Below are 115343 nucleotides of genomic sequence, written 5' to 3'. Positions count from 1 at the left end.
TCGAGACGCCCGCCGGCGGGGGGACGCCGGCCGCCCGCGTCACCGTGGTGCAGCAGGCCAGCGCCCCGTCCGCCCCCGTCGTCCCCAACATCCCGCGCAACCTCGCGCTCGGACTGGCCGCGGGCCTGCTGCTCGGCGTCGGTCTCGCCGTGATCCGCGAGCGGCTCGACACCACGGTCAAGACCCGGGAGCGCGCCGCCGAGTCGGCCGGGACCGCCGTCATCGGCTCGGTCCCCTTCGACAAGGACCGCCCGGAGCACCCGCTCGTCGACTTCGAGGCCCGCAACTCGATCAGTGCGGAGGCGTTCCGGGCCCTGCGCACCAACCTGCAGTTCCTCGACGTCGACAACCCGCCGGCCGCGATCACCGTCTCCTCCTCCGTCCCCGGGGAGGGCAAGACCACCACCGCGATCAACCTCGCCCACGTGCTTGCCGAGGCGGACAAGCACGTCATCCTGGTCGAGGCGGACCTGCGTCGCCCCCGCGTCGCGCGGTACCTGGGTCTGGTCGAGAACGTCGGTCTCACCACCGTGCTGACCGGGCAGGCGGGTCTGGCCGACGTGCTGCAGAACACCGCCAACCCCAACCTGCTCGTCCTCGCCGCCGGGGCGCACCCGCCCAACCCCAGCGAGATGCTCGGCTCCACGCAGATGCGCACGCTGCTGACGGAGATGCGCGGCCACGCCGACTACATCGTGTTCGACGCTCCGCCGCTGCTGGCCGTCACCGACGCGACCGTGCTCACCACCATCACCGACGGTGCGCTGCTCGTCGTCCGCCACGGCCACACCAAGCGTGACCAGCTCGCCCGGGCCGCCGCCAACCTGCGCGCCGTCGAGGCCCCGCTGCTCGGCGCCGTCGTCAACATGACGCCGCACAAGGGCGCCGAGGAGTACGAGTACTACTACTACGAGTCCGAGGAGCCCGGCTCGGGTAGCTCGTCCGACGCCAGCCCCGCGCGCACCGACGACGCCCCCCGGCAGGACGCGGCCGACGTCCCCGACCCCGCAGCGCACCCGCACGCCGAGCCGCGTCAGCCCGTGACCACGGGTGCGGGGCAGCCGAGCCCGACGGCGCGCCGCAGCCCGGTCAACGGGTTCGCCCGGCACCGCACCGACGTGTCGGGCGGCGGCCGCGCCTGGCCGTCGGCGTGAGCACGGACGGGCCCGGCCCGGACGGGGATTCACCACGCACCACCACGGTGCGCCGGCGTCGGCGGCGTTCCGCCGAGGCCCGCAAGCGCCGCCGCAACCGGCGGATCCTGCTCGGCACCGGGGGCGGTGTGGCCCTGGTGGTCGTGGTGCTGGGCCTGTGGCTGGCCTACGGGGCCACCGCGGCCCAGCACGACCTCGAGGCGGCGCGTGACCACGCGGGCCGCGCGCGGGCGGCCCTGCTCGACGGGGACACCGCCACCGCGCAGCGCGAGGTCGACCTCGCCACGGAGAGCTCGGGCTCCGCGCGCAACGCCACCTCCGCGTTGCCGTGGCACCTCATCGCCCCGCTCCCCGGCCTCGGTGAGCCGTTCGCCACCGCCCGGGATCTGACCGAGGTGGTCGACGACCTGTCCCGCACGGTGCTGCAGCCGGCCGCGGCGGCCGGGCAGGCCCTGAGCCCGGCCCAGCTGCGCGGAGCGGGCGGGCAGATCAACCTGACCGCGCTGACGAGTGCCCGCGCGCCGCTCGCGCGCGCCGCCGCCGCCTCGGCCGACGTCGCCGCGCGGGCCCGCGCGATCCCGGACTCCTCCTACCTCACCCAGGTCAACGACGCCCGCAGCACCCTCGTCGAGCAGACCACGCAGCTGGCGGACCTGCTGCGCGACACGAGCACCGCCGCCACCCTCCTCCCGCCGATGCTGGGCAGCGGTGGCGCCCGGCACTACTTCCTGGGCTTCCAGACCAACGCCGAGGCCCGCGGCACGGGCGGTCTGCTCGGCGGCTTCTCCATCGTGGACGCGGACCGGGGCAAGGTCAGCCTCGACACGGTGGCGAGCAACGCGGAGCTGCGCAACGACGCCCCGGCGGGCCTCGACCTCGGACCGGACTTCGCGCAGCTCTACGGCCGCTACGACAGCACCACCGTCTGGCAGAACAGCAACATCAGCCCGCACTTCCCCTACGCGGCCCGCATCTGGGGCGACCTGTGGCAGCGGCAGAGCGGGCAGCGCCTCGACGGCGCGATGGCCACCGACCCCGTGGCGCTGAGCTACCTGCTCGGCGCCGTCGGCCCCGTCACCCTGCCCGGGGGGGAGTCGGTGACCGCGGACAACGTCGTCGCACTGACCGAGTCCGAGGCCTACACCCGCTTCGCCGACGACAACACCGCGCGCAAGGCCTTCCTCACCGGTATCGCCTCGGCGGTGTTCGACGAGGTGGTGGCCGCGCCGCCGGGCGCCACGACCGGACTGCTCCGGGCTCTCGGTCGTGCGGCCGGCGAGGGCCGTCTCATGGTCTACAGCGCGGACGCCGGCGAGCAGCAGGTCATCGAGACCACCCCGCTGGCGCACGCGGTGCCCGACACCGCCGCCCCCTACGCGGGCGTGGTGCTCACCAACGCCAGCGGGGGCAAGATCGACTACTACGTCGGCCGCAGCATCGACTACACGGCAGAGGGGTGCTCCGCCGCCACCCGCGCCACCACGGTCCGGCTGACGCTGACCAACGCCGCCCCCACCACCGGGCTGCCGTCCTACGTGGCCGGTCGGCTGGACCAGAACCCCACCGGCCCACCGGGGACCGTGCGCGAGCTGGTCACCGTCTACGCCACCCAGGGCGCTGCCCTGCGCTCGGTGACCGTCGACGGCGTCGCCCAGGCGGCCGAGGCGGGCAGCGAGCGGGGCCACCCCGTGTTCCGGGTGGACCTGCAGGTGGTGCCGGGCACCTCACCGGTGGTCGAGCTCGACCTGGTGGAACCCACCACCGAGGGCGCCGCGGTGGTCCCGGTGCAACCCCTCGTGCGACCCGCCGAGGTCACCACGAGGGTGCCCGAGTGCCGGCTCGCCGACTGACAACCGCTGGTAACGGCCTTTGTCACCGAGAGTGACGCAAGCCCGACCGAAAACAACCCGACTGCGCAGCGCAACGTCCAGTCACTGACGGTTATGTTGTTGCCGGCAGATCGGATCAGATCTGCTAGGGGGTTCGAGCACGGGTCGTGGTCCGACGAGGGATCGCACGCGGTGCGCTCGGCCCGTGCACGACCCGCTCACCAGTGGGCGCCACGCTCCGCACGCCACCACAGAAGAGGACCACATGAACACCATCACCAGGGCCGCCGGTGCCGCGGTCCTCACCGCCGGTCTCGGCCTCGGCCTGGCCGCACCCGCCTCCGCGCAGGTCGTCGTCCAGCCCGGCCCCATCAGCAGCAGCCCCGACGCCAGCCCGCTCCTGCCGTTCCGGTTCCCCTGCACGCTGTTCGGGGGCACGTTCACCCCGGCACCGGCCTACCCGCCGGCCGCGCCCGGGGTCATCGGGACCTGCACGTACAACTTCGGCCCCGTGCAGATCATCGGCTCGGGCAACCAGGTCCAGATCAGCCTCTTCGGTCTGCCGCCGTTCACCCTGGTGTTCGGTCCCGGCTCGACCAAGCCGCTGGCGACCACCGACGCCAGCGGGCAGGCGACCGTGGCCGTGGCCGCGGACGCCGTCACCGCCGGCGACGTGCCGCTGACCGTGCAGGACGCGTCGGGTGCACAGTCGACGCTGACCGTGCCCCGCGCCGACGTCGCGCCGGACGGCACCGTGACCGCGTCGGGCGCTCCCGTCTCCGCGGCCCCCGTGGCGGCCGCCGCGGGCGCTCCGGCCGGTGCGGCCGACCCCGTCAGCTCTGACGCGGTGGCCACCAAGTCCTTCGTCGAGGTCAACCCGGCCTCCGTGCCGGGGACCGACCACACCGCCGCCTACGCGCTCGGCGGGGGGATCCTCCTCGGTGGGGTCGCGCTCTCGGGTGTGGCCGCGCGACGCCGCAAGCAGGACTGACGCCGCCCAGGCGCCGGAGCACGACTGAGCACCCCGGGACCGGGTGGTCCCGGGGTGCTCTGCTGTCCGGGGGCCGCGGCCCGGCGCGCCCGCGCGGGTCCTAGCGCGCGTGCGACCACAGGGGCGCGAGGCGGGTCAGCGCGTCCGCCACCATCGCCCCGGCGCGCTCGAACTCCGCCCGCGGCAGCCCGATCGGGTCCGGCACGTCCAGCTCGCGGGCGGGGAAGCCCCGCCGGTGCCGCGCCAGCTGGACGGGAGCCGGTTCGTCGGACACCGCGTCGGGGACCAGCTGCGCCGCCTCCCGCAGCGTGAAGGTGCGCCGCAGCGCCGCCGGTCGCAGGTCCAGGACCTTGCCGCGGTGCGCCGCGGTCATGGCGAGCACCAGGTCGGCCCCGTCGATCATGGCGGCGGTCAGCTGACGGCCCCGGAACCCGTCCGCGTCACCGCCCAGCTCGGCCAGCACGGCGGCGGCGGAGGGTTCCATGGCGTGGTCCACCACGGCCCGGGTGCCCGCGGACGACGCGCTCACGTCCCAGCCGTGCGCCGCGGCCTGCGCGGCGAGCAGGCGCTCGGCGGTGGGGGACCGGCAGATGTTGCCGGTGCAGACGAACAGGACGTGCACGCGGACCTCCGGGCTAGGGGTGGGAGCCCCGACCCTGCCCGACGCGGCCGGCCGGGGCGCCTCGACCCGCCGCCGGACCGGTGAGGCGCCGCGTGGCGCCCCGGGCGGCCAGCAGGACGAGCGGGCCGAGCAGCCATGCCGCGAGCACGTCCCCCGCCCAGTGGTAGGTGCACAGCACCATCGCGACGCCGACGACGGCGGCGTACCCCGCGGCGACGAGCGCCCCCACCCGCCGCCACGACCGCGGCAGCAGGCACAGCAGCACCCCGGCGACGACCACGGCGGTGGTGGTGTGCCCCGAGGGCCACGCCAGGGTGGAGTCGCCCCGGGGCCCGACGCGGCCGACGACGTGCTTCAGGCCGAGCACGGCCACGCTGAGCAGCACGGCCGCGGTGAGCGCGAGGACGGCGGGGGGCCACGTGCGGCGGGCGGCGGAGACCGCCGCGCCCACCGCCAGCAGCAGCGCGACCGACGTCGCCGGGTTCGCCACGTCGGCCACCGCGTGCGCGACCTGCACCACGATGCCATCGCCCCGCTGGTGCACCCACGCGCGCAGGGCCAGGTCGAGCCGGGCGAGCGGACCACCCAGGACCACCTGGGTCCACAGCCCCACGAGACCCAGGACGAGGACGACGGGCAGCGCCGTCCGACGGGTGCGCACGGCGGCGGGGACCCGGGCGATCGTCACCGCACCACGTTACCGGGACCGCCCTAGGGACGGCCCAGGCGTCGCACCGTCCAGCCCGCGTCCCGCCACGCCCCGTTCGGCAGGCAGTTGCGGGCGTCGATCACCGTCGGGGTGGCCACCACCGCGGCGAGTCGCACCGGGTCGAGCTCACGGAACTCCGGCCACTCGGTGAGCACCAGGGTGACGTCGGCGCCGGCCGCGGCCTCTTCCCACCCCGGGGCGTAGCGCAGGGTGGGGAACAGCCGCCGAGCCGTGTCGTTGGCCGCCGGGTCGTAGACGGTCACCTGGGCGCCCTTGAGGTGCAGCGCGGCCGCGACGTTCAGCGCGGGAGAGTCCCGCACGTCGTCGGTGTCCGGCTTGAACGCGCACCCCAGCACCGCCACCCGCGAGCCCAGCACCGAACCGCCCAGCGCCTCGTGGGCCAGGTCGACCACCCGTTGGCGCTGACGCATGTTGATCTCGTCGACCTCCCGGAGGAGCGCGACCGCTCCCGTGGCGCCGAGCTCGCCGGCGCGGGCGGAGAAGGCGCGGATGTCCTTGGGCAGGCACCCGCCGCCGAACCCCAGGCCGGCGTTGAGGAACTTCCGGCCGATCCGGGGGTCGAGGCCGATCGCGTCGGCCAGCACACCCACGTCAGCACCGGCGGCGTCACAGATCTCGGCGATCGCGTTGATGTAGCTGATCTTGGTGGCCAGGAAGGCGTTGGCACTGGTCTTGACCAGCTCGGCGGTGGGCAGGTCGCAGACGATGACGGGGGTGTCCTGGGCGATCGGCCCGACGTAGACGGCGCGCAGCTGCGCCTCGGCGTGCGCGGAGGTGACGCCCAGGACGAGCCGGTCGGGGCGCAGCGTGTCCGCCACGGCCAGGCCCTCGCGGAGGAACTCGGGGTTCCAGGCCAGCTCGGCGCCGGGAGGCAGGGTGGCGGCCAGCCGGGCAGCAGTCCCAACGGGCACGGTGGACTTGCCCACCACGACCGCCCCGGGTCGCAGGTGGGGCACCAGAGCGGCGACGGCGGCATCGACGTAGGAGACGTCCGCGGCACCCGAGCCGGGGGTCTGCGGCGTCCCGACGCAGATGAAGTGCACGTCCGCCCCGGACACCTCGGCCACGTCGGTGGTGAAGCGGAGCCGGCCGGACTCGACGTGGGTGCGCAGCAGCTCCTCGAGGCCGGGCTCGTGGAACGGCACCGACCCCTCCGACAGGGCCTTGAGCTTCACCTCGTCGGTGTCGAGACCCACGACGTCGAACCCCAGCTCGGCCATGGCTGCGGCATGGGTCGCCCCCAGGTAGCCGCACCCGATCACGCTCAGCCGCAGTGCTCGTCCGCTGCCATCCGACTCCGTGCTCACCCGCTCAGTCTGTCAGGTGGGACCCGCGGCGGGGCCTCCACGATCAGGCGACGTGGACCCGGTTGCGTCCTGCCTCCTTGGCCTGCCGCAGGGCCCCGTCCGCCCGGGCGACGAGGTCCTCCAGCGCCGTGGTGGCCGCGCGCTCGCTCGCTGCGTGGTGGGCGAGCCCGATGGAGATGGTGACCGGTCCTGCGCCAGGCAGGTCGATCCGCGCCACCGCCGCCCGGAGCCGTTCGGCGACGCTCTCGGCCGCGGACTCGTCGAGGCCCTCCAGCACCGCGACGAACTCCTCCCCGCCGAAGCGGGCCAGGGCGTCGGGGCCACGCAGCTCGCGGCGCAGGCAGTCCGCGACGGCGACGAGCAGCTCGTCCCCGACGAGGTGGCCGCAGGTGTCGTTGACGCGCTTGAAGTGGTCGAGGTCGCAGAACAGGACCGACACCGGGACCCCGGCCCGAGACGCGCGCACGAGGACCTCCCGCGCGTGCGGCTGCCACGCAGCCAGCGTGAGCAACCCGGTCTTGGCGTCGGTGCGCGAGGTGTGGTGCAGCGCGTTGACCAGCGAGCTGCGGTGCAGGTAGGTCACGAGGAGGAGCACCAGCGGCGTCAGCTCGGGCACCTGGTCGAGGACCACCGCGGTCACCACGCCGAGCACGAGGGTCGCCAGCTCGTACCCGACCCCGTCGGCGTCGGGCAGCAGGACCCGTACCGACGGGGGGCGGGTGGCCAGCCAGGCCCCGACGAGCACCAGCGCGAAGTTGACGGTGGTGAACACGACCAGAGAGCCCACGACGGCCAGTGCCCCCGCGACGCCCCCGTCGAGGGCGTCCGCCCCACCACTCAGGTGCAGCACACCGCCGGCGGCCAGCGTGGCCAGGACCAGCGTCGCGCCCGTGTAGACCGCCCGGTGCGGGTGCCCGGACCCGTCGCGGTGGCGCTGCACCAGGATGTGGGCGTAGCAGAGCACGACCAGCAGGGCCGCCCAGCCCGCCGGGGCGAGCAGCGTCGCGGCGAACGCCCACACCGACACCTGCTCGGAGAAGACCGTGTCACTGCCGAGGTAGCGCTTGAGTCGCTCCACCCGCGAGGTCGCCTCGCGGTAGACGACCGAGAGCACCGCTAGCAGCGCGACCCGCGCGACGTCGGCCCCACCGACGTGCGTGGTGAGCAGGGCCAGGGCGAGGCCGACCGCCGCCAGCGCCTCCACCCCGAGCAGCCAGGCGCGCGCCACCGGGGCGACGGACCACAGCTCCCACCCGCGAATGCTCGCGACCCCGTGCGACGTCTGTCGCAGGTGAGGCGGGCGGGCCATGATCGTGGCGCTCCATCAGTGCGGTCGCGGGCACGGGCTGCACCCTCGGGCTGTCCGTTCGATGATCGAAAACTACCTCAGCCGAGCGCCGGACGTCAGTGGTCGCGAGCGAGTTGTGGGAGGAGGTGAGTGCTGTGGCGAGGAAGGGCTGGTCGTGGGGCTGACCCCCGCGGGGTGACGAGGTGGTGCGTGGTGAGTGGGAGGAGGTGAGTGCTGTGGCGAGGAAGGGCTGGTCGTGGGGCTGACCCCCGCGGAGTGATCGGACCGGTCGGTCAGCCGGCAGTCGGGCCCGTCGGGAGGGAAGCGCGCCGACGTGCCGCGGCCAGCAGGGCAGCCGTGGCGCTGGCCGCTGCCCCGGCGACGGCGACCGTGGTCGTCACGTCGAGCGCCTCGGTCAACGCTCCGGCGGCGAGCAGACCGGCGCCCTGGGCGCCGAGCAAGCCTGCTGAGGCGAGCCCGATGCCCTGGCCCCGCGCGGCGGCGGGCACGGTGCGGACGAACTCGGTGACCACCTGCACCTGGTAGGCGGTCGCCGCTCCGCTGGCCGCCCACAGCAGTGCGGTCACCGGCAGGCCGGGTTCTGCCGCGCACCCCAGGAGCGGCAGACCCGCGAGCACGGCGAGCGGCGCGAGCAGCCGTCCTCGCGCGGCGGGCGGCACCCACCGGCCGAACACCAGGGTGCCGACGAGCACCCCGGCGGGGGAGGCGGCGAGGAGCAGGCCCAGGCTGCCCGGACCACCGCCGAGCTGCGCGACGTACGGGGCGGCGAGCCCCTCGGGGACCACGAGGAGCCCGAGCAGCCACGAGAACCCGAGGAGCACCCGCAGCCGGCGGTCGCGCAGCACCGTGGCGACCCCGCTGAGCCACCGGGCGCGCGGCGGGCTCGAGCCGACCACGCCCGAGGCGGCAGGCCTGGCCCGCACCCCCAGCCTGATCACCAGGGCGGAGAGCGCGAACGTCGCCGCGTCGACGGCCAGCGCCGTTCCCGGCCCGACCAGCGCCACCAGACCGCCGCCGGCCGCGAAGCCGGCCAGCTGGGCCGCCTGCGAGGTCGCGCCCCGCCAGGCGACCCCGACGGGGTAGTGCTCCGCGCTGAGGACGTCCGCCACCAGCGCGGACTCGGCCGCGCTCCACGGCGCGCCCACCAGGACGGCGAGCACGAGCAGACCCGCCAGGGCGGGCAACGGCACTCCCGGCACCGCCATCACGGCGAGCAGCGCGGCCCGCGCCAGGTCACCGAGGACCAGGAGGCGCCGCCGCGGCACCCGGTCGGCGAGGGGTCCCAGCAGCACGCCGCCGACCAGGGCGGGGAGGTAGGTCAGCGCGTACACCGCGGCGGTCGCGAACCCCGACCCGGTCCGGGAGAACACCAGCACGCTCAGCGCCACCCGCGCGACCTGGTCCCCCAGCAACGACTGCACGTCCGCGAGCCACAGCCACCGGAACTCGTCCACCCGGAGCACGTCGCGGAACCCGACCGCTGACGCTGAACGGCCCGCACCCCGCTCCCGCACTGCACCATTGAACAGCGGGGACGGCCGAGGGTGGGCGTCGGCCGCGCCGGTGGGGGTGCGCTGCGAACCGGTCGGGTGGTCGTCCCCGTACGCTCCGCTCGTGATGACCCGCGCGGGGGAGCTGGTCGGAGCACTCGAGGCCGACCGGGTCGCCGCGCTGCGCGCGGTGGGGGTGCTCGACGCGCCGCCGTCGGACGACCTCGACGCGGTGGTCGCCCTGGCCCAGGCCGCGGTGGGCCTGGCCGGGGCAGCGGTGAACTTCCTCGACGACCGCCGCCAGTACCAGGCCGCAACGTCCGCCGCGCTGCCGCTGCACTGCGCCCGCACCGACTCGATGTGCTCCGTCGCCGTCGACACTGCGGCCCCGGTGCACGCGCCGGACACCCGCACCGACCCCCGCTTCCGGGACAGCCCGTTCGTCACCGGGGAGCTGGGCCGCATCACCCGCTACGCCGCCTCCCCGGTGCGCAGCGGAGGCATGGTCGTGGGCACGGTGTGCGTGTTCGACACCGACGGCCCTGGCGAGCTCACCGCGGCCCAGCGCCACACCCTGGACCTGCTGGCCGCGCAGACCGGGCGGCTGCTCGAGCTGCGTCGGGTCAACCGCAGCCTGCGCGACATCGCCCTGCAGGACGAGCTGACCGGGCTGCCCAACCGTCGCGCGCTGCCCGCCGTGGCCGACGACGCCGTCGGCTCCGGCGCCCGCACCCTGGCCTACGTCGACCTCGACGGGTTCAAGCGCGTCAACGACGTCGGCGGGCACCACGTGGGGGACCGGGTGCTGCAGGTGGTGGCACACCGGCTGCGCCGTGCGGTGCGGCAGCCGGACGTGGTGGTGCGCATGGGCGGCGACGAGTTCCTGGTGGTGTGCGGGGCGGCCGTCGACGAGGCGGAGCTGGCCGCGCGGCTCGCCCGGGTGGTTGCCGCCCCGGTGGTGGTCGAGGGGCGCAGCTGGACCCTCGGCCTCTCCGCCGGCTACACCACCGCCCCCGCGGGGGAGCCGCTCGAGCTCGGGGTGCAGCGGGCCGACGCGGCGATGTACCGGGCGAAGACCTCCCGCCGCAGCGCCTGAGGATCAGACGGTGCGGGCCGGGCCCGTCGACATCCGACCCGAGGTGATAGCCACCCCCGGGAACGTTCCCGCCCGCAGCCAGCCCGGCAGGGTCGGCCCGGTGCTGGTGACGCTGACCCGGGCCAGGCGGGCCCGGCCGCGCAGCCGCGCGCCCGCCCGGCTCAGCCCACCCCGGGCGACGGGCTGGGCGAAGGTGAGCCCACCGGCCAGGGGCAGCGTCGGGCCGCGCAGCGCCGTGGCCGTGCGCACCGACCACCCTTCGCCGCTGACGAGCAGCCCGTCGTGGACGTCGCCGTCGAACGTGGCCAGCACCTTGGGCAGTGCCCAGTGCACCCGCCCCCCGTGGACGCTCAGGCTGGAGTCGACCGCGATGAGCGGCACCGTCATGGCTGGCAGCAGCCCGGTGCGGCGGCCCGGGGCGCGCAGCACGGGGCTGGCCAGGACTTCGCGGTAGGGGCCGACGGGGGTCTGGAGGTAGTCGACGACCATGGCCAGGGTGATCGGCAGGCACCGGCCGGGCGGGGCGAGGCGGCGGGCCTCGGCGGTGGCGCGGTGCCACCACAGGGTCGCGCGCACGGTCGCGGGCCAGGGCGGGTCGGCGCTCGGGGTCCCGGCCACGGCGGCGCGGACGGCGTCGTCGGGCTCGGACTCGGACACCGCCCAGGCGTCGAGCCCCCGCGTCTCCGTGCTCACCGGCCGACCACGCTGAGCGGCAGGGCGATGGCGTTCGCGGGAAGTCGCAACGCGCCGGGGGCGTGCGCGGGCACCACGGGCGCGCGGGGCGTGACGGGCGCCAGCGGCCGGTACGCCTCGTCCTGTCCCGGCCGCGGGTCGGGCTCACCGGCGTTGGGCCACAGCGCGAACGCCCGCTCCGCCTGCGCGGTGATGGTCAGCGACGGGTTCACCCCGAGGTTCGCGCTCACGGCGGACCCGTCGACCACGTGCAGCCCCGGGTGGCCGAAGGCGCGGTGGTAGGCGTCGACCACACCCGTCTCCGCCGTCTCCCCGATGGCGCAGCCGCCGAGGAAGTGGGCCGTCATCGGGATGTCGACGACCTCGAACATCGACCCGCCCGGGGTGCCGCCGATGGTGTCGGCCAGCCGGCGGACCGCCTCGTGGCCCTGCGGGATCCACCGCGGCGGCGGCGTGCCGGGGCCCTTGCGGCTGGTCATGCGGCGCCGGCCGAACCGGGTGCGCCGGGTGGTGAGCTCGAGGGAGTTGTCGTCGGTCTGCATCACCAGGGCGATGACGGTGCGCTCGGACCAGCGGCGCACGGACAGGCTGCGCGCGAACGTCACCGGGTGCCGCGCGGCCAGGCCGAGGGTCTTGACCAGCCGGGGCACGCGTCCGCCGCCGTCGGTGAGCAGGGTCTGCAGCAGGCCGATCGCGTTGCTGCCCGGGCCGTACCGCACCGGCTCGACGTGGGTGTGGTCGTCGGGGTGGAAGCTCGACGTGATGGCCACCCCGGCGCTGTAGTCGGTGGTCACGCTGGGCGTGGTCGCGGCGAGCACGGCCTCGGAGTTGGTGCGCACCGCGGAGCCGAGCCGGGGGCTGAGCCGCGGCAGGTCGCCCGTGTCCGCCATCGCGCCGAGGAGGCGCTGGGTGCCGTAGGTGCCGGCGGCGAGGACGACGTGCCGCGCGGTGAATCGCTGCGCGCGCCGTCGCCCGCCCAGCCCGGTGCCCCGGGTGAGCACCTCGAACTCGTCCCCGGTGTCGCGGACGCCCGTGACCGTGGTCAGCGGGTGCACCGTGGCCCCGGCCTGCTCGGCCAGGTAGAGGTAGTTCTTGACCAGGGTGTTCTTGCCGCCCACCCGGCAGCCCGTCATGCACGAGCCGCACTCGGTGCACGCCGTGCGCTCGGGCCCAGCGCCGCCGAAGAACGGGTCGGCCACCCGCTGCCCCGCCTGCCCGGGCTCGCCGAAGAACACCCCGACCGGGGTGTGGGTGAACGTGTCCCCGACGCCCATCTGCTCGGCCACGTCGCGCATGGCCACGTCCGACGGTGTCTCGGTGGGGTTCTCGACCACCCCGAGCATGCGGCGGGCCTGCGCGTAGTACGGCGCCAGCTCGGCCTGCCAGTCGGTGATGCCGCCCCACTGCGGGTCGGCGAAGAATGCGGCGGGCGGCTCGTAGAGGGTGTTGGCGTAGTTCAGCGAGCCGCCGCCCACCCCCGCGCCGGCCATGACGAGGACGTCGGGCAGCAGGTGGATGCGCTGCAGGCCGAAGCACCCCAGCTGCGGCGCCCACAGGTAGCGGCGCAGGTCCCACGACGTGCGCGGCAGCTCGCCGTCGGCGAAGCGACGCCCGGCCTCGAGAACCCCGACGCGGTAGCCCTTCTCGGTCAGCCGCAGCGCGGCGACGCTGCCGCCGAACCCGGAGCCGACGACGACGACGTCGTAGTCCGTGCTCGGCGCGCTCACGCGGCCACCTCCTCGCGGGTGCGCCGGGCCGCCGTCCGGTAGCTCTCCACGTCGAAGCGCCGGGTGGCCCGGCGGAACCGCCAGGTGAAGGTGGGCCACATCGCGGAGTTGCGGCCGGTCTTGTCGAAGTACCAGCTGGCGCACCCGCCGGCGTTCCACACCGTGCGGCGCAGGCCCTTCTGCATGCTCGCGTTCCAGCCGCGCTCCGCGTCGTCGCGCACCTCGACCTCCCCGAGCCGGCGGGAGGCCATGGTGCGCAGCGCGTCCGCGACGTAGCGGGCCTGCGACTCGAGCATGTAGACGATGGAGCTGTGGCCCAGGTTGGTGTTGGGGCCGTACATGAGGAACAGGTTGGGGAAGCCGGCCACCGTGGTGCCCCGGTGCGCCGACGGGCTGCCGTCCCAGTGCTCGGCCAGGGTGCGGCCGTCGCTGCCCCGGACCTGGTGCGCCACCGGGGGTTCGGTGGGGGTGAACCCGGTGGCGAAGATGATGGTGTCCACCTCGCGCTCGGTGCCGTCGCCGTCGACCACGCCGGTGGGGGTGACCGCGGAGAGCCCGGTGGTGACGAGCTCGACGTCGTCGCGGTCCAGGGTGGGCAGCCAGGCGTTGGTCAGCAGCAGCCGCTTGCAGCCCACGGTGTAGTCCGGGGTGAGCGAGTCCCGCAGGCCGGCGTCGCGGACCTCGACGCGCAGCTTCGTGCGCGCCACGGTGCCGATGAGCGGGAGCAGCCGGCGGAACTTGGCCAGCGGCAGGATGTAGAGCTCGCGGTAGGAGTAGACGAGCCCCCGCATGGCGCGCTGTGCCTTCGGGAACCGGTGGTAGAGCGCCTTCTCCGCGCGGCTCAGGGTGCGGTCGAGCCGGGGGATGACCCAGCCCGGGGTGCGCTGGAACACCGTCAGTGACCCGGCGGTGTCGGCGATCTCGGGGACGAACTGCACCGCGGACGCCCCGGTGCCGACGACGGCCACCCGCTCGCCGGTGAGGTCGTGCTCGTGGTCCCAGCGCGCGGAGTGGAAGGTGGTGCCCCGGAAGTCGGGCAGGCCGGGGACGTCGGGCAGCTTGGGCTCGCTCAGCGTCCCGGTGGCGACGACGAGGACGTCGCAGGTCAGCTCGCCGCGGGTGGTGAGCACGCGGTACTGCTGGGCGTCGGCGTCCCACCGGGCCTCGACGAGCGGGCAGTCGAAGACGACGCGCTCACGGATGCCGGTGCTCGTGGCGACGTTGCGCAGGTAGGCGAAGATCTCCGGCTGGCGGCCGTAGGTGTGGCTCCAGGACGGGTTGGGCGCGAACGAGAACGAGTACAGCGCCGTGGGCACGTCGCACGCGCAGCCCGGGTAGGTGTTGTCCCGCCAGGTGCCGCCGACGTCGGTGGCGCGCTCGAGGACGAGCAGGTCGGCGTCCGGGTCGTCGCGCAGCAGGGTGGCGGCCACGGCCATCCCGGCGAACCCCGCACCCACCACGAGGGTGCGGACGTGCTCCGGCAGGGTGACGGTGGGCGGGACGGGGACGGCCGTGGCGGTCATGCTGCGCTCCTGGTGATCTCGTGGGCCCACCGGTCCAGCAGCCGGCGACGGCGCCGCGCGGCCTGCTCGGGGGAGTTGAACAGGACGGCCATGCCGAGGCCGCGGACCAGCTCGACGGTCAGCTCGACGAGCTCGGCGTCGGCCGGGGCGGTGCTGAGCCCGAGCAGGCCGGGGGCGACGGCGACGAGCTCGTCGGCCACCCGGCGCTCGAGCGGCTCGAGCGCCGCCCGCAGCGCCGGCTCGGTGCGGGCGGCCACCCACAGCTCGAGCGCGGCGAGGAACAGCGGGCCGGAGAACGTGTCGGCCAGCAGCTCGAGGCCGACGGCGGGGGAGGTGGCCCCGGTCAGGGCCGCCTGCATCTCCGCGTGCCGCTTCTGGGCGAGGTGCTCCACCGCCCCCACGACGAGGGACTCCTTGGTCGGGAAGTGGTGCAGCTGCGCGCCTCGGGAGAGCCCGGCCCGGGCGGCGATGGCCTGAGTGGTGGTGCGGGCGTACCCGTCGTCGACGAGGCAGTCCAGCGTGGCCTCGAGCAGCCGGTGCCGCGTCTGCGCGGTCCGCTCCTCCTGGGTCCGGCGGCGCGGCGGGGCCGGCTCGTCGGTGGTGGCGTGGGCGGTCATGACGACGGACACTAGACGCGAGCCAACAAACAGTCCAGACTGCATCTAGACGCGCGACGGAGCGCACCGACGAGGAGGACCAGCGTGGACCGCACCCTGTACGAGCCCGAGCACGAGCTGTTCGGCAAGTCCTTCCAGGCGTTCCTGGACCAGCACGTGGCCCCCCACCACGACCGCTGGGAGGAGCAGAACATCGTCGACCGCGAGGTCTGGCTCGAGGCCGGCAAGGGCGGCTTCCTCGGCATGGCCGTGGACGAGGCCTACGGCGGTGGCGGGGTCAAGGACTTCCGCTACAACGCGGTCCTGGCCGAGACCCAGGTGGCCGGCGGGTACTCCGGACTCGGCTTCCCGCTGCACAACGACGTCATCGCGCCGTACCTGACCGACCTCACCACCGAGGAGCAGAAGCAGCGCTGGCTGCCCGGGTTCTGCTCCGGGGAGATCATCACCGCCGTGGCCATGACCGAGCCCGGCACCGGCTCGGACCTGCAGGGCATCAAGACCAACGCCCACCGCGACGGCGACGGCCCGGACGCGGACTGGATCCTCAACGGGTCGAAGACGTTCATCACCAACGGCATCAACGCCGACCTCGTGATCGTCGTCGCGCAGACCGACCCCGACGCGGGCGCGCAGGGCTTCTCGCTGCTGGTCGTCGAGCGCGACATGCCCGGCTTCACCCGCGGCCGCAACCTCGACAAGGTCGGGATGAAGGCCCAGGACACCGCCGAGCTCAGCTTCGACGACGTCCGCGTGCCCGCGAGCAACCTGCTCGGCACCGAGGGGCACGGCTTCTTCCACCTCATGGCCAACCTGCCCCAGGAGCGGCTGTCCATCGCGGTGTCGGCCGCCGCGGGCATGGAGACCGTGCTGGCCCAGACGCTGCAGTACTGCAAGGACCGCAAGGCGTTCGGCAAGCCCATCGGCTCGTTCCAGAACAGCCGCTTCCTGCTCGCCGAGCTGGCCACCGAGACGACGGCCACCCGGGTGTTCGTCGACCGGTGCATCGAGCTGCTCAACGACGAGAAGCTCACCGTGCAGGAGGCCGCGATGGCCAAGTGGTGGGCGACCGAGAACCAGGTCAAGCTCATCGACCGCTGCCTGCAGCTGCACGGCGGGTACGGCTACATGCGCGAGTACCCGGTGGCCAAGGCGTTCCTCGACTCCCGCGTGCAGACGATCTACGGCGGCACGACCGAGATCATGAAGGAGATCATCGGCCGCAGCCTGGGCGTCTGACCCCTCCACCCCGCCATTGGAGTGCCGATGGTCGTCATTCGCACGGGATGACGACCACTGGCACTCCAATGGCGCGTCCGGGGTGGGCTACTGGTGGTAGCTGGACAGGAAGTTGCCCAGGCGCTCGATGGCCTTGGACAGGTCGCGCGCCCAGGGCAGCGTCACCACCCGCAGGTGGTCCGGGTTCGGCCAGTTGAACCCCGTGCCGTGCACCAGCAGGATCTTCTCCGCGACCAGCAGGTCGAGCACCAGCTTCTCGTCGTCGTGGATCTCGTGCACCTCCGGGTCCAGCCGGGGGAACGCGTACAGCGCGCCCGCCGGCTTCACGCAGCTCACCCCGGGGATCGAGTTCAGGCCCTCCCACGCGACGTCGCGCTGCTCGCGGAGTCGTCCGCCCGGCAGGATCAGCTCGGTGATCGACTGGTAGCCGCCCAGCGCCACCTGGATCGCGTTCTGCGCGGGCACGTTCGGGCACAGCCGCGTCGAGGCCAGCAGGGTGAGCCCCTCGAGGTAGCTCGCCGCGTGCGCCTTCGGCCCGGTGATGGCGACCCACCCCGCGCGGTACCCGGCCACGCGGTAGGCCTTGGACAGGCCGTTGAACGTCATGCAGAACAGGTCCGGGGCGACCGCGGCCAGCGACACGTGCTGCGCCTCGTCGTAGAGGATCTTGTCGTAGATCTCGTCGGCCATGAGCACCAGCGAGTGCCGCCGCGCCAGCTCGGCGATGCGCTCGAGCACCGGCCGGCTGTAGACCGCGCCCGTCGGGTTGTTCGGGTTGATGACGACGACGGCCTTGGTGCGCGGGGTGATCTTGGCCTCGAGGTCCTCGAGGTCCGGCTCCCAGCCCTGCGTCTCGTCGCACAGGTAGTGCACCGGGGTGCCGCCACCGAGGCTGACCGACGCCGTCCACAGCGGGTAGTCCGGCGCGGGCACCAGCACCTCGTCGCCCTCGTCGAGCATCGCCTGCAGCGCCATGGTGATCAGCTCGGAGACGCCGTTGCCGAGGTAGACGTCGTCGATGTCCAGCGCCGGGAACCCCGCCTGCAGCTGGTAGTGGTGCACCACGGCGCGGCGGGCGGGGGTGATGCCCTTAGAGTCGGAGTAGCCCTGCGCGGTGGGCAGCCCGGCGATCACGTCCTGCAGGATCTCGTCGGGGGCGTCGAAGCCGAACGGGGCCGGGTTGCCGATGTTCAGCTTGAGGATGCGGTGACCCTCGGCCTCCATCTGCGCTGCCCGGGCGTGCACCGGTCCCCGGATCTCGTAGAGCACGTTCCGCAGCTTGGCGGACTGCTCGAGCGTCTTCGGTTCGGTTCGCAGCTCGGTCACGACGCCCATGGTCGCACCCGCGTCGAGCCGGTTTCCCCCGTGGTGCCCGGTGCTCAGCCGAGGTGGACGTCGGCGCCGTAGCGCTGGAGGACCTTCGCGCGGAGCTCGGCGTCGTTGCGGGGGACGGGCTCGAGGAACACCTCGTCGACCTCGGCGATCCCGTCGTGCAGCTCGTTGTCCAGCCGCAGGCACGCCCGCTCAACCTCGGCGGCGTCGAGCCCGTCGACCAGGTCGATCCGCGCGCACACCAGCACCTTGTCGGTGCCCATGACCTGGGTGACGAGGTCGACGACGGCCTCCACCTCGGGCGCCGCCTGCAGCCGCTCGCGGACCTCGTCGACGACGAGCCGGTCGGCCTGCCTGCCGACGAGCAGGGCCTTGTTCGCGGTGCCCAGCAGGTAGGCGACGACGGCGAGCAGGCCCCCGATGAGCAGGGAGGCGATGCCGTCGTAGACCGCGGACCCGGTGAGCTGGTGCAGCCCGACGCCGACGAGGGCGATGACGAGGCCGGTCAGCGCGGCCGAGTCCTCGTAGAACACCGTCTTGACGGTGGGGTCGTCGCTGCCGCGCAGGTAGGCCAGCAGACCCTTCTCCTCGCCGCGGGCCTCGCTGCGCGCCTGCTTGAGCGCCTTGAGCCACGAGGTGCCCTCGAGCAGGAACGACACCCCCAGCACCGCGTAGGCGACCCACACCAGGGTCTGCTCCGCCTCCCCGCCGAGCAGGGAGCGCACCCCCTCGCCGACGGCGAACACCGCCCCGGAGATGAAGATCGACACCGCGGCGATGAGCGCCCAGAAGAACCGCTCCTTGCCGTAGCCCAGGGGGTGCAGCCGGTCGGCCGGCTTGTCGGAGCGGCGCAGCGCGGTGAGCAGCAGCACCTCGGTGACGGTGTCGGCCACGGAGTGCGCGGCCTCGGCGAGCATGGCGGCCGAGCCGGTGAGCAGGCCGGCGACGCCCTTGAGGACGGCGATGCCGAGGTTGGCGGCCCCGGCGACGAGGACGGTCGCCGTGGACTCCTCGTTGCCGTCGCCCTGCTCGGCCTGCTCGGTGCGGTCCGCGGTGCTGGTGCTCACCTGCGGGACCGTAAGCGGTCTGCGCGGTCGTTGCGGGACGAGACGGTCGCCGGCCCCGGCTGCGTCGGGCGGCACGGGCTGCACCGGATCGTCCTCGGGCGGCACCGGCTGCACCCGATCCGTGACTCCCGGCGGGTTCCCAAGGATCGGTCCGGATCCGGTGCACGAGGTGCCACCAGCACAGGCTGCGCCGGCCCGCCAGACCCCTGCACGCCCTGGGGACGTCCGTCCACAGGTGCCCGCACAGTGCCTCTGCGACGGTCGCGACCCGTCAGGGTCGGTTCGTGGACGTGTGGACGGTCGAGCAACTGGTGGCGGCGGGGCACTCACGCTCCACCATCTACCGGCGGTGCCGGGCGGGGACGTGGCGGCGGCTCCTGCCGGGCTTGGTTGCGACGGCGGACCCCGGCTTCGCGACGCTGTGCCGTGCCCTCGTCCTGTGGCAGCCCCGGGCCGTGCTGAGCCACCGCAGCGCCGCGCACCTGTGGGGCTTCCACGACGTCCCGCAAGTGGTGGAGGCGACCGTGTCCCGCACGGCGAACGTGCGGACCCCGCCCTGGCTGGTGCTGCACCGCCGGCTGCTCGACCCGTCCGCCGTGACGGAGCGGAACGGGTTCCGGGTGGTCACCCGCGACCGCGCAGTGCTCGACTGCCAGACCGTCCTCACCCCCGACGACGCCGACCGGTTGACCGACTCCGCGGTGGCCGTCTTCCTCGGTCCGCGCACCTTGGCGGCGGGGTGCGAGCGGGACGCCGGCGTGGCCGGGGTGGTCGCGGCCCGGCGCCAGGTCCGGCACGCGGCGGTGGGAGCGCGCTCCGAGGCGGAGCGGCGGGTGGCCCGGGCCCTGGCGGCGCGGGGGTGGCCGATGGCGGCGAACCGCTCGGTGCTCGGCTGGGTGTGCGACTTCGTCGACGAGCTGGCGAAGGTGGTGGTCGAGATCGACGGCCGCGAGGTGCACTCCGAGCCCCGGGTGTTCCGGGAGGAGCGGCGGCGCCACAACGCCATCACCGCAGCGGGCTGGCACGTCCAGCGCTACGCCGGCCATGACGCGATGGTCGACCCGGACGGGGTCGCCGCCGAGGTGATCGAGCTGTGCCGTCGCCGACGGGCCGCGCGCCGCTGATCCGTGCTGCACCGGATCCGCGACCGGGGATGGGTACCCACGCGCAGCCGCGGATCCGGTGCAGTGGCGGCCGGGCGGGCCGGATCGGGTGCAGCGACGGCCAGGTCAGCCGGAGACGAGGACGACGTCGAGGGTGCGGGGGCCGTGCACGCCCTCGACCCGGTTCAGCTCGATGTCGCTGGTCGCACTGGGCCCGGAGATGAACGTGGTCGGCCGCAGCGGGTCGAGCCGCGCGACGGCCTCGGGCACGGAGTCGACCACCTGCTCGGCCCGGACCACGCACACGTGGTGGTCAGGCACCAGGGTCAGCGCGCGGCGCCCCTGGTCGGGCGAGGCGTCGAGCACGATCGTCCCCGTCAGCGCGATGGCGGTGGCGCACCCGGTGACGACCGCGTCCACCCCGTCCAGGGCGGCGGTGTCCAGCTGGCCGGCGTCGCGGACCACCTCGCAGCCGACGTCGGCCGTCCACGCCTCGTCCAGCCCGGGCGGCACCGCGACCCGGGTGTGCCGGGCCACCAGACCGGCCACGGCGGCGGCTACCCCGTCGGGCCCGACGCGGTGCACGGTGGCCTGGTAGTCGGCCACCGTCTCGGCGAGCCGGTCGACGACCTCGGCCGAACCCGGGGCGTGGTCGGCGGCGTGGCGGTAGTCGCGGGGGACGGCCGGGGCGGGTGCGGACCCGTCGAGGGCGGAGCGGATGCGGCGCAGCACCTCCTCTCGCGCGGAGCCGGTGCGGGCGCTCACGACCGGCCCCCGCCCTCGCGGACCCACCAGTCCCGGAAGGTCTCGGGCGGGGGCTCGGGGACGTCACGGTCCCGGGTCCACAGCGACGCCGGCCACGGCAGCCGACGGATGCGCCCGCCGCGGGAGAGCAGCCGACCCGCGCGCAGCCCCCGCTCGGCGAGCCCGAAGCGTCGGGCCCCGGACATCACCCAGCTCATCGCCCGCATGCCCAGCTGCAGACCGCCGGGCACCCCGCCGCGGTCGGCGTCGACGGCCTCCGCGCGCAGGTGCACCAGCATGGAGGGGATGTCGATGCGCACCGGGCACGCGTCGAAGCACGCCCCGCACAGGGTGGAGGCGAACGGCAGCGACGCGTTGGGGTCGTCGTGCCCCGTCATCCCGGTCATCATCGGGCTCAGCACCGCCCCGATCGGCCCGGGGTAGGTGGAGCCGTACGCGTGCCCGCCCGCGCGCTCGTAGACCGGGCACACGTTCAGGCAGGCCGAGCACCGGATGCAGTGCAGCGCAGACCGTCCCACCTCGTCGGCCAGCACCGCGGTGCGGCCGTTGTCCAGCAACACCAGGTGGAACGCCTGCGGGCCGTCGCCGGGGGTCACCCCCGCCCACGTCGAGGTGTACGGGTTCATCCGCTCCCCGGTCGAGGAGCGCGGCAGCAGCTGCAGGAACACCTCGAGGTCGGACCACGTCGGCACGAGCTTCTCGATGCCCATCACGGTGATCAGCGTCTCCGGCAGGGTCAGGCACATCCGGCCGTTGCCCTCGGACTCGACGACGCTGAGCGTCCCGGTGTCGGCGACGGCGAAGTTCGCCCCCGAGATGGCCACCTTGGCGGCGAGGAACTTGGCGCGCAGGTGCGCCCGCGCGGCCATGGCCAGCACGCGGGGCTCGTCGGTCAGCTCCGGGTCCACCCCGGGCATCTCGGCGCGGAACAGGTCGCGGATCTCGGTGCGGTTCTTGTGGATCGCGGGCACCAGGATGTGGCTGGGCTTGTCGTCACCCAGCTGGACGATGAGCTCGGCCAGGTCGGTCTCGGTGGCGTGGATGCCCGCGGCCTCGAGGGCCTCGTTGAGCCCGATCTCCTGGGTGGCCATCGACTTGACCTTGACCACCTCGGTCTCCCCGGTGGCGCGGACCAGCTCGGTGACGATCGCGTTGGCCTCGGCCGCGTCCCGGGCCCAGTGGACCACCCCTCCGCGGGCGGTGACCTGCTCCTCGAGCTGGACGAGCAGCTCGGGCAGCCGGGCCATGACGTCGGCCTTGATCGCCGAGCCGGCCAGCCGCAGCTCCTCCCAGTCGGGGAGCTCCTGGACGACCTTGAGCCGCTTCGCGCGGATGGTCGTCGTCGCCCCGCCCAGGTTGGCGCGCAGCTGGGCGTCCTGCAGCGAGGTGTGCGCGAACTCGGGGAACGACACGTCGCCGCGGAGGTGGCCGACGCCCGCGGGGGCGACGACGGGGCTGCCCAGGAACGTCGTCATGCCGACACCTGCACCCGGGCCGCGCGCGGCTGCCACGGTGTCTCCCGCGTGCTGGCCAGCACCTCGGCCAGGTGCACGGTGGCCACGTCGCTGCCGCCGCGGCTCAGGCCGCCGCCGATGTGCATGAGGCACGACGAGTCGCCCGCGGTGCACACGGCCGCGCCGGTGGCGTGCACGTCGTCGATCTTGTCGGCCAGCATCGCCGCCGAGGTGTCGGCGTTCTTCACCGAGAAGGTGCCGCCGAAGCCGCAGCAGCTCTCGGCGCGGGGCAGCTCGACCAGGTCGAGGCCGTCGACCGCGCGCAGCAGGGTGGCCGGCTTGTCGCCCACCCGCAGCAGCCGCAGCGAGTGGCAGGTGGGGTGGTAGGTGACGCGGTGGGGGAAGTACGCGCCGACGTCGGTCACCCCGAGGACGTCGACGAGCAGCTCGGAGAGCTCGTAGGTGCGCCCGGCCAGCTCCTCCGCGCGGGTGGCCAGGGCCTCGTCGCCGAAGCGGCGGGCGACCATGGCGTGCTGGTGGCGGACGGAGCCGACGCAGGACCCGGACGGGGCGACCGCGACGTCGAAGTCGTCCGCGGAGAACGCGTCGACGTGGTGGCGCACCAGCGGCAGCGCCTCGCGGAGGTAGCCGGTGTTGGTGTGCATCTGGCCGCAGCACGTCTGGTCGGCGGGGAACACGACCTCGTGGCCGAGCCGGCGGAGCAGGTGCACGGTGGCCTTGGCCGAGGCGGGGAACAGCCCGTCGGCCAGGCAGGTGACGAACAGCGCGATCTTCACCCGCCCACTGTGCGCTGCGCCACCGACCCCGTCCACCCAGGGGGGCCGCGTCCGCGGTGATCGCGCGATGTGGGCGAAGCGCGGCCGCCGGGGCCCGGGAACCGCGCGATGTGGGCGAAGCGCGGCCGACGGGCCCCGGGGACCGCGCGATGTGGGCGAAACGCGGGGGAGGGCCGACGACGAGCGGCGCCGGACGGGCGACCCGGGGCCGACCGCCCGACGCCGCCGTCGGGGTGCTGCGAGGACTACTCGGCGGAGGGCTTGCCCGCCTTGTCCGTGCTCACGGTGCCGGTACTCGTCGAGTCCGAGCTCGACGTGTCCGTGCCGTCGTGCGTGCCCGAGGGCACCTCGTCGGCGGGGGTGTCGGCCGGGTGGTCGGTCTGCTGGCCGCCCAGGTCGTCGTCCTGCTCGGGCAACGTGGCCCCGGTCGACGCGTCGTCGGTCGACACCATGGCCTTCGTGTCCCCGGACGGGGCGAAGTCACTGGCCCCGGCCGGCTGGGTCACGGTCCGCTTCACCGACGCCAGCAGCAGCTGGGCGATGTCGACGACCTCGACCTCCTCGGCCGCCGCGCCGGAGTCCTGCCGCGCGGTGAGCCCGTCGGTGAGCATCACGCGGCAGAACGGGCACCCGGTGGCGATCTTCTTGGGGTTGGTCGACAGCGCCTCGTCCATCCGCTCGAGGTTGATGCGCTTGCCGATCTTCTCCTCCATCCACATCCGGGCCCCACCCGCGCCGCAGCAGAGGGAGCGCTCGGCGTGCCGAGGCATCTCCTTCAGCGCCGCCCCCGAGGCCCCGATGAGCTCGCGCGGGGCGTCGTAGACCTTGTTGTGCCGGCCCAGGTAGCAGGGGTCGTGGTAGGTGACGTCCTGGTCGACCGGCGCCACCGGCACCAGCTTCTTGTCCCGCACCAGGCGGTTGAGCAGCTGGCTGTGGTGGACCACGTCGTAGTCGCCGCCGACCTGCGGGTACTCGTTGCTCAGCGCGTTGAAGCAGTGGGCGCAGGTGACGACGATCTTGCGCTTGCCCTTCTCCACGCCCTCGAACACCGTGTTGATGACCTCGACGTTCTGCTGGGCGAGCTGCTGGAACAGGAACTCGTTGCCCGCGCGCCGCGCCGGGTCACCGGTGCAGGTCTCCTCCGCGCCGAGCACTGTGTACGTCACGCCCGCGGTGTGCAGCAGCTCCGCGACGGCCTTGGTCGTCTTCTTGGCGCGGTCCTCGAAGGCCCCGGCGCAGCCGACCCAGAACAGGTACTCCGCGTCGCCCATCTCGCCGTCGAACACGGGCACCTCGAAGTCGAGGTCCTCGGTCCAGGACAGCCGATCCTTGGCGTTCTGGCCCCAGGGGTTGCCCTTGTTCTCCAGGTTCTTGAACAGCCCGCCGAGCTCGGTGGGGAACTCCGACTCGATGAGCACCTGGTAGCGGCGCATGTCGACGATGTGGTCGACGTGCTCGATGTCGACGGGGCACTGCTCGACGCACGCGCCGCAGGTGGTGCAGCTCCACAGCACCTCGGGGTCGATGACGCCGCCCTCGACGGCCTCCGCGATCAGGGCGCGCTCGGCCTCCTCGCGGGCGGCCTGCGGGACGGCGTCCAGCCTGGCCTGGTCGGGCTTGCCGTCGGCGTCGACGAGGCCGACCTCGTCGCCGGCCATGTCGGTCTTCCCGCCCGCCAGCAGGTACGGCGCCTTGGCGTAGGCGTGGTTGCGCAGCGAGGTGATGAGCAGCTTCGGGCTCAGCGGCTTGCCGGTGTTCCAGGCGGGGCACTGGCTCTGGCAGCGGCCGCACTCGGTGCAGGTGGTGAAGTCGAGCCAGCCCTTCCAGGTGAAGTCCTCGACCTTGCCGGCGCCGAAGGTGTCGGTGTCCGGGTCCGCCTCCTCGAAGTCGAGGTCCTTGCCGCCGGACATCATCGGCCGCAGCGCGCCGAGCGCGGTGGAGCCGTCCTGCTCGCGCTTGAAGTAGATGTTGAAGAAGGCGGAGAAGCGGTGCCAGGCCACACCCATGGTCAGCGCACGACCGACGATGAGCAGCCACACCATGCCGGAGACGAGCTTCACGAAGGCGAAGATCGAGACCATCACGGCGCTCGCCGGGAGCAGCGCGGACAGCGGCTGGGTGACGAACGAGGCCCAGTAGGGCAGCTCCTCGATGCCGGTGGAGAGCTTGCCGGCCTTGACGAACACGACGCCGAGGCCCTCGATGAGGACGACGGCCTCGACGAAGTAGGCCTGCCGGAAGTTCGAGCCCGCGAAGCGGGAGACCCGGTCGGCCCGGCGCGGGTGGTTGCGCTGGCGGATGGCGATGAGGACGAGGGCGCCGACGACGGTGCCGACCCCGAGGATCTCCATGACCAGCTGCCACACGGCGGTCGCGCCGAAGACGGGCCAGTGGAAGTTCGGGTTGAACGTCTCGCCGTAGGCCTCGAACCAGGCCAGCGACCCGATGAGGAAGCCCCACATGACGAACCAGTGGGCGTAGCCGACGGAGCGGATGCGGTTCATCCGGGCGTGGGAGACGAACTCCACCGCCATCTGGCGCAGCCGCGGCACGAACGGGCCGTTGCGGGTGGGGTCGGGCTGGCCGATCCGGATGATCTTGACCATCCGGGCCACGCCGGTGCCGAACGCGTACCAGCACACCAGGCTGAACAGGACGCCGATCGTGCCGATCGTGTACGTCAGTCCTGCGGGGTAGTTGACGGGCATCTACCGAGCCTTCCTCGTCCTGGCGCGGTCGTCCGCGCGCAGCGCCGGCCCTCCAGCGGCCCGGGGACCGTGATGTTACCCGTCGGTAACTACGGCTCGTCCGCCGGTCAGCGCCGGGATCGCCGACGCGGGCCGAACGCCTGCATTAGAGCACCCCCGACCGACGGTGGCCGTCTGCCCGGACGGGCCCGCCTAGCTGTCGTGACCCAGCACGTTGCTGACGGTCATGCGGCCTGCAGGCGGCTGATGGGTGGGTGTCCGCCGAGGGCGGTGTGGGCGCGGGTGGTGTTGTAGCTGGTGACCCAGGGTGCGAGGGCGTTGAGGCGTTCGGTGTTGCTGGTCCAGGGTCGGGCGTAGGCGAACTCGGTGAGCAGGGTGCGGTTGAGTCGTTCGGCCTTGCCGTTGGTCCAGGGGCAGCCGGGCTTGGTGAAGCGGCGGCGGATGCCCAGGGCGGTGCAGACCGCGGACCAGCAGGACCCGATCCGGTAGACCTTGGCGTTGTCGGTCAGCACCCGCAGCACGACCACTCCGTGGTCGCGGAACCAGGCCACGGCGCGGTGCAGGAACCCGGCGGCGGTGAGGTCGCGCTCGTCGGGCAGCGCCTCGACGTAGGCCAGGCGGGTGTGGTCGTCGACGGCGACGTGGAGGTAGTCATAGCCCAGCGGCACCTTCTTGTGCCGGTGTGCGACGGTGGCGTCGCGGCCGCGGGCGCGCCACCCCCCACCTGCGGGAACCCGGCCCAGCTTCTTCACATCGACGTGCAGCAGGTCCCCCGGGTGGGGCCGTTCGTAACGGATCCCGGAGTGCCGACGGCGCACCGGCTCGCCGGTGATCGGGTCGGTCGCCGCGAGCGGGGCCACCTCGTGGCGGGTCAGGATCCGGCCCACCGTGGAGGCGACGAGACCCAGCTCGGCGGCGAGGAACACCGGTCCCCGCCGCGCGGTGGCCCGCAGCGCGAGTACCCGGGTCTCGACGTCGTCCGAGGTCCGCGACGGGCTGGTGTGCGGGCGCGAGGATCGGTCCAGCAGGCCGGCTCGACCTTCCTCCCGGAACCGGCGCAGCCACTTGTAGACGGTGTCTCGGGACACCCCGAGCTGCTCGGCGATCCGCGCCGCCGGCCACCCAGCGGCCGACCGCTCGACGATCAGCTCACGGGCGTAGGGCGTTGTACGGGCATTACGGTGCGACATCGAGGACCTCCGGTGCATGGGATGAGTGCGTCAGACACACCCACCTCGCCCGGAGGTCCTCCTCAGATCAAGCCGACCCGCCGTCGACAACCTCCTGAGTCACGACACCTAGCCGTCCCCGGCGGCGACCGTCGCGCGCAGCAGCGCCAGCAGCTCCGACCGGGACCCGGCGCCCAGCCGTCGGCGCATCCGTGCGACGTGGTGCTCCACCGTCTTGGCCGAGATGAACAGGCGTCCGCCGATGTCCTTGTAGGTGAGCCCCTGCACCAGCAGCACGGCCACCTCCTGCTCGCGCTCGCTCAGCGCCGTGCCCGTGGCGTCGTCGGGGTGGCCGGACGCGGGCTCGGAGCCGGGGGTCAGCCGTCGGGCCACCTGCAGCAGCTCGGCGGCCACCCGGGTGTCGGCGGCCGCGAGCGCCGCCTGCCCGGCCAGGCGTGCGCCGTCCCAGGCGAGCCCGAACCGCGCGAGCGCCCGGGCCGCCGCGGCGACCTCCTCGCCGTCGACGCGTCCGACGAGCACCCGTAGCCACGCCTGGCCGCCCATCGCGAGGGCGGCGGCGTAGGGGCTGTGGTGGGAGGCGGCCGAGAGGGCGGCGGCGTGCGGCCGCAGCAGGGCGGGGTCCTGCTCGAGGATCGCGGCGTGCACGCCCGACCAGTGCAGCGCCGACGACCACAGCACGGGCTCGCCCAGCCGCCGCAGGAGGTCGGCTCCCTCCTCGACGAGACCCACCAGCCGCGCCGAGTCCTGCAGCCGGGCCGCGGCGACCCACAGCTCGCCGAGGGGGAGCAGCGTGAACAGGTCCGGCGTCAGCTCGTCGAGGACCTCCCCGGTGCGCGACCAGGCGGCGCGGAGGCCGACGAGGTCACCCCGGCGCCGCGCCAGGCCCACGTCGAGCGCACGCAGGAACAGGGCGTCGCGGACCGCCGGGCTGCCGACCGCGACGCCCTGCTCGCGCAGCTCGTCGGCCCCGGCGAGGTCCCCGCGCAGCATGGCGGTCCACCCCAGCAGGGCGAGGTGGTGCGCCCGCCGCGGCCCCCGCGACGCCGCGTCGGAGACGGCTCGCCGCAGGACCACCTCGGCCCGGTCCAGGTCTCCGGCGTGCAGGGCGGCCAGCGCCGCGACCGCCGCGCCGGAGACCGGGGTAGGGGCGGGGTCGGGCGGGTGCAGCAGCGTCGCGGCCCGGGACAGGGTGGTGAGCGCCTGGGCCCAGGACGGGCCGAGCGAGAGCTCGAGGCCCTCGGCCAGCAGCGCGAGGCCCGCGGACCTCGCGGTCGGCGCCCCGCTCGAGGTGGCCGCCGCCATCTCCGCGGCCCCGTGCGGGTCGCCGGCGCCCCACAGCACCGTCGCCGCGAGCGGGGCCTGCGTGCCGGCACGTGCCGGGCCCAGGTAGCGGTAGAGGGCCGCGGCGTGCCGCGGCATGCCGCGCAGCACCGACACCGTCGCCCCCACCCTGACCAGTGCGGCGAGCTCGTCGTCGGCGACGCGGTCCCACGCGGCGTCGACGATGGCCAGCGCGGACCCCAGGTCGCCGGCCCGCAGGGCGGCGTCCGCCCGGCGCACCGCGAGGGTGCCGTCGTCGGCGCCGGCCTGGACCGCGGCGGTGTGGAGGTCGGCAGCGCGGGCGGGATCGGTGGCCGTCACCGCGTCCGCCTCCTCGACGAGGCGCGCGGCGAGGCGGGGGTCCCGCAGGCCGGCCGCGGCGAGCCGCTGGGCCAGGGCGGGCCCGAGGGTGCCCCGCCGCAGCTCGGCCTCGAGCACCGCCCACCGGACGTCGTGCAGGGCCGTCGTGCCCGCCTCTGCCTCGACCGCGACCGCCACCTCGGGGCGCAGCCGGTCCCCGGTGGAGAGCAGTCCGGCCGCACGCGCGGACCCGACGAGCTCCCTCGCGCGGTCCGTCCCGCACCCCAGCACCAGCTCGGCGGTGTCGGCGTCGACCCCGTCCCGCACCAGGGCCACCACGAGCAGCCGCACCAGGTCGGCCGGCGCCGCCGCGACCGTCTCGGCCGCCGACCAGCGGTCGCGGCCCTGGTCCACACCCGGTGCCCGGACGGTGTCGTCCGGAGCTCGGCGACGCACCGACCCCGGCGCGGGGTGGTGCTCGTCGACGTCCTGCCGCGGCACCAGTCAGGACACCGCGCCGTCGGCGACCGCCGGACCGGGGTCCTGGGTGTCCGGGGGCGGCTCCGCGGGGGGCGTGGTGACGACCGGCTCCGGGGTCGGCGCGACGGAGCTGGGTGCGCCACCCCCGCTGGTGCCGCCCGTGGTCGTGCCCCCGCTCCCCCCACCCCCGGTCGTGCCACCCCCGGTCGTGCCACCGCCGGTCGTGCTCCCACCGGTGCCGCCGCTCGTGCTGCCACCGGTGCCGCCGCCGGTGCCCCCGGTGGTCCGGGACGGGACCCCCGCGGAACCCCCGGACGTGCCCGCACCGGCGGCGGGTGCCGTCCCCGGCGCTGCCGGGCCGGGGACCGCGGCGGACCCCGCCACGGCGTCGGGGCGGGCGGACGGACCCGACGTGGTCGGGGTCGCCCGGCTCGACCCGGGGGAGCTGACGGGCAGCTTGAGCGCGGCGGACCCCGCCTCCACGCCGGCCGACGTCGACGCCACCGTGGGACTACCGCGCCCGGCGGAGGTGCCGGCGCCGCGGTCCTGCGGGGCGCCGGACGTCGCGCTCGTCGTCGGCTTCGACGGCGCGGGGTCCCCGCGGTGCGAGAGCTGAACGGCCCCGAGGCTGACCGCGCTGACGACGACGGCCGTGACGAGGAGCCGGGAGGCGACGCGGTCCCGACGCCGGCTGCGGGGGGCGCGGGGCGCCGGCCGCGCGAACACCGGTCGCGTCGGCCCCGGGAGCTCCGCGCCGGCGAGCACCAGGGGCGCCGGCGTGGCCACGTCCTCGACGGGCTCCACCGGGGCGGCTGCGGCGCCGAGGAGGGCCGCACCTCCCGCTGCCGCCGCGCCGGGGGACGGCTCGCTGCGCACCGCGACCCCCAGCAGGGCCGAGAGCTGCTCCGCGACGAGCCCGGACGGCAGGACACCGGTCACCACGACGTGGTCGAGGTCGGTCGGGGAGAGCCCGGCGGCGTCGAGCAGGTCGAGCGCGTCGTCGGCGAGGGCCCGCGCCCCGGGCGCCAGCAGCGCCTCGACCTCGGCTCGGACCAGCCGGACCACGGTCGCGGTACCGGGCAGCGCGACGGGCACCGCGGTCTCCGTGTCCTCCGCGAGGTCGTGCACGGCCCGCGTGCAGTCCTCCCGGAGCCGGCGCAGCGGTGCGTGCAGCGCGGACGAGCGCAGCAGGGACCGGTCGAGCCCCGGGACCCCGTCCAGCACGTGGTGCAGCACGAGGTGCTCGAGCGACTCGCCGGTGGCGTGCGTGCCGGTCCGCACGTGCACCGGCGCCGGCACGACGGGGCTGTCACGCAGCGTCACCGAGCTGCACCGCGTGCCGAGCTCCACGACGAGGGTGCCCCGGCCGTCCCCGGACCTGGGGTGCTGCTCGGCGAGCCACGCGGAGACCGCGTCGGACGCGCGCACGAGCCGCACCGGCTCGGCGACGCGGAGGCGGATCTCCTCGTGCACGACCTCCTGCGCACGCGCGGTCCAGGCGTCCGGGTGGGCGACGACGAGCGGGCCGGCCGGGAGGACCCCGCTCGCGAGCAGCTCGGCGAGCTGGACGTGCACCGGACGGCCGTCGGCGGTCGGCACCGGGTCCCCGGCGCGGTCGAGGACGTCCAGGTAGTCCGCGACGCGGACACCACCGACAGTGACGAAATAAGTTGCGGGCAACCGGGTTGACGGCTCATCCAGCCGGGACGCCGGAGGGGTGGCGGCGGTCGTGACGACAGCACTCGTCGTGAGATCGACACCGACCGAGTTGCCCACCCCTGCTCCATTCGTGTCGTCGACGTCGGCACCGGGCCGAGCCGTGACCACTGGCAGCGACCGTAGCGGAGAACTGTCACGCGGACGCAACAATTCTTGAACTGATCTTGACCGGGGCCTTTCCCCTATCGGGGGCCGATCCCCCACTCCCGACCCCGGACCGTTGGGGGGTCCAGGAGGGGAGTGCTCCCCGTTCCCCCGCCGTGACGGCAGCCCTACCTTTCGTCACGACCACACCGTCCGGGGTGGGCACCCGCTCTGCGACCCAGGAGACCGTCCGATGGCAACCACGGCCAGCTCGCTGCTCAACTTCATCCTCGGCCTGCTCCGCGACCCGCAGGCGGCCGCGGCCTTCCAGGCCAACCCCGACGCGGTCCTCGCCTCGGCCGGCTTCTCCGGGCTCACGTGCGCCGACGTCGACGCCGTCGCCCCGATGATCGCCGACTACGCACCCGTCCACGCGAACTCCGTCGGCGGCCTGTCCGGGCTCGCCTCCGCCCCGGCCTACCGCGCCCCCGCCGCGGCGACGAGCTCGTCGGGCTCGTCCGGGTCCGCGGCCCCGGCCGCCTCCCACTCCGCGGCCCCGGCCGCCGAGGCCGACCACACCGCGGCCGTCGGCCAGCTGCAGGTGGTCCTGCAGAACTACCAGAGCTGGGACCTCGACCTGCCCATCACGGTCGGGATCGACAACCACGCCATCGACAACTCGACCAGCTCGAACGTGTGGGCCCTGGGCGACGTGCAGCAGGCCTTCGACAACCACGCCGTGACCACCACCGGTGACGGTGCCGTGGGCGTCGGCTCCGGCGCCACGGTCAACGGTCCCGTCGTGACCGGCGACGGTGCGGTCGGCGCCGGCGGCGACATCACGGGCAACGTCGCCACGGGCGACGGCAACACCCAGGTCAACGGGCCCAACAACGGAGTCATCGGGTCCGGCACCAACGTCAACGGCGACGTCAACGGCGCGGTCGGCGACGGGAACACGGTCGTCGAGGGGCCGGTCAACGGCGCGGTGGGTGACGGCAACACGGTCATCGAGGGCGACAACCTGGGCGCGATCGGCGACGGCAACACCACCGTGCAGGGCGACGTCGGCGGCCCGCTGACGCAGGGCGACGGCAACCTCGTGGTCAACGGGCCGGCCGACGCGCCCATCACCACCGGCGACGGCAACACCGTGCTCGCCGGCGACGCCAACGCCCCCGTGGTGTCCGGTGACGGCGCGACCGTCGTGGACACCGACGGCGGCGACTCCCTGCTCGGCGACGGCAACGTCGCGACCGAGGGCGGCCAGGCCATCCTCGGTGACGGCAACGTGCTGACCGAGGGCGGCGACGCGCAGGTCGGCACCGGGAACACGAACTACCAGGGTGCGATCGACGCCCCGATCGTCTCCGGCGACGGAGCGGTCGTGGTCGACACCCCCGCCTTCAACGCGCCGCTGATCATCGGCAACGGCAACGCGGCGGTCGGGGGCACGGTCCCCGTCAACGCCCCGGTCTTCGCCGGCAGCGGCAACATGGTCGGCTCGAACATGGGGAACACGACCAACACCGACAACAGCAACAACTCGAACCAGGGCAACACGACCAACACCGACAACAGCAACAACTCGAACCAGGGCAACACGACCAACACCGACAACAGCAACAACTCGAACCAGGGCAACGACTACTCCGACAACCGTGACCAGTCGGACAACTCGAACCAGGGCAACACCACCGACTCCGGGAACACGACGAACACGGACAACAGCAACAACTCGAACCAGGGCAACACCACCGACTCCGGTAACACCGACAACCGGGGCGCCGGGGCGGACAACTCGGTCGACAACACGAACAACTCGAACCAGGGCAACGACTACAGCGACAACCGCGACCAGAGCGACAGCCGCGACCAGTCGGACAACTCGAACCAGGGCAACACCACGACGGCCGACTCGGGCAACACCCAGCTGAACAACTCGGGCAACACCACCGGCGACGTCAACTCGGGCAACGACAGCTCGGACAACAGCAACCAGGGCAACGACTACAGCGACAACCGCGACCAGAGCGACAGCCGCGACCAGTCGGACAACTCCAACCAGGGCAACACCACCACCGCGGACTCGGGCAACACCGCGAACACCGACAACAGCTCCACCGTCGGCGACGTCACCACCGACTCCGGCAACACCGACAACCGTGGTGCGGGCGCCGACAACTCGGTCGACAACAGCCAGGCCAACGACAACAGCGACAACTCGAACCAGGGCAACACCGCTGACTCGGGCAACACGGCGAACACCGACAACAGCTCCACGGTCGGCGACGTCACCACGGACTCCGGCAACACGGTGAACACCGACAACAGCCAGGCCAACGACAACTCGGTCGACAACAGCCAGGCCAACGACAACAGCAACAACTCGAACCAGGGCAACACCGCCGACTCGGGGAACACCGCCGGGGACACGAACTCCGGGAACACGGACTCGTCCGGCTCGGGCAACACCGCCACCGACAACCGTGGTGCGGGCGTCGACAACTCGAACCAGGGCAACGACAACAGCACGACCGGGGACGTGAACTCGGGCAACACCGACTCGTCGGGCTCGGGCAACACGGCGAACACCGACAACTCGGTCACCACCGACGCGAGCACGAACGACTCGGGCAACACCGGCGACATCGTGACCAACTCCGGCAACACCGCCGGCGACACCGTCTCGGACTCCGGCAACACCGCGAACACCGACAACAGCTCCACCGTCGGTGACGTCGACAACTCGCTGGACAACGTCGGCAACGACAACAGCGACAACCGGACCAACAACGGCAACACGCAGCCGGTGAACTCGGGCAACACGGCCAACACCGACGCGTCGACGTCGCTGATCCTGACGGACTCGCTCAACACCGACGCCAGCGTCACGCAGGGCGACATCCTCACGGGCAACGTGTTCGACAGCAACAACGGCAACCAGGCGAACGTCGGCAACGACCAGTCCACGGACAGCTCGCTGGACAACGTCGGCAACGACTACAGCGACAACTCGCTGGACAACGTCGGCAACGACAGCAGCGACAACTCGCTGACCAACGTCGGCAACGACAGCAGCGACAACTCGCTGGACAACGTCGGCAACGACAACAGCGACAACTCCCAGGAGAACCTGAACAACGACAACAGCGACAACAGCGACACCGTAGGCGACGGCAGCCTGTTCGCCGACGACGGTGGCCTGAACACCGGTGGCGACGCGCTGACCGACGTCGGAAACGACCAGTCCAGCGGCGACGAGTTGACCAACGTCGGCAACGACTACAGCTCGCAGGACGGCTCGGACAACTCGGTGGACTCCGGCGACCAGTTCGACGGCGACCAGAACAACATCGCCGGTGACTCGTTCGACGGGGACCAGAACAACGGCCTCATCCAGGCGGACATCAACGGTGACGTGAACGTCGACGCCACCATCGACCTCGGCGTCGGCCTCTGACCCGGTACCGCGATCCCGGTGCTCGTCCGGCCGGGACCTGATCGACCGGAGGGCCCCGCACGCGAACCCGCGTGCGGGGCCCTCCGCATCCCTATCCTGGTGCGGGCGGCGACGTGGCCGCCCCCCGAGCGCAGGAGCACCGTGAGCGCACCGACCACCGCACCGCCCGGGATCGCGCCGGGCCGCGTCGGGGCGGCCGACCTCGTCCGCGACGCCCAGGACGTGCTCCGGGTCGCGGGGCGCACCGACCTGGCCCCCGGGCTCGAGGCCGCCGCGGCCCGCACCGCGGACCCCCGCACACGGGTGGTCGTGGTGGGCGAGCACAAGCAGGGCAAGTCCATGCTGGTGAACGCCCTGCTGGGTGCCGACGTGTGCGCCGTCGACGACGACGTCACCACCTCCGTCCCCCTCGTCCTGTCCCACGCCGACCGCCCGACGGCGCAGGTGGTCGTGCACGGCGCGGGCGAGCCGGAGCCGACGCTGCTGGACATCGCGCCCGAGGGGCTCGCGGCCGTGCTGGCCGGGGCTCCGGTCACCGACGACGGTCGCGAGGTGGTCCGCGCCGAGGTCGGCGTGCCGAGCCCGTTGCTCGCCGAGGGCCTCGTCGTCGTCGACACGGCGGGCGCCGGCGGCGCGGGCTCGCGGCACGCTGCCACGGCGCTCGGACTGCTGCCCGGCGCCGACGCCGTCCTCGTCGTCACCGACGCCAGCCAGGAGTACACCGAGCCCGAGCTGGCCTTCCTGCGCCAGGTGCTGGCCCTGTGCCCCACCGCGGCGTGCGTGCTCAGCAAGATCGACCTGTACCCGGACTGGCGGGAGATCGGTCGCGCCGACCGCGCCCACCTCGACCGCGCCGGGGTCGGCGCCCCGCTCATCGCCCTCTCCGCGGCCCTGCGGTCGCACGCGCTACGCACCAACGACGCAGCCCTGAACGCGGAGTCGGGCTTTCCCGACCTGATCACGTTCCTGCGCCACCGCGTGGTGCGGCAGTCCGACCAGCTGCTGCGCACGGCCGTGGCCCGGGAGGTCACCGGGGTCGTCGACCACCTCTCGCTGGCCCTGCGCACCGAGCTGGAGGCGTTGCGGGACCCGGCCGTGGGGGAGCGCAGCGCCGCGGAGCTGGCGCAGGCGCGGTCGCGCGCGGAGGCCCAGCAGCAGCGCAGCGCCAAGTGGCAGCAGACCCTCAACGACGGGGCGCTCGACCTGCTCACCGACCTCGAGCACGACCTCCGCGACCGGCTGCGCCGGGTGACCAAGACGGCCGAGGAGGTCATCGACGGTGTCGACCCGGGCCTGACCTGGGGCCAGTTCAGCGACTGGGTGGAGGACGAGGTCGTCCGCGCCGTGTGCGACAACTTCGTGTGGGCGCAGGAGCGCTCGGTGTGGCTGGCGGAGACCGTCGCCGAGCACTTCACCGAGGTCCAGGAGGTGGTGCTGCCGGAGCTGGACCTGACCAGCACCGACGGCGTGCTGGAGCCGGTCAGCGCGCTGGCCGACCTCGACCCGGGCCGGCTGACGCCCACGCAGAAGCTCCTGGTGGGCATGCGCGGCTCCTACGGCGGCGTGCTCATGTTCGGCATGGTCACCAGCCTCATGGGCTTCGCGCTGGTCAACCCCATCTCGGTCGGCGCGGGCCTGCTCCTGGGGACGAAGGCCTACCGCGACGACCGCGAGCAGCGCCTCGTCCGGCGGCGCAACGAGGCCAAGCAGGCGGTGCGCCGGCTCTCCGACGACGTGGTGTTCCAGGTCAGCAAGCAGTCGAAGGACCGGCTGCGCGGCGTGCAGCGCACCCTGCGTGACCACTTCACCGTGGTCGCCGAGCAGACGCTGCGGACGCTCAACTCGTCGTTGGCGGCGGGCAAGGCAGCCGCCCGCACGGCGGAGGCCGACGGTGAACGGCGCTGCGCCGAGCTCGAGGCCCAGCTGGCGACCCTCGGTTCGCTGCGAGCCCGCGCGGCCGCCCTCGGTGCCCCGCTGCCGGAGCCGCCCGGGCCGGTGCCGGGGGGCCGGTGAGCACGCTCGGCGCGGCCCGCGCCGTCGTCCTCGACGCCGCGGCGGCGCTGCGGGACGCACCGGAGGCGGCCGCGGCGCTGCGGGCCTGCCGCGACCGGGTCGACGGACCGCTGCGGGTCGCGCTGGCCGGCACCGTGAAGGCGGGCAAGTCGACCCTGCTCAACGCGCTCGTCGGCGAGGAGGTCGCCGCCACGGACGCCACCGAGTGCACGCGGGTGGTCACCTGGTACCGCCACGACCACGCCCCCACCGTCCACCTCACCCACCGCGGACCCGCCGGTGAGCAGCGCGACGAGCTCCCCGTGCGCCGCCGCCGGGGCCGCCTGGAGATCGACCTCGGCCCGGTCGCCGCGGCGGACGTCACCCACCTCGACGTCGGCTGGCCCGCGCGCACCCTGCGGGCCACCACCCTGGTCGACACCCCCGGCACCTCGTCGCTCTCGCCGGACGTCTCCGCCCGGACGGCCGCGCTGCTCACCCCACCCGGGGCGCCCCCCGGCGTCGACGCCGTCGTCTACCTGCTCCGCCAGCTGCACGCCAGCGACGTCGCGTTCCTGCGCCGGCTGCAGGAGACGGCCTCCGACCCGGCCGACGAGGGCGGCGCCGGCCAGGGCGCGGTCGGTGTCGTGGGGGTGCTCTCGCGGGCCGACGAGGTCGGTGCGGGCCGGCTGGACGCGCTCGCCGCGGCCCGGGACGTCGCCACCCGGCTGGCGGGGGGACCCGAGCTGGCCGGGCTCTGCCACACCGTGGTGCCGGTCGCCGGGCTGCTGGCCCTCGGGGCCCGGACCCTGCGCCAGGACGAGTACCTCGCGTTCCGCGCCCTGGCCGAGGTGGGCCGCGAGGACCTCCAGCTGGCCCTGCTGTCGGTCGACCGCTTCACCCGCGCGGACTCGACGCTGCCCGTCGGGGTGGTGCTGCGCGACCAGCTGGTCCACCGCTTCGGCGTGTTCGGCATCCGCCTGGCGGTCGCGCTGGTGCGCGGGGGAACGCCGGACGCGCCCGCGCTCGCCGCCGAGCTGCGCCGCCGCAGCGGGCTCGACGAGCTCCGCGACGTCCTCGAGGTGCAGCTCGCGCAGCGGTCCGACCAGCTCAAGGCCCACTCCGCACTGCTGTCGGTGCGGACCGTGCTGCGCGCCCACCCCGCCCCCGGCTCGGACGCACTGCTGCGCCGGGTCGACGCGCTGCTCGCCGACACGCACGGCTTCACCGAGCTCAGGCTGCTCGGCCGGCTCCCCGCCCTGCAGCTCGACCTCTCCGGCGCCGAGCTCGCCGAGCTGACCCAGGTCCTGGGCGGCCGGGGCGCAGGGGTGGCCGAGCGGCTGGGCACCGACCCCGACGCCCCGCTCGAGCTGGTCCGCTCGCGGGCGGCCGAGCTCGCAGCCAGGTGGCGCTCCCGGTCGGACCGGCCGCTGTCCGACCCGGCGACCGCCCGCGCGTGCCGCGCCGCGGCCCGCAGCGCCGAGGGGGTGCTCGCGTCGCTGCCGGGCTGACGGTCCGGCTAGCCCGCGGCCCGCGCGGTGGGCCGGCGCAGCCAGGCGCGGCTCTCCGGAAGCAGCAGCAGCGCGACGGCCACCACGAGCAGCACGCCGTGCAGCATCGGGGCCAGGCCCACCAGCCGCAGCTGGCCGCTCGACGCGCCGACCTGGGCGTCGGCGAGCAGCGCACCGGTGACCACGAGGGTGACGAGGTTGACCGCGGCGGCCCCCACGAGCAGCCCCAGCGCGGCCCGGGAGCGGCGTCGCAGCCACAGCACGGCCACCAGCTGCACCACCGCGACGACGACGGCCGCCGCGAGGGTGCCGAGCAGGGTGTACCGGACGGCGGTGGTCACGGCCTGCAGCGAGCGGTCGGGGTTGTCCAGGGCCAGCCCGACCTCCAGCCGGCTCCGCACCGGGTCGAGGTTGGCCGCGACGACGGCCGCGGCCAGGGCGGAGACGGCGATGCCGAGGACGACCACGCCGCGGGCGGCGCTGACGACCCGTGGGGTGGGGGGCGCGGCGCCGAGGTCGGGCCGCGACGGGCTGAACGCGGGCCGCTCCGGGGCGGGCCGCCTGGGCGGGGGTCCCGGCCGCTCGGCGGGGGGTCGGCTGCCCGCGGGCTCCGAGCTGCTCACGGGCCGACCCTACGGTCGGGGGCCGGCCCGGGGGAGGGTCCGGACGACTACCGGTAGGACCAGCCCTGCTCGAAGGGCAGCCCGACGTAGTTCTCGGCCAGCGTCGTCATCGCCGCCCGGGAGCCCACCGTGCCGAGCAGCTGGGCGTGCTGCACCCGCTCGTCGAACTCCGTCGCGGCGTCGTCGTACCCGGCGAAGCGGTGCAGCATCGAGGTCATCCACCACGAGAAGTGGGTGACCCGCCAGACCCGGCCCAGCACGGCGTCGGAGTAGCCGTCGAGCTCGCCCGCGTCGCCGGTCGCGGCCCAGGCGCCGAGGGCGTGGGAGAGCACGCGGACGTCGGCGATGGCCAGGTTCATCCCCTTCGCGCCCGTGGGCGGCACGATGTGCGCCGAGTCCCCGGCCAGCAGCAGCCGGCCCGCGCGCAGCGGCTCGTGGACGAAGGAGCGCATCGGGGTGATGCCCTTGTCGAAGATCCGGCCCGTGGTCAGCTCGAAGCCGTCCTCGCCGCCGAGGCGGGTGCCCAGCTCCTCCCAGATGCGGTCGTCCGGCCAGTCGTCGAGGTCGGCGTCGGGCCGCACCTGCAGGTAGTTGCGGGTGACCGTCGGCGAGCGCATGGAGTGCAGGGCGAAGCCGCGGTCGGTCTTGGCATAGATGAGCTCGTCCGACGACGGCGGCGCCTCGGCGAGGATCCCCAGCCAGGCGAACGGGTACACCCGCTCGAGCACCGTGCCGGGCACGTGGCCGCGGCTGACGCCGTGGAACCCGTCGGCGCCGACGACCCAGTCGGCCTCGAGACCGGCCGCCGCGCCGTCGTGGGTGAAGGTGACGCGGGGGCGCTCGGTGTCCTCGTCGTGGATCGCGACATCGGCGACCTCGAAGCGGACGTCCCCGCCGTCGGCCAGCCGCCGCGCGACGAGGTCCTTGACCACCTCCTGCTGGCCGTAGACCTTGATCGAGCGGCCGGTGAGCTCGGCGAAGTCGACGTGGTGGTTGCGGCCGTCGACGCGCAGGTAGATGCCCTCGTGCGGCATGCCCTCGGCGTCCATCCGCTCCCCGACGCCGGCCTCGCGGAGCAGCTCCATGGTGCCGTGCTCGAGCACACCGGCCCGGACGCGGGACTCGACGTAGCTGCGGCTGCGGGCCTCGAGGACGACGGACTCGACGCCCTGCAGGTGCAGCAGGTGGCTGAGCAGCAGGCCCGCGGGCCCCGCTCCGACGATCGCGACCTGGGTGCGCACAGCTGCCTCCTCGTCCGGGCCGGTCCTCGTCGACCGGGTCCGTCCACGGTGACGCCCACCACGCAGCCCCGCGACCCCGGTTTCCGCTCACCGGAAGCGCGCACGCAGCGGGCTTCCCGCGGCCGACGGGGCGTGACGAGACGCAGGTAGCCCGCTACCTGCGGCTGACCGCGCGTGACGAGACGCAGGTAGCCCGCTACGTGCGGGGGAGGGCGAGGGTGCGGGAGATGCCCCGGGCCGCGGCGCGGACGGCCGGGACGAGCGCGGCCGCGGGGAGCGCAGGGTCCTCGGCGGGCACCACCACCGACACGGCCGCGACGACCTCTCCGGCCCCGTCGCGCACCGGCGCCGCGACCGCCACGGAGGCGGGGTCGAGGTGGCGGTCGCACACCACGACGCCGTCGCGGCGGACGTCGGCCAGCACCGACCGCAGCCGGTGCTCGGTGGTGACGGTGTGCTGGGTGACCGCGGCCAGGCCCGCCGCCAGCACCGCGTCCAGCAGCTCGGGCCCGGCGTGCGCCAGCAGCACCAGACCGCCCGACGAGGCGTGCAGCGGCAGCCGCCCCCCGGCCCGACCCACCAGCGGCACCGCCCCGCGCCCGGAGAGGCGCTCGACGTACAGCGCCTCGAGGCCGTCGAGCACCACGAGCTGCACGTTCTCGTGCGTCGCCTCGTAGAGGTCCTCCAGGAAGGGCAGCGCGGCCTGCCGCAGCCCGTGGGTGCGGGGGGCCAGGGCGCCCAGCTCCCAGAGCCGCACCCCCACCCGGTAGCCGTCGGCGTCGTGCTCCAGCGCCCCGAGCGCGACGAGCTGTCCGGCCAGGCGGTGCACGGTGGTCAGCGGCAGGCCCGACCGCCGCTGCAGCGCCACCAGGCCGAGCCGCGGCCGGTCGGGAGTGAACGCGCCGAGCAGCGCGAACGCCCGCTCGAGGACACCCGGTCCGGTCACCGCTGATGCCTACCCCAGCGCTGCCGCGCCCACTAGCGTCGGGGCGATGACGACCACCGCCCCGGACGTCCGCCCCGGCCCGCCCGCCGACTTCGCCACGGCCGTCGAGCCCTTCCGCCGCGAGCTGCTGGCGCACTGCTACCGCATGTCCGGCTCCCGGCACGACGCCGAGGACCTGCTGCAGGACGTGCTGGTGCGGGCGTGGAAGGCGTGGGACCGCTTCGAGGGCCGCTCGTCGGTGCGCACCTGGCTGCACCGCATCGCCACCAACACCTGCCTGACCGCGCTGGAGGGCCGCGCCCGCCGCCCGCTGCCCACCGGCCTCGGTGCCCCCAGCTCGGACCCCACCGACGACCTCGTCGAGCGCGGCGAGGTGCCGTGGCTGGAGCCGCTGCCCACCGACCCGGCCGACACGGTGGCCGACCGGGAGTCGGTGCGGCTCGCGTTCGTCGCCGCGCTGCAGCACCTGCCCACCCGCCAGCGCGCCGTGCTCGTGCTGCGCGAGGTGCTGCAGCTCTCCGCGGCCGAGACGGCGGAGGCGCTGGGCACCACCGTGGCCGGGGTGAACAGCGCGCTGCAGCGGGCCCGGGCCCAGCTGGCCGAGCTCGACCCGCAGCGCGACGCCCTCGTCGACCCGGACACGCCGGCGACCCGCGCGCTGCTCGCCGCCTACGTCGCCTGCTTCGAGCGCTACGACATCGCCGGCCTGGTCGCCGTGCTGACCCGCGAGGTCGTCTGGGAGATGCCGCCGTTCGACTCCTGGTACGTCGGGCCCGAGGCCGTGGTCGGGCTCATCGGCGGGCAGTGCCCGGCAGAGGGACCGGGGGACATGGTGCTGCTGCCCACCCGCGCCAACGGCCAGCCCGCGTACGGGCTCTACATGCGCGGCCCCGACGGGCAGCACCACCCGTTCCAGCTGCACGTCCTCGGCGTCACGGCCGCGGGCGTCGGGCACGTCGCCGCCTTCTTCGACGCCAGCCCCACGGCCGGGGCGCAGGCCGGGCACGACGGCAGCGCCCTGTTCGCCGCCTTCGGCCTGCCCCCGCACCCGCCGCACGCCTGAGCACCCCGCCGAGCGCCGGTGCGTGGCGGGCGGGAGGGCCCTGGGCGCGCCACACACCGGCGCTGGGCCCCGTCACGGGCCCCCGGGAACACCCGGGCGCGCCCGTCCGTTGAGCCGGTCAGCACCACCTTGAGCCCCCCTCGCTCAGGTTCGGTTTGACGGCCGAGCCGGGAGCGCGGCAGACTTGAGCGCAGCAGGCTCAGCCCAGCGTGCCCCGGGGCTCAGCCGGCGGCACACCCCAGCACCACCAAGCACAGGAGGAACACACCATGGCTCGTGCGGTCGGGATCGACCTCGGGACCACCAACTCGGTCGTCTCCGTCCTCGAGGGCGGCGAGGCCACCGTCATCGCCAACTCGGAGGGCTCCCGCACCACCCCGTCGGTCGTCGCGTTCGCGCGCAACGGCGAGGTCCTCGTCGGGCAGCCCGCCAAGAACCAGGCCGTGACCAACGTCGACCGGACGATCCGCTCGGTCAAGCGCCACATCGGCACCGACTGGACGACGAAGATCGACGACAAGGACTACACGTCCCAGGAGATCTCGGCGCGCACGCTGATGAAGCTCAAGCGCGACGCGGAGGCCTACCTCGGCGAGGACGTCTCCGACGCCGTCATCACGGTGCCCGCGTACTTCGAGGACGCCCAGCGCCAGGCCACCAAGGAGGCCGGCCAGATCGCGGGCCTCAACGTGCTGCGCATCGTCAACGAGCCGACCGCCGCCGCGCTGGCCTACGGGCTGGACAAGGGCGAGAAGGAGCAGACGATCCTCGTCTTCGACCTCGGTGGCGGCACGTTCGACGTGTCCCTGCTCGAGATCGGCGACGGCGTCGTCGAGGTCCGCGCCACCTCCGGTGACAACCACCTCGGTGGGGACGACTGGGACCAGCGCGTCGTCGACTGGCTGGTCGAGAAGTTCAAGGCCCAGCACGGCATCGACCTGACCAAGGACAAGATGGCCCTGCAGCGCCTCCGCGAGGCCGCCGAGAAGGCCAAGATCGAGCTCTCCTCCGGGCAGAGCACCTCGATCAACCTGCCCTACATCACGGTCGACTCCGAGAAGAACCCGCTGTTCCTCGACGAGCAGCTCTCCCGCTCGGAGTTCCAGCGCATCACCTCCGACCTGCTCGAGCGCTGCCGCAGCCCCTTCCAGGCCGTGGTCAAGGACGGTGGCGTCAAGGTCGGCGACATCGACCACGTCGTGCTCGTCGGCGGCTCGACCCGCATGCCCGCGGTGTCCGAGCTGGTCAAGGAGCTGACCGGTGGCCGCGAGCCCAACAAGGGCGTCAACCCCGACGAGGTCGTCGCGGTGGGTGCGGCCCTGCAGGCCGGCGTGCTGCGCGGCGAGGTCAAGGACGTGCTGCTGCTCGACGTCACCCCGCTCTCCCTCGGCATCGAGACCAAGGGCGGCGTGATGACCAAGCTCATCGAGCGCAACACCACGATCCCGACCAAGCGCTCGGAGACCTTCACCACCGCGGACGACAACCAGCCCTCGGTGCAGATCCAGGTCTTCCAGGGCGAGCGCGAGATCGCGGCCTACAACAAGAAGCTCGGCATGTTCGAGCTGACCGGCCTGCCCCCGGCCCCGCGCGGCGTGCCGCAGATCGAGGTCACCTTCGACATCGACGCGAACGGCATCGTCCACGTCGGCGCCAAGGACCTCGGCACCGGCAAGGAGCAGTCGATGGTCATCACCGGCGGCTCGGCGCTGGGCAAGGACGAGATCGACCGGATGATGAAGGACGCCGAGGCCCACGCGGACGAGGACAAGAAGCGCCGCGAGGAGGCCGAGGTCCGCAACCAGGCCGAGTCCCTCGTCCACCAGACGGAGAAGTTCGTCAAGGACAACGAGGAGAAGGTCCCGGCCGAGGTCAAGACCAAGGTCGAGGGCGCCATCGCCGAGGCCCGCACCGCGCTGGAGGGGTCCGACACCGCAGCCATCAAGACCGCGGTGGAGAACCTGGCCACCGTCAGCCAGGAGCTCGGCTCGGCCATCTACGCCGACTCCCAGCCCACCGCGGGTGACGCGGCCGGCGCCACCACCGGCGGGGACGACGACGTCGTCGACGCCGAGGTCGTCGACGAGCCCACCGACACCGAGCAGACGGGCGAGGCGGGCTCCAAGTGATCGGCCGCAACCGCGACGGGCGCGAGGCCGAGGAGCCGGTGACCATCACCGACAAGCGCCGCATCGACCCCGACACCGGCCGGGCGCGGGAGACCGCGCCCGGGCCGGGCGGGCCGGACCCGTCCGCCACCCCCGGTGAGGAGCCGGCCCCGCACGACGCGGAGCCGGGCCTCGCCGAGGAGGCGGGCCTGCTCGACCCGGAGGCGGCGGGCAAGGGTGAGGTCGTCGACGGCGAGGTCGTCGAGGACAGCGACGCCGCGGCGGGCGACGGGCAGGACGCGGGCGACCCGGTGCAGCAGGAGCTGCTCGAGCGCACCGCGGACCTGCAGCGCCTCTCGGCGGAGTACGCGAACTACCGCCGCCGCGTCGAGCGCGACCGCCAGGCCGTGATCGACGCCGCCAAGGCCTCCGTGGCGGGGGAGCTGCTCGGGGTGCTCGACGACCTCGACCGCGCCCGCAGCCACGGCGACCTCGAGGGGCCGCTGAAGTCGGTGGCGGACAAGCTCGCCGCCGCGCTGACGAACCAGGGGCTCACCGCGTTCGGCGCCGTCGGCGACCCGTTCGACCCGTCGGTGCACGAGGCCGTCGCGCACGACGGTGCCGGCGGCGAGCCCGTCGTCGCCGTGGTGATGCGCCAGGGCTACCGCTTCGGCGAGCGCGTGCTGCGCCCGGCGATGGTGGCCGTGTCGGAGGACCCGCAGGACGCGGGCCCGACCGACGACCCGGCCGGCAGTGACACCGCCGGCAACGGCACCGCCGGCAGCGGCACCGCCGGCGGGGACACGACCGGGGGCACCGTCCCCGGACCCGGTGCCGGCCCGGCACCGGCGCAGGACTGAGGGGAGGGGACGTCCGATGAGTGCACGCGACTGGGTCGACAAGGACTTCTACGCCGAGCTGGGCGTCCCCTCCGACGCCTCGGAGGCCGACGTCAAGAAGGCCTACCGCAAGCTCGCCCGCGAGCTGCACCCCGACGCGAACCCGGGTGACGCCAAGGCCGAGGCCCGGTTCAAGTCGGTCTCCGAGGCGCAGAACGTGCTCGGGGACCCGGTGAAGCGCAAGGAGTACGACGAGGCGCGCGCCATGTTCGCCGCCGGCGGCCGGGGCCGGGGCGGGTTCAGCGCCCCCGGCGGCGCGCAGGACTTCGACCTGAGCGACCTGTTCGGCCAGGCCGGGGGTACGGCCGGTCCCGGCGGTCTCGGCGACCTGTTCGGCGGGCTCTTCGGCGGCCGCGGCCAGGCCCGCCCCGGCGGCAGCCGGCCGCAGCGCGGCAGCGACGTGCAGACCGAGGTGCGGCTGGACTTCGTCGAGGCGTGCCAGGGCGCCGTGGTGCCGCTGCGGCTCACCAGCCCGTCGCCGTGCACCAGCTGCCACGGCAGCGGCGCCCGGCCCGGCACGCACCCGCGCACCTGCCCCACCTGCTCGGGCTCGGGCGTGGTCAGCTCCAACCAGGGGGCCTTCGGCTTCAGCGAGCCGTGCCGGGACTGCCGCGGGACGGGCTCGCTCGTCGACGACCCGTGCCCGGAGTGCGGCGGCACCGGGGCCACCACCCGCACCCGCACCATCACCGTGCGGGTGCCGGCCGGGGTCGACGACGGCCAGCGGATCCGGCTGGCGGGCCAGGGCGAGGCGGGGCTGCGAGGTGCGCCCTCGGGCGACCTGTTCGTCACCGTCCACGTCACCCCGCACCCGGTGTTCGCCCGCGACGGTGACGACCTCACCCTCACCGTGCCCGTCGGGTTCGCCGAGCTTGCGCTGGGCACCACGCTCTCGGTGCCGACGCTGACCGGGCGGGTCGGGCTCAAGGTGCCGCCGGGCACGTCCGACGGTCGCACGCTGCGGCTGCGCGGACGCGGTGTCCCGCGGCGCAGCGGCACGGCGGGGGACCTGCTGGTGACGGTGTCGGTCACGGTCCCGACCACGCTGGACGCGGCGGCCACCGAGGCGCTGCAGGCCTACGCCGCGGCGGAGCAGGCGGCGGGCTTCGACCCCCGGTCCGGGTGGGCGGGCGCGCGATGAGCCCGCGGCGGCCGGGTGCGTCGGGGGTCCCGGTGGACCTCGACGCCCAGGTGTTCGTCATCTCCATCGCCGCCGAGCTCGCCGGCATGCACGCCCAGACGCTGCGCACCTACGACCGGCTCGGCCTCGTCACCCCCCACCGCAGCGCCGGTGGGGGGCGGCGGTACTCGCTGCGCGACGTGGCCCTGCTGCGCGAGGTGCAACGGCTCTCCCAGGACGAGGGCGTCAACCTCGCCGGCATCAAGCGGATCATCGAGCTGACCAACCAGGTCGAGGCCCTGCAGCACCGCATCACCGAGCTGGGCGAGGAGATCGCCGCCGCCCACGCCGCGGCCGCGGCTGCCGCCGCCGGGGTGCACGCCTCCTACCGGCGCGACCTCGTGCCCGTGCGGCAGGACACCGCGCTCGTCGTCTGGAAGCCCCGCCCCCGAACCTGACCCCGCCCGCCCCCGCACACTGCCCGCAGTGTGGCCGCCCCCGGGCGTCCCGGACCGCACACTGCCCGCAGTGTGGCCGCGCCCGGGCGTGCAAGACCGCACACTGCCCGCGGTGTGCGGGGCCGGCGGCGGGGCGTCAGTGCGCCGGCGGGAGAGGGTCGCGCCACACCTGGTGCGCGGGCATGCCCCGGGCGACCAGCCCCGTGACGGTGGCCCGCACCATCGCGGGCGACCCGCTGACCAGCGCCTGCCGGTCGTCCCACGCCCCGAACCCGGTCACCACGTCGACCAGCCGGCCCACCAGCGGCTGGTGCGTGCCGTCGGGCCGCGGCGGCGGGGGGACCCGGGTCCACGGCGCCTCGAGCGTCTCCACCACCGGCACGACCGTGAGCCACGGATTGCGGCGGGCCAGCTCGGCCAGCGCGGGCAGGTCGTAGAGGTCACCGGGGTGGCGGCCCCCGACGAACAGGTGCACCCGCGGCGCCCCGCCGGAGCGCGCCAGCTCCAGCAGCAGCGAGCGCATCGGGGCCAGACCGGTGCCGCCGGCGACCATGAGCACGTCCCGCCCGCTGGCCCGGTCCACGCGCAGCGCACCCATCGGGGTCGCGAGCGTCCAGCGGTCCCCCGGCCGGGTGTGGCCCACCACCGACCCGCTCACCCACCCCCCGGGCACCGTCCGCACGTGCAGCTCGACCTGCCCGCCCGGGTCGGGGGCCGTCGCGGGGGAGTAGGTGCGCCACAGCCCGGGCCGCCGGTCGGTGCTCACCGACAGGTACTGCCCCGCGGCCATCGCGGGCACGGGGGACCCGGCCGGGGCGCCGGGGTCGCGGTCGACCTGCAGCCGCACCACCGCCACGTCGTCGGCGACCCGGAGCCGCTCGACCACCGTTGCCGTCCACCGCCGCGGCCCGCCGACCCCCGCGTCGCCCTCGGCCATGAGGTCCGCGACGAGGGCGAACGCCTCCCGCCACGCATCCGCGGCCCGCTCGTCCCAGCCCGTCCCGAGCACGTCGCGCAGCGCACCCTCCAGCGCCACCCCCAGCGAGGCCACCTGCTGCGGGGACACGTCCAGCTTGTGGTGGTCGCGGCCGAGCCGGCGCAGGAACGGCTCGAGCTGCTCGGGGCGGTCGAGCACGGCGACCACGTGGTCCAGCGCGGCCAGCAGCCGGTGGCGCTGCACGGCCATGCTCGCGGGGAACATCGCGCGGGTCTCCGGCTCGAGGGCGAACAGCCGGGCGTAGAGCCGGGCGGTGAGCTCGTCGGAGCGCTCGCCCACCCGCTCGAGCGTCCCCCGGACGAGGGCGACCGAGGTGGTGTCCACCGGTTCCCCCCACCCGCTCGCGTCCGACGGCCCGATGATGCCAGAGCGCCGACGGCCCGAGCGGGGCGCGCCGGACGTGCCCCGCGCCGGCGGCCCGTGTGCCACCGTGTCCGGCGTGACCGGGACCACCCACCGCCGTCCGGGCTCGGACGGGGAGCACCGCAGGCAGCGCGAGCGCGGCACCACCGCCCGGGCCGAGGCCTTCTACGACCAGCAGGTGCTCGCCCGCCTGTCGCCGGAGATGGTCGACTTCCTCCGCCGCGCGGAGCTGGTCGTCGTCGCGACGGCCGACGCCGCCGGGGAGTGCGACTCCTCGGTCCGCTGCGGCCCGCCCGGCTTCGTCGTCGTGCTCGACGAGTCCCGCCTCGCGTACCCGGAGTACCGCGGCAACGGGGTGATGGCGAGCCTGGGCAACCTCGCGGAGAACCCGCACGTCGGGCTGCTCGTGCTCGACCTCGTCGACGACGTCATCGGCCTGCACGTCAACGGGTCGGCCACCGTGGTCGAGGACGAGGAGCTGCGCCGGGAGCACCCGGCGCTGCCGGCGGACCCGGTGCGCGGCCGGCGAGCGGAGTGCTGGGTGGTGGTGGCGGTCGAGGAGGCCTACGTGCACTGCCGCAAGCACCTGCCCCGCTACGCCCGGGCCGACCGCCGCCGCTCCTGGGGCACCGACGACCCGGCCCGCAAGGGCGGCGACCACTTCGCCGCCGCCGCGCAGCCCCGCCCCTGGGTCGGCTGACCGCAGGGGCGGGGCGCGGGGCCGGCTACTGCTCGCTGACGGGCGCGCTGCGGGCGACCTGGGCCTGCAGCTCGCCGGACTTCCGGTCGCGCAGGTAGTCCTTCATCTCCTGCTTGACCACCGGCATGAGCAGGTAGACGCCGCTGAGGTTGACGAAGGCGCAGAGGAACAGCATCGCGTCGGCGAAGTCGAGCACCTGGCCGAAGGAGAGCACCGTGCCGACGACGGTGAAGAACAGGAACACCAGCTTGTAGATGTTCTCGGTCAGGGCGCTGCGGCCGAACAGCGTGGTCCACGCCTTGAGCCCGTAGTAGCTCCAGGTGAGCAGGGTGGAGAACGCGAACAGCGCGACGGCGACGGAGAGGACGTAGGGGAACCAGCCCACGACGGTGGCGAACGCGTCGGAGGTGATGACGACCCCGTCGGCGGTGGTGGTGCCGGTGTCGGCCACCTCCTGGCGGGCGTCGAGCCAGCGCTGCGGGGAGGCGATGACGATGGTCACCGCGGTCATGGTGCAGACGATGACGGTGTCGATGAACGGCTCGAGCAGCGCGACGAACCCCTCGCTGACCGGCCGGTGGGTCTTGACCGCGGAGTGCGCGATGGGGGCCGAGCCGACGCCGGCCTCGTTGGAGAACGCGGCCCGCTGGAACCCGACGATGAGCACGCCGATCACGCCGCCGGTGATGCCGTCGGGGTTGAACGCGCCGCCGATGATGGCGCCGAACGCGTCGGGCAGCTGGCCGATGTTGGTGCCGATGACGACGAGGCAGGCGACGACGTACATGATCCCCATCGCGGGGACGAGCTTGCTGGTCACCTTGGCGATGGACTTGATGCCGCCGAGGATGACCGCGCCGACGAGGAACGCCAGCCCGATGCCGAAGAGCAGGGCGGCGGTGTCGCTGCCGAGGAAGCCGTCGTCGCCGCCGGTGACGTCCCGGGCCTGGGCGAAGGTCTGGTTGGCCTGGAACATGTTCCCGCCGGCGGTGCCGAACAGGATGATCGCGATCGCGAAGATCCCGGTGAGCACCTTGGACGGGATCCTGCCGAGCCGGGCGAAGGCGATCGGCAGGTACTTGAACGGCCCGCCGGAGATGGAGCCGTCCTCGTGCACCTCGCGGTACTTCACGCCGAGGGTGCACTCGCAGAACTTGGTCGCCATGCCCAGCAGCCCGGCGATGATCATCCAGAACGTGGCCCCCGGGCCACCGATGGTCACCGCGACGCCGACGCCGGCGATGTTGCCGAGCCCGACGGTGCCCGAGACCGCCGAGGACAGCGCCTGGAAGTGCGTCACCTCGCCCGGGTCGTCGTCCCGGCTGAACTTCCCGCGCACCGTCTGCAGCGCGAGCCGGAAGTGGCGGAACTGCGGGGCGCCGAAGTAGACGGTGAAGATGATCGCGGCCGCCACGAGCCAGAGCACGACGACCGGGTAGCTGCCGCCCGCGATCGGCACCTCGAAGAAGATGATCGACGACGCGGTCGAGGTGATCGGCTCGAACACGCCGTCGATCGCGCTCTCGATGGTCTGGCCGACCGTGCTGTCGGCGGCGAGCACGGACACGGCTGGATCGGGGCTCCAGGTCATCGGGAAAGAGCACACCAAGATCGGGCAAAGCCGCAAGAGGTCCGCCAGGTCGTTACGCGTCCGTCACCTGCGGGCCGTGTCCCGACTTGAGCGGAACACGCTCAAGTTCCTGTACGTTGGTTCGAGCAGGGACGCAACACCCGCGACCCGGCACCACCCCCTCGCGACCCTGAGGTGATCGATGGACTCCTTCACGCCCACCACCAAGACCCAGCAGGCGCTCTCGACCGCCGTCTCCTCGGCCACCACGGCCGGGCACTCCGACGTGCGCCCGGCGCACCTGCTCGCGGCGCTGCTCGGCCAGTCCGACGGGGTGACCGCGCCCCTGCTGCGTGCCGTGGGCGTGGACCCCGAGGGCCTGCGCACCGAGGTGGAGGCGACGCTGCGGCGGCTGCCCACCGCTGCCGGCTCCACCGTCTCGGCCCCGCAGCTCGACCGGGCCGCCGTCCGCGCGCTGGGCACCGCCCAGCAGCTCGCCGGCGAGATCGGCGACGAGTACGTCTCCACCGAGCACCTGCTCGTCGGCCTGGCCACCGGCGACGACGAGGTCGCGCGGCTGCTCACCGGCCGCGGCGCCACCCCGGCCGCGCTGCGCGACGGCTTCGCCACGGTGCGCGGCTCGGCCCGGGTCACCTCGCCGGACCCCGAGAACAGCTACCAGGCGTTGGAGAAGTTCGGAACCGACCTCACCGAGCGGGCCCGCTCCGGCGCGCTCGACCCCGTCATCGGCCGCGACACCGAGATCCGCCGCGTGGTGCAGGTGCTCAGCCGCCGCACCAAGAACAACCCGGTGCTCATCGGTGAGCCCGGCGTGGGCAAGACGGCCATCGTCGAGGGCCTCGCCCAGCGCATCGTTGCCGGGGACGTGCCCGAGAGCCTGCGCGGGCGCCGCGTCATCTCCCTCGACCTCGGCTCCATGGTCGCCGGCGCGAAGTACCGCGGCGAGTTCGAGGAGCGGCTCAAGGCCGTGCTCGACGACATCACCGCCTCCGCGGGCGAGGTCATCACCTTCATCGACGAGCTGCACACCATCGTCGGGGCCGGCGCGACCGGCGAGTCCGCCATGGACGCGGGCAACATGATCAAGCCGATGCTGGCACGCGGCGAGCTGCGCCTCGTCGGCGCGACCACGCTGGAGGAGTACCGCCAGCACATCGAGAAGGACGCGGCCCTCGAGCGTCGCTTCCAGCAGGTCCTCGTCGGCGAGCCGTCGGTGGCCGACACCGTGGGCATCCTGCGCGGGCTCAAGGAGCGCTACGAGGTGCACCACGGCGTGCGCATCACCGACGCCGCGCTCGTCGCCGCCGCCTCGCTGTCCGACCGCTACATCACCTCGCGGTTCCTGCCAGACAAGGCGATCGACCTGGTGGACGAGGCGGGCTCGCGGCTGCGCATGGAGATCGACTCCCGGCCCGTCGAGGTCGACGAGGCCGAGCGGGTGGTGCGCCGGCTGGAGATCGAGGAGGTCGCGCTGGCCACCGAGACCGACGCGGGCTCGGTGTCGCGGCTGGCCACGCTGCGCAGCGAGCTGGCCGACCACCGCGAGCACCTCGCCGAGCTGACGGCCCGCTGGCACAACGAGAAGTCGGCCATCGACGCCGTCCGCGACCTCAAGGAGCAGCTCGAGGGGCTGCGCGGGGAGTCCGACCGCGCCGAGCGCGACGGCGACCTCGGCCGGGCCGCCGAGCTGCGCTACGGCCGCATCCCCGCCCTGGAGCGCGACCTGGCGAAGGCCACCGTCACCACCGACGGCGACGTCATGCTCAAGGAGGAGGTGGGCCCCGACGACGTGGCCGACGTGGTCAGCGCGTGGACCGGCATCCCCGCCGGGCGGATGCTCGAGGGCGAGACCGCCAAGCTGCTGCGCATGGAGCACGAGATCGGCCGCCGCGTCGTCGGGCAGTCCGACGCCGTGGCCGCGGTGAGCGACGCGGTGCGCCGCGCCCGGGCCGGGGTGGCCGACCCCGACCGGCCCACCGGTTCGTTCCTGTTCCTCGGCCCCACCGGGGTGGGCAAGACCGAGCTGGCGAAGGCGCTGGCGGAGTTCCTGTTCGACGACGAGCGGGCCATGATCCGCATCGACATGAGCGAGTACGGGGAGAAGCACTCCGTCGCCCGGCTCGTCGGGGCTCCCCCCGGCTACGTCGGCTACGACCAGGGCGGCCAGCTCACCGAGGCCGTCCGCCGCCGGCCCTACTCGGTGGTGCTGTTCGACGAGGTGGAGAAGGCGCACCCCGACGTGTTCGACGTGCTGCTGGCCGTGCTCGACGAGGGCCGGCTCACCGACGGGCAGGGCCGCACCGTGGACTTCCGCAACACGATCCTGGTGCTCACCTCGAACCTCGGGGCCGGGGGCAGCAAGGAGCAGGTGCTCGACGCGGTGAAGCGGGCGTTCAAGCCGGAGTTCGTCAACCGGCTCGACGACGTGGTCGTGTTCGACGCGCTCACCGCGGCCGAGCTGACGTCCATCGTGGACATCCAGGTCGCCGCGCTGGCCGAGCGGCTCGCGCAGCGCCGGCTGGTGCTGGAGGTGTCCGACGACGCGCGGACGTGGCTGGCCGAGCGCGGGTTCGACCCCCTCTACGGGGCGCGGCCGCTGCGCCGGCTGGTGCAGCAGGCCATCGGGGACCGGCTGGCCAGGGCGCTGCTGGCGGGCGACGTCGTCGACGGCGACACCGTCACGGTCACCGTGGCCGAGGACGGCTCGGGACTGCTCGTCGGCTGACCGTCCCTGAGACCGCCAATGGAGTGCCAGTGGTCGTCATCCGTCCGGGATGACGACCACTGGCACTCCAACGGCCGTCCGGGTCAGGTCAGGGACACCTCGGTGCCGCCGGAGAACGCCGAGTCGTGCAGCTCGAGCGTGGTCGGGGTGGTGCCCACGGGCACGTCGTAGACCAGCGCCACCTGCACGCTGTTGCCGGGGTTGACCTCGGTGAACGCGTTGTCGGTGTCGATCGCGAACGTCGCCCCGGTGTCGGGGGAGAGCTGGCGGCCCTGGGCGTCGATGAGCTTCTGCGCGCTCTGGTCGACGAGCTGCTGACGGTCTCCCACGTTGGTCACGTCCAGCCGGACCACCACGTACTCACCCTGGGCGGTCTCGCTGAACGGGCCGTCGCCGACGCTGGGCACGGGTGGCTCGACGGCCGTGACGGTGAACTCGAACTTCCCGTCCCGGACCGGGGTGCCGATGCCGGGGGCGTCCTCGGCGGCCGGCGCCGCAGTGCTCGTCGCCCCCGACCCGGTGGCAGCGGTGGACCCCTCTCCACCGCCGCCACCGGACGACCCACCGGAGCTCGAGACGCCGATGATGATCCCGAGGACCACCAGGACGCCGAGCACGGTGAGGATCTTGTGCCGCGCCACGAAGGACTTCCTCGGCGGCTGCGGCGGGGGGTAGCCCTGCCCCGGGGGCGGACCCCACTGGGGCTGCTGGCCGGGCCCGGGCTGGTTCGGCGGCTGGTTCGTCGGCGGGTTCGACACGGTGGTTCTCCTTCGGCGGGAGGGGGTCCCGCCGTGGTCGGCGGGCTCGCTGGGGACCAGTCGACCGGTCCGCACCCCCCGGCCACGTCCCCCCGCGGGCGGGACCCGTCTCCTCCCGTGGTCCACCCGCGGGCGCGGCCTCCTCCCGCGGGGGGAGGCCCGGTGTCGGGCCCAGGCCCTACCGTCGGCGCCCGTGACCACCACCTGGCGCCCCGCGGCCGTCCCGCCGCCCCCGGTCGCCGCCGCCCCGGTGGCCGGGCGCGGTGCGGTGCTGCGCCGCCGCCTCGCCACCACCACCGCGGTCACCGCGTCGCTGCTCAGCGCCACCACTGCCGTGGCCCTCGCCTCTGAGGCCTACTCGCAGCGGGGTGTCGGCAACCCGGTCTCGATCGGGGTGGGCTTCGTGCTCGCGCTGACGGCGTCGGTGCTCCTCGTGTGGCGCTACCGCTGGCCCTGGGTGGTCCTGGGCGTGGCGGTGGCGGCACCGGTCCTCGGCATCGCGGACGCGCTGGCCGCCCTGGTCTGCCTGGTCGGCCTGGTGCGTGTGCAGCCCCCACGTCGGGCCGCGCTGGCGGTGGCGGCCGTGCTGGCCGCGGTGGTCGTGTCGCTGAGCTGGGACGCCGCGCGGTCCGGGCCGGGGGACAGCTCACTCCTGCTCGCCTGGCGCGGGGTCGACCCGGCCACCCCGTACGAGGTCGCGCTGCCCGTGGCCTGGCTCGTGGCGGCGGTCCTCGTCGGGCTGACCGTGGGGCTGGGGCTGCTGCTGCGCACCACCTCGGCGCTGGCCGTGGCGGAGCGGACCACCCGCCAGGTGAGCAGCGAGCGCACCGAGCTGCGCGAGGAGGTGGTGCGCGCCCAGGAGCGCGCCCGCCTGGCCCGGGACGTCCACGACGGCCTCTCCACGCTGCTGACCCGCATCTCGCTGCACGCCGGCGCGCTGCAGGTGCGCGGCTACGACGGGCTGCCGGCGGCCGAGCGGGCCGAGGTCGTCGGGTCCGCGGAGCTCATCTGGGACACCGCGCACGAGGCCAACGACGCCCTGGCCCGGGCGGTGGGCGCGCTGCGCGGGCCGGGCGAGGAGCCCGGGCTCGACGAGGCGCCCGCGGTGGTGGCGGGCGCCCGGGGTGACGGCCTGCGCGCCGTGCTCACCCTCGACGTCGCGCCCGGCGCGGGCGCCACGAGCAGCCGGGTCGCACTGCGGGTGCTCCGCGAGGCGCTGGGCAACGCGGTGCGCTACGCGGGCCGGCCGGAGGCGGCCGTGCGGGTGGTGGCCGACCCGGCCCGCGGCGTCGCCGTCGAGGTGCGCTCGCCCCTGCCGCGCCGGCCCCCGGCGAGCCGCGGCACCGGCACGGGCCTGGCCGGGCTGGCCGAGGTGGTGCACGCCGCGGGCGGCCGGTTCGACGCGGGCCCGGCCGGGGCGGACTTCGTGGTGACCGCCCAGCTGCCGTGGTCCGGGAACGCCGCGTCGGGAGGTGTCGGGCCCCGCCGCTAGCGTCGCGGACGTGGCCCCCGACCCCGCCCCGCCCGAGCGCCCCACGGTGCTGCTCGTCGACGACGACGCCATGAGCCGCGCCGGCCTGGGCTCGATCCTGCGCTCCGGCGGGCTCGACGTGGTCGGGGAGTGCGAGGACGGGGACCAGGTGCTCGACGCGGTGCGCCGGCTGCGGCCCGCGGTGGTGCTCATGGACCTGCGGATGCGCCGCGTCGGCGGGCTCGACGCCACCGCGCTGCTGCACGCGCGGCTCGACGCCCCACCGGCCGTCGTCGCCGTCACCTCGCTGGACACCGACGACCTCGTCGCCCGCTCGCTGCGGGCGGGGGCCGTGGGCTTCCTGGGCAAGGACGAGCGGCCGGCCGCCTTCGTCGCCGCCGTGCGCGCCGCGGCGGCCGGGCTGGCGGTGATGACGCCCGGGTCGCTGCGCCGGGTGGCCACCCGCACCGCGGCCGCCCCGGCCACCGAGGAGGCGCTGCGCTCCCTCACCGAGCGCGAGACCGACGTGCTGCGCTGCCTCGGGGCCGCGCTGGACAACCGCCAGATCGCCACCGAGCTCGTCGTCGAGGAGAGCACCGTGAAGACCCACGTCGGCAACGTCGTCCGCAAGCTGGGCGCGGCCAACCGCGTCCACGCCGCCATCATGGCCGTGCAGGCCGGGCTGGTCGCCTCGTGAGCGGCCCGCTGGTCACGGCCGACGCGCTGGCCGCCGCGCTGGCGGGCCCCACCCCGCCCCTGGTGCTCGACGTGCGGTGGGCGCTCGGCGACCCCCACGGCCACGACCACTTCCGGGCGGGCCACGTGCCGGGCGCGGTGTTCGTCGACCTGGAGACCGAGCTGGCCGCCCCACCCGCGCCGGAGCGGGGCCGCCACCCGCTGCCCGCCGTCGCCGACCTGCAGGCCGCCGCCCGCCGCTGGGGGCTGCACGCCGAGCAGCCCGTCGTCGTCTGCGACGCCACCGGGGGCCTCGCCGCGGCCCGGGCGTGGTGGCTGCTGCGCTGGGCGGGGGTCGGCGAGGTCGCGCTGCTCGACGGTGGGGTGCCCGCGTGGGAGCGCGCCGGGCACCCGCTGGAGACGGGGGAGACCCGGCCCCGGCCCGCCGGTGACGTCGAGCTCAGCGGGGGGCACCTGCCGGTGCTCGACGCGGACGCCGCCGCCGCCCTGGCCCGTGACGGTGTGCTGCTCGACGCCCGGGCGGGGGAGCGCTACCGCGGGGAGGTCGAGCCCGTCGACCCCCGCGCCGGTCACGTCCCGGGAGCGGTCAGCGCGCCCACGGCCGACAACCTCGCCGCCGACGCCACGCTGCTGCCCGCCGCCGAGCTGGCCGCCCGGGCCCGCGCGCTGACCGGGGGGTCCGACGCGGTCGGGGTGTACTGCGGCTCCGGGGTCACCGCCTCGCACGCCGTCCTCGCGCTCGCCGTCGCCGGGGTCGACGCGGCCCTGTTCCCCGGGTCGTGGTCGCAGTGGTCGCACGACCCGGACCGTCCCGTGGCCACCGGCCCGGAGCCGGGGTGAGCGACCGGGCGGCCCGCTAGCCTCACCCGCGTGCCCCGCCCCGTCGCCCTCGTCACCGGCCCCACCTCCGGCATCGGGGCCGCCTTCGCCCGGCGCCTCGCCACCGACGGCCACGACCTGGTGCTCGTCGCCCGCGACGAGGCCGCGCTGACCGCGCTGGCCGCCGACCTGCGGAGCCGCCACGGCGCGGCCTGCGAGGTGCTGGTGGCCGACCTCTCCCGGGCCGCGGACCGCGACCGCGTGGCCGCCCGGCTCGCCGACGGGGTGGCCCTGCTGGTGAACAACGCCGGCTTCGGCACCAGCGGTGAGTTCTGGGAGGCCGACCCGGCGCTGCTGCAGGCCCAGCTCGACGTCAACGTCACCGCCGTCATGGCGCTGACCCGCGCCGCGCTGCCCGCGATGGTGGCCGCCGGGCACGGGGCGGTGGTCAACGTGTCCAGCGTGGCCGGCCTGGTCCCCGGCCGCGGCTCCACCTACTCGGCGAGCAAGGCGTGGGTGACGTCCTTCAGCGAGGGCCTCTCCGGCGGCCTCGCCGGCACCGGGGTGCGCGTGCTGGCGCTGTGCCCGGGCTTCGTGCGCACCGAGTTCCACTCCCGCGCCGGCATCGACATGGGCGGCACCGGGGGCCGGCTGTGGCTCGAGGCGGACGACGTGGTCGAGGAGTGCCTGGCCGACCTGGCCCGCGACCGGGTGCTCAGCGTCCCGGGCAGGCAGTACAAGGCCCTGGTCGCCGGGGCGCACCTGCTGCCGCGCCGCGTCCTGCGCCGGGTCTCGGCCCGCGTCGGCTCGGGACGCGGTCGCACCTAGGCCCGGCGCCGGGACGCGCGCCGCTGCTGCGCGCGGCACCCGCGCCGGTCGTTAGGGTTCGGGGCGTGTCGGCAGCGTTGTGGTTCACCCTCGCGGGTGTCGTGCTCGTGGCCGCCGTCGTCGTCCTGCTCGTCGACCAGCGCCGCCGCAGCCACCACACCCGCGTCCGCCAGGCGTGGTCGCAGGCCAGCGGGGCGCGCCACACCTCCGCCGACCCGGTCATCACCGCGCAGTGGCGCCACGGCCCGTTCGCGCACGGCGGGGCCGGTCGCGCGCTCGACCTGGTGACGTCGCAGCGCTGGGGCGCGACCCTGCACGTGTTCGACCTCGAGCAGCGCGGCCAGGTGGTCGGCACCCTCGTGGCGCTGCGCCGCCCCGTCGCCTCGGCCACCGTCCTCGAGCTGCGCACCGGTGACTCCACCCCGCCGCGGGAGTCCGAGATGGACCTGCTGGGCCCGGTCGGGTCGCGCTTCGCCTTCACCACCGACCTCGAGGCCGCCCGCCGGGCCGTCGACGAGCGGCTGGTCACCCTGGCCGAGGAGGTCGGCGAGGACGTCGACGTGGTCTGGGCCGAGGGCGGCTGGGCCCTGGCGGTGCTGCGCACCTCGAGCGGGCCGGAGCGCTGGGAGCAGGTCGCGGGCTCGCTGAGCCGCTTCGGGGACCTGCTGCGGCTGCTGCCCCCCGCGTGAGGGCCCCGGCCGCGCTCGTCGAGCGGGCCCACGGGCTCGTCGCGGCGCACCGGCGGGCCGTGCTCGGGCTGGCGGGGTCCCCCGGGTCGGGCAAGTCGTCGCTGGCCGCCGCCCTCGTCGCCGAGGTGCCCGGTGCGGTGGTGCTCGGCATGGACGGGTTCCACCTGGCCAACGGCGCGCTGCGCCGGCTGGGCCGGACCGACCGCAAGGGCGCCCCCGACACGTTCGACGCCGCCGGCTTCGTCGCCACCCTGCGCCGGGTCCGCGCCGGGGAGGACGTCTGGGCCCCGGTGCTCGACCGGCGGCTCGACGAGGCGGTCGCCGCCGCGGTGCTGGTCCCCGCGGACGCCCCGCTCGTGCTCGTCGAGGGCAACTACCTGCTGCTCGACGACGCCCCGTGGGACCAGGTGCGCCCCCTGCTCGACGAGTGCTGGTTCCTCGACGTGGCCCGCGGGGTGCGCGAGCGGCGCCTCGTCGCGCGCCACGAACGCTTCGGGGAGTCCCCGGCCCGGGCGCGGGCCCACGCGCTGGGCCCCGACGCCGCCAACGCGGCCCGGGTCGAGACCACGGCCGGGCGCGCCGACCTGCGCGTCGACCTCACCGCCCCGCTGCGCTGAGCGCCGGGGCGCGGCCGGGGGAGGCGGTAGCGTCGTCCGCCGTGGACCCGACTCCCAGTGCCCCCGTGCCCGACGTCCCCGCACTCGACCCGGTGGCCCGCGGCGAGCTGGCTGCCCTGGTCCGGGAGCTGGCCGTGGTGCACGGCCGGGTGACGCTCTCCTCCGGCGCCGAGGCGGACTTCTACGTCGACCTGCGCCGCGCCACCCTGCACCACCGCGCCGGCCCGCTGATCGGGTCGCTGCTGCGCGGCCTGACCGCCGACTGGGACTACGCCGCGGTGGGCGGGCTGACCCTGGGCGCGGACCCCGTGGCCACCGCGGTGATGCACGCCCCCGGCAGGCCCGTCGACGCGTTCGTGGTGCGCAAGGCGGCCAAGGCCCACGGCATGCAGCGCCAGGTCGAGGGGCCCGACGTCACCGGCCGCCGCGTGCTCGTCGTCGAGGACACCACCACCACCGGCAATTCGCCGCTGGCCGCGGTGCGGGCGCTGCGCGACGCGGGTGCGGAGGTGGTGGGGGTGGCGACCGTCGTCGACCGCGCCACCGGGGCGGACGAGGTCATCGCCGCGGAGGGCCTGGCCTACCGGTCCGTGCTAGGCCTGGCCGACCTCGGCCTGGGCTGAGCCCCGCCTACGAGCTGCCCGGCGGCACCGTGTCGGTCGTCGGCGCCGGGGTGGCCTCGGTGGTCGTGACCGGCTGCTCGGTCGTCGTCTCCGTGGACGTGCCTGGTGCGTCGGTCTCGGTGGGCAGGGTGGTGGTCTGCGTCGGCGTGACCGGCACGGTCGACGTGGTGGTCGGGGCCGTCGCGTCGGGGACGTCGGTCATCGTCGTCGCGACCGGGGCCTGCGTGGCGGTCTGCTCGACCGTGGTCTGCTCGGCGGTGGTCGGGTCCGCTGCGCTTGTCGCGGTCGGGGCGTCCGAGGTGGTGTACGAGGTCACCGGGGCGGTCGGCTGCGAGCCGGGCTGGCAGTCCGTGGCCTGCGCCTGGGCCTCACCGGCGCCGCCGGTCGAGGTGGCGATGGCCAGGACGAGCCCGCCCAGCACCACGGCCGAGACCTGGCCCAGGCGCGCGCGGCGGGCCCGGGTGGCCACCACCAGCAGCACCCCCGCGACCAGCAGACCCGTGCCGAGACCGACCAGCGGCCAGATCGACGCACCCGTTGCTGCGAGACACCCCACGACGCACCCGTGTTTCTTCCCCCTGTCCGAGCCCCCTGCCCGGATCGCGCGGACAGCATGCCGGGCCGTCCCCGCCCGGCACAACACCGGCCCCCGGCCAGGTCACCGGGGGCGTGGGAGAGTCGGGTCATGCCCACCGCCGCCTCCGGGCTCGACCTCACCCACGTCGACCCCGCGACCCGCGCCCAGGACGACCTGTTCGGCCACGTCAACGGCCGCTGGTTGACCGAGCACCAGATCCCCGCCGACCGCGCCCAGGACGGGGCGTTCCACGTGCTGCGCGACCGCGCCGAGGCCCACGTCCGCGAGATCGTCGAGGAGTGCGCGGCCGCGGACCCCGAGCCGGGCACGGACGCCCAGCGCATCGGTGACCTGTACGCGTCGTTCCTCGACGAGGCCGCCGTCGACGCCCTCGGTGCCGGCCCGATCGCCGGCGACCTCGCCGCCGTCGCCGCGGCCACGGACCCGACGGAGCTGGCCCTGGTCGTGGCGCGGCTGCAGCGCGAGGGCCTCAAGGGCGTCGTCGGCCCCTCCGTCGCCCCCGACGCCGGCGACCCGACCCGCTACCTGGTGCACCTGTCGCAGTCCGGCCTGGGCCTGCCCGACGAGGCCTACTACCGCGCCCCGGAGCACGCCGAGACCCTCGGCACCTACCGCGGGCACGTCGCCCGGCTGCTGGCCCTCGGCGGTGTGGCCGGGGACCCCGACGCGCTCGCCGACAGCGTGCTCGCCGTGGAGACGCGGCTGGCCCGGGCGCACTGGGACAACGTGGCCAACCGCGACGCCGGGGCGACCTACAACCTGCGCACCACCGACGACCTCGTCGCTGCCGCCCCCGGCTTCCCCTGGGTGGCCTGGGCGGACGCGCTGGGCGACGGCCGGCGCGACCCCGCGACGGTGCTGGGGGAGGTCGTGGTCCGGCAGCCGTCGTTCGTCGAGACCCTGGGCCGGCTGTGGTCCGGCGACGAGGCGCTCCCGCTCGCCGACTGGCAGGCGTGGGCCTCGTGGCGCGTCGTCGCCGGCCGGGCGCCCTACCTGCACGCCGAGCTGGTGGCCGCGAACTTCGACTTCGTCGGCCGCGTGCTCAGCGGCACCACGGAGAACCGGGAGCGCTGGAAGCGGGGCGTGTCGCTGGTCGAGGGTCTGCTCGGCGAGGCCGTCGGCTCGCTGTACGTCGAGCGGCACTTCCCGGCCCGGTCCAAGGAGCGGATGGTCACCCTGGTCGCGAACCTGGTGGAGGCCTACCGACGTCGCATCTCCACGTTGGACTGGATGACGCCGGACACCCGGGAGCGGGCACTGTCCAAGCTGGACGCGTTCACCCCCAAGATCGGCTACCCGGACCGGTGGCGCGACTACTCGGCCGTCACGGTGACCCGCGGCGACCTGGTGGGCAGCATCCGCGCCGCCGAGGCCGCCGACACCGACCGCGAGCTGGGCCGCCTCGGCGGGCCCGTCGACCGCGACGAGTGGCTGATGACGCCGCAGACCGTCAACGCCTACTACAACCCGCGGATGAACGAGATCGTGTTCCCCGCCGCGATCCTGCAGCCCCCGTTCTTCGACGCCGACGCCGACGACGCCGCGAACTACGGCGGCATCGGTGCGGTCATCGGCCACGAGATCGGCCACGGCTTCGACGACCAGGGCTCGAAGTACGACGGCACGGGAGCGCTGCGGGACTGGTGGTCCGACGCCGACCGCACCGAGTTCGACCGCCGCACCGGGGCGCTCGTCTCGCAGTACTCGGTGCTCGAGGCCCGCGAGACCCCCGGCCACCCGGTCAACGGTGCGCTCACCGTCGGGGAGAACATCGGTGACCTCGGGGGCCTGTCCATCGCGCTGGTCGCCTACGGGGTGGCGCTCGAGGCGGCGGGCACGGAGGCGCCGGAGATCGACGGGCTGACGGCGCTGCAGCGGGTGTTCTTCGCCTGGGCGCAGGTGTGGCGGGCCAAGACGCGGCCGTCGGAGGCGCTGCGCCGGCTGGCCGTCGACCCGCACTCGCCGCCGGAGCTGCGCACCAACGCGGTGGTGCGCAACATCGACGCGTTCCACGAGGCGTTCGACGTGCACGAGGGCGACGGCCTGTGGCTCGACCCGGCGGAGCGCGTCCGCATCTGGTGACCCTGCGCATCCAGCGGGCTTCCTGCGGTCCGTCAGGCCTGCGCGGCCGCATGTAGCGGGCTAGGTGCGCCAAAGGAAGCCCGGGAGCGCGCAGGTAGCCCGCGATGTGCGACCCGTCAGGCCTGCGCGGGAGCACGTAGCGGGCTATGTGCGCTAAAGGAATCCCGGGAGCGCGCAGGTAGCCCGCGATGTGCGCTGACGGGCTGCGGTCAGGCCGGGGGGCGCGGCCGGCAGGCCAGCACGACGACCGCGCCGGCCAGGGACACCGCGGCCGTCACCAGCACGGCCGAGTCCCACCCGTCGAGCACGGCGGCCGGGCTCGACCCGCCGCGGGTGACCACGACGGTGACCACGGTGACGCCTACCGCCGCGCCGAGGTAGCGGGCCGTGTTGTTCGCGCCGCTGCCGGTCGAGCCCAGGTGCGTCGGCACGCTCGCCACGGCCTGGCGACCCAGCGCGGCGTTGAGCACCCCGCTCGCCGCCCCGGCCACCAGCAGCCCGGGCAGCAGCCGCACCGGGCCGTCACCCACGGCGACCCCGGTGAGCATGACCATCCCGACCGTGACCCCCAGGAGCCCGAGCACGAGCTGCGCCTGGCCGGTGACCCGCGCCGGCAGCCGTCGCGCGAGCAGCGACGTCACCACGCTGGTGACCGACCAGCCCAGCAGCACCCACGCCCCGTCGAGCGCGGTGCCGCCGAGGCCGCGCTGCACGACGGTCGACGAGTACGACGTGGCCGAGATGATCCCCGCCCCGGTGGCCAGGCCGGCGACCGTGGCGGCGACGAAGGTCGGGTTGCGGAACAGCGCCAGGTCCAGCATCGGGTGGGTGCGTCGGGCCTCCCAGAGCGGGAACGCCACCGCGCCCGCGACTGCGAGCCCGAGCAGGAGCAGCACCCCCGCGCTCGTCCAGCCCTGCCTGCCGAGCACCAGCCCGGCGAGCAGCGCGGCCAGGGTGCCGGAGAAGAGCAGCACCCCCACCGTGTCCACGGCCCGCGGCGTGCTCGCCCGCGACTCCAGCAGCCAGCGCTGCCCGGCCACGGCGAGGACGACCCCGCCCACGGCGAGCAGCCAGTAGGGCCCGGGCCAGCCCAGCCCGATCGCCAGCCCCGCCGAGGCCAGCGGGCCGACGGCGATGCCGGCGCCCAGGCTCGCGCCCCACACGCCCGTGGCCCGGGTGCGGGCCGGGCCGGCGGGCACGGCGTGCGCGATGAGCCCCAGGCTGCAGGCGATGACGGCCGCCGCGCCGACGCCCTGCACCACCCGGGCCAGCACCAGCCACACCGTGCCGGGGGACAGTGCGCCGGCCACTGACGCGACGGCGAGCAAGACCGCGCCGAGCACGAACCCCCGGCGGCGGCCGTGGTCGTCGGCCAGCGCCCCGGTGGGCAGCAGGGCCACGGCCAGCCCCAGGCTCATCGAGCTGAGGATCCACGCCTGCCCGCCCGCGCCGGCGCCGAGCGCCCGGGCCGTCTCCGGCAGGGTGGTCAGCGGGACGGTGTAGGCGACGAGGGCCAGGAACGTGCCCGCGGCGGCGACGCCGACCGTCCGACGCGTGGTGTCCGGGGCCGGCGCAGTGCTCACCGGCCGGACTCTGCCACGCCCCTCACGCCGGACCCGACACCGCAGAGTGCGCCCGCCGCGGTCGAAGTCCACCCGGGGACACCGCAGAGTGCGCCCGCCGCGGGATGTGGGCGGAACGCGGGCCGAGGGCCCCGACGGCAGCGCGATGTGGGCGAAGCGCGGACCGACGGCCCCGACGGCAGCGCGATGTGGGCGGAACGCGGGACGGGCTACACCTTCGGCTGGCCGTTGGACGCGCTGACCCCGCCGTCGACGGGCAGCACCACGCCGGTGACGAACCGGGCGTCGTCGGAGGCGAGGAACGCGATGACCGGGGCGATCTCCTCGGGCTCGGCGGGCCGGCCCAGCGGGATCCGCTCGGCGAAGCTCGCCATGAGCTCCTCGTCGTCGGTCATGCCCTCGGTCATCGACGTCAGCGTCAGGCTCGGCGCCACCGCGTTCACCCGCACCCCGCGCGGGCCGAGGTCCATCGCCATCGCCCGGGTCAGGTTCACCACCGCCCCCTTGGCCGCGTTGTAGGCGACGTTGCCCCAGTCCCCGCCGGTGCCCGACACCGAGGCCACGGTGACGATGCTGCCCCCGGTCTCCAGCAGGTGGGGCACCGCGGCCCGGCAGCCGTGGAACACCCCGTCGAGGTTGGTGCCCAGCACCAGCCGCCACTGCTCGTCGTCGGTCTCGGTGACGGTGCCGGGCCGGCCCACCCCGGCGTTGTTGACCAGCACGTCGAGCCGGCCGTGCTCGGCGACGACGGCGGCGACGAGGCCCTCGACGTCGTCACGCCGCGACACGTCCGCGACGTGGGTGCTCACCGTGCCCGGCCCGGGCGCGCCGGACGCGACCTGCTCGAGCGTCTCCGCGGTGCGCCCGGCCACCACGACCGTCGCCCCCTCCGAGGCGAACCGGTGGGCGGTGGCCGCCCCGATCCCCGACCCGCCCCCGGTGACGACGACGACCTTCCCGCTGAACCGCACCCGCGTCTCCTGCCTGCTCGAGGGCCGACCGTGCCGACCCGACCGCGCAGGACGCTAGGCAGGTCGCGGCCCGCCCGCAGCGTGTGGGAGACGATGGCCGCGTGCCCGAGCACCCCCCGCCCGACGACCCCGACGCGCCCGGCCCCACCGAGTGGTTCCCGCCCGCCGTGGGCGTCGGACCCTGGCCCGGCCCGTGGCCGGACGACCCCCGCTACGACCCCGAGCTGCTCGCCGACGGCGACGCCCGCAACGTCGTCGACCGCTACCGCTACTGGCGCCGCGAGGCCGTGGTCGCCGACCTCGACACCCGGCGGCACCGGCTGCACGTCGGCATCGAGAACTTCACCCAGGACCCGAACATCGGCACCGTGGTGCGCACCGCCAACGCGTTCGCCGTGGCCGCCGTCCACGTCGTCGGCCGGCGGCGCTGGAACCGGCGCGGCGCGATGGTGACCGACCGCTACCAGCACCTGCACCACCACGCGGACGTGGCCGCGCTGGCCGCGTGGGCCGCCGCCGAGGGGCTCACCCTGGTGGCGGTGGACAACGCCCCGGGCGCGCAGCCGCTGGAGACCACGGCGCTGCCCCGGGACTGCCTGCTGCTGCTCGGCCAGGAGGGCCCGGGGCTGACGGCCGAGGCCCGCGTGCTGGCCGAGCGGACCGTCTCCATCGCCCAGTTCGGCTCCACCCGCAGCATCAACGTCGGGGTGGCCGCGGGTATCGCGATGCACGCCTGGATCCGGGCGCACGCCTCCCCCTGACCCGCCGCGCCGGGCGAGCGGGCACCATCACCGGGGTGCGCGAGATCTGGGGGGCCCGGGCCGACGCGGCCGAGGCGGCCGTCCTGGCCCGCCACCTGCGCCCGCTGTGGGGCCTGCCCGGTACTGCGCTCGGCGTCGTCGGGTGGCCGGCCACCGCGGGTGAGCGCGCCTTCGCCCGCTGGCACTACTGGTGGCAGGCCCACCTGCTCGACGTGTGCGTCGACGCCTTCGCCCGCAGCCCGAGCCGGGCCCGGCGCACCCGGGTCGCCCGGGTGTCCCGCGCCCACCGGCTGCGCAACCTCGGTCGCTGGACCAACGACTACTTCGACGACATGGCGTGGCTCGGCCTGGCGCTGCAGCGCGCCGACACCCTCGTCGGGGTGCGCCACCCGGCCGCGGTGACCGAGCTGACCGCCACGCTGCTCGACGCGTGGTCCGACGACGCGGGCGGGGGCATCCCGTGGCGGCGCGGCGACGACTTCCGCAACACCCCCGCCAACGGCCCGGCCGCGGTGCTGCTCGCCCGCACCGGGCACTTCGAGCGCGCCACCGACACCGCCGACTGGCTCGACGCCACGCTGCGCGACCCCGCCACCGGCCTGGTGTTCGACGGGGTCCGCCCGGGCGGGCTGGTGCGGGTGCACTACAGCTACTGCCAGGGCGTGGTGCTCGGCGCGGAGGTCGAGCTCGCCGCGCGCACCGGCGGCGCCCGGCACGTCGAGCGGGTGGTCCGCCTCGTCGACGCCGTCGCCGAGCACCTGGCCGACGACGGGGTGCTGCACGGGCACGGCGGCGGTGACGGCGGGCTGTTCACCGGCATCCTGGCCCGCTACCTCGCCCAGGTCGCGCTGCGGCTGCCGGGCGCCGACGCCCGCGCGGCGGCCACCCGGGCCACCGCCACCCGGCTGGTGCTGGCCTCGGCGCGGGCGGCGTGGGCGCACCGGGCGGAGCACCCCAGCGGGCCCGTGTTCGGCCCGGCCTGGACCCGGCCCGCGGTGGTCCCGTCGGGCGTGGCCGGCGGCGTGCGGGCGGACGGGGCGGTGGGGTCGTCCGCCGTCGCGGAGCGCGACATCTCGGTGCAGCTCTCGGCGTGGCTGCTGCTGGAGGCGGCGGCGTCGGTGTTCGACCCGGCCGCCTGACGCCTGACGCCGGACGGCTGACGGCGGGGACGGGGGCCGTCAGCCCGGCTGGCCGCCGGCCTCGGACCGGCTTGGGGCGTGGCCGTGCTGGGCGTCGTCGAGGTGGTGCACGGCGTCCTCGACCTCGGCGGAGGCCTCCGCGTCGACGGGCTTGCGCAGCTCCTGGCGGTAGCGCCACACGCCGATCCCGGTGCCGACGACGAGGAACGCGACCATGGTCCACAGCGCCACCGGCAGCAGCCAGCTGACCCGCTCCAGCACGCCGGCGCCGTAGTAGCCGAGCAGCACGAGGGTGGGCACCCACACGATGGCGCCGAGCACGCTGGCCGCGGTGAAGCGGCGCTGGTCCATGTGCGCGGCGCCCGCCAGCATGGGGGCCAGGGTCCGCACCCAGGGGATCCAGCGGGCGGCGAGCACGCCCCAGAAGCCCCAGCGCGTCATCACCGCGCTGGCCTTGAGCAGGTTGCGGCGGTTGAGCATGCGGCCGCCCTCGCGGGCCATGATGCGGCCCCCCGAGTACTTGCCGAGCCGGAAGCCGACCTGGTTGCCGACGATCGCGGCGACCGTGGCCGCTGCGGCCAGGCCCCACGCGCTGGGGCTGCTGCCGCTCGCGGCGAGCACCACGCCCGCGGTGAGCAGCAGGGAGTCACCCGGCAGGAACAGCCCGATGAGGAAGGCGCACTCGGCGAAGACGAGGGCGAGGGTGATGACCCAGACCAGGGCGGGGCCCGCGGTCTGCAGCGGGCCGAACGTGCCGCTGGCGAGGGTCGTGGTGCCCGGCGCGAGGTGCACGGGGGTCAGGCCGAGCCGGGGTCGGCGGCCGCGCGGGCGCGGCGGCCCTCGCGGCGCGACCGCACCACCTGCAGCGCCACCGGCACCACGGAGACGAGCACGATGAGGATGAGGATGACCTCGATGTGCGCGCTGACGAACTCGATCTTGCCCAGGAAGTAGCCCAGCGTCGTCACGCCCGCGCCCCACAGGACCCCGCCCACGATGTCGAACAGCAGGTAGGTGCGGTAGGTCATCCGGGAGACGCCCGCGGTGACGGGGGTGAAGGTGCGGATGATGGGCACGAAGCGGGCCAGGATGATGGCCTTGGGGCCGTGCTTCTCGAAGAAGTCGTGGGCCTCGGCGACGTACTTCTTCTTGAAGAACCGGGAGTCGTCGCGGGCGAAGATCTTGGGCCCGGCGGAGCGACCGATCCAGTAGCCGGTCTGGTCGCCGACGACGGCCGCGACGGGCACGGTCACCAGCAGCACCCACAGCGGGGCGATGGCGGGCACGTCGACCCCTGCCAGCTTGGCCGTGCCGGTGGCGATGAGGCCCGCGGTGAACAGCAGCGAGTCGCCGGGCAGGAAGAAGCCCACGAGCAGCCCGCACTCGGCGAACACGACGAGCAGCAGCCCGGCCAGGCCGAAGGTCGTCAGCAGGTAGTCGGGCTGGATGAACTCGGGCCCGAGAGCCAGCGGCGTCGACGTCACGCCCGCCACGCTACCGGCGGGGCACCGCTCCCCGGGGCGCTGCGCGCCCGCTCGGCGCGCTGCCCGGTCGCCCACGGCGGCGGCCGGTCGGCATACTCAGCGGCGACGTCCCGCCCGGGGAGCCCCGGGCCCGCCACCCGCCCCACGCACAGGAGGCCGCCCGCCATGCCGATCGCGACACCCGAGGTCTACGCCGAGATGCTCGACAAGGCGAAGCAGAACTCCTACGCCTTCCCGGCGATCAACGTCACCTCCTCGGAGTCGCTCAACGCCGCGCTGCGCGGGTTCGCCGACGCCGAGAGCGACGGGATCATCCAGTTCTCCACCGGCGGCGCCGAGTTCGCCTCGGGAACCAAGGTCAAGGACATGGTCACCGGCGCGGTCGCCCTCGCGGAGTTCGCCCACGTCGTGGCGGACAAGTACCCGGTGACCGTGGCGCTGCACACCGACCACTGCCCCAAGGACAAGCTGGACAGCTACGTGCGCCCGCTCATCGCGATCTCCCAGGAGCGCGTCGACGCCGGGCGCAACCCGCTGTTCCAGTCCCACATGTGGGACGGCTCGGCGGTGCCGATCGACGAGAACCTCGAGATCGCGCAGGACCTGCTGGCGAAGGCCGCGGCCGCGAAGATCATCCTGGAGATCGAGATCGGCGTGGTCGGCGGCGAGGAGGACGGCGTCGACAACGAGATCAACGACAAGCTCTACACCTCCGCGGAGGACTTCCAGAAGACGATCGACGCGCTCGGCGGCGGTGACTCCGGCTCGCGCTACCTGCTCGCGGCGACGTTCGGCAACGTCCACGGCGTCTACAAGCCGGGCAACGTCAAGCTGCGCCCGGAGGTGCTGGCCGAGGGGCAGCGCGTCGCGGCGAAGGCGCTGGGCCTGGCCGACGACGCCAAGCCGTTCGACCTCGTCTTCCACGGCGGCTCGGGCTCGCTGGCCTCCGAGATCGAGGAGTCCCTCGGCTACGGCGTCATCAAGATGAACGTCGACACCGACACCCAGTACGCGTTCACCCGGCCCATCGCCGCGCACATGTTCACCAACTACGACGGCGTGCTCAAGGTCGACGACGAGGTGGGCAACAAGAAGGTCTACGACCCGCGCAGCTACATGAAGCAGGCCGAGACCGCGATGGCCGCCCGGGTGGCCAAGGCGTGCGAGGACCTGCGCTCCGCGGGCCGCATGCTCGCCGGCTGACCCAGCTCCCACCCCGCATCCAGCGGGCTCGATGCACCGCCGCTGCCGCTGCAGCAGCATCGAGCCCGCTGGATGCGTCCGGGGGGCGGGTGCGCGCCTGCGATGATGGGCGCCATGACCTCCTTCGGTGACCTGCTCGGACCCCAGCCCACCCTGCTGCCGGGCGACCCCGAGGCGGAGTCGGACCTGCTGAACCACGCCGACCCGACGTCCGTCGCCGCCGCGCACCCCAGCGCCAGCATCGCCTGGGCCGAGCTCGCCGAGCGCGCCCTGGCCGCCGACGAGCCCGTGGCCGCCTACGCCTACGCCCGCACCGGCTACCACCGCGGCCTCGACCAGCTGCGCCGCAACGGGTGGAAGGGCTTCGGCCCGGTGCCCTACTCCCACGAGCCCAACCGCGGGTTCCTGCGCGCCGTGGCCGCGCTGAGCCGCGCCGCCGCCACCATCGGCGAGGACGACGAGCGCGCCCGCTGCCTGGACCTGCTCGTCGACTGCGACCCCGGTGCCCCCGCCGCCCTCGGCCTGGGCTGAGCCGGGCACGGCGGGCCGGGCCCGCGCCCGGGCCCGCGCCCGGCTGGGTCGCGCCCGCACCCGGGCCCGCGCCACCTGGCTGCCGGTGCTGCAGTGCTCGCTGGCCGCCGTCCTGGCCTGGGTCGTGGCCACCGACGTCGTCGGGCACGGGCGCCCGTTCTTCGCCCCCATCGCCGCGATCGTCTGCCTCGGCACCGCCCGCGGCGCCCGGCTGCGCCGCTCGCTGGAGATGATGGTCGGGGTCACCGTCGGCATCGCCGTCGGTGACCTGCTCATCGCCGCCATCGGCACGGGGGCGTGGCAGATCGGGCTCGTCGTGCTGCTCGCCATGAGCGCGGCGGTGCTGCTCGACGGCGGCCCGGTGATCACCCTGCAGGCGGGCTCGTCCGCCGTCCTCGTCGCCACCCTGCTGCCGCCGGGGCAGAGCGGCGGGCCCGACCGCGTCGTCGACGCCCTCGTCGGCGGGGCCGTCGCCCTGGTCGTCGTCGCGCTGCTGCCCGTCGACCCGCTGCGGGTCGCGCGCCGCGACGCCGGCCGCGTGCTGGAGGTCGTCGGCCGCGCGATCGCCGACGTCGGGGAGGGGCTGGCCACCGGGGACGTCGAGCTGGTCTCCGACGCCCTCGCCGCGGCCCGCGGCACCCAGGCCAGCCTGGACGTGCTGCGGGCCGACCTGGCCGCGAGCACCGAGATCGCCCGGCTGGCCCCGCTGCGCTGGCGGCACCGCGGCCCCACGGCGCGGCTCGTCCGGGCGGCCGAGCACGTCGACAACGCCGCCCGCAACACCCGGGTGCTGGCCCGCCGCGCCCTGGTCGCGGTGCACGACGGCGAGGTCGTGGACCCGCGCCTGCCCGAGCAGCTCGCCCTGCTCGCCGCCGCCACCCGCCAGCTCGCGGCCGCGTCGGCCCCGCCGCGCTCCGACGACGTCGACCCCGCCACCCCGGAGGAGGTCGCGGCCACGCTGCGGGCCGTCGCCGGGGGGCTCGCCGCCGACCTCGGCCTCAGCGGCGGGCTCTCGGTGCGGGTGGTCACCGCCCAGGTGCGCTCGCTGGTGGTGGACCTGCTGCGCGTCACCGGGGCGGGGCTGGACGAGGCCCTGGCCACCCTGCCGCCGACCGCCGGTGACTGACCCCCGCGCCGGTTGCCCACATGCGCACCCCGCTATACGTTGGCGGGCGGCACGACGACGGGACGCAGGGGGTGACGGGGTGGGCGCAGGTCACGGGCACGGCCACGGCCACGGTGCCCATGCTGCGGGGCGCACCGGCCGGCTCCTGGTCGCCCTGGGGATCCTGGTGGTGTTCCTCGTCCTCGAGGTCGTCGTCGGCCTGCTCAGCGGCTCGCTGGCCCTGCTCTCCGACGCCGGGCACATGCTCACCGACGTGGCCGCGATGACGATGGCCCTCGTCGCCCTCGAGCTCGGCCGCCGCGGCTCGGCGCAGGCGGCCCGCACCTTCGGCTGGCACCGCGCCGAGGTGCTCACCGCCGTGGTCAACGCCGCCCTGCTGCTCGGGGTCGGCGGGTTCGTCGTCGTCGAGGCGGTGCGCCGCCTGGGCGACCCGCCCGAGGTGCCCGGGCTGCCGCTGGTGCTCACCGCGCTCGCCGGGCTGGCGGCCAACGTGGCCGTCGCCCTGCTGCTGCGCGCGCACGCCGCCGACAGCCTGGCCGTGCGCGGGGCCTACCTGGAGGTGCTCGCCGACGCGGTCGGCAGCGTCGGGGTGCTCGTCGCCGGGGTGCTGGTCGCCGGCCCGGGCTGGGCGTGGGCCGACCCCGTCGTCGCCGTCGGCATCGCCGCGCTCATCGTGCCGCGCGCCATCGGGCTGGGGCGCTCCGGGCTGCGGATCCTGGTCCAGGCCGCGCCCGCCCACGTCGACCTCGACGCCGTCCGCGCCGACCTGCTGGCCGTCGACGGCGTGCAGGACGTGCACGACCTGCACGTGTGGACACTCACCACCGGCAAGGACGTCGCCACCGCGCACCTCACCAGCGAGGCGGAGCCGGCGGGCGTGCTCACCCGCTCCCGCGACGTGCTCGCCGCGCACGGCCTGGCCCACGCCACGGTGCAGGTGGAGCCGCGGGAGCACACCGGCCGCTGCGCCGAGACCGACTGGTAGGCGCGGACCGGCTCAGCAGCCGCCCTCGAGGAAGGCCCGGACGAACCCGGCCGCCTGGTAGGGCACCTGGGCCAGCACCTCCGCCGTGCTCGGCGCCGTCGTCGGCGCGATGACCGCCAGCGGCCCGGGGTAGCACTGCCCGACGATGTAGCGGGCGCGCGAGGCGTGGACCAGGCCGGTCACCACCGTGACCGACGTCCAGCCCTCCGCGGTGGCGCGGCGCTCGATCTCCCGGGCCTCGCCGATGGTGCGCCCGGGGCGGGGCACGAAGCAGCTCACCCGCGGCCCCGGGTCGGCGCACACCCGGGTGGTCAGGTTGTCGTCGAGCCCGTAGGGGTTGGAGATGACGAGCTGGCGGGCCAGGCCGTCGGCGAGCACCTGCTGGCCCAGGGCGACCGTGTCGTCGCCGTAGCCGCCGAGCACCACCACCGCGTCGGCGGGCCGGCCGGGCGCGGGCTCGGCCGGGTCTAGCTGGGGGTGCAGCACCACCCGCTGGGCGAAGAGGACCACCAGGCCCGCGACGACGAGGAGCGCCACGGCCGCACCGGCTCGACGCCGCCGCCGCCTCCGGCGCACCAGTCCCACGTCACCCACGGTAACCAGCCCCGGTGCGGCGCCCGGCCGGGCGTGACCGACCCCACCCGGGTCAGCGCACCAGTCGCCAGGGGGTGACGTGGCGGTAGAACGTGCTGCGGCGCACGGCGCGGGGGGCGGGGACCCCGTCGCGCACCACCTCCAGGCCGGTCGAGCCCGTCTGCACCGCGCGGGCCGTGGCGCGGCGGCGGGCCAGCGCGCCGGTGCGGGCCACGGCGCGGACGCCCTCGCCCTGCGGCGTCGGGGAGATCTCGACCGCGCGGGCGGAGCCGGTGAACAGCAGCACGTCGTCGGCGTAGGCCTCCCCGGTGACGGGACCGCCCTCGGGCCCGGTCAGCCGGGCCAGGCCCACCAGCGCCTGCCCGGTCTCGTCGCGCACCAGCGGCACCGCCCGGGCCTGCCCGTCGAGGGCCCGGGTCAGCGCCCGACGGCCGCGCGGCAGCCCCCACGCCCGGGTGCCGGGGGTGGCCGACGGCGCCACCAGCGCGAGCTCCACGTCGAGCCGCTCGGTGCGCAGCAGGGCGGTGAGCACGGCGGCCAGGGCGGCGTCGGGGCCCGGGCCGTCAGCCGCGCGTCCCGCCAGCAGCACCACCCGAGTGCCGTCGTCGAGGTCGGTCAGGGCGGCGGCGAGCTCGGCGCGGGTGGGCAGCGCCGCGACGGGGTGCACCGTGCCCGCCCCGGGGGGCGGGGTGGGCGCGCCCGGACAGCCCAGCAGGACGACGGGGGCGCGGCTCACGGGTGCAGTGTCGCGGGGCGGGGCCGGGGCCGGGCGGCGGGGGCCGGTCTGCGGCCCGGTCGGCGCGCCCGCCTGGGCTACCCTGATCCACCGGTCCGTGCCCGTCGCGGCCCCGCCGACCCGTCGGGTCGCGGCCCCACCGCACGAGGAGCACCGTCATGCCGGCAGTCGTCCTGATCGGCGCCCAGTGGGGCGACGAGGGCAAGGGCAAGGCCACCGACCTGCTGGGCGGGCGCGTGCAGTGGGTGGTGCGCTACCAGGGCGGCAACAACGCCGGGCACACCGTGGTGCTGCCCGACGGCCAGGACTTCGCCCTGCACCTCATCCCGTCGGGCATCCTCACCCCCGGGGTCACCAACGTCATCGGCAACGGCGTCGTCGTCGACCCGGGCGTGCTGCTCGCCGAGCTGGCCGGGCTCGAGGCCCGCGACGTCGACACCTCGCGGCTGCTGCTCTCCGCCGACGCGCACCTGCTCATGCCGTACCACGTGGCCATCGACAAGGTCACCGAGCGCTTCCTCGGCAACGCCAAGATCGGCACCACCGGCCGCGGCATCGGCCCCTGCTACCAGGACAAGATCGCCCGCGTCGGGGTGCGGGTGGCCGACGTGCTCGACGAGAAGATCCTGACCCAGAAGGTCGAGGCGGCGCTGGAGTTCAAGAACCAGGTGCTCTCCAAGATCTACAACCGGCGCGCGCTCGACCCGGCGCAGGTCGTCGACGAGGTGCTCGGCCAGGCCGCCGGGTTCCGGCACCGCATCGCCGACACCCGCCTCGAGCTCAACCAGGCCCTCGAGCGCGGCGAGACGGTGCTGCTGGAGGGCTCGCAGGGCACCCTGCTCGACGTCGACCACGGCACCTACCCGTACGTGACGTCGTCCAACCCGACCGCGGGCGGCGCGGCCGTCGGCTCCGGCATCGGGCCCACCCGCATCACCGCCGTGCTCGGCATCCTCAAGGCCTACACCACCCGCGTCGGCTCGGGCCCGTTCCCGACCGAGCTCGAGGACGAGTGGGGGGAGTACCTGCGCAAGACCGGCGGGGAGGTCGGCGTGACCACGGGCCGGCTGCGGCGCTGCGGCTGGTTCGACGCCGTCATCGCCCGCTACGCCACCCGCGTCAACGGCATCACCGACTACTTCCTGACCAAGCTCGACGTGCTCTCCTCGCTGGAGACGGTGCCGATCTGCGTGGGGTACACCGTCGACGGCCAGCGGGTCGACGACATGCCCATGACGCAGACCGACGTGCACCACGCCGTCCCGGTCTACGAGCAGATGCCCGGCTGGTTCGAGGACATCACCGCCTGCCGCACCTTCGACGAGCTGCCGCAGGCCGCGCAGGACTACGTGCTGCGCATCGAGGAGCTCTCCGGGGCGCGCGTCTCCTGCATCGGGGTCGGCCCGGGCCGGGAGCAGACCATCGTCCGGCACGACGTCCTGGGCTGATCGCCTCTGTGTGTGATTACTGCACCCAGGACGCGAGGTCTCGCTCACAGGCACGCAGCGCACGCGTGTAGCTCGCCCGTCCAGCCCTCCCGGTGCAGCACCGCCGCCACCTCGGCCGCCACCCCGCACGGGTCGCGGACCACGTCGGTCCAGCCGTAGACCAGCCGCGGGCGCCCGGCCAGCTCGGCGGCGTTGTCGCGGCGCCGGTCGCGGAACGCCACCTCCGGCGAGGAGTGGTAGGCCCGCCCGTCCAGCCGGACCACCAGCGGCACGCCGTGCTCGGAGTAGTCGCAGTCCTCCAGCAGCACGTGCCCGTCCACCACGACGGGGGACTGACGGCGGGCCGCGGGCAGCCCGTGCGCCCGCTCGACCTCGACGGCGTAGCGGTGCTCGAGCACGGACGTGACCCCGTCGGTCATCAGCGTCAGCGCCTCCAGCAGTGCGGTCCGGTAGCGACGGGGGCGACGTGCCTCCACCCGGGCCCGCAGCGCCGCCGCGGACACCCGGCCGCCCGTCGACAGGCCCACGAGCCGGCGGACCGCGGCCCGGGCGTCGGGCTCGGCGACGGCCAGGTCGAGCACCGTGTCGGCGAGGGAGGTCCGCGGCGGGTCGGACTCGACGACGACGTGGGCGAACGCCCGGGACCGGTGCACGGCCACGCCCGGGTGCACCAGGCCGCACGGCCCCCACACCGGCGGCTGGTGCGCCGCCGACCGGGAGTAGGGGACGGTGACGTGCACGCGGGCCTGGTCGTCGTCGCGGAGCAGGTCCCACTCCTGCGCGGCGGTGCGGTGGCTCAGCGCGGCGTGGTCCCCGGCGTAGAGCAGCGCTGCGGTGAGCACGGCCGGGCGGGTCAGCGGTCCGGTGTGGACGGCGACGACGCCGTGCAGGACGCGCTGCCAGCGGCGCTGGCGGACGCGGTGGGCGACGGCGTGGTCGTCGAGGCCGTGGGCCTTGAGCTGGGCGCGGGTGAGGACGCCGTGCTGGCCCCAGGTGGTGGCGGTCCAGGCGTCGGTCTCGGTGGTGGTCATGCCGGGCAGCCTGACCGTCCGCCGGGGGCCTTGGCGGGGTCGTCGTCCCACCTGTGGACGGGGCCGCGGGGTTGTCCACAGGTGCGGCTGTGAACGGAACCTCGCCTCCTGGGTGCAGTAATCACACACGGGGTGAACACCTGGTGGACACCGCCGCGCCGGGGTGCCGGACCGCCGGGAGCCGCGACAGCATGGGTGGACGTGAGCACCGTGCGCTACGCCCAGCCCGGACCCCTCGCGGTTGCCCACCGGGGAGGGGCGGGGCTGGCCCCGGAGAGCTCGCCGGCGGCGTTCGCCCGGTCGCACGCCCTGGGGGTGCGCTGGGTGGAGTCCGACGTCCGGGCCAGCGCCGACGGGGTGGCCGTGCTGCACCACGACCGCACCCTGCGCCGGCTGTTCGGCCGCCGTGCCGCGGTGTCGGACCTGACGTGGGACGAGCTGCGGGGGCTGCGCACCCCCACGGGCGAGCGGCTGGTCCGGCCCGTCGAGCTGCTGGACGCCTACCCCGACACGTGCGTGACGCTCGACGTCAAGGCCCGCTCGGCGCTGCCGGGCCTGCTGGCCGACGTGCGGGCGACCGGGGCGGCGCAGCGGGTGTGCCTGGCCGGCGCGGCCGACGCGCTGCTGGCCGAGGCGGCGGCCGCCGAGCCCGGGCTGGTCACCGCGCTGGGCTGGCGCAGCCTCGTCGGGCTGCTCGCCGGCGCACGGCTGCGCTCCCCGTGGCCGGGGGTGGCCGCGGGTGGGGCGTACGCGCACGTGCCGGACCGGCTGTGCGGGCGCGGGGTGATCACCGAGGGCCTGCTGCGCCGCGCCGCCGAGCTCGGGGTGGCGGTGCTGGTGTGGACGGTCGACGAGCCGGCGCGGATGCACGAGCTGCTCGACCTCGGCGTCGGGGGGCTGATCACCGACCGGCCGGACCTGCTGCGCGAGGTGCTCGTCGCCCGCGGGCAGTGGGCGCGGCCGGTGCCCCCGCGCCGGGCCCGTCAGGGGTGTGAACGGAACCTCGCGTCCTGGGTGCAGTAATCACGCACGGCTCAGTCGCGGTCGAGCATGGCCTCCTCGAGGTCGAGCTCGTGCATCACCCGCCGCAGCACCTCGTCGTCGATGCGGCCGGCGTCGCGGTGGGCCACGAACACCTCCCGCTCCGCGGCGAGCATCTCCCGGCGCAGCCGGCGGAACGTGGCGGCCGGGCTCTCCCCGAGCTCGGCGTCGCTGCGGCCGAGCCGCTCCCAGGCGCTGGTGGAGCGGCGCTCGGCCCAGCCCCGCAGGATCTTCGCGGTGCGCTCGGCCACCTGGGTGCCGCCCTCGGCGGCGGGGTCGACGAGCTCGTCGAGCCGGGCGGTCGCGGCCTGCGCGGCCTCGTGCTGCGCGGCGGCCTCGGCGACGGCGTCCGAGCTGGCCTCCTGGCCCTGCACGCCGAGGGTGCGGATCAGCCACGGCAGGGTGAGGCCCTGCAGCAGCAGCGTGCCCACGACCACGACGAAGGAGAGGAACAGGATCTCGTCGCGCGCGGGGAAGCCGGCCCCGCCCATCGTGGTCAGCGGGATCGCGAACGCGGCGGCCAGCGACACCACCCCCCGCATGCCCGCCCACCCCACGACGAGCACCGCCCGCAGCGGTGGCGCCCCGTCGGTGCCGCGCAGCATCCCGCTGAGCAGGGTCGTGGCGAACACCCACACCAGGCGGACCAGCACGACCGTGCCCAGCACGGCCACCGAGGCCAGCGTCATGCTCAGCGCGCTGCGGCCCTGCAGGCCCGCCACGACGGCGGGCAGCTGCAGCCCGATGAGCAGGAACACGAACGACTCCAGGACGACGTCGGCGGCCTTCCACACCGCGTCGTCCTGCAGCCGGGTGGCGTACCCGGCCTTCGTGGCGCGGCTGCCCAGCCACAGCCCGGCCGTGACGACGGCGAGCACCCCGGACCCCTCGAGCTCCTCGGCGCCGAGGTAGGTCAGGAACGGCACCAGCAGCCCGATCGAGCTCTCCAGCACCGGGTCGTCGAGGCGGCGGCGGATGGCGGAGACGACGACGCCGACGAGCAGGCCGACCGCGACCCCGACGACGACGGCGAGGACGAACGTCTCCAGCCCGCTGAGCAGCCCCGCCCCGGCGCCGACGGCCGCGGCCAGCGCCACCCGGTACGCGGTGAGCGCGGTGGCGTCGTTGAGCAGGCTCTCCCCGGAGAGCAGCGTCATGATCCGGCGGGGCAGGCCGAGGCGGCGGCCGATCGCGGCGGCGGAGACCGCGTCGGGCGGGGCGACGATCGCGCCGAGCACCAGCGCGGCCGCCCACGGCAGCTCGGGCAGGACGAGGTAGGCGACCACCCCGACGACGGCCGTGGTGACCAGCGGCAGCCCGACGGCGAGCAGCCCGATGGGCCGCTTGCTGACCTTGAGGCCCCGGTAGCTCGACTGCAGCGCCGCGGAGTACAGCAGCGGCGGCAGCACGACGAACAGCACCAGGTCCGGGTCGAGGGTGATCTCACCCAGCCCGGGCAGCGCGGAGGCGGCCAGGCCGACCACGGTCAGCAGCAGCGGCGAGGACAGGCCCCGGGCCCGGGCGAACCCGGCGACCAGCAGCGCGACGACGACCACCACGAGCAGCTCCGCGTCCACGGCCCACCCCCTCTCGGTGCAGGATGGTGCCCGATGTCCCTGTTCCGCCGCTCCCGCCCCGCCCCGGACCGCACCCCCGCCCCGCCCGCCGGGGGGTGCGAGCACCTGGCCGCGGCCCCCGCCGCCGAGCCCGACCCCGTCGCCGACCCCCGCTGCGAGGACTGCACCGCCCTCGGCGAGGACCTCTGGGCGCACCTGCGGCAGTGCCTGGAGTGCGGCCACGTCGCCTGCTGCGACTCCAGCCCGCACCGCCACGCCACCGCGCACCACCACGGCACCGGCCACCCGGTGATGCGCTCGGTGGAGCCGGGGGAGACGTGGCGCTGGTGCTACCCCGACGCCCTGCTGGGCTGAGCGCGCCCCGCCGCGCCGATACCCTCCACGACGTGCGCGTCCTCGTGATCGGTTCCGGTGCCCGTGAGCACGCCCTGCTGCTGGCCCTGCGGCGCGACCCCGCGGTGACCGAGCTGGCGTGCGCGCCGGGCAACGCCGGCACCGCCCGGGTGGCGCAGCGCCACGCGGTCGACCCGGCCGACGCCGTCGCCGTCGTCGCGCTGGCCCGCGAGCTGGGCAGCGACCTGGTCGTCATCGGCCCCGAGGTGCCCCTGGTGCTCGGGGTGGCCGACGCGGTCCGCGAGGCGGGCGTCGCCTGCTTCGGCCCGTCTGCCGCCGCCGCCCGCATCGAGGGCTCCAAGGCGTTCGCCAAGGACGTCATGGCCGCCGCGGGGGTCCGCACCGCGCACGCCGAGGTCGTGGACACCCCCGCCGCGCTCGACGGTGCCCTCGACCGCTTCGGCCCCACCTGGGTGGTCAAGGACGACGGGCTCGCCGCCGGCAAGGGGGTCGTCGTCACCCCGGACCGCGACGCCGCCCGCGCCCACGCCGCCACCCTGCTCGACGACGGGCACCCGGTGCTGCTGGAGAGCTTCCTCGACGGGCCCGAGGTCAGCCTGTTCTGCCTGGTCGACGGCACGACGGTGGTGCCGCTGCTGCCGGCGCAGGACCACAAGCGCGTCGGCGACGGCGACCTCGGCCCCAACACCGGCGGCATGGGCGCCTACACGCCGCTGCCCTGGGCGCCCGACGGTCTCGTCACCGAGGTCGTCGACACCGTCGTCCGCCCCGTCGCGGCCGAGCTCGCCGCGCGCGGCGCCCCGTTCTCCGGCCTCCTCTACGCCGGCCTCGCCGTCGGGTCGGACGGGCCCGCGGTGGTGGAGTTCAACTGCCGCTTCGGCGACCCGGAGACCCAGGCCGTGCTCGCCCTGCTGCGCACCCCGCTCGGCGGGCTGCTGCACGCCGTCGCCACCGGCTCCCTCGACGGGGCCACCGAGCTGGACTGGGAGCCGGGCGCGGCCGTCGCCGTCGTCGTCGCGGCGGAGAGCTACCCGGGCCGGCCCCGGACCGGGGACGTCGTGACCGGGTCGGACGCCGAGGGCGTGCTGCACGCCGGCACCGAGACGGGCCCCGACGGCGGCGTCGTCTCCGCCGGGGGGCGGGTGCTGGCCGTCGTCGGCACGGGGGCCGACCTGGCCGCGGCCCGGGCGCAGGCCTACGAGCGCGTCGCCGGGGTGCACCTGCCCGGCTCGCACCACCGCACCGACATCGGGCTGGCCGCGGAGCGCGGCGAGATCACCGTGCCCGAGCGCCGCGGCGGCTGACCGGGCACGGGGAACCGGCCGCGCGGCGGGTGCGTCGGACCGGGGCAGAGGGTCGCCGTCGAGCCGGACGGCGCCGGGACCGCTGAGGGGGTGGACGTCGTGGACGGGATCAGGGCCCAGCTCGACGTGCTGGAGGCCTGCGCCGCGGCGCTGAGCGCGGAGGGCGGCACCGCGGGGGCGGCCGCGGAGGCGCTGGGGCAGGTCCACGTGGCCGAGGGCGCCACCGGGCGCACCCCGGCCTCAGGCGCGCTCGCGCAGGCGATCACCGCCGCCGCGGCGCACTGGTCCGGCGAGCTGACCTCGGGCGCGCAGACCCTCACCGCGACCGGGCTCGCCGTCGACCAGTCCGCCGTCGCCGTGCGCGGCGCCGACACCGGGTTCGCCTCCTCGCTGGGCGGGGCGGGCTGATGGCCGACGTCAGCGCCATCCCCGGCACCGCGCGGCTGGTCGAGATCCAGGCCGAGCTCGTCGCCGACCCCGGCGGGCTCGACGCCGCCGCCCGCGCCTTCACCGACGCCGGCACGCACGCGCAGGGCTCGGGGGACGTCGTCGCCGCCCGCACCGCCGCGCTGGACGCCGCGTGGGACGGCCGGGCCGCCGAGGCCGTCGTCGGCTACGGCGCCTCGCTGCGGGGGGCCTACGACCAGGTGGGCCCGGCGACCACCACCATCGCCACCGCGGTCACCGCGGCCGCGCAGGCGCTGACCGCCGGCCACGACGCCGTCGAGGGGGTCACCGACCGGCTCGCCGCCGCCGTCGCCGCCATCGACGTCACCGACGCCCCCACCTACGCGGCGCAGCGCGACGCCCTCGTCGCGCAGGCCACCGCCGAGGCGCAGGGCCACCTCGACACCTGCGTCGCCGCGCTGCAGCAGGCGACCGGCCAGGTCACCGGCGCGGCCTCGGCGACCCCGCTCAGCGCGCTGCCGCCGGTGTCGGCGCAGCCGTTCCAGCCCGGCCGGCTCGCGCCCGGTGACTGGACGGTGAGCGCGCCGCCCGAGGTCCCCGCGGGCACCGCCAGCCAGGGCTACGGGGGCTCGGCCGGGGCCGGCACCGGCGGCGGCGGGGGGTCGTCGTCGGTGTGGTCGGGCGGGTCGGGCTCGTCGGGCGGGGGGTACTCCGGCGGGGGGTACTCCGGGACCGCGGACCACACGGGCGGCGGCGGCTTCTCCGGCGGCGGCTCGTCCGGGGGCGACACCGGGGGCGGGCCCCCCGGCGGGGCCGGCGCGCCGGCGGCGCCGGAGCAGGTCAACCGCTGGATCGACGAGGCCATCCGCATCCTGCGCGAGCAGGGCGTGCCGGTGGACAAGATGAGCCGCGAGGACATCTGGACGATCATCAGCCACGAGTCCGGGGGCAACCCGAACGCGATCAACGACTGGGACTCCAACGCTGCCGCAGGCACCCCGTCCAAGGGCCTGATGCAGACCATCGGCCCCACCTTCGACAGCTACAAGCTGCCCGGCCACGACGACATCTGGAACCCCGTCGACAACATCATCGCCGGCGTCCGCTACTCCATCGACCGGTACGGCTCGGTGTCGGACGTGCCCGGGGTCACGGGGGTCTCCAGCGGCAGCGGCTACGTCGGGTACTAGGTCCCGCAGGCGCTCCCACGCTCACCGGGCTGGACAGGGGGCGCATGATCATCCGACGCAGGCCTGCCGGTCGCGTGGTGAGGAGGTGGTCGCGCATGACCGCCGGAGCCGACGACCGGGCACGCCTGCGGCTGCTGACCTCGGTCGTCGCGCAGTCCTCGGTGGGGATGGCCGTGCACCCGGTGGACGGCTCGGCCGCGACGGTCAACCCCGCGCTGGTGACCATGCTGCGCCGCTCCGAGGCCGAGCTCGCCAGCTCCTGGCTGGTCGACTTCGCCGCCGACGACGTGGCGCCCGTCGACCGGCTCGCCGCGGGCACGCCCACGGGTCCCGAGCCGGTGGTGACCGAGCTGCGGTACCGCCGCGGGGACGGCACCACCATGTGGGGGCGACGCACCGCCGTCCTGCTCGTCACCACCCCCGGGGAGCCGGGTCACGTGCTGGTCCAGCTCGAGGACGTCTCCGCCCGGCACGAGTCCGACACCCTGCTGCGCCGGGCCGCGCTGACCGATCCGCTCACCGGGCTGCTGCACCGCGGTGGCCTGACCGCGGTGCTGGACGCCGCGGTCCGTCGTGCCGGGCTCGAGGGGGGCGTCGTCGCGGTCCTCTTCGTCGACCTCGACGGGTTCAAGGCGGTCAACGACGCCCGTGGGCACACCACCGGCGACGCCGTGCTGCGCGAGGTGGCGGCGCGGCTGCGCTCGGTCGTGCGGTCGGGCGACACCGCGCTGCGGGTCGGTGGCGACGAGTTCGTCGTGGTGTGCCGCCCGCTGCTCGGCGCCGCCGCCAGGACGACCGACCTGGCGCGGCGGGTCGGGGTGGCGATCGGCAGCCCGATGTGGCTGCCCGGCGGGGTGCTGCGGGTGACGGCCAGCGTGGGGGTCGCGGTGACGGACGAGGTGCCGCCCGACGACCTGGTGCATCGGGCGGACGCCGACATGTACGCCCGCAGGGCCGCACGCCGCGCCGCTGCTCCCGCAGCCTGAGGGCGGGTGCACCCAGCTCCGGTCGTGCACCACAGCTGTGCCACGATGCGCCCGTGACCCCGCCCGACGGAGGCATGCGGCCGGCCGCGGACGACCTCGCCGAGCACGCCGCCGCACTGGGTCTCGCGGGCGGCGGGGCGGTGGCAGCGGTCCTGCAGGACGCGGACGGGGTGCTCGTCGACGCCACGGCCGCAGCGCTCACCATCCTCGGCCTCACCCGCGACCAGGCGCTCGGGCGCACGTCGCTCGACCCCCGGTGGGCCACCGTCGACGAGCACGGTGAGCCGCTGCTCGGGCAGGACCACCCCGCGATGCGCGCGCTGCGCACGGGGCGGCCCGTCGGGTGGTCGGTCCTGGGGGTGCACCGGCCGGGCACCGACGCCGTGGGCCACCACGTGTGGATCGAGGCCACCAGCACCCCGCTGACCGGGCCCCCGCTGCCCGGGGGTGTGGTGACCGCGTTCCGCGAGCTCCCCGCGGCGGACGCGGCCCCGCGGCAGCGGGCCGACGCGGAACGGGTGCAGCGCCTGCTCGTGGACACCACCCGGGACATGGTCGCCCTCGTCGGCCTCGACGGGACGTTCCAGTGGGTGTCCCCGGCGGCCACCCGCCTGCTGGGGCTCGACCCGGCGCAGGTCGTGGGCACCTCGGGCCTCGACCTGGTCCACCCGGCGGACCTCGGGACAGCCCGGGCGGCGCTGGCGGCGGGCGCGGCCGGCGGGGTCCACGACCCCGTCCTGGCGCGGCTGCGCCACGCCGACGGGCGCTGGGTGTGGACCGAGACCGTCGTCGCCGTGGTCACCGACCGCGGCGGCTCCCCCGCGCAGCTGTGCACCGCCAGCCGCGACGTGTCCCGCCGGGTCGACGCCGAGCAGGCGCAGCGTGCCTCGGACCGGCTGCTGGCCTCGGTCCTCGAGAACGCCCCCGTGGGCATCGCCGTCCGCCCCCTCGACGGCACGCTGACCCGGGTCAACCGGGCCATGGCCGAGATGCTCCGCCGCGACGTCGACGAGCTCGTCGGGTGCAACCTCGCCGACCTCGTCCACCCCGACCACCCCGGGCCCGTCGACGACGGGGTCGCGGCGCTCCGCGCCGGGGCGGTGGACCGGCACGTGACCGACTGGCTGCTGCGCCGCGGCGACGGGACCACGATGTGGGGCCGGCGCACCGCGGTGCTGCTCCGCGACGACGACGACACCCCCGAGCACCTGCTCGTCCAGCTCGAGGACGTCACCGAGGCCCGCGCGACCGCGGCGACGCTGGCGCTGGCCGCCGTGACCGACCCGCTCACGGGCCTGCCGCACCGGGCCGCGCTCGACGACGTGCTCGGCACCGCGCTCGCGACGACCGGGCGGACGGGCCGCGACGCCGGTGTGCTGTTCGTCGACCTCGACGACTTCAAGCAGGTCAACGACACCCTCGGCCACGCGGGCGGGGACGCGGTGCTCCGCGAGGTGGCGCGGCGGCTGCGCTCGGCCGTCCGTGCGGGGGACACGGTGCTCCGCGTGGGTGGGGACGAGTTCGTCGTGGTGTGCGACGGGCTGCACCCCGGCGACTCGGAGGCCGAGCTGGTCTCCCGCGTGACCCGGGCGCTGGACGCCCCGGTCGATGTCGACGGTCGGCCGGTCACCGTGCGCGCCACCGTGGGCGTGGCGGTGGCGTCGGCGGCGGCGGAGGTGCCCACCGCGGAGGAGCTGCTGCGCGCCGCCGACCGGGCGATGTACGCCGGCAAGCGGTCCGGCCGGGCCGGCGCAGCGGACCGGGGCGCCGCGCGCTGACCGCCCGCCGCCGGGACGGCCCGCCCCGCGGCGCACACTGGGGCCGGTGAGCACCACCGAGCCGCGCCCGGGCCGCGCGCAGCCCGCCCGCACCGAGTCCCGCCGCTCCCGGGTCGCGCCGTTCCACGTGATGGACGTCTGGGCCGCGGCGGCCGCCCGGCAGCGCAGCCACGGCGACGTCGTCAACCTCTCCGCCGGCCAGCCCTCCACGCCGGCCCCGGCCCCGGTGCTGGCCGCCGCGGAGCGCGCGCTGCGCGACCACCAGCTCGGCTACACCGTCACCCCCGGCCTGCCCGAGCTGCGCGAGGCCGTGGCCGAGCACCACGCCGGTCTCGTCGGGTCCGACGTGGACCCCGCCGACGTCGTCATCACCACCGGTGCCTCCGGGGCGTTCACCCTGGTGCTGCTGGCCGCGCTCGACGCCGGCGACGAGGTCGTCATGGCCCGGCCCGGCTACCCCGCCTACCGCAACACGATCGAGGCCCTCGGCCTGCGGGTCGTCGAGGTCGACGCCGGCCCGGAGACCCGCCACCAGCCGACGGTGGCCATGCTCGAGGCGCTGCCCCGGGTGCCCGCGGCGCTGCTCGTGGCCAGCCCGTCCAACCCCACCGGCACGATCATCCCGGCCGAGGAGCTCGCCGCCCTGGCCGCCTGGTGCGACGAGCACGGCACCCTGCTCGTCTCCGACGAGATCTACCACGGCCTGAGCTACGAGCAGTCGACCTCGAGCGCCTGGGAGCACTCCCGGGAGTCGGTGGTGATCGGCTCGGCGTCGAAGTACTTCTCCATGACCGGGTGGCGGCTGGGGTGGGTCCTGGTGCCCCGCGGGCTCCGGGCGGCGGTGGAGCGGCTCGCGGGCAACCTCACCATCTGCGCGCCGGCCCTGGCCCAGCACGCGGCGGTCGCGGCGTTCACCCCCGAGTCGCGCGCCGAGCTCGACGGGCACGTAGCGCGCTACCGCCGCAACCGCGACGTGCTGCTCGCCGGGCTGCCCGGGGTGGGCCTGGGCGACCTCGCCCCCGCCGACGGCGCGTTCTACGCCTACGCCGGGCTGGGCTCGCTGACCGACGACTCCCTGGCCTGGTGCGCGGAGGTGCTCGCGGGCACCGGGGTGGCGCTCGCGCCCGGGGTGGACTTCGACACCCGCCACGGCGCGCGCACCGTGCGGCTCAGCTTCGCCGGCTCCGAGGCGGACGTCAGCGAGGCGCTGGCGCGCCTCGCCCGTGTGTGATTACTGCACCCAGGACGCGAGGTCCCGTTCACAGCCCCGGGCCGGGCGACCGGGTCAGGCGCGCGCCGCGGCGCTGAGGCGGCCCAGCGCCGACCGGATCTCGCCGGCGGAGACGTCGCGGTGGGTGATGAACCGGACCCGGCCGGCCACGGGCAGGGCGCGCACCCCGCTCTCGGCCAGGTGCGCCACCGCCAGCACCGGGTCCGGGGCGTCGGCGAGGACGATGTTGGTCTGCGGCTCGTCGACCAGCCAGCCCAGCTCGCGCAGCCCGTCGGCCAGCAGCCGCGCGTTGGCGTGGTCGGTGCCCAGGTCGTCGAGGCGGTCGAGCGCGACCAGCCCCGCCGCGGCGAGCACGCCCCCCTGCCGCACCCCGCCGCCGAGCATCTTGCGCAGCCGCCGCGCCTCGGTGACGCGCTCCCGGGTGGAGGCGAGCACCGAGCCGACCGGGGCACCGAGACCCTTGGACAGGCACACGGTGACGGTGTCGACCCCCACGGTCAGCACGGCCGGGGGCACCCCGAGCGCGACCGCGGCGTGCCAGAGCCGGGCGCCGTCGAGGTGCACGGCCAGGCCGCAGTCGCGGGCCGCGGACACCAGCTGCACGTGGTCCTCGGGCGGGGTGACGGCACCGCCGGCGAAGTTGTGGGTGTTCTCCAGGCACAGCAGCGTCGTCCGCAGCGTGTAGTAGGGCCCCTCGGTGGCCACCGACCGGCGCACCGTCGACGGGCTCGGCCGCCCGGGCCCGCCGTCGTGGGGCAGCGGGTGCGGCATGCCCCCGGCCAGCCACGCCGCGGTGCCCAGCTCGGAGCCCAGCACGTGCGCCATCTCCGGCGCCAGGAACGCGTCCCCGCGCCGCAGGTGCATCATCAGCGCCACCAGGTTGCCCATCGACCCGCTGGGCACCCAGATGGCGTCCTCGCAGCCCAGCAGGTCGGCGACCCGCTCCTCCAGCGCGGCCATGGTGGGGTCGCGGTCGAGCACGTCGTCGCCGACCTCGGCCCGGGCCATCGCCGTCCGCATCGCCTCGTCGGGCGCGGTGACGGTGTCCGACCGCAGGTCGAGGGCGCGGTCCACGGTGGGGGCAGAGGTGGTCACGTCGTTACCTCATCGTGACCAGGGGGTCCCGCGCAACTCGCCGCGCCCGCCCCGGCTGGCACGATGACGGCCGTGACAGGACCCCGGGACGACCGCGCGTGACCACGGCCAAGGGGGAGCGCCGCCGCCAGGCGCTCGCCGAGGCGGCGGCCGAGCTGCTGGCCGAGGGCGGGTTCGACGCCGTGCGCCACCGCGCCGTCGCCGAGCGGGCGGACCTGCCGCTGGCCTCCACGACGTACTACTTCGACTCCCTCGACGACCTGGTGCTCGCCGCCCTGGAGCACGGGGCCGCGACCGAGCTCGCCGCCGCCCGCGACCGGCTGGAGTCCACGCCCACCCGCCGCCGCGGCACCGAGGCGGCCGTCGAGCTGGTGCTGGACCTGCTCGTCGGGCCGACGGGGGAGGGCTCGCGGGAGACCGTGGTGGCCCGCTACGAGCGGTTCGTCGCCTCGGCGCGCCGTCCCGCGGTGGGAGCGCTGCAGCGCCGGATGCGCAGCCAGCTCGACGAGGTGCTGACCGAGATCCTGGTGCGCTGCGGCCGGGAGGTGACGCCGGACCGGCTCGGCCAGCTGGTGGCGATCGTCGACGGCGCGGTGGTCGGCTCGCTGATCGAGAGCGGCCCCGACCCGCGCGAGGACGCCCGCACGATGCTGCTGGCGGTGCTCGACCTGCTCGCCCCGCTCGCCCGTGTGTGACCGCTGCAGCCAGGAGGCGAGGTGTCGTCCACAGCGGCCGCGGGCCCCTAGGCTGGGCCGTCGTGACCGCCGCTGAGCAGCCCGCGCCCGCCGCGGTGCCCGACGTCCTCGCCACCCGCTACGCCAGCCCCGAGCTGCGCGCGCTGTGGTCCCCGCAGCACAAGATCGTCCTCGAGCGCCGGCTGTGGCTGGCCGTGCTGCGCGCCCAGGCCGACCTCGGCGTCGACGTGCCCGCCGGTGCGGTCGCCGACTACGAGCGGGTGCTCGAGCACGTCGACCTCGCGAGCATCGCCGCCCGGGAGCGCGTCACCCGCCACGACGTCAAGGCCCGCATCGAGGAGTTCAACGCCCTCGCCGGCCACGAGCAGATCCACAAGGGACTGACGAGCCGCGACCTGACGGAGAACGTCGAGCAGCTTCAGGTGCTGACGTCGCTGCGCCACGTCCATGCCCACGGGGTCGCCGTCGCGGTCCGCCTCGCCGAGCGCGCCACCCGGTACTCCTCGCTGGTCATGGCCGGGCGCAGCCACAACGTCGCCGCCCAGGCCACCACGCTGGGCAAGCGGTTCGCGTCCGCGGCCGACGAGCTGCTGGTGGCGCTGCAGCGCGTCGAGGAGCTCGTCGCCCGGTACCCGTTGCGCGGCATCAAGGGCCCGATGGGCACGGCGCAGGACATGCTCGACCTGCTCGACGGGGACGAGGCCCGCCTGGCCGAGCTCGAGACACGGGTGGCGGGCCACCTCGGGTTCGCCTCCACCTTCGACTCCGTCGGCCAGGTCTACCCCCGCTCGCTGGACCACGACGCGGTCTCCGCGCTGGTCCAGGTGGCCGCCGGCCCGTCGTCGTTCGCCCACACCGTGCGGCTCATGGCCGGGCACGAGCTGGCCACCGAGGGCTTCGCCGCCGGTCAGGTGGGCTCGTCGGCCATGCCGCACAAGATGAACACCCGCTCCTGCGAGCGCGTCAACGGCCTGGCCGTGGTGCTGCGCGGCTTCGCCTCCATGGCGGCCGAGCTCGCCGGGGCGCAGTGGAACGAGGGCGACGTGTTCTGCTCGGTGGTCCGTCGGGTGGCGCTGCCGGACGCGTTCTTCGCGATCGACGGGCTGCTGGAGACGTTCCTGACCGTGCTCGACGAGTTCGGCGCCTACCCGGCCGTGGTCGAGCGCGAGCTGGAGCGCTACCTGCCGTTCCTGGCCACCACGCGGGTGCTCGTCGCGGCCGTGCGGGCGGGCGTCGGGCGCGAGCAGGCGCACGAGGCGATCAAGGAGCACGCGGTGGCGGTCGCGCTGGCCATGCGCGAGCAGGGGGCGGACAACGACCTGCTCGACCGGCTGGCGGCCGACGACCGGCTGCCCCTGGACCGGGCCGCGCTCGACGCCGCCCTGGCCGACCGGGCGGCGTTCACCGGGGCGGCGCGCTCGCAGGTCGCGGCCGTGGTCGCCCGGGTCGAGGCCCTCGCGGCGCGCTACCCCGAGGGCGCGGCGTACACCCCGTCCCCCATCCTCTGACCCGTCACCCCCGGCCCCGCACACTGCCCGCAGTGTGCCGGGCCCGACGCGCGTGCGGGGGCACACTGCCCGCACTGTGCGCTGCCGTCGCGGCCCTCGCGGGCTAGGCCGGGGTGGGGGTGGTGCCGGTCGCCCGCGGGTCCGGGGCCGCAGCGCCGTGCGGGGTGTCGCCCGCCTCCGACGCCCCCGTCGGCGAGCCCGGCGTCCGCCCCGGCATGAGCGCCACCGCCCCGACCATCGCCACCGCGGCCACGACCACCCCGACGAACACCGCCGTCGACGCGTCCGCCAGCACCGGCCCGACGGGCGCGGCCGACCCCAGCACCGCGTTGGCCACCGCGCCCAGCACCGCCACCGCCAGCGCGCTGCCCAGCGAGCGGGCGAACAGGTTGGACCCGGTCACCACGCCGCGCTCGGACCACCCGACGCTGGACTGTGCCGCGATCAGCGTCGGGCTCGCCACCAGCCCCAGCCCGGCGCCGACGACGAAGCACGCGCCGGCCAGCTCGAGCAGGCTCGACCCGCGCCCGGCCAGGGCCACCAGCAGCGTGCCCGCCACGGCCAGACCGGACCCGAGGAGCGCGGTGAGCCGGAACCCGATCCGCAGGTACAGCCGCCCCGACAGCGCCGCCGACAGCGGCCAGCCCACGGTCAGCGTGGCCAGCGCGAACCCGGCCGTGACCGGCCCGGCGCCGAGCACCCCCTGCGCGAACGTCGGCACGTACGACGTCAGCCCCAGCACGACGGCCCCGACGCCCACCGCGGCCAGGCTGGAGGCGAGCAGCACGCGGCGGGTGAACACCCACAGCGGCAGGATCGGTGCCGCCACCCGGCGCTCGACGAGGACGAAGCCGACCACCAGCGCGACCCCGACGGCGAGGACGGCGACCGACGGCGCCGAGCCCCACGCCCACGCCTGGCCGCCCTCGAGCAGGCCGAGGATGAGCAGCGCGCAGCCCGTCGAGAGCAGGGCCGCGCCCGGGTAGTCGATGGCGTTGCGCACCCGGGTGACCTGCTCGCGGAAGGTGCGGCTGAGCACGGTGGCGGCCACGAGACACAGCGGGACGTTGACGAAGAAGATCCACCGCCAGCTCAGGTACTCGCTGAACACCCCGCCCAGCGTCGGCCCGACGACGGCCGAGACCCCCCACACGCTGGCCAGGTAGCCCTGCACCTTCGCCCGCTCGGCCAGGGTGTAGACGTCCCCGGCGATGGTGATCGACATGGGCAGCACCGCGCCCGCGCCCAGGCCCTGCAGCGCCCGGAACACGATGAGCGCCGGCATCGACCAGGCGACCCCGCACAGCAGCGAGCCGAGCAGGAACAGCCCGATCCCGCCGAGCATCACCGGCTTGCGGCCCAGCAGGTCGGCCAGCCGGCCGTAGATGGGGGTGGAGACGGCCTGCGCGAGCAGGTACACCGAGAACAGCCACGGGAACTGCGAGAACCCGCCGAGGTCGGCGACGATCGAGGGCACCGCGGTGGCGATGATGGTGGAGTCCAGCGCGACGAGCGCCGTCGAGAGCATGAGCGCGCTGAGCAGCGGCCCCCGCTCCGAGCGCAGCCCGACGGACTTCCTGGTCACCACGGCACCGTCGTCGTCCACCACGCTGCCCACCCTGCCCCGCCCCGCGGTGTTACGCCCGGGACGCACCTAGCGGGCTTCCTGCGCCCGAGCCCGGGGGCCGGCGCGCAGGAAGCCCGCTACGTGCGGGGGTCAGCGGGTGAAGAACCGCAGGACGAACGCCCGCAGCAGGGCGGCGAACCGCTCCAGCAGCGGGGTCGGGATCACGGTGAGCGCCGCCGACGCCGACTGCCCGCCCGCGGTGGCGACCACGGTGTGGGCCCCCTCGCGGGTCACCGGTGGCACGACGACCGAGGCGCTGCCCGAGCCCTGGGCGTCGACGACGACCGTCGCCAGCTCGCGGGTGCCGTCCAGGCGCAGCGTCACCGTCGCCCCCGGCGCGAAGCCGGACAGGGCCACCGCCGCCGCCGACCCGGCCCGCACGTCCGCCGGGTCGACCGTCACGGCCGGGGTGGCCGCGGCGGGCGTGCCGAGTCGCAGCCGCACCACCTGCGGCTCGTGGTCCGAGGCCTGGTCGGCGAACTCGGAGTTCACGTGGACCACGTCGTACTCCACCGCGTCCGCCCGCCGCTGGGCCAGGCCCGGGTTGACGAGGATGTGGTCGAGCACCTGCGAGACACCGTTGAACACGTAGGTGTACTGCTCCGCCGCCGGCAGGGTGGTGATGAGGTCGGTGAGCCGCGCCCCGTCCTGCGTCAGCGTCGTGACGGGTGCCGAGAACTGGTAGTCGTTGAAGTCCCCGGCCAGCACCAGGTTCGGGTCGGTGCCCGCGGCGACGACCTGGTCGACGAACGCGCCGAGCACCTGCGCCTGCTGGGTGCGCTGCACCTCCGAGGAGCGCACCGGGGGCTGGGTGACGCCCTCGGCGGGCTGGTCGCCACCCTTGGAGTTGAAGTGGTTGCCGATGACGATCACCGGCTCGCCGCGGAACGTGAACTCCCCGGCCAGCGGCTTGCGGCTGCTCGCCCAGGCGGCGTTGTCCGGGTCGACCCGGCCCGGGGAGAACGTCAGGTGCGCGCGGCCGTCGGTGCCGGTCTCCACCCCGACGGGGGTGGTGGAGAGGTCGGTGCCGGCGGGGGCGGCCTTGTCGACGAACGTCACCCGGTCGGGGTTCCACAGGAACGCGTTGCGGATGTTGCCGCCCGGCTGCCCGCCGTCGCGCCCGTCCACCGGGTCGATCTCGGTGGACGAGTAGGCCGGCCCGCCCGCCGCGGTGATGGCCGCGGCCAGCTGCGCGAGGGTCTGCGTGGCGCCGACGACCCCGTCGTCGGTCGGGCCGGTGTCGTCCTGGATCTCCTCGAGGGTGACGACGTCGGGGGAGGCCAGGTTGCTCACGATGCCCTCGGCGAGCCGGTCGAACTTGGCCTGGGGGTCCGCGGGCGAGAGGTTCTCCACGTTGTACGTCGCGACCGCGAGCTGGTCGGCAGCCTGGGCCGTGGTGACCTCCCGCGTCAGGCCGCCGTCCTGCACCGCCCCGATCGTGGTGGCCTGGATGCCGTAGCCGCCGAACTGGTCGTGGTCGAGGGGGCCTGCGGTGGTGCCGGTGAGCCGGTCACCCACGTCGACGACGGGGAAGGCCGCGGTGGCGGACGGGACGAGCGACTCCACCTTGATGCGGCCCGTGGGCAGCGCCGCGTAGGAGGGCAGGTAGGTGCCGCCGCGCGGGGTGGCCTGCTCGTCGGGCTTGCTGGTCACGTACAGCTCGCCGTAGGCGGTGGTGGCGCCGACGACGCGGGCGTCGGTTACCGAGACGACCTCGCCCTCGTGGGCCTCGTAGAACTCCTGGGCCGAGCGGGTGGGGTCGACGGTGGTGATGGTCTCCACCGAGCTGCCGGTGACCGGGGTGGCCGCGTACGGGGTGGGCACCGTGGTCGGGGTCAGCGCCAGCGGCGCCGGCAGGGGGTTGCCCGAGGAGAGCCGCGTCGTGGTGGGTGAGGTGATCTCGGTGACGGACAGGTTCGCCGCACCGCCGGGCCGGTACTCGGTGACGGTGCCGGAGACGAGCACGGCGTCACCCACGGCCACCCCGGGGCTGGCGGCGCCGGTGAAGACCTGCACGCCGTCCGAGGCGCTCGGGTCGGCGCCGTCGGTCTGCTGCAGCCAGTAGCCGCGGCCGGAGCCGGAGTCCCGCACCGCGGTGACGACGCCGGGGACCTTCGTCACGGTCGTGCCGTCGAGCGGGGACACGAACCCGTCGCCCTGCACGTCCTCGACGGTGGTGGCGCCCGCGACGCAGGCGGGGTCGGTGGGGGTGGCGGTGCAGTCGACCGGGGCCGGCGGCGGGGTGACGACGGCGCCGGCGGGGGCGGGCGCGCCCACGGTGAAGTCGGCCGCGTTGTCGTCGGTGTCCGGGGCGGCCGTGCGGATCGCGGCCGTCGTGTTGCTCAGGGCAGGCGTGGGAGCGGTCTCGGCGTCGTTCGCCGAGCCGTACCCGACGAAGTCGACGACCCCGGCGCTGCCGGCGCACGTCGAGCCGCAGGCCAGGGAGGTCTGCGTGCTGACGAGGGCGACCTTGCCGTTGCTGCCCGACATCGCGATCGTCCCGGTGACGGCGGGGGAGGGCAGCGGGGTGGCGGTGGTGCCGCTGCCCGCACCCTCCGCGACGAGGTAGCGGGCGCCGGGGGCGATCGAGCCGGTCAAGTCCGTCCGCTGGTAGCTGGTCCCCGCGCTGGAGGCGTACTGCACGCTCCAGCCGCTGACGTCGACGGCGGTCGAGCCGCGGTTGGTCAGCTCGACGTAGTCGTTGCGGTACGGCGCTCCGGTGTTGCCGCCACCGCCGTAGACCTGGCTGATGACGACGGTCGAGGACGCGGCGGCCGCGGTGGGTGCGAGGGCGGTCGCCGCGGCGAGGCCGCCGGTGGTCAGGGCGAGGACGAGCGCCGCGGCGGTGCGGCGTCGGCCCGGGTGGGCGTGCGGTGTCACGAAGGTGTCTCCCCCAGGGTCGTGCGCCCGCGGGTCGCGGGCACCGGAGCACGGTGCTCGTCCTGCGTGGCCGCGGCTTTGCCCGGACGTGACCGACAGGTGAACTGATCATGCCCGCCGCCCCGCAGGTAGCCCGCTACCTGCCCCCGCGCCCGCCTGCCGCCCCGCAGGTAGCCCGCTACATGCCCCCGCGCCCGCCTGCCGTCCCGCAGGTAGCCCGCTATATGCCCACGCGCCCGCCTGCCCGGGCGCAGGTAGCCCGCTACGTGGCGGAGCGCGCCCGCCCCGTGCGGGGGGCTCACCTAGGGTCGGGCACCGTGCGCCCCTCCCTCGAGCAGTACCCGCTCCTCGCCGCGGGCAAGGTCCGCTCGCTGCACGCCGTCGACGACGACCACCTGCTGCTCGTCGCCTCCGACCGGATCTCCGCCTACGACCACGTGCTCGACACCCCGGTGCCGGACAAGGGCCGGCTGCTGACCGCGATGAGCGTGTTCTTCTTCGACCTGCTGGCCCGCGAGCTGCCCGACCTGCCCAGCCACCTCGCCGGCGCGGTCGACGACGAGCGCGTCCCCGCCGAGGTGCTGGGCCGCGCCCTGCTCGTGCGCCGGCTCGACATGGTGCCGGTGGAGTGCGTCGCCCGCGGCTACCTCACCGGCTCCGGCCTGGCCGACTACCGGGCGACGGGCGCGGTGTGCGGCGTCGCGCTGCCCGGGGGCCTCGTCGAGTCCAGCCGGCTGGACCGGCCGATCTTCACCCCCGCCACCAAGGCCGCCGTGGGGGAGCACGACGAGAACGTCGACCTCGACACCGTCGCCGCGCAGGTGGGCAGGCCGCTGGCCGAGGAGCTGCGCACCCGCACCCTGCAGGTCTACGACATCGCCGCGCGCCACGCCGAGACCCGCGGCATCCTGCTGGCCGACACCAAGCTCGAGCTGGGCCACGACCCGCGCTCCGGGATGCTGCTGCTCGGCGACGAGGTGCTCACCCCCGACTCGTCGCGGTGGTGGCCCGCCGAGGGATACGCCGCGGGGCGGCCCCAGCCCAGCTTCGACAAGCAGTACGTGCGCGACTGGCTGACCGGGCCCGACGCCGGGTGGGACCGCCACGGGGACGCCCCGCCGCCGCCGCTGCCCGCCGAGGTGGTCGACGCCACCCGGGCGCGCTACGTCGAGGCCTACGAGCGGCTCACCGGGATGTCGTTCGCCGACTGGCCGGGCTGAGCAGACCGCCCGCGGCGGTGGGTGGGAGGCTGGACCGATGAGCTCCACCGACCCCACCAGCGCCTCGGTCCCCGCGACCGACCCCGTCACCCCCACCGGACCCGTCGAGCCGCCGCAGCCGCTCCCGCCGCCGGTGGCCGCGAAGGTCCCGCACACCCGCACCCACCACGGCGACACCGTCGAGGACCCCTACGAGTGGCTGCGCGACGCCGAGGACCCCGAGGTGATCGCCCACCTCGAGGCGGAGAACGCCTACACCGAGCAGCAGCTGGCCCACCTCGCCCCGCTGCGCGAGCGGCTGTTCGGCGAGATCAAGGGCCGGGTGCGCGAGACCGACCTCTCCGTGCCCACCCGGCGCGACGGCTGGTGGTACTACGGCCGCACCGTGGCGGGCCAGCAGCACGGCCTGCAGTGCCGCTGCCCGGTGACCGACGAGCACAGCTGGGAGCCCCCGGTGCTCGACCCCGACCACCCCGTCCCGGGTGAGGAGGTGCTGCTCGACGGCAACACCGAGGCCGAGGGCCACGACTTCTACGCCCTGGGCACCTTCACCGTCAGCGAGGACCACACCCGGCTGGCGTGGGCCACCGACACCACCGGGGCCGAGCGGTACACGCTGCGCGTCCGGGACCTGACGACCGGGGAGGTGCTGCCCGGCGAGGTGCCGGGAACCTCGGCGGGAGCGGTGTTCTCGGCCGACGGGCAGTGGCTGTTCTACCTGACCGTCGACGAGTCCTGGCGGCCGGACACGGTGTGGCGCCACCGCGTCGGCACCCCCGCGAGCGACGACGTGGTGGTGCTCCACGAGCCCGACGAGCGGTTCTGGATGGGGGTGGGCACCACGCGCAGCCGCCGCTACCTCGTCGTCGAGCTCGGCTCCAAGGTCACCAGCGAGGCCCGGGTGCTCGACGCGCACGACCCGGAGGGCGAGTGGCAGGTGGTGCTGCCGCGCCGCGAGGGCGTGGAGTACTCGGTGGAGCACGCCGTGGTGCCCGGCGCCCCGGGCGGGGACGACCGGTTCCTGCTGCTGCACAACGACGGTGCTCCGAACTTCACCCTCGTCGAGGCGCCCGTGTCCACCGTCGCCGACCCGGCCACCCACCGCACCGTCGTCGCGCACCGCGACGACGTGCGGCTCGAGGACGTCGACGCCTTCGCCGGGCACCTGGTGCTCAGCCACCGCCGCGAGGCCACCACCCGCCTCGCGCTGCTCACCCTGGCCGACGGCGGCTACGGCGAGCCCGAGGAGGTCGCGTTCGACGAGGAGCTCGTCACCGTCGGCCTGGCCGGCAACCCCACGTGGGACGCCCCGCTGCTGCGGCTGGTGCGCACCTCGTTCACCACCCCGCGCACCGTGCTCGACCTGGTGCTGGCCACCGGCGAGCTCGTGGTCCGCAAGCGCCAGGAGGTCCTCGGCGGCTACGACCCGGAGCAGTACACGCAGCGCCGCACCTGGGCCACCGCCGAGGACGGCACCCGGGTGCCCGTCTCCCTCGTGCACCGCCGCGACGTCACCGGACCCGCCCCGCTCCTGCTGTACGGCTACGGGTCCTACGAGTCCAGCATGGACCCCACCTTCGGGGTGGCCCGGCTCTCCCTGCTCGACCGCGGCGTCGTCTTCGCCGTCGCGCACGTCCGCGGCGGCGGCGAGATGGGCAGGCACTGGTACGACGACGGCAAGGGGCTGGCCAAGAAGAACACCTTCACCGACTTCGTCGCCTGCGCCCGCCACCTCGTCGCCGAGGGCTGGACCGAGCCGGGACGGCTGCTTGCCGAGGGCGGCAGCGCCGGGGGGCTGCTGATGGGGGCCGTGGCCAACCTGGCGCCGGAGCTGTTCGCGGGGATCCTCGCCGAGGTGCCGTTCGTCGACGCGCTGACGTCCATCCTGGACCCGTCGCTGCCGCTGACCGTCATCGAGTGGGACGAGTGGGGTGACCCGCTGCACGACCCGGACGTGTACGCCTACATGAGGTCCTACACGCCGTACGAGAACGTGCGTCCCGTCGCGTACCCGCCGATCCTCGCCGTGACCAGCCTCAACGACACCCGGGTGCTCTACGTCGAGCCCGCCAAGTGGGTCGCGCGGCTGCGCGAGGTGGGCACCGGCCCGGTGCCGCCGCTGCTCAAGACCGAGATGACGGCGGGGCACGGCGGGGTCAGCGGGCGCTACGAGCAGTGGCGCGAGACCGCCCACGAGTACGCCTGGGTCATCGACACCCTCGGGGCCCCGCACGAGCCGCGGCCCGCCCCGGCCGCCGCCGGGCAGTGACACCCCCCGCGAGACCCCCCGCGACAGCCGCCGCCCCGGCCGTCCCGCGCTGGCCGGTGCTGCTCCTGCTGCTGGCCACCGGCTGGGCGGCCAACCACTTCGCCGCGCTGCTGCCGGTGCTGCGGGTGCAGGAGGACCTCTCGCCGACCCTGCTCACCGCGGTGTTCGGGCTGTACGCGGTGGGCCTGCTGCCCGGCCTGCTCGCCGGCGGGGTGCTCTCCGACCGGGTGGGGCGGGCGGCGGTGGCCGTGCCGGGGGCGGCCGTGGCCACGGTGGGCACCCTGAGCCTGCTCGAGCTGCACGGCCCCACCGGGCTGGTCGTCGGCCGGCTGCTGGTCGGCCTCGGCGCCGGGGCCACGTTCAGCGCCGGCACCGCGTGGGCCGCGGACCTCGGGGGTGCGGCCGGGGCCACCCAGGCCGGGGTGCTCATGACCGTGGGCTTCGCCGGCGGCCCGGTGGTCTCCGGGGTGCTCGGCACGGTGGCCCCTGCGCCGCTGGTGCTGCCCTTCGCCGTCAGCGCCGCGCTCTCCGCGGTGGCCGTGGCGGCGAGCCTGCTCACGGCGCGCCGCGCCCGGCGCCTGCCGCCGGACCGGGCGCGGCCGCCGGCGCCGCGGGACCCGGACGGCCCGGCCGAGCCGGGGCGCAGCACGGGCGCCACGCTCGGCTGGCTGCTGCCCGTGGCCCCGTTCGTGTTCACCTGCGGCACCGTCGGTCTGGTCACCCTGCCGTCCCGGCTGCCCAGCTCCTACGCCGGGCCGCTGCTCACCGGGGTGGCCGGCGGCGTGGTGCTGGGCACCGGCATCGTGGTGCAGGCGTGGGCGCGCCGCCGCGGCGTGGGCCCCGGCGCGGGCACCGTCGGCTCGCTCGTCGCGGGCCTGGGCCTGGGCCTGGCCGCCCTGGGCTCGGACCACCCCGCGCTGCCCCTGGTGGCGGTGACATTCCTGGCGCTGGGCGTGGCCTACGGGCTGACGCTGCGCGCGGGCCTGCTCGACGTGGAGCGGTGGGCGCCGGCCGCGCAGCGCGGCTCGCTGACCGGGGTGTTCTACGTGGCCACCTACCTGGGGTTCGGGGTGCCGCTGCTGCTGGAGGCGCTGCGCCCGGTGGCCGGGCCCCGCCTCCCGCTGGCCGTGCTCGCCGGGCTGGCGGTGCTGGCCGGCCTGGCCCGCGGGGTCCGGCTGCGCCGGGCCGCGCGGGAACCGGGTCGGGCTGCGCTGCGCGACGGCGGGTTGCCCACCACACTGGGGCCCTGACACACCCCCAGCCGAGGAGAGTGCCGTGGCGGACCACAGCGACCACATGACGCAGACCGAGGCCGGCCGGCTCGACCTCGTGCACCGGATCGGCGCCGCCGTCGTCGCGGTCGTCATCATCGCGTTCGGGGTGCTGGGCCTCGTCGGCGGCCTCGGGTTCTTCGAGACGACCGGGGGCCCGGTGGCGGGCCTGAACAGCAACGGGCTGCTCTCGATCGTCTCCCTGGTCACCGGCGCCGTGCTGCTGGGCTCGGCGGCCCGCGGGGGGCGCACCGCCTCCACCGTCACCGCGACCATCGGCGTGCTGTTCATCCTCTCCGGCCTGGTCAACCTCGCCCTGCTGCAGACCAGCTTCAACATCCTCGCCTTCCGCATCCCCAACGTGTTCTTCAGCCTGATCGTGGGGGTGGTGCTGCTCAGCGTGGGCCTCTACGGCCGGGTCAGCGGTGGGCTGACCCAGGACAACCCGTACCGGCAGGAGCGCGAGGCGAAGGCGGCGCAGAAGCACGGCCAGGACGCCTCCGCCGGGGGCGACGCCGAGGACGACGACGAGGCGGTCGACCCCGAGCGGCTCGAGCACCTCCACGAGATGGAGCGCATCGAGATCGCCGTCGCCGAGGGCCGGGCCACGCCCGAGCAGGAGAAGATGATCGACGACGACCTGCGGCGACGCAGTGCCGAGGAGCGCGAGCGGGCGTGGGAGCACGCCCGCAAGACCGGTCAGGACCCCCGCTGACCTGACCCGGTCCCGACAGCGCCCGGACAGCCCGCCGACGCCGGCCGTTCACCTGCCGCTGCTGCACTGGGTGCCGTGGCTGCCACCCTCGTCGTGACGCTCTCCGGGGCCCGTGCCGAGACCCTCGACGGCGCCGCCTCGCTGGCCGCCGAGCTGGACCGCCGCGGGGTGCCGCTGTCGCTGCTCGTCGCGCCCCGGCTGCCGCACGGCTACCGGCTCACCCGGGACCTCGCGGCCCAGGAGTGGCTGCGGGCGCGGCGCGACGGCGGCGACGTGGTGGTGCTGCACGGCTACGACCAGGCCGCCACCAAGGGCCGCCGGGCGGAGTTCGCCGTGCTGGGGGAGCACGAGGCCCGGCTCCGGCTCACCGCGGCCGACCGGGTGGTGGAGTCGCTCGACCTGCGCACCCGCGTGTTCGCCCCACCGCGCTGGGTGGCCTCGCCCGGCAGCGTCGCCGCGCTGCCCGCCCTGGGCTTCCACCACCTGGCCGACCTCACCGGGGTGCACGACCTCACCACCGGGGCGCACGCGCGGTCCCGGGTGCTCGGGGTCGGGGGCGGGACGCGCACCGAGCCGTGGTGGTGCCGGGCCCTGGTGCTGGGAGCGGGGCGCACCGCACGCCGCGGCGGCCTGGTCCGGGTCGCCGTCGACGCCCGCCACCTCGGCCCCGGGCCGCGGCAGGCGGTGCTCGACGCGGTCGACCTGGCCCTGCACCACGGCGCCCGCCCGGCGGTGCACGGCCCGGACCTGCTGGCCGGCGGCGCGCTGGCCGCCTGAGCCGCTACAGCTGGTCGGCGGTGCCCCTCGGCAGCACGTGCCAGTCGGTGCCCCCGGGCACCAGCGCCTCGTAGATGCCGAAGAAGACGCCCGGGTCGGCCAGGACGGCCTCGTGGATCGGCACCACGACGCGGGGCGCGACGGCGCGCAGGTAGTCCACGGCCTCGGAGAGCTTGAGCCACGGCGCGGCCGTGGGCAGCCCCAGCACGTCGGGGGCCTGCTCGGGCACGTGGAACGAGTCGCCCGGGTGCAGGAACGCCCGGGGCCGCTCGTCGGTGCCGAAGAGGTAGGCGACGTTGTCGATGCCGGGGACGTCGGGGTGGATCACCGCGTGCTGCCCGCCCCCGACACCGACCTGCACGCCGCCGACGGTGAACGCGCTGCCCGGGCGCACGGCCTCCCACCCGCCGCCGAGCTGCTCGGCGGTCTGCGGGTCGGCGCGCAGCAGGGCCCCGGGGTTGCGCTCCAGCAGGCCGGGCAGCGCGTCGGTGTCGACGTGGTCGAAGTGCTGGTGGGTCAGCAGCACCGCGTCGAGGCCCTCGAGCTCGGCGAACCCGGAGGAGAACGCACCCGGGTCGACGAGGATCCGGGCCCCGCCGAGCTCGACGAGCACGCACGCGTGCCCGAGGTGGGTGAGGGTGAGGTCGGTGTTGCTCATCCGCTCTGCTCCTGCCACTGGTCGACGATGTCCTGCGGGTCGCGGCGGCGCCGCGTGGTGCCGAGGAAGTTGCGCACGAGCGTCATGGTCAGCTCGGGCAGCTCGAACTGCGGGACGTGGCCGCAGTCGGGGATGACGACGGACTCCGCGTCGGGCAGCGCGGCCACGACGTGGCGGGCGAAGCCGGGGGGCACCAGCGCGTCGGCCGCTCCCCACAGGAACAGCGCCGGCGGCGCGAGGGCGGGCAGCCGGTCCCAGAAGCCCTCCTCGCCGAACGGCTCCTCGGTGTAGATCCCCAGCGTGGCCGAGACGAAGGCCCGGCGGTGCCCGGCGTGGGTCATGGCGGTCTCGTGCTCGTCCACCGCGGCGTCGTACCAGCTCTGCCGCAACCGGTCCGGGTGGGCGAACATCCGCCGCAGCCCGGCCATGATGGTCGAGCGCGGCAGCACCAGCGGCAGCCGCGCCAGGTCGACGGGCACCAGGCGGGCCAGCGGGGCGAGCTGGCGGAAGCGGCGGAACGCCGGCGCCGCGCACAGCAGGACCAGCCGGTCCACGGCCTCCGGGTCGCGCAGCGCCAGCTCCAGGGCCAGCCGGCCGCCGAGGGAGTTGCCGATGACGACCGCACCGCGGGAGTCGGTCTCGTCGAGGAACGCCCGCAGCCAGCGGTAGAGCTGGCCCACGTCGTAGCGCCACGGCGGCGCCTCCGACGCCCCGAAGCCGGGGGTGTCCGGGGAGATCACCCGGTGGTCCGGGGCCAGGTCGTGCAGCACCGGGAGCATGGAGGCGTTGGTGGCGCCGAGGCCGTGCAGCAGCACCACCGGGGGCGCGTCGCGGGGGCCCGCCTCGAGGTAGGCGGTGCGGGCGCCGTAGGCGGAGACCTCCCGGGCCCGGGGCCGGGTGGGCAGGTCGACCTCGGGGGCGAAGGCGCCGCCCATCTGCAGCACGGTGGCCAGGCTGCCCCGGGCGGCGAGGTCGCCGGAGAGGAAGGCGTCGACCCCGCTGCGGTTGCCGATGAGCATGTCCGCGAGCGTCGTGGCGTCGGTGCGGATCGAGCACGTGGGGTGCTTGACCGCCCCCGAGAGCAGGGTGACCTCGCCGTGGTCGATGCGCACCGTCCACCGGCCCCGGCCGACGACGTCGAGCACCACGGTCGCGTCCCGGCGGGCCAGCACCGTCCGGGTCAGGTCCCGGGGCAGGTGGTGGGCCAGCACGGACGCGGGGTCCGAGGCGCGTCGGGGCGCTGGCGGCACCGGGTCCTCCGGGGGTCGGGACGGGGACCGCGGGGCAGCGGTCTCACCCACCGTAGCGCCCGCGGGAGTGACGGGGCCCACCGGCGGCACCGCCGCGGCCACCCGGTGTCACCGGGCCCACCGGTAGCGCACCTGCGGGCGGCCCGCCCGGCCGTGCTCCTCGTGGCGGGTCAGCACCCCGTCGTCGGCGAGCCGCTCCAGGTAGCGCCAGGCGGTGACCCGGCTGACCCCCAGCGCGGCACCCACCTGGGCGGCGCTGAGGCCGGCCGGCTCGTCGCGCACCGCCGCGGCCACCGCCTCGAGGGTCTGCGGGGTGGTCCCCTTCGGCGCGGCGGCCCGCTCGTCGGCCGAGCGCAGGGTGGCCATGGCCCGGTCGACGTCGCGCTGCGTCACCGCGACCGCGCCGTCGCCGAGCTGCTCGCGGTAGGCCGCGTAGCGGGTGAGCTTGTCGCGGAAGGCGGCGAAGGTGAACGGCTTGAGCAGGTAGAGCAGCACCCCGGAGGAGACGGCCGAGCGGACCACGTCCAGGTCGCGCGCCGAGGTGATGGCGATGACGTCCGGGCTGCGGGCGAAGGTGCGCAGCGCCCCGCACACCTCGATGCCGCTGGCGTCGGGCAGGCCCAGGTCGAGCAGCACCAGGTCCACCGGGGTGCCCGCGGCCTCCTGCTGCGCGGCGGCCCGCAGCGCCCCCGCCCCGGTGTGGGCCACCCCGGCCACGACGAAGCCGGCCAGGCGCTCCACGTAGGCGACGTGCGCGGTGGCGATGAGCGGCTCGTCGTCGACCACCAGGACCCGGATCACCCGGGCACCCCCGCCCGCGCGGGCACCGGCAGCGTCAGCACCAGCTGCGACGGCGGGCCCGGGGTGGCCTCGAGGCGCCCGTCGTGGCGGGCCAGCACCGCGGCGACGAGGGCCAGCCCCAGCCCGCGCTGCCCGGACTTGGTGGAGTGCCCGCGGCGCAGCGCGGCGGTGAGCCCGGCCGGGTCGAGGCCGGCGCCGCTGTCGGCCACGGTGACCTCGATGGCGGCGGGGTCGGGGGTCGTCACGAGCCGGACCTCGACCCACGCCTCGCCCCGCCCCTCGAGGGCGGCGTCGACGGCGTTGTCGACGAGGTTGCCCACCACGGTGACCAGGTCGCGGGCCGACACCCCGGGCTCGGCGGGCAGCGCGGTGTCCTCGGTGACGGTCAGCTCGCAGCCGCGCTCCGCGGCCTGGGCCACCTTGCCCAGCAGCAGCGCGGCCAGGGCGGGCTCGGCCACGGCGGCCAGCAGCCGGTCGATGAGGTGCTGGGACAGCGCCAGCTCGGCGGTGGCGAACTCGACGGCCTCCTGCGACCGGCCCAGCTCGACCATCGTGACCACGGTGTGCAGCCGGTTGGCCGACTCGTGGGCCTGCGAGCGCAGCGACTCCGCGAACCCGCGCACCGAGTCCAGCTCGTCGGCCACGCCCTGCAGCTCGGTGCGGTCCTGCAGGGTCAGCACCGAGCCCAGCGGCCGGCCCTCCCAGGTGACGGGGCGCTGGCTGACGACCAGGACGTGGTCGCCGGTGACGTGGACCTCGCCGCTGACCCGGTCCCCGCGGCGGGCCAGCTCGCGCAGCGACTCCGGCAGGTCCGCGACGTCCACCGCCCCCGGGCGGAGGGTGAGCAGCCGGCGGGCCTGGTCGTTGGCCAGCACCACCGCGCCCGCGTCGTCGAGCACCACCAGGCCCTCCCCGACGGCGTGGAGCACCGCGTCGTGGTGCTCGTACATGGTGCGCAGCTCGTCGGGCTGCAGGCCCAGGGTCTGGCGGCGCAGCCGGCGGCTGAGCAGCAGCGAGCCCGCCGCGGCCGCGAGCAGCGCCAGCGCGACCACGCCGAGCAGCACCGGCAGCTGGGCGAGCAGCGCCCGGCCCAGCGCTTCCTGGGTGATGCCGACCGCGACCAGCCCCACCACCGCGCCGGCGTCGTCGCGGACCGGGGCCACGGCGCGGATTGACGGCCCCAGGGTGCCGGGGAAGACCTCGGTGAACGCCCGCCCGGCCACCGCCGGGGCGATGTCACCGACGAACGGCTGGCCCAGCAGCTCGGGGTTGGGGTGGGAGTACCGGGTGCGGTCGGGCGCCATCACCACGACGAAGTCGACGCCCGTGGCCACGCGCAGCGCCTCGGCCTCGGGCTGCAGCGTCGCGGCCGGGTCGGGCCCGGTGACCTGCTCGGCGGTCGACGGGGCACCGGCCAGGCTCAGCGCCAGGTCGAGCACCTCGCGGCGGGCGCGGTCGTCGCCGTCGCGGCGGGCGTCGAGCACGGCCAGGGTGGCGCCCACGGCCACGACGAGCACGAGGACGAGCAGCTGGCCCACGAACAGCTGCGCGGCCAGGCTGGCCCGCCCGCGTCGGGCGCGGCGTCGTCGTCGCACCCACCCATCATGGCCGCCCGCGGCGGTCGGTGAACTCAACGAACGCAACACGACAAACCGCCCCCCGGTGGGTGAGGGTGCTCACACCAGGTGAGCCGGGTCACGGGGACCTCCGCTCACGCAGCCAGAGAGGACCTCCCATGAGCACCACCAGCACCCCCACCGGGGACGCCCCACCCGCGAAGGGCCGTGACCGCACGCACTGGCTCTACCTGGCCGTCATCGCCGCCGTCGTGCTCGGCGCCGTCATCGGCCTCGTCGCCCCCGGCGTCGGCAAGTCGCTGGCCCCGCTGGGCACCGCGTTCGTCAGCCTCATCAAGATGATGATCTCGCCGATCATCTTCTGCACCATCGTGCTGGGCATCGGCTCGGTCCGGAAGGCGGCCAGCGTCGGGCGCACCGGCACCCTGGCGCTCGTCTACTTCCTCGTCATGTCGACCTTCGCGCTGGCCATCGGCCTCGTCGTGGGCAACTTCCTGCAGCCCGGCTCGGGCCTGCAGATCACCTCGGAGAGCGCCGGGCAGGGCGCCAAGCTGGCCGGCGACGGCGCGGAGGGCACCACCGACTTCCTGCTCGGGATCATCCCCGACACGCTGCTCTCGTCGCTGACCGCCGGGTCGGTGCTGCAGACCCTGTTCGTCGCGCTGCTCGTCGGCTTCGCGCTGCAGTCCCTGGGCCGCGCCGGCGAGCCCGTGATGCGCGGCATCGGCCACGTGCAGAAGCTCGTGTTCAAGATCCTGTCGATGATCCTGTGGCTCGCCCCGATCGGTGCCCTCGGCGCCATCGCCAACGTGGTCGGCCGCACCGGCGTCGACGCGCTGGTCCAGCTCGGCGTGCTCATGCTCGGCTTCTACCTCACCTGCGCGATCTTCATCTTCGGCGTGCTCGGCACCCTGCTGCGCGTGGTCACCGGCTTCAACGTGTTCAAGCTGGCCAAGTACCTGGGCCGGGAGTACCTGCTCATCGTGGCCACGTCGTCCTCGGAGTCCGCGCTGCCCCGCCTCATCGCGAAGATGGAGCACGTCGGCGTCGAGCGCTCCACCGTCGGCATCGTGGTGCCCACCGGGTACTCGTTCAACCTCGACGGCACGGCGATCTACCTGACCATGGCCTCGATCTTCATCGCCGACGCGCTGGGCAAGCCGCTGGCCCTGGGCGAGCAGGTGGGCCTGCTGCTGTTCATGATCATCGCCTCGAAGGGCGCGGCCGGGGTCTCCGGGGCGGGGCTGGCCACGCTGGCCGGGGGGCTGCAGAGCCACCGCCCCGACCTGCTCGACGGCGTCGGCCTCATCGTCGGCATCGACCGGTTCATGTCCGAGGCCCGCGCGCTGACGAACTTCTCCGGCAACGCGATCGCCACCCTGCTCGTCGGGACCTGGACGAAGTCGATCGACGCGCAGCGGGTGACCGACGTGCTCGACGGGCGCATCCCGTTCGACGAGTCCCTGCTGGGCTCGGACCCGCACGCGCTGCCCGAGGACCAGGCCGCCACCGACGGCGCGGTCTTCACCGAGGGCGGGCCGTCGGCGCCCACCCGCGAGACGGTGGGCCTGCGCAAGTAGCCGCCCCCCGGACGGACGCCCGCTCACCCCACCGGGTGGGCGGGCGTCCGTACGATCGGGAGCAGACCTGTACTGGACGAACCGGACGCAAGGAGTCTGACGTGGGTGTGAGCCTGAGCAAGGGCGGGAACGTCTCGCTGACCAAGGAGGCCGGCTCGGCCGGCCTGGAGAAGGTGACCGTGGGCCTGGGGTGGGACGTGCGCTCCACCACCGGCACCGACTTCGACCTCGACGCCTCCGCCATCGGGGTCGGTGCGGGCGGGAAGTCGGTGTCGGACAAGCACTTCGTCTTCTTCAACAACCTGACGACCCCTGACGGCAGCATCGAGCACACCGGGGACAACCTCACCGGTGAGGGCGAGGGCGACGACGAGGCCATCAACGTCTCGCTCGGCCAGATGTCCAGCGACGTCGACAAGATCGTGTTCCCGGTGTCGATCTACGACGCCGAGGGCCGCCAGCAGAACTTCGGCCAGGTGCGCAACGCGTTCATCCGCGTGGTGAACCAGGCCAACGGCTCCGAGCTGGCCCGCTACGACCTCACCGAGGACGCGTCCACCGAGACCGCGATGGTCTTCGGCGAGCTGTACCGCAACGGCGCGGAGTGGAAGTTCCGCGCCATCGGCCAGGGCTACGCCTCGGGCCTCAAGGGCATCGCGCAGGACTACGGCGTCAACGTCTGACCCCTGCTCGCGCTCGCCGCGGCCCCGCTCCCGTCGTCCGGGCGCGGGGCCGCGCTGCGTCCCGGGTGCGTCCGTGGCGGCCCCGCGCTTCGCCCACTTCCCGCGCTCCCAGGCCTGCCCTCCCGCGTTTCGCCCACTTCCCGCGCTCCCCGGGCCCGTCCTCGCGCGTTTCGCCCACTTCCTGCGACCGCGGCGGGCGCACTCTGCGGTGCCCGGCCCGCCCCCGGGGCCGCGGCGGGCGCACTCTGCGGTGTCGGGCCCGCCCCCGCGACCGCGGCGGGCGCACTCTGCGGTGTCCGGCCCGGCCCCGGGACCGCGGCGGGCGCACTCTGCGGTGTCCGGAACCGGGTCAGGTGCGGGGGTGCAGCCGCACGTGGGGCAGCGCAGGAGCGGGCAGGCGCGCCTCGCCCCCCGGCACCGTGCCGAACCGGGCCGAGCCCGTCGAGTCGTCCTCCGAGGCCCAGTCCGCGCGCGCCGCGACGACCTCCTCGTGGCTGCCGCCGACGAAGTTCCACCACATGACCAGCGGGTCGGTGTAGGGCTCGCCGCCGAGGAGCAGCACCGTCGCCCCCGCCTCGCTGGACAGGCTCAGCGCGCGGCGGCCCCGGCCGAGGTCGAGCAGCGGGCCGGCCGCGAGGTCCGTGCCCTCCGCGGTCAGCCCACCGTTGAGCACCAGCAGGCCGTGCTCGAAGTCGGGGTCCAGCGGCAGCACGGTCCGCGCACCGGGGGCCAGCCGCAGCTCCGCGCCGAGCAGCCCCGAGTGCACCCGGGCGGGGGAGCGGGCCCCGGCGAGCTCCCCGGCGATGACCACGGTGCGCACCCCGTCCTGCTCGCCGCCGGGGAGGTCCGGGTGGTGCTCGATGCGGGCGTCCACCGTGCGCGCGGGCTCCGGGAGCGCCACCCACAGCTGCACCCCGCGCAGCCCGGCGGGCGCATCGTCCGGGGTGTGCTCGGAGTGGGCGATGCCCGCCCCGCTCGTCATCAGGCCCAGCTCGCCGGGACGGACCACGAGGTCGCCGCCGACGCTGTCGCGGTGGTGGATCGCCCCGTCGAGCAGCCACGACACCGTCTGCAGCCCGGTGTGCGGGTGCGGCGGGACGTGCATGCCGCCCGAGGCGCCCACGTCGTCCGGGCCGTAGTCGTCGAGGAAGCACCACGCCCCGACGGTGGACAGGCCGCGGCTGGGCAGGGTGCGGCGCACCGTCATCGCCCGCGGCCCGCCGAGGGGCACCTCGCGCGGCGGGACGAGCCGCGTGGCCAGGGTCGTCGTCCCCGGGCCCGCCGCGTGGCTGTCGGGGGACGCCTCGAGGTTGCTCACCGCACGAGCGTAGGACGCACACTGGTCCCGTGGACCTGGGACTGCGCGGTGCCCGCGCGATCGTGACGGGGGCGAGCCGGGGGATCGGGCTGGCCGTGGCGCACCGGCTGGCGCAGGAGGGGGCCGACGTCGCCCTGCTCGCCCGCGGGGCCGACGACCTCGAGGTGGCCGCCGCGGCGGTGCGCCGGCACGGCACGCGGGTGCTCGCCGTCGTCTCCGACACCACCGACGACGCCGCCGTGCGGGCCGCGGTCGCCCGGGTGACCGACGAGCTCGGCGGGGTCGACGTGCTGGTCAACGCGGCGGCCCGGCCCGCGTCGTCGGGCCCGGTGCCCGCGCTGGAGGACCTGACCGACGACGCGCTGCGGGTCGAGGTGGAGACGAAGGTGCTCGGCTACCTGCGCTGCGTGCGGGCGGTCGCGCCGGGCATGCGGGCGCAGGGCTCCGGCCGGGTGGTCAACGTCAGCGGGCTCAACGCGCGGCGCTCCGGCTCGCTGGTCGGGTCGGTGCGCAACGTGGCGGTGGCGGCGATGACGAAGAACCTGGCCGACGAGCTCGGGCCGCACGGGGTGGGGGTGGTGTGCGTGCACCCGGGCATCACGGTGACGGAGCGGACCCCGGGGATGCTGACCGCGCGGGCCGAGGCGGCGGGGACGACGGTCGCGGACGCCGAGCAGGCGCTGGCGGCCGGGGTGTCGCTCGGCCGGCTCGTCACCGCGGACGAGGTGGCCGACGTGGTGGTGTTCCTGTGCTCGCCGCGCTCGGTGGCCGTGCAGGGCGACGCCGTGGCCGCGGGCGGCGGCGACCGCGGCTCGATCCACTACTGACCGGACCCTGCATCCAGCCCGCGCGATGCGCCGACGGAGCCCTGCGGGCGGCATCGAGCCCGCGCGATGCACCGCACCGACGGGGGTCAGCGGGCCAGGAGCTCGGAGACCTCGCGGACGGCCGCGCGCCCGGCCCGGTTCGCCCCCACGGTCGAGGCCGACGGGCCGTAGCCCAGCAGGTGCACCCGCGGGTCGCGCGCCACCTGCGTGGCCAGCCGGCCGGTCATGGTGATGCCGCCCCCGGGCTCGCGCAGCCCCAGCGGGGCCAGGTGGTCCAGAGCGGAGCGGAACCCCGTGCACCACAGCACCACGTCCGCCCGCTGCACCGTCCCGTCCGCCCACGCGACCCCCTCGGGCAGCAGCCGGGCGAACATCGGCCGGCGCTCGAGCACCCCGCGCTCCCGGGCCGCGCGCAGCACCGGGGTCAGCGGCAGGCCCGTCACCGAGACGATCGAGCCCGGCGGCAGCCCGGCCCGCACCCGCTCCTCGACCCGGGCGACCGCGGCCCGGCCGTCCTCGGCGGTGAACCGGGTCTCGTGGAACTCCGGCTCGCGACGGGTCACCCAGGTCGTCGTCGTCACCCGGGACACCTCGTCGAGCAGCTGCACCGCCGAGATCCCGGCCCCGACGACCACCACGTGCTGCCCCCGGAACTCCTCCGCGGAGACGTAGTCGGCGGTGTGGAGCTGGCGGCCGCGGAAGTCGTCGGCGCCCGGGTAGCGGGGCCAGAACGGCCGCTCCCAGCTGCCGGTGGCGTTGAGCAGCGCCCGCGCGGTCCACGTCCCCGCGTCGGACCCGACCACCAGCCGCTCGCCCTCCGAGCGGACCGACGACACCGTCACCGGCCGCTGCACGTCGAGGCCGAAGTGCCGCTCGTACTCCGCGAAGTACTCCGGCACGACCGTCCGGGCGGGCACCTCGTCCTGGTCCGAGGCCAGCCGCAGGTCCGGCAGGTCCGCCACGTGGTTCGTCGTGCCCAGGGTCAGCGACGCCCACCGGTGCTGCCACGCGCCGCCCGGGCCGCGGTCGTGGTCGAGGATCCGGAACTCCTCGGGCGCGAAGCCCGCCCGCTGCAGGTGGCGCGCGGCGGAGAGCCCGGCCTGCCCGGCCCCGACGACCAGCACCTCCACGTCCACCCCGGCAGGAACACCGGCCCCGACCTGCGGTGTTCCCCCTGCCATGGCCGCCACCGCCGACACCGTCCCCGCCATCGAGGCCGTCGTCGACTTCTGCGTCCCCGACTTCGTCTCCCGCGCCCGGGCCGCGCGGCTGCCGGGGGAGGTGCGGGGCGAGCGCTTCTGGCACGGCCGGCCCACCGTCGACCGCCACCCGTACTGGGAGCTCACCCTGCCGTGCACCACCTCCGGCACCGGCCTCGCGGGCATCCGGGTGCAGCGCGACGGCCGGTGGGCGTGGGTGCAGCGGCCCGGGGAGGACACCGTTCGGCCCGTCACCTACGACGAGATCACCGCGGCCTTCGAGGCACGGCTGAGCGGCTGAGGCACCCCGGTAGGCTCCGCCGCATGGCCCGAGTCGTGGTGGACGTCATGCCCAAGCCCGAGATCCTCGACCCGCAGGGCCAGGCCATCGCCGGCGCGCTGCCGCGGCTCGGCTTCGCCGGGGTCACCGACGTGCGGCAGGGCAAGCGCTTCGAGCTCGAGGTGGCCGACGACGTCGACGACGCGACGCTCGACCAGATCGCCGAGACGCTGCTGGCCAACACGGTCATCGAGGAGTGGACCGTGCGCCGGGTGGCCGGGTGAGCGGCCGGGTCGGGGTCGTCACCTTCCCGGGGACGCTGGACGACGTCGACGCCGCCCGCGCCGTGCGCCTGGCCGGCGGGGAGGCCGTCAGCCTGTGGCACGGCGACGCGGACCTGCGCGGGGTCGACGCGGTGGTGGTGCCCGGCGGGTTCTCCTACGGCGACTACCTGCGGGCCGGGGCCATCGCCCGGTTCGCCCCCGTGATGGGTGAGGTCGTCCGCGCCGCGGGGGCGGGGCTGCCGGTGCTGGGCATCTGCAACGGGTTCCAGGTGCTGTGCGAGGCCGGGCTGCTGCCGGGCGCGCTGACCCGCAACACCGGCCTGCACTTCGTCTGCCGCGACCAGTGGCTGCGGGTGGAGTCGACCACCACCGCGTGGTCGAGCCGGTACGAGGCGGGCGCGGAGATCCTCGTGCCGCTGAAGTCCGGCGAGGGCCGCTACGTGGCCGCGCAGGACACCCTCGACGAGCTCGAGGGGGAGGGCCGCGTGGTGTTCCGCTACGTCGTCGACGCGCGCAACCCGAACCCCAACGGCTCGCAGCGCGACATCGCGGGGATCGCCTCGGCGGACGGCCGGGTCGTCGGGCTCATGCCGCACCCGGAGCACGCCACCGAGCCGCTGACGGGGCCGACGGACGACGGGCTGGGGATCTTCCTCTCCGCCCTCGACGGGGTCCTCTCGGCCTGAGCCTCCTAGGCTCGGGGCATGCCTGACTCCCCGTCCGAGGACGACCTGCGCGCCCGCCTGGCCGACGTGATGCCCGGGGTGCGCGCCGATCTCGAGGACCTCGTCCGCATCCCCTCGGTGTGGGCCGACCCCGCCCGCCACGACGACGTGCACCGCAGCGCGGACGCCGTCGCCGAGCTGCTGCGCGGGGCGGGGTTCGCCACGGTCGACGTCGTCAGCGAGGGCGGCGCGCCGGCCGTCATCGCGCACCACCCCGCCCCCGAGGGTGCGCCCACGGTCCTGCTGTACGCCCACCACGACGTGCAGCCCACCGGCCGGCTCGAGGACTGGACGTCGCCGCCGTTCGAGCCCACCGAGCGCGGCGCGCGCCTGTTCGGCCGCGGCGCCGCGGACGACAAGGCCGGCATCGCCGCGCACCTCGCCGCGTTCCGCGCCCACGGCGGCACCCCCCCGGTCGGGGTGACGGTGTTCGTGGAGGGCGAGGAGGAGTCGGGCTCCGCGTCGCTGCCGGACCTGCTGCGCACCCACCACGACCGGCTCGCCGCCGACGTCATGGTCATCGCCGACTCCGCGAACTGGGACGTGGGCACCCCCGCGCTGACGGTGTCGCTGCGCGGGCTCGCCGACTGCGTGGTCGAGGTGTCCACCCTGGAGCACGGCATCCACTCCGGGCTGTGGGGCGGGGTGGTGCCCGACGCGCTGACCGCGCTGGTGCGGCTGCTGGCCACGCTGCACCACGACGACGGCTCCGTCGCGGTGCAGGGCCTGCCGCAGGGCACGGCCGCCGACCTCGACTACCCCGAGGAGCGGGTGCGGGCGGAGAGCTCGATGCTCGACGGGGTCCGCCAGCTCGGCACCGGCTCGGTCGTCGACCGGCTGTGGGAGGGCCCGGCGATCGCGGTCATCGGGATCGACGCCCCGACCGTCGCCGAGTCGTCGAACACCCTGGTGCCGCGGGCGCGGGCCAAGATCAGCCTGCGGGTGCCGCCGGGCACCGACGCCGACGCTGCTCTGCAGGCGCTGACGCACCACCTCGAGAGCCACGCCCCCTGGGGTGCGCACGTGAGCGTCACCCCGGGCGAGACCGGGCAGCCGTGCGCCATCGACGCGACCGGGCCAGCCTTCGACGCCGCGCGGGCCAGCTTCCGCGACGCGTGGGACGGCACCGAGCCCGTCGACATGGGCATGGGCGGGTCGATCCCGTTCATCGCCGCGTTCGTCGAGGGGTTCCCGGACGCGGCGGTGCTGGTGACGGGCGTGGAGGACCCCGACACCCGCGCCCACGGGGTGGACGAGGGCCTGCACCTCGCCGAGTTCGAGCGGGTCTGCCTGGCCGAGACCCTGCTGCTGGCCCGCCTCGCGCCGGGCGCCTAGCGGGCTCCCCGCCCTCGGACGGGGCCCGTCGGGGGCGGGAAGCCGTGCGCGGTCAGCGGTGCTTCGCGGCCGCCCTCACGGTCGAGATCACGTAGTACAGCGAGCTGAGGAAGAAGAACGCGCCGATCGCGGCCTTGACCTGGTCCTCGCTCAGCGACGTGCGCGCCGAGACCTGCGTCGCGATGGGGTCACCCACCTTGGTGCGCCAGCCGGTCAGCGCCTCCTGGCCCATGCGTGTCGGCTCCATGCCCTACCTCCTGCTCGTCGTCGACCCCTCCGCCGGGAGGCGGTGGTCGTCTCCCGCACCCTAGGGCGGTCGGGGCGCGCGCCCCCGTCGAGCGCCCGGCATCGCGCGGGCTCGACGCACCCCCGGGGCCCCGGTTACCGCATCGAGCCCGCTCGATGCTGGGTCCGGGCGACCGACCTGGGCCAGGATGGGCGCATGGACCTGCCCGTGCTGCCCCCGGTCAAGCCGATGCTGGCCAAGACGGCCGACGCCGTGCCCGCACAGCCCGACGGGGACCCGGTGTGGAGCTACGAGCCGAAGTGGGACGGCTTCCGCTGCCTGGTCTACCGCGACGGCGACGAGGTCGTCCTCGCCTCCCGCAACACCAAGGAGCTCACCCGCTACTTCCCCGAGGTCGTCGACGCGGTCCGCGCCGAGCTGCCCACCCGCTGCGTCGTCGACGGCGAGGTCGTCGTGCCCCGCGAGGTCGACGGCACCACCCGGCTCAGCTGGGACGACCTCAGCCAGCGCATCCACCCCGCCGAGAGCCGGGTGCGGATGCTGGCGCAGGAGACCCCCGCGCAGCTCGTGCTGTTCGACCTGCTGGCCATCGGCGACGACGACGTCACCGGTGAGCCCTTCTCGCTGCGCCGCCGGGCCCTGCTCGGCGCGGTGCTCGACGGGCCGAGCGTCCACGTCACCACCGCGACGCCGGACGCGGCCACGGCGCAGCGGTGGTTCGACGAGTTCGAGGGCGCCGGGCTCGACGGGGTTGTCGCGAAGAAGCTCGACGGCCGCTACGTGCCGGACAAGCGCGAGATGGTCAAGGTCAAGCACCACCGCAGCGCCGAGTGCGTGGTGATCGGCTACCGGCCGCACAAGTCCAAGCCCGGCGTCGGCTCCCTGCTGCTCGGCCTGCACGACGGCGACCGCATGCACATGGTCGGCGGGGCCAGCGCCTTCACCGACGCCCGCCGCGTCGAGCTGCTCGACGAGCTCGAGCCGCTGCGCATCGGCACCGAGAAGCAGCACGGCGAGCCCAACCGGTGGAACCAGCGCGAGGACCACGGCTGGGTGCCGCTGCGGCCCGAGCGGGTCGTCGAGATCGCCTACGACCAGATGGAGGGCGACCGGCTGCGCCACGTCGCCCGCTTCGTGCGGTGGCGGCCCGACCGCGACCCGGAGAGCTGCACCTACGACCAGCTCGACGTGCCCGTGCGCTACGACTTCGCCGACGTGCTCGCCGGCGGCAGGGACGAGACCTGATGGCCGCCAAGGACGCGCACGGGGCGCCGGAGGTCCTCGACGTGCACGGCGTCGACGTGCGGCTGTCCAGCCCGGACAAGGTCGTCTTCCCCGAGCTGGGGGAGGCGGGCACCAAGCGGGCCATCGCCCGGCACTACCAGCGCCTCGGCGAGCACGGCGCCATCATCACCGCGCTGCGCGACCGCCCCACCTACCTGCAGCGCTTCCCCGACGGCGTCACCGGCGAGGAGGTCTACCAGAAGCGGGTGCCGCCCAAGCACCCCGACTACCTCGAGACCTGCCGGGTCACCTTCCCCTCGGGGCGCTCCGCGGACGCGCTGCGGGTGACCAAGCCCGCCGACGTGGTGTGGGCGGCGCAGATGGGCACGGTGACCTTCCACCCCTGGCACGCCCGGTGCACCGACGTCGACCACCCCGACGAGCTGCGCATCGACCTGGACCCGCAGCCGGGCACCGGGTTCGACGAGGCGCGGTCGGTCGCGCTCGACGCCGTCCGGCCGCTGCTGGCCGACCTCGGGCTCGTCGGCTACCCCAAGACGTCCGGCGGCCGGGGCGTCCACGTCTACGTCCGCATCGAGCCGCGGTGGACGTTCACCGAGGTGCGCCGGGCCGCCATCGCCTTCGCCCGTGAGGTGGAGCGCCGCGCCGGCGGGGACCGGGTGACCACGGCGTGGTGGAAGGAGCAGCGCGGCGAGCAGGTGTTCGTGGACTACAACCAGAACGCCCGGGACCGCACCATCGCCAGCGCCTACTCGCTGCGCAAGACCCCGCGGGCGACGTGCAGCACCCCGGTCACCTGGGACGAGCTGGTCGACGTCCACCCCGACGACTGCACCCTGGCCACCGTGGCCGACCTGGTCGACCGGCGCGGGGACCCCATGGCGGACATCGACTCCCGGGCGTACACGTTGGACACCCTGCTCGACCTGGCCGCGCGGGACGAGGCCGGCGGGCTGGGCGACCTGCCCTACCCGCCGAACTACCCGAAGATGCCGGGCGAGCCGAAGCGGGTGCAGCCCAGCAAGGACACCGACAACAAGCACACCTGAGCCTCAGCAGGTGCTGACGGGCGGCCTCCCGGCGAACCGGTCGTCGAGGAAGCGCAGGACGTTGCCGATGGCGAACACCGCGACCTGCACGTGGTCGGTGATGGGCGACTTCTGGTACTCCACCGTGCCGCCCCCGTCGCAGTAGGTGCGGTTGAGCGCGTCGGCCCCGGCCGTCGGGATGAGGGTGTCGTTGACGGAGTGGTAGAGCAGCACCGGCATGGTCGGGACGGCCTGGCCGAGGCTGTTGTCCGCCAGGGCCGCCTGCACCCCGGGCGTGCCGACCGCGCCCGGGCTCACCGACAGCTCGTCGAAGCTCAGGCCGTTGCCCGCTGCCAGTGCACCCTCGACGCACTCGCCGGACATGGTCTGCACCAGGGCCTTGCCGCGGTCGTTGAGCAGGGTGTCCATCTCCATTCCGGGGTACTCCCGCGCCAGGCCGGCCGCGGCGGCGAAGAGCAGCCCGAAGGCGCCGGACCCGTCGCTGCCGGCGACGATGGCGCCGAAGTCGACCGGGACCCCGCCGGCGGCGGCGCCCACCACGTCGAGCTCGGGGGCGTAGGAGCGGGCCAGCTCGGCGGTCCAGGCCGTCGCCAGGCCACCACCGGAGTAGCCCCACAGGCCCACCGGCGACCCGGGGCCCGCGGTGCCCGCCGGGGCGAAGGACTGCACCGCGCGGATCCCGTCCAGGGTGACCTGCGCGGCGAGGCGGCCCGCCGAGTAGGCCGCGGCCGGGCCCTCGTGGTCCGGCAGCGCGACGGCCCACCCGCGCAGGAGCATGAAGGCGACCATGAGCTGCTCGCTGAGCCGACCCGCGGGCAGCAGCCGCGAGGGGCTGCAGTCGGGGTCGAGCGAGTTGATGGCCGCCTGGTAGGACACCAGCGGGCGGGGTCCGGTGGGCGGGCCCGTCGGCAGGACGACGGTGGTCACCGCGGCCACCGGACGTCCCGCCGTGTCGGTCGACCGGTAGACGAGCTGGTGGGCGGGCACCGGGAAGATCCCGTAGATCACCACCCGGACGGGCCGCGACCGGACCACCTGGCCGGGTGCGAGGTCGGCGAGACCCTCCGGCGCGGCGAAGAACGGGTCGCCGGGGGCGGGCGCCTCGGCCGCGGCGGCCGCCGGCGCGGCGGCGGCCGGGTC

General features: G+C 75.3%; 99 protein-coding genes (1 of these 99 running past the window's edge). 55 read left to right on the top strand and 44 right to left on the bottom strand.

The genetic code is table 11. The features are described from left to right. From ACYVOF_RS17405 to ACYVOF_RS17395, 3 genes are all read left to right on the top strand, one after another. On the top strand, positions 1-1154 hold the 3' portion of the coding sequence (locus tag ACYVOF_RS17405; RefSeq protein WP_460868701.1) for a tyrosine-protein kinase domain-containing protein. The gene continues 430 nt to the left of window position 1, outside the view; only the last 1154 of its 1584 coding nucleotides appear in the window; its start codon lies beyond the left edge, outside the window; it ends in the stop codon at positions 1152-1154. Beyond that, positions 1151-3004 (top strand): DUF4012 domain-containing protein, encoded by a 1854-nt coding sequence (locus tag ACYVOF_RS17400; RefSeq protein WP_460868700.1) that lies wholly within the window; start codon positions 1151-1153, stop codon positions 3002-3004. Before ACYVOF_RS17405 ends, ACYVOF_RS17400 begins: the two co-directional genes overlap by 4 nt. A 244-nt stretch (positions 3005-3248) precedes the next feature. Continuing rightward, positions 3249-3974: a hypothetical protein gene (locus ACYVOF_RS17395; protein ID WP_460868698.1), complete on the top strand. Its 726-nt coding sequence runs from the start codon at positions 3249-3251 to the stop codon at positions 3972-3974. 100 nt (positions 3975-4074) lie between these two features. On the opposite strand, the gene ACYVOF_RS17390 is transcribed toward ACYVOF_RS17395, so the two are convergent. From ACYVOF_RS17390 to ACYVOF_RS17370, 5 genes are all read right to left on the bottom strand, one after another. Beyond that, a complete protein-coding gene (locus ACYVOF_RS17390) occupies positions 4075-4596 on the bottom strand; it encodes an arsenate reductase/protein-tyrosine-phosphatase family protein (protein WP_460868696.1) in 522 nt (173 codons plus the stop codon). 13 nt (positions 4597-4609) lie between these two features. Continuing rightward, positions 4610-5284 carry a phosphatase PAP2 family protein gene (locus ACYVOF_RS17385; protein ID WP_460868694.1) on the bottom strand — a complete coding sequence of 225 codons (675 nt, stop codon included), beginning with the start codon at positions 5282-5284 and terminating at the stop codon, positions 4610-4612. A gap of 23 nt (positions 5285-5307) precedes the next feature. Continuing rightward, on the bottom strand, positions 5308-6633 hold the full coding sequence (locus ACYVOF_RS17380; protein ID WP_460868693.1) for a UDP-glucose dehydrogenase family protein: 1326 nt from the start codon (positions 6631-6633) through the stop codon (positions 5308-5310). Between the two features lie 43 nt (positions 6634-6676). Then, the gene (locus tag ACYVOF_RS17375) at positions 6677-7861 is read right to left on the bottom strand and encodes a GGDEF domain-containing protein (RefSeq protein ID WP_460868691.1); all 1185 of its coding nucleotides are present in this window, start codon (positions 7859-7861) and stop codon (positions 6677-6679) included. A gap of 353 nt (positions 7862-8214) precedes the next feature. Beyond that, entirely contained in the window at positions 8215-9396 is a 1182-nt protein-coding gene (locus tag ACYVOF_RS17370) for an MFS transporter (protein WP_460868689.1), read from the bottom strand. Positions 9397-9559: 163 nt separating this feature from the next. Here ACYVOF_RS17370 and ACYVOF_RS17365 point away from each other — a divergent pair, with 163 nt between their 5' ends. Continuing rightward, positions 9560-10528: a sensor domain-containing diguanylate cyclase gene (locus ACYVOF_RS17365; protein ID WP_460868974.1), complete on the top strand. Its 969-nt coding sequence runs from the start codon at positions 9560-9562 to the stop codon at positions 10526-10528. A gap of 3 nt (positions 10529-10531) precedes the next feature. Here the strand turns inward: ACYVOF_RS17365 and ACYVOF_RS17360 are convergent, their stop codons facing one another. From ACYVOF_RS17360 to ACYVOF_RS17345, 4 genes are all read right to left on the bottom strand, one after another. Beyond that, complete coding sequence (locus ACYVOF_RS17360) at positions 10532-11146, bottom strand: hypothetical protein (protein ID WP_460868972.1); 615 nt, start codon at positions 11144-11146, stop codon at positions 10532-10534. A gap of 71 nt (positions 11147-11217) precedes the next feature. Further along, positions 11218-12948: an FAD-dependent oxidoreductase gene (locus ACYVOF_RS17355; protein WP_460868687.1), complete on the bottom strand. Its 1731-nt coding sequence runs from the start codon at positions 12946-12948 to the stop codon at positions 11218-11220. Further along, positions 12945-14471, bottom strand: coding sequence for a flavin-containing monooxygenase (locus tag ACYVOF_RS17350; RefSeq protein WP_460868686.1), 1527 nt, complete (start codon positions 14469-14471; stop codon positions 12945-12947). Before ACYVOF_RS17350 ends, ACYVOF_RS17355 begins: the two co-directional genes overlap by 4 nt. Then, the gene (locus ACYVOF_RS17345; protein WP_460868684.1) at positions 14468-15088 is read right to left on the bottom strand and encodes a TetR/AcrR family transcriptional regulator; all 621 of its coding nucleotides are present in this window, start codon (positions 15086-15088) and stop codon (positions 14468-14470) included. The genes ACYVOF_RS17350 and ACYVOF_RS17345 overlap by 4 nt, the downstream gene beginning before the upstream one ends. Before the next feature lie 84 nt (positions 15089-15172). On the opposite strand from ACYVOF_RS17345, the gene ACYVOF_RS17340 reads away from it, so the two are divergent. Next, on the top strand, positions 15173-16327 hold the full coding sequence (locus tag ACYVOF_RS17340) for an acyl-CoA dehydrogenase family protein (RefSeq protein WP_460868682.1): 1155 nt from the start codon (positions 15173-15175) through the stop codon (positions 16325-16327). An 87-nt stretch (positions 16328-16414) separates the two neighbouring features. Here the strand turns inward: ACYVOF_RS17340 and ACYVOF_RS17335 are convergent, their stop codons facing one another. Together ACYVOF_RS17335 and ACYVOF_RS17330 are read right to left on the bottom strand one after the other, a co-directional pair. Then, a complete protein-coding gene (locus tag ACYVOF_RS17335; RefSeq protein WP_460868680.1) occupies positions 16415-17653 on the bottom strand; it encodes a pyridoxal phosphate-dependent aminotransferase in 1239 nt (412 codons plus the stop codon). Between the two features lie 53 nt (positions 17654-17706). Beyond that, on the bottom strand, positions 17707-18726 hold the full coding sequence (locus tag ACYVOF_RS17330; RefSeq protein WP_460868678.1) for a cation diffusion facilitator family transporter: 1020 nt from the start codon (positions 18724-18726) through the stop codon (positions 17707-17709). 284 nt (positions 18727-19010) lie between these two features. Here ACYVOF_RS17330 and ACYVOF_RS17325 point away from each other — a divergent pair, with 284 nt between their 5' ends. Next, entirely contained in the window at positions 19011-19850 is an 840-nt protein-coding gene (locus tag ACYVOF_RS17325; RefSeq protein ID WP_460868676.1) for a DUF559 domain-containing protein, read from the top strand. A 105-nt stretch (positions 19851-19955) separates the two neighbouring features. Here ACYVOF_RS17325 and ACYVOF_RS17320 read toward each other — a convergent pair whose 3' ends face one another. From ACYVOF_RS17320 to ACYVOF_RS17290, 7 genes are all read right to left on the bottom strand, one after another. After that, the gene (locus ACYVOF_RS17320) at positions 19956-20594 is read right to left on the bottom strand and encodes a LutC/YkgG family protein (protein WP_460868674.1); all 639 of its coding nucleotides are present in this window, start codon (positions 20592-20594) and stop codon (positions 19956-19958) included. After that, positions 20591-22069, bottom strand: coding sequence for a LutB/LldF family L-lactate oxidation iron-sulfur protein (locus ACYVOF_RS17315; protein ID WP_460868672.1), 1479 nt, complete (start codon positions 22067-22069; stop codon positions 20591-20593). The genes ACYVOF_RS17320 and ACYVOF_RS17315 overlap by 4 nt, the downstream gene beginning before the upstream one ends. Continuing rightward, a complete protein-coding gene (locus ACYVOF_RS17310; RefSeq protein ID WP_460868670.1) occupies positions 22066-22845 on the bottom strand; it encodes a (Fe-S)-binding protein in 780 nt (259 codons plus the stop codon). Before ACYVOF_RS17310 ends, ACYVOF_RS17315 begins: the two co-directional genes overlap by 4 nt. 245 nt (positions 22846-23090) lie before the next feature. Next, positions 23091-25553 (bottom strand): (Fe-S)-binding protein, encoded by a 2463-nt coding sequence (locus ACYVOF_RS17305; protein ID WP_460868668.1) that lies wholly within the window; start codon positions 25551-25553, stop codon positions 23091-23093. 224 nt (positions 25554-25777) lie between these two features. Continuing rightward, on the bottom strand, positions 25778-26743 hold the full coding sequence (locus tag ACYVOF_RS17300) for an IS481 family transposase (RefSeq protein WP_460868666.1): 966 nt from the start codon (positions 26741-26743) through the stop codon (positions 25778-25780). 108 nt (positions 26744-26851) lie between these two features. Next, positions 26852-28777 (bottom strand): LuxR C-terminal-related transcriptional regulator, encoded by a 1926-nt coding sequence (locus tag ACYVOF_RS17295; protein ID WP_460868664.1) that lies wholly within the window; start codon positions 28775-28777, stop codon positions 26852-26854. A 90-nt stretch (positions 28778-28867) separates the two neighbouring features. Beyond that, positions 28868-30523 (bottom strand): Hsp70 family protein, encoded by a 1656-nt coding sequence (locus ACYVOF_RS17290; protein WP_460868662.1) that lies wholly within the window; start codon positions 30521-30523, stop codon positions 28868-28870. A 376-nt stretch (positions 30524-30899) separates the two neighbouring features. On the opposite strand from ACYVOF_RS17290, the gene ACYVOF_RS17285 reads away from it, so the two are divergent. The 3 genes from ACYVOF_RS17285 (at position 30900) to ACYVOF_RS17275 (ending at position 37612) form a co-directional block, all read left to right on the top strand. Beyond that, positions 30900-34109, top strand: coding sequence for an IniB N-terminal domain-containing protein (locus tag ACYVOF_RS17285; RefSeq protein ID WP_460868660.1), 3210 nt, complete (start codon positions 30900-30902; stop codon positions 34107-34109). Positions 34110-34250: 141 nt separating this feature from the next. Continuing rightward, entirely contained in the window at positions 34251-36122 is a 1872-nt protein-coding gene (locus ACYVOF_RS17280; RefSeq protein WP_460868658.1) for a dynamin family protein, read from the top strand. Beyond that, positions 36119-37612, top strand: coding sequence for a dynamin family protein (locus ACYVOF_RS17275; RefSeq protein ID WP_460868656.1), 1494 nt, complete (start codon positions 36119-36121; stop codon positions 37610-37612). Before ACYVOF_RS17280 ends, ACYVOF_RS17275 begins: the two co-directional genes overlap by 4 nt. Positions 37613-37620: 8 nt before the next feature. Here the strand turns inward: ACYVOF_RS17275 and ACYVOF_RS17270 are convergent, their stop codons facing one another. The 3 genes from ACYVOF_RS17270 to ACYVOF_RS17260 form a co-directional block, all read right to left on the bottom strand. Further along, positions 37621-38235 carry a hypothetical protein gene (locus ACYVOF_RS17270; RefSeq protein ID WP_460868654.1) on the bottom strand — a complete coding sequence of 205 codons (615 nt, stop codon included), beginning with the start codon at positions 38233-38235 and terminating at the stop codon, positions 37621-37623. A 47-nt stretch (positions 38236-38282) separates the two neighbouring features. Next, the gene (locus tag ACYVOF_RS17265; RefSeq protein ID WP_460868652.1) at positions 38283-39476 is read right to left on the bottom strand and encodes a 4-hydroxybenzoate 3-monooxygenase; all 1194 of its coding nucleotides are present in this window, start codon (positions 39474-39476) and stop codon (positions 38283-38285) included. A 196-nt stretch (positions 39477-39672) separates the two neighbouring features. Further along, positions 39673-40422 carry an IclR family transcriptional regulator gene (locus ACYVOF_RS17260; RefSeq protein WP_460868650.1) on the bottom strand — a complete coding sequence of 250 codons (750 nt, stop codon included), beginning with the start codon at positions 40420-40422 and terminating at the stop codon, positions 39673-39675. Positions 40423-40468: 46 nt separating this feature from the next. Between ACYVOF_RS17260 and ACYVOF_RS17255 the strand changes: the two genes are divergently transcribed. The 5 genes from ACYVOF_RS17255 (at position 40469) to ACYVOF_RS17235 (ending at position 46070) form a co-directional block, all read left to right on the top strand. Beyond that, complete coding sequence (locus tag ACYVOF_RS17255; protein WP_460868648.1) at positions 40469-41485, top strand: sigma-70 family RNA polymerase sigma factor; 1017 nt, start codon at positions 40469-40471, stop codon at positions 41483-41485. A 269-nt stretch (positions 41486-41754) separates the two neighbouring features. Next, positions 41755-43614, top strand: coding sequence for a molecular chaperone DnaK (gene dnaK, locus ACYVOF_RS17250; protein WP_460868647.1), 1860 nt, complete (start codon positions 41755-41757; stop codon positions 43612-43614). After that, positions 43611-44453, top strand: coding sequence for a nucleotide exchange factor GrpE (gene grpE, locus ACYVOF_RS17245; RefSeq protein WP_460868645.1), 843 nt, complete (start codon positions 43611-43613; stop codon positions 44451-44453). Before dnaK ends, grpE begins: the two co-directional genes overlap by 4 nt. Before the next feature lie 16 nt (positions 44454-44469). Beyond that, the gene (gene dnaJ / locus ACYVOF_RS17240; RefSeq protein WP_460868643.1) at positions 44470-45633 is read left to right on the top strand and encodes a molecular chaperone DnaJ; all 1164 of its coding nucleotides are present in this window, start codon (positions 44470-44472) and stop codon (positions 45631-45633) included. Continuing rightward, complete coding sequence (locus ACYVOF_RS17235) at positions 45630-46070, top strand: heat shock protein transcriptional repressor HspR (protein ID WP_460868641.1); 441 nt, start codon at positions 45630-45632, stop codon at positions 46068-46070. The genes dnaJ and ACYVOF_RS17235 overlap by 4 nt, the downstream gene beginning before the upstream one ends. A gap of 136 nt (positions 46071-46206) precedes the next feature. Here ACYVOF_RS17235 and ACYVOF_RS17230 read toward each other — a convergent pair whose 3' ends face one another. Then, entirely contained in the window at positions 46207-47391 is a 1185-nt protein-coding gene (locus ACYVOF_RS17230) for a globin domain-containing protein (protein ID WP_460868639.1), read from the bottom strand. 115 nt (positions 47392-47506) lie between these two features. On the opposite strand from ACYVOF_RS17230, the gene ACYVOF_RS17225 reads away from it, so the two are divergent. Next, a complete protein-coding gene (locus ACYVOF_RS17225) occupies positions 47507-48130 on the top strand; it encodes a pyridoxamine 5'-phosphate oxidase family protein (protein ID WP_460868637.1) in 624 nt (207 codons plus the stop codon). A 25-nt stretch (positions 48131-48155) separates the two neighbouring features. On the opposite strand, the gene ACYVOF_RS17220 is transcribed toward ACYVOF_RS17225, so the two are convergent. Beyond that, positions 48156-49697, bottom strand: a complete 1542-nt coding sequence (locus ACYVOF_RS17220; RefSeq protein WP_460868635.1) for an alanine/glycine:cation symporter family protein — start codon at positions 49695-49697, stop codon at positions 48156-48158. 205 nt (positions 49698-49902) lie between these two features. Here ACYVOF_RS17220 and clpB point away from each other — a divergent pair, with 205 nt between their 5' ends. After that, complete coding sequence (clpB, locus tag ACYVOF_RS17215; RefSeq protein WP_460868634.1) at positions 49903-52446, top strand: ATP-dependent chaperone ClpB; 2544 nt, start codon at positions 49903-49905, stop codon at positions 52444-52446. 83 nt (positions 52447-52529) lie between these two features. Here clpB and ACYVOF_RS17210 read toward each other — a convergent pair whose 3' ends face one another. Then, positions 52530-53204 carry a DUF4352 domain-containing protein gene (locus ACYVOF_RS17210; protein ID WP_460868632.1) on the bottom strand — a complete coding sequence of 225 codons (675 nt, stop codon included), beginning with the start codon at positions 53202-53204 and terminating at the stop codon, positions 52530-52532. Between the two features lie 193 nt (positions 53205-53397). Here ACYVOF_RS17210 and ACYVOF_RS17205 point away from each other — a divergent pair, with 193 nt between their 5' ends. From ACYVOF_RS17205 to ACYVOF_RS17175, 7 genes are all read left to right on the top strand, one after another. Continuing rightward, positions 53398-54696, top strand: a complete 1299-nt coding sequence (locus ACYVOF_RS17205; RefSeq protein ID WP_460868630.1) for a sensor histidine kinase — start codon at positions 53398-53400, stop codon at positions 54694-54696. Positions 54697-54706: 10 nt separating this feature from the next. Next, a complete protein-coding gene (locus ACYVOF_RS17200; RefSeq protein ID WP_460868628.1) occupies positions 54707-55372 on the top strand; it encodes a response regulator transcription factor in 666 nt (221 codons plus the stop codon). A gap of 8 nt (positions 55373-55380) precedes the next feature. After that, positions 55381-56211 carry a sulfurtransferase gene (locus ACYVOF_RS17195; RefSeq protein WP_460868970.1) on the top strand — a complete coding sequence of 277 codons (831 nt, stop codon included), beginning with the start codon at positions 55381-55383 and terminating at the stop codon, positions 56209-56211. Between the two features lie 30 nt (positions 56212-56241). Beyond that, the gene (locus tag ACYVOF_RS17190; protein WP_460868626.1) at positions 56242-57018 is read left to right on the top strand and encodes an SDR family NAD(P)-dependent oxidoreductase; all 777 of its coding nucleotides are present in this window, start codon (positions 56242-56244) and stop codon (positions 57016-57018) included. A 65-nt stretch (positions 57019-57083) separates the two neighbouring features. Further along, positions 57084-57707, top strand: coding sequence for a hypothetical protein (locus ACYVOF_RS17185; RefSeq protein WP_460868624.1), 624 nt, complete (start codon positions 57084-57086; stop codon positions 57705-57707). After that, the gene (locus ACYVOF_RS17180) at positions 57704-58324 is read left to right on the top strand and encodes a nucleoside/nucleotide kinase family protein (RefSeq protein WP_460868623.1); all 621 of its coding nucleotides are present in this window, start codon (positions 57704-57706) and stop codon (positions 58322-58324) included. Before ACYVOF_RS17185 ends, ACYVOF_RS17180 begins: the two co-directional genes overlap by 4 nt. Positions 58325-58365: 41 nt before the next feature. Continuing rightward, complete coding sequence (locus tag ACYVOF_RS17175) at positions 58366-58947, top strand: orotate phosphoribosyltransferase (protein ID WP_460868622.1); 582 nt, start codon at positions 58366-58368, stop codon at positions 58945-58947. Positions 58948-58954: 7 nt separating this feature from the next. On the opposite strand, the gene ACYVOF_RS17170 is transcribed toward ACYVOF_RS17175, so the two are convergent. Next, positions 58955-59503, bottom strand: a complete 549-nt coding sequence (locus ACYVOF_RS17170; protein WP_460868621.1) for a hypothetical protein — start codon at positions 59501-59503, stop codon at positions 58955-58957. Between the two features lie 129 nt (positions 59504-59632). Between ACYVOF_RS17170 and ACYVOF_RS17165 the strand changes: the two genes are divergently transcribed. Next, positions 59633-61627: a M13 family metallopeptidase gene (locus ACYVOF_RS17165; RefSeq protein ID WP_460868619.1), complete on the top strand. Its 1995-nt coding sequence runs from the start codon at positions 59633-59635 to the stop codon at positions 61625-61627. Positions 61628-61836: 209 nt separating this feature from the next. On the opposite strand, the gene ACYVOF_RS17160 is transcribed toward ACYVOF_RS17165, so the two are convergent. Together ACYVOF_RS17160 and budC are read right to left on the bottom strand one after the other, a co-directional pair. Then, positions 61837-63210 carry an MFS transporter gene (locus ACYVOF_RS17160; RefSeq protein WP_460868617.1) on the bottom strand — a complete coding sequence of 458 codons (1374 nt, stop codon included), beginning with the start codon at positions 63208-63210 and terminating at the stop codon, positions 61837-61839. A 209-nt stretch (positions 63211-63419) separates the two neighbouring features. Next, complete coding sequence (budC, locus tag ACYVOF_RS17155; protein ID WP_460868615.1) at positions 63420-64181, bottom strand: meso-2,3-butanediol dehydrogenase; 762 nt, start codon at positions 64179-64181, stop codon at positions 63420-63422. A gap of 101 nt (positions 64182-64282) precedes the next feature. Between budC and ACYVOF_RS17150 the strand changes: the two genes are divergently transcribed. Beyond that, entirely contained in the window at positions 64283-64942 is a 660-nt protein-coding gene (locus tag ACYVOF_RS17150; protein WP_460868613.1) for a TrmH family RNA methyltransferase, read from the top strand. Positions 64943-64977: 35 nt separating this feature from the next. Continuing rightward, positions 64978-66081, top strand: a complete 1104-nt coding sequence (locus ACYVOF_RS17145) for a glycoside hydrolase family 76 protein (RefSeq protein ID WP_460868612.1) — start codon at positions 64978-64980, stop codon at positions 66079-66081. A gap of 39 nt (positions 66082-66120) precedes the next feature. On the opposite strand, the gene ACYVOF_RS17140 is transcribed toward ACYVOF_RS17145, so the two are convergent. Beyond that, entirely contained in the window at positions 66121-66873 is a 753-nt protein-coding gene (locus tag ACYVOF_RS17140) for a DedA family protein (protein ID WP_460868610.1), read from the bottom strand. A 5-nt stretch (positions 66874-66878) separates the two neighbouring features. Beyond that, positions 66879-67565, bottom strand: a complete 687-nt coding sequence (locus ACYVOF_RS17135; RefSeq protein ID WP_460868608.1) for a DedA family protein — start codon at positions 67563-67565, stop codon at positions 66879-66881. Positions 67566-67730: 165 nt separating this feature from the next. Between ACYVOF_RS17135 and fbaA the strand changes: the two genes are divergently transcribed. From fbaA to ACYVOF_RS17115, 4 genes are all read left to right on the top strand, one after another. Continuing rightward, on the top strand, positions 67731-68768 hold the full coding sequence (gene fbaA / locus ACYVOF_RS17130; RefSeq protein ID WP_460868606.1) for a class II fructose-bisphosphate aldolase: 1038 nt from the start codon (positions 67731-67733) through the stop codon (positions 68766-68768). A 114-nt stretch (positions 68769-68882) separates the two neighbouring features. Then, positions 68883-69299 (top strand): DUF3151 domain-containing protein, encoded by a 417-nt coding sequence (locus ACYVOF_RS17125; RefSeq protein ID WP_460868604.1) that lies wholly within the window; start codon positions 68883-68885, stop codon positions 69297-69299. 43 nt (positions 69300-69342) lie between these two features. Beyond that, on the top strand, positions 69343-70425 hold the full coding sequence (locus ACYVOF_RS17120) for an FUSC family protein (protein WP_460868968.1): 1083 nt from the start codon (positions 69343-69345) through the stop codon (positions 70423-70425). A 79-nt stretch (positions 70426-70504) separates the two neighbouring features. Further along, positions 70505-71410, top strand: coding sequence for a cation diffusion facilitator family transporter (locus ACYVOF_RS17115; protein WP_460868603.1), 906 nt, complete (start codon positions 70505-70507; stop codon positions 71408-71410). A gap of 12 nt (positions 71411-71422) precedes the next feature. Here the strand turns inward: ACYVOF_RS17115 and ACYVOF_RS17110 are convergent, their stop codons facing one another. Together ACYVOF_RS17110 and ACYVOF_RS17105 are read right to left on the bottom strand one after the other, a co-directional pair. Further along, positions 71423-71995: a YdcF family protein gene (locus ACYVOF_RS17110; protein WP_460868601.1), complete on the bottom strand. Its 573-nt coding sequence runs from the start codon at positions 71993-71995 to the stop codon at positions 71423-71425. 61 nt (positions 71996-72056) lie between these two features. Then, positions 72057-72740, bottom strand: coding sequence for a hypothetical protein (locus ACYVOF_RS17105; protein ID WP_460868599.1), 684 nt, complete (start codon positions 72738-72740; stop codon positions 72057-72059). 158 nt (positions 72741-72898) lie between these two features. Here ACYVOF_RS17105 and ACYVOF_RS17100 point away from each other — a divergent pair, with 158 nt between their 5' ends. Beyond that, positions 72899-74188, top strand: a complete 1290-nt coding sequence (locus ACYVOF_RS17100) for an adenylosuccinate synthase (protein WP_460868597.1) — start codon at positions 72899-72901, stop codon at positions 74186-74188. 44 nt (positions 74189-74232) lie between these two features. Here ACYVOF_RS17100 and ACYVOF_RS17095 read toward each other — a convergent pair whose 3' ends face one another. Continuing rightward, positions 74233-75219 (bottom strand): hypothetical protein, encoded by a 987-nt coding sequence (locus ACYVOF_RS17095; RefSeq protein WP_460868595.1) that lies wholly within the window; start codon positions 75217-75219, stop codon positions 74233-74235. A gap of 201 nt (positions 75220-75420) precedes the next feature. On the opposite strand from ACYVOF_RS17095, the gene ACYVOF_RS17090 reads away from it, so the two are divergent. Then, positions 75421-76242: a glycerophosphodiester phosphodiesterase gene (locus ACYVOF_RS17090; RefSeq protein ID WP_460868593.1), complete on the top strand. Its 822-nt coding sequence runs from the start codon at positions 75421-75423 to the stop codon at positions 76240-76242. Positions 76243-76253: 11 nt separating this feature from the next. Here the strand turns inward: ACYVOF_RS17090 and ACYVOF_RS17085 are convergent, their stop codons facing one another. Further along, a complete protein-coding gene (locus ACYVOF_RS17085) occupies positions 76254-77837 on the bottom strand; it encodes a Na+/H+ antiporter (protein WP_460868591.1) in 1584 nt (527 codons plus the stop codon). 33 nt (positions 77838-77870) lie between these two features. Between ACYVOF_RS17085 and ACYVOF_RS17080 the strand changes: the two genes are divergently transcribed. The 7 genes from ACYVOF_RS17080 to ACYVOF_RS17050 all read left to right on the top strand — a co-directional run bounded on the left by ACYVOF_RS17080 (position 77871) and on the right by ACYVOF_RS17050 (position 85088). Then, positions 77871-78191 (top strand): UBP-type zinc finger domain-containing protein, encoded by a 321-nt coding sequence (locus ACYVOF_RS17080; RefSeq protein ID WP_460868589.1) that lies wholly within the window; start codon positions 77871-77873, stop codon positions 78189-78191. A 32-nt stretch (positions 78192-78223) separates the two neighbouring features. Then, entirely contained in the window at positions 78224-79495 is a 1272-nt protein-coding gene (gene purD, locus ACYVOF_RS17075; protein WP_460868587.1) for a phosphoribosylamine--glycine ligase, read from the top strand. 99 nt (positions 79496-79594) lie between these two features. Then, complete coding sequence (locus ACYVOF_RS17070; protein WP_460868585.1) at positions 79595-79903, top strand: hypothetical protein; 309 nt, start codon at positions 79595-79597, stop codon at positions 79901-79903. Beyond that, a complete protein-coding gene (locus ACYVOF_RS17065; RefSeq protein ID WP_460868583.1) occupies positions 79903-81093 on the top strand; it encodes a lytic transglycosylase domain-containing protein in 1191 nt (396 codons plus the stop codon). The genes ACYVOF_RS17070 and ACYVOF_RS17065 overlap by 1 nt, the downstream gene beginning before the upstream one ends. 95 nt (positions 81094-81188) lie before the next feature. Continuing rightward, on the top strand, positions 81189-82079 hold the full coding sequence (locus ACYVOF_RS17060) for a diguanylate cyclase domain-containing protein (RefSeq protein WP_460868581.1): 891 nt from the start codon (positions 81189-81191) through the stop codon (positions 82077-82079). A gap of 53 nt (positions 82080-82132) precedes the next feature. After that, the gene (locus tag ACYVOF_RS17055; protein ID WP_460868579.1) at positions 82133-83857 is read left to right on the top strand and encodes a sensor domain-containing protein; all 1725 of its coding nucleotides are present in this window, start codon (positions 82133-82135) and stop codon (positions 83855-83857) included. A 130-nt stretch (positions 83858-83987) separates the two neighbouring features. Next, positions 83988-85088, top strand: a complete 1101-nt coding sequence (locus ACYVOF_RS17050) for an aminotransferase class I/II-fold pyridoxal phosphate-dependent enzyme (protein ID WP_460868966.1) — start codon at positions 83988-83990, stop codon at positions 85086-85088. A 54-nt stretch (positions 85089-85142) separates the two neighbouring features. Here the strand turns inward: ACYVOF_RS17050 and ACYVOF_RS17045 are convergent, their stop codons facing one another. Further along, positions 85143-86183: a threonine aldolase family protein gene (locus tag ACYVOF_RS17045; protein ID WP_460868577.1), complete on the bottom strand. Its 1041-nt coding sequence runs from the start codon at positions 86181-86183 to the stop codon at positions 85143-85145. Positions 86184-86281: 98 nt separating this feature from the next. Here ACYVOF_RS17045 and ACYVOF_RS17040 point away from each other — a divergent pair, with 98 nt between their 5' ends. Both ACYVOF_RS17040 and purB read left to right on the top strand, forming a co-directional pair. Further along, on the top strand, positions 86282-86878 hold the full coding sequence (locus ACYVOF_RS17040) for a TetR/AcrR family transcriptional regulator (RefSeq protein ID WP_460868575.1): 597 nt from the start codon (positions 86282-86284) through the stop codon (positions 86876-86878). 62 nt (positions 86879-86940) lie between these two features. After that, positions 86941-88386, top strand: a complete 1446-nt coding sequence (gene purB / locus ACYVOF_RS17035; protein WP_460868573.1) for an adenylosuccinate lyase — start codon at positions 86941-86943, stop codon at positions 88384-88386. A 103-nt stretch (positions 88387-88489) separates the two neighbouring features. On the opposite strand, the gene ACYVOF_RS17030 is transcribed toward purB, so the two are convergent. Next, positions 88490-89995, bottom strand: coding sequence for an MFS transporter (locus tag ACYVOF_RS17030; protein WP_460868570.1), 1506 nt, complete (start codon positions 89993-89995; stop codon positions 88490-88492). Between the two features lie 108 nt (positions 89996-90103). Then, positions 90104-92893, bottom strand: coding sequence for a lamin tail domain-containing protein (locus tag ACYVOF_RS17025; RefSeq protein WP_460868568.1), 2790 nt, complete (start codon positions 92891-92893; stop codon positions 90104-90106). A gap of 317 nt (positions 92894-93210) precedes the next feature. Here ACYVOF_RS17025 and ACYVOF_RS17020 point away from each other — a divergent pair, with 317 nt between their 5' ends. The 5 genes from ACYVOF_RS17020 to ACYVOF_RS17000 all read left to right on the top strand — a co-directional run bounded on the left by ACYVOF_RS17020 (position 93211) and on the right by ACYVOF_RS17000 (position 99145). Continuing rightward, positions 93211-94113 carry a phosphoribosylaminoimidazolesuccinocarboxamide synthase gene (locus ACYVOF_RS17020; protein ID WP_460868566.1) on the top strand — a complete coding sequence of 301 codons (903 nt, stop codon included), beginning with the start codon at positions 93211-93213 and terminating at the stop codon, positions 94111-94113. 37 nt (positions 94114-94150) lie between these two features. Further along, on the top strand, positions 94151-96382 hold the full coding sequence (locus ACYVOF_RS17015; RefSeq protein ID WP_460868564.1) for a S9 family peptidase: 2232 nt from the start codon (positions 94151-94153) through the stop codon (positions 96380-96382). 56 nt (positions 96383-96438) lie between these two features. After that, entirely contained in the window at positions 96439-97632 is a 1194-nt protein-coding gene (locus ACYVOF_RS17010) for an MFS transporter (RefSeq protein ID WP_460868562.1), read from the top strand. A 25-nt stretch (positions 97633-97657) separates the two neighbouring features. After that, positions 97658-98368 carry a DUF4383 domain-containing protein gene (locus ACYVOF_RS17005; protein ID WP_460868560.1) on the top strand — a complete coding sequence of 237 codons (711 nt, stop codon included), beginning with the start codon at positions 97658-97660 and terminating at the stop codon, positions 98366-98368. Positions 98369-98443: 75 nt separating this feature from the next. Further along, positions 98444-99145 carry a DUF2334 domain-containing protein gene (locus tag ACYVOF_RS17000; protein ID WP_460868558.1) on the top strand — a complete coding sequence of 234 codons (702 nt, stop codon included), beginning with the start codon at positions 98444-98446 and terminating at the stop codon, positions 99143-99145. 4 nt (positions 99146-99149) lie between these two features. Here ACYVOF_RS17000 and ACYVOF_RS16995 read toward each other — a convergent pair whose 3' ends face one another. From ACYVOF_RS16995 to ACYVOF_RS16980, 4 genes are all read right to left on the bottom strand, one after another. Continuing rightward, complete coding sequence (locus tag ACYVOF_RS16995; protein WP_460868556.1) at positions 99150-99803, bottom strand: MBL fold metallo-hydrolase; 654 nt, start codon at positions 99801-99803, stop codon at positions 99150-99152. Further along, a complete protein-coding gene (locus tag ACYVOF_RS16990; RefSeq protein ID WP_460868555.1) occupies positions 99800-101014 on the bottom strand; it encodes an alpha/beta fold hydrolase in 1215 nt (404 codons plus the stop codon). The genes ACYVOF_RS16995 and ACYVOF_RS16990 overlap by 4 nt, the downstream gene beginning before the upstream one ends. A 147-nt stretch (positions 101015-101161) precedes the next feature. Beyond that, a complete protein-coding gene (locus ACYVOF_RS16985) occupies positions 101162-101854 on the bottom strand; it encodes a response regulator (RefSeq protein WP_460868553.1) in 693 nt (230 codons plus the stop codon). After that, complete coding sequence (locus ACYVOF_RS16980; protein ID WP_460868551.1) at positions 101851-103449, bottom strand: sensor histidine kinase; 1599 nt, start codon at positions 103447-103449, stop codon at positions 101851-101853. Before ACYVOF_RS16980 ends, ACYVOF_RS16985 begins: the two co-directional genes overlap by 4 nt. A gap of 140 nt (positions 103450-103589) precedes the next feature. On the opposite strand from ACYVOF_RS16980, the gene ACYVOF_RS16975 reads away from it, so the two are divergent. Together ACYVOF_RS16975 and ACYVOF_RS16970 are read left to right on the top strand one after the other, a co-directional pair. Beyond that, positions 103590-105011, top strand: a complete 1422-nt coding sequence (locus ACYVOF_RS16975; protein ID WP_460868549.1) for a cation:dicarboxylate symporter family transporter — start codon at positions 103590-103592, stop codon at positions 105009-105011. A 101-nt stretch (positions 105012-105112) separates the two neighbouring features. After that, entirely contained in the window at positions 105113-105694 is a 582-nt protein-coding gene (locus ACYVOF_RS16970; RefSeq protein ID WP_460868548.1) for a TerD family protein, read from the top strand. A 349-nt stretch (positions 105695-106043) separates the two neighbouring features. Here ACYVOF_RS16970 and ACYVOF_RS16965 read toward each other — a convergent pair whose 3' ends face one another. After that, positions 106044-107012, bottom strand: a complete 969-nt coding sequence (locus tag ACYVOF_RS16965) for a pirin family protein (protein WP_460868546.1) — start codon at positions 107010-107012, stop codon at positions 106044-106046. 29 nt (positions 107013-107041) lie between these two features. On the opposite strand from ACYVOF_RS16965, the gene ACYVOF_RS16960 reads away from it, so the two are divergent. Beyond that, positions 107042-107839 (top strand): SDR family NAD(P)-dependent oxidoreductase, encoded by a 798-nt coding sequence (locus tag ACYVOF_RS16960; protein WP_460868544.1) that lies wholly within the window; start codon positions 107042-107044, stop codon positions 107837-107839. Between the two features lie 86 nt (positions 107840-107925). Here ACYVOF_RS16960 and ACYVOF_RS16955 read toward each other — a convergent pair whose 3' ends face one another. Beyond that, positions 107926-109020, bottom strand: coding sequence for an NAD(P)-binding domain-containing protein (locus ACYVOF_RS16955; RefSeq protein WP_460868542.1), 1095 nt, complete (start codon positions 109018-109020; stop codon positions 107926-107928). Between ACYVOF_RS16955 and ACYVOF_RS16950 the strand changes: the two genes are divergently transcribed. From ACYVOF_RS16950 to ACYVOF_RS16935, 4 genes are read left to right on the top strand one after another with little or no spacing between them, the layout of a single operon-like run. Continuing rightward, positions 109019-109339, top strand: coding sequence for a hypothetical protein (locus tag ACYVOF_RS16950; RefSeq protein ID WP_460868540.1), 321 nt, complete (start codon positions 109019-109021; stop codon positions 109337-109339). The two genes, ACYVOF_RS16955 and ACYVOF_RS16950, sit on opposite strands and share 2 nt — an antisense overlap. 23 nt (positions 109340-109362) lie before the next feature. After that, positions 109363-109602, top strand: a complete 240-nt coding sequence (gene purS / locus ACYVOF_RS16945) for a phosphoribosylformylglycinamidine synthase subunit PurS (protein WP_460868538.1) — start codon at positions 109363-109365, stop codon at positions 109600-109602. Then, complete coding sequence (gene purQ / locus ACYVOF_RS16940) at positions 109599-110288, top strand: phosphoribosylformylglycinamidine synthase subunit PurQ (RefSeq protein ID WP_460868536.1); 690 nt, start codon at positions 109599-109601, stop codon at positions 110286-110288. The genes purS and purQ overlap by 4 nt, the downstream gene beginning before the upstream one ends. 18 nt (positions 110289-110306) lie before the next feature. Further along, positions 110307-111662, top strand: coding sequence for a M20/M25/M40 family metallo-hydrolase (locus ACYVOF_RS16935; protein WP_460868534.1), 1356 nt, complete (start codon positions 110307-110309; stop codon positions 111660-111662). A gap of 52 nt (positions 111663-111714) precedes the next feature. Here ACYVOF_RS16935 and ACYVOF_RS16930 read toward each other — a convergent pair whose 3' ends face one another. Continuing rightward, positions 111715-111909, bottom strand: a complete 195-nt coding sequence (locus tag ACYVOF_RS16930) for a hypothetical protein (protein ID WP_460868532.1) — start codon at positions 111907-111909, stop codon at positions 111715-111717. Positions 111910-112104: 195 nt separating this feature from the next. On the opposite strand from ACYVOF_RS16930, the gene ACYVOF_RS16925 reads away from it, so the two are divergent. Next, positions 112105-113154, top strand: a complete 1050-nt coding sequence (locus ACYVOF_RS16925) for an ATP-dependent DNA ligase (protein ID WP_460868531.1) — start codon at positions 112105-112107, stop codon at positions 113152-113154. Beyond that, positions 113154-114203 (top strand): DNA polymerase domain-containing protein, encoded by a 1050-nt coding sequence (locus ACYVOF_RS16920; RefSeq protein ID WP_460868529.1) that lies wholly within the window; start codon positions 113154-113156, stop codon positions 114201-114203. Before ACYVOF_RS16925 ends, ACYVOF_RS16920 begins: the two co-directional genes overlap by 1 nt. Before the next feature lie 3 nt (positions 114204-114206). On the opposite strand, the gene ACYVOF_RS16915 is transcribed toward ACYVOF_RS16920, so the two are convergent. Next, positions 114207-115343 (bottom strand): lipase family protein (locus tag ACYVOF_RS16915; RefSeq protein WP_460868527.1); only part of this gene is annotated, 1137 nt, incomplete at its 5' end.

The sequence above is a fragment of the Rhodococcus aerolatus genome, from assembly GCF_054783215.1.
The sequence above is the reverse complement of the archived record's forward strand: the minus strand, read 5'-3'. Positions and strand labels throughout refer to the sequence as shown.

Excerpts from the sequence above, each read along its gene's own strand:
- ACYVOF_RS17395 (WP_460868698.1), top strand. The coding sequence starts at position 3,249 with ATGAACACCATCACCAGGGCCGCCGGTGCCGCGGTCCTCACCGCCGGT.
- ACYVOF_RS17365 (WP_460868974.1), top strand. The coding sequence starts at position 9,560 with ATGACCCGCGCGGGGGAGCTGGTCGGAGCACTCGAGGCCGACCGGGTC.
- ACYVOF_RS17350 (WP_460868686.1), bottom strand. The coding sequence starts at position 14,471 with ATGACCGCCACGGCCGTCCCCGTCCCGCCCACCGTCACCCTGCCGGAG.
- ACYVOF_RS17345 (WP_460868684.1), bottom strand. The coding sequence starts at position 15,088 with ATGACCGCCCACGCCACCACCGACGAGCCGGCCCCGCCGCGCCGCCGG.
- ACYVOF_RS17315 (WP_460868672.1), bottom strand. The coding sequence starts at position 22,069 with ATGACGACGTTCCTGGGCAGCCCCGTCGTCGCCCCCGCGGGCGTCGGC.
- ACYVOF_RS17305 (WP_460868668.1), bottom strand. The coding sequence starts at position 25,553 with ATGCCCGTCAACTACCCCGCAGGACTGACGTACACGATCGGCACGATC.
- ACYVOF_RS17300 (WP_460868666.1), bottom strand. The coding sequence starts at position 26,743 with ATGTCGCACCGTAATGCCCGTACAACGCCCTACGCCCGTGAGCTGATC.
- ACYVOF_RS17285 (WP_460868660.1), top strand. The coding sequence starts at position 30,900 with ATGGCAACCACGGCCAGCTCGCTGCTCAACTTCATCCTCGGCCTGCTC.
- ACYVOF_RS17255 (WP_460868648.1), top strand. The coding sequence starts at position 40,469 with ATGACGACCACCGCCCCGGACGTCCGCCCCGGCCCGCCCGCCGACTTC.
- dnaK (WP_460868647.1), top strand. The coding sequence starts at position 41,755 with ATGGCTCGTGCGGTCGGGATCGACCTCGGGACCACCAACTCGGTCGTC.
- dnaJ (WP_460868643.1), top strand. The coding sequence starts at position 44,470 with ATGAGTGCACGCGACTGGGTCGACAAGGACTTCTACGCCGAGCTGGGC.
- ACYVOF_RS17235 (WP_460868641.1), top strand. The coding sequence starts at position 45,630 with ATGAGCCCGCGGCGGCCGGGTGCGTCGGGGGTCCCGGTGGACCTCGAC.
- clpB (WP_460868634.1), top strand. The coding sequence starts at position 49,903 with ATGGACTCCTTCACGCCCACCACCAAGACCCAGCAGGCGCTCTCGACC.
- ACYVOF_RS17165 (WP_460868619.1), top strand. The coding sequence starts at position 59,633 with ATGCCCACCGCCGCCTCCGGGCTCGACCTCACCCACGTCGACCCCGCG.
- fbaA (WP_460868606.1), top strand. The coding sequence starts at position 67,731 with ATGCCGATCGCGACACCCGAGGTCTACGCCGAGATGCTCGACAAGGCG.
- ACYVOF_RS17125 (WP_460868604.1), top strand. The coding sequence starts at position 68,883 with ATGACCTCCTTCGGTGACCTGCTCGGACCCCAGCCCACCCTGCTGCCG.
- ACYVOF_RS17100 (WP_460868597.1), top strand. The coding sequence starts at position 72,899 with ATGCCGGCAGTCGTCCTGATCGGCGCCCAGTGGGGCGACGAGGGCAAG.
- ACYVOF_RS17095 (WP_460868595.1), bottom strand. The coding sequence starts at position 75,219 with ATGACCACCACCGAGACCGACGCCTGGACCGCCACCACCTGGGGCCAG.
- ACYVOF_RS17080 (WP_460868589.1), top strand. The coding sequence starts at position 77,871 with ATGTCCCTGTTCCGCCGCTCCCGCCCCGCCCCGGACCGCACCCCCGCC.
- ACYVOF_RS17065 (WP_460868583.1), top strand. The coding sequence starts at position 79,903 with ATGGCCGACGTCAGCGCCATCCCCGGCACCGCGCGGCTGGTCGAGATC.
- ACYVOF_RS17060 (WP_460868581.1), top strand. The coding sequence starts at position 81,189 with ATGACCGCCGGAGCCGACGACCGGGCACGCCTGCGGCTGCTGACCTCG.
- ACYVOF_RS17050 (WP_460868966.1), top strand. The coding sequence starts at position 83,988 with ATGGACGTCTGGGCCGCGGCGGCCGCCCGGCAGCGCAGCCACGGCGAC.
- ACYVOF_RS17015 (WP_460868564.1), top strand. The coding sequence starts at position 94,151 with ATGAGCTCCACCGACCCCACCAGCGCCTCGGTCCCCGCGACCGACCCC.
- ACYVOF_RS16995 (WP_460868556.1), bottom strand. The coding sequence starts at position 99,803 with ATGAGCAACACCGACCTCACCCTCACCCACCTCGGGCACGCGTGCGTG.
- ACYVOF_RS16975 (WP_460868549.1), top strand. The coding sequence starts at position 103,590 with ATGAGCACCACCAGCACCCCCACCGGGGACGCCCCACCCGCGAAGGGC.
- ACYVOF_RS16950 (WP_460868540.1), top strand. The coding sequence starts at position 109,019 with ATGGCCGCCACCGCCGACACCGTCCCCGCCATCGAGGCCGTCGTCGAC.
- ACYVOF_RS16955 (WP_460868542.1), bottom strand. The coding sequence starts at position 109,020 with ATGGCAGGGGGAACACCGCAGGTCGGGGCCGGTGTTCCTGCCGGGGTG.
- purS (WP_460868538.1), top strand. The coding sequence starts at position 109,363 with ATGGCCCGAGTCGTGGTGGACGTCATGCCCAAGCCCGAGATCCTCGAC.
- ACYVOF_RS16935 (WP_460868534.1), top strand. The coding sequence starts at position 110,307 with ATGCCTGACTCCCCGTCCGAGGACGACCTGCGCGCCCGCCTGGCCGAC.
- ACYVOF_RS16930 (WP_460868532.1), bottom strand. The coding sequence starts at position 111,909 with ATGGAGCCGACACGCATGGGCCAGGAGGCGCTGACCGGCTGGCGCACC.
- ACYVOF_RS16925 (WP_460868531.1), top strand. The coding sequence starts at position 112,105 with ATGGACCTGCCCGTGCTGCCCCCGGTCAAGCCGATGCTGGCCAAGACG.
- ACYVOF_RS16920 (WP_460868529.1), top strand. The coding sequence starts at position 113,154 with ATGGCCGCCAAGGACGCGCACGGGGCGCCGGAGGTCCTCGACGTGCAC.